This is a genomic window from Amycolatopsis antarctica (assembly GCF_002262875.1).
GTDB lineage: Bacteria > Actinomycetota > Actinomycetes > Mycobacteriales > Pseudonocardiaceae > Amycolatopsis > Amycolatopsis antarctica.
Genome location: NZ_NKYE01000001.1, coordinates 227,907 through 342,580, shown reverse-complemented (window position 1 = coordinate 342,580; position 114,674 = coordinate 227,907). Strand labels below are relative to the sequence as shown.

Here is a 114,674-nt window from a genome sequence, read left to right as displayed (position 1 = left end):
GCCGTCGCCGCGGGCCAGATCAACCCGCCGCGCCAGTCCGGGCCGCTCGCCAGCGTGCTCGCCGTGCTGCTGCACCCGGACGTGCACCACCGGCCCACCGCCGAGGAGGCCGAGGACCTGCTCGCGGCCGTCGCCCGCGGCGAGACCCCGCTGGGCGGCCCCGCCGACAACACCCGGATCCACCCCGGAGCGCTGGGTGCCGCCGCGATGGGCGGCGGTCTGGCCGGAGCGGCGCTGGGCGCCGCGGGCCGTGACGACCAGCCGACCACGCACTCCGGAACGCTGGCCGACCAGGCTCACGGCACCAGCTACTACGACGAGGTCGACGACCCGTACGCCGAGCCGGGTGCCTACCCGCAGGACGACTACGACGACTATCCGCACGGCGGGGACCCGACGCGAGCGGTGCCGGCGGGCGGCTACCCCGACGACGGATACGACGACCGGTACGAGGACTACGACGACTACGAGGCCGCGCCGGCCGAGGTCGCCGAGGAGAAGAGCAACTGGAAGAAGCCCGCGCTGATCGGCGGGATCGTCCTGCTGGCGCTGGGCGGCTTCGGCTTCTGGCTGTTCGGGCCGTCCGCCAAGAAGGACACGCCGGACCCGATGCCCGCGCAGCCGCCGGTCACCAGCAGTGCACCCTCCACCACCGAACCGCCGCCGACCACGACGACCACCGAAGAGGTCACCGAGGAGCCGACGACGGAAGAGGAGACCACGGAGGAGACGACGACCCGGCGGCCGACGGCTACCCGGCCCCCGTCGACGACCGACGAGCCGGAGCCGGAGCCCACGGAGGAGCCGGAACCGACGACGACCTCGCCGGACGAGCCGGAACCGACGACGACCTCGCCGACCTCGCAGACCGAAGAGCCCTGACCAGTCGCGACAGAACACCCTCAGTCACCCGTTAGGGTATACCCGGAAGTTGACCACCGCCGGGACTCGAGGGGCTGTTGTGACCGCAGAGAACGCGCTGGTCGGCGGCCGCTATCGCCTCGACCAGCCGATCGGCCGTGGCCGGGCGGGAATCATCTGGCAGGCCTACGACACCCGGTTGCACCGGACGGTGGCGGCGAAGCGTCTCTACGTCCCGTCCAGCCCGGACCCGGTGCGCACGGAGAGTGCCATCACCGCGGCATTGCAGCAGGCCCATGATTCGAGCCGGTTGACGCACGCCTCGGCGATCACCCCGCGTGAGGTTCTGCGGGACGGCTCGCATGCCTGGGCGATCATGGAGTACGTCCCCTCCCGGCGGATGACGGAGTTCCTCGCCGAGCACGGCAGGCTGACGCCGGAGCAGGCCGCCTCGCTCGGCGCGCAGGTGGCGGCCGCTCTGGCCGCCGCGCATTCGGTGGGCCTTGTCCACCGCGCCGTGGAGCCGGGGAACGTGCTGCTCGCCGACGACGGCGGGGTGAAGGTCACCGATGTGGGCATCGTCGGCGCCGGCCCGGACCGGGCCTACGCGGCGCCGGAGACCAGGGGCGGCCCGGCCACCGCCGCGTCCGATGTGTTCTCTCTCGGCGCGACGCTCTACACCGCCGTCGAGGGCGAGCCGCCGTTCGGTACCGACGGCGGCGGCGAGGCGCGCGCGTCGACGCAACCCGGCGCGCTGTCCGACCTGTTCACTCAGTTGCTGGCGGTCGATCCCTCGGTACGTCCCGCGATGTCGGACGTCGCGACGGCGCTCACCGCGATCTCCGAGGGCCTGCCCGCACCGGTACTCTCGCCCGCCCCCCGGGCGGCGACCGCGATACCGCCGAAGCCGGTCCCGATGCCGATGCCGATGCCCGCCCAGCAGACGGCGGGCATGCCGACGCTGGCGCCGACGATGAGTTCGGTGCCCGTGCAGCAGCTTTCCCTCGACCAGCCGACGCAGCGGGTGCACCCGGTGCCTCCACCGCGGACGGCGCCGGCGGTGGACGGTCCGCCGCCGGATCAGGGCGCTCCGATCCGGACGGACCGGAGTTCGCTGATCCGCGCCTGGTCGTTCGTCGTGGTCGCGGTGCTGGTGGCCGCCGGGGTGGGCATCCTGTTCGCCGAGCTCTTCCTGCTCTGAGGCCTCAGTTGCGGCCGGGCTGGCCGAACCGGGCGCGGATCGCGTCGAGCAGGTACCGAACGGCGGGCTGTTCCCGGGAGCGAGTGGCGACGGCACCGTAGATCGAGCGGATCGGCGCCGGACGCCGGACGCGGCGTACGGCGACCTCGGGGTGCGGTGCCCCCAGACCCAGCTCGGGTACCAGCGAAACGCCCATGCCCGCGGCCACAAACCCTTGCGCGGTCTGGTAATCGTCCGACTCGACGGCGAAGTTCGGGGCGAAACCGGCCGCGCCGCAGGCGTTCATGACGATGTCCCGGCACGGTCCGGGCGGCCACTCGTTGCCCACCCACGATTCGTCCGCGAGTTCGCCCAGGTCGATGATCCGCTTACGTGCCAAGAAATGCCCGCGCGGCAGGACGATGCGATACCCGTCGTCGAGCAGGTGCACCATGTCCACGCCCGGGTACTCGGCCTGCCCGGGCACGACGACGGTGATGGCGACGTCGATCTCCCCGGATTCCACCATCGGCATGGAGACCAGCGGTTCGGCGAGCTTGAGGTCGAGTTGGATGCCGGGGAACTCCTCGCGCAGCCCGGCCACCGCGGGTGGTACGAGCGCGGCACCGGCCGTGGCGAAGTAGCGGACGGATAGGCGTCCGGTGCGCCCGTCCCGGACGTCGGCCAGTGCGGCCTCGGCCCTCGCGAGCTGGGTGCTGACCAGTTCGGCGTGCTCGGCGAGCACGGTGCCCGCCGGCGTCGGCCGGAGTCCCCTGCCGACCCGTTCCAGCAGCACCACTCCGGCTTCACGCTCCAAAGTGGACAGTTGCTGGCTGATCGCGGATGGCGTGTAGCCGAGATTGCGGGCGGCGGCGGTGACCGAGCCACTGGTGACCACGGCCCGCAGCACCTGCATGCGTCGCACATCGAGCATGCATCGACCTTACAGCGTTACTGAATGTTCCATCCAGTAAATTTCACTTGTCCTTACTCCGCGAGCTGGCCAAGCTGGTCCTGAGCGAAGGAGGACGGGGTGTCGAAGCCGGGAACCGAGGCGCGGGCGTTGCTGATCATGGGGGCGCTCGCGCTCCTGTGGGGGTCGAGTTTCTTCTGGATCAAGATCGGCCTCAACGCGTTCTCGCCACTGCAGCTCGTGCTGGCCAGGCTGGTGCTGGGCGCGGTGGTGCTACTGGCCCTGTGCCTGGTCTACCGGCACCGGCTGCCGTCGAGCAGGCGGCTCTGGCTGTACCTGATCGTCGCGGCCTTCTTCCACAACGCCGTGCCGTTCGTGCTCTACGCCGTCGGCGAGCAGACGATCGATTCCGGCACCACCGGCGTACTCAACGCGACCACTCCACTGTGGACACTCGCGGTGGCGTTGCTGTGGCGGACGGAACGGCGGCTGCGCGGAACGCGGCTGGCCGGCCTGCTGGTCGGGCTGGCGGGCACCGTGCTGATCTTCGCCCCGTGGCAGTCCTCGGAGCTGCTGAGCTGGGGTGCGCTGGCGTGTGTCGCGGCCGCGGCGAGCTACGGTTTCGCCTTCGTCTACGAGGCCCGATTCCTGACCGATGTGGGAGCGTCCCCGATCGCGCTGGCCGGGGCGCAGATGATCGCCGCGAGCGGTCTCGTACTGGTCGCGATGCCGGTGGGCGGGCTGACCCCGATCCACCTCGACGGCGGCGCGATCGCGGCGATCGCGGTGCTCGGCGTGTTCTCCACCGGTATCGGTTTCGCGCTGAACTACCGGTTGCTGGCGACCGAGGGCGCGGTCGCCACCGCGACGGTCGGTTACCTGATGCCCGTCGTCTCCGTGCTGCTCGGCACCGTGTTCCTGGACGAGGTCCTCGACCTGCGCGTGATCGCCGGCATGGCCGTGGTGCTGGCCGGGGTCGCCCTGACCCGGGTACGTGGACGCGCGGTCACGGCAGCGGAAACCGCCCCGCTGCCCGAACCGGCGTGCCCGGCCCGCTGACCCGTCGAGGGAATCGCCGGGCGGGTCAGACCAGACGACGGTCCGAGGCCCAGCGGGAGAGTTCGTAGCGGTTCGAGAGCTGAGTCTTGCGCAGCACACTGGACACGTGCGTCTCGACGGTCTTCACCGAAATGAACAGCTCGGACGCGATCTCCTTGTAGGCGTATCCGCGGGCCAGCAGCCGCAGCACGTCGCGCTCCCGGGGCGTCAGCAGGTCCAGCTCCGGGTCGTTGATCGGCGCCGAGCCAGGACGGTCGGCGAACGCGTCGAGCACGAAACCGGCCAGCCGCGGCGAGAAGACCGCGTCGCCGTCGGACACCCGGACGACGGCGCGCACCAGCTCCTTCGAGGAGATCGTCTTGGTGACGTACCCGCGGGCACCTGCACGGATCACGGCGATGACGTCCTCCGCCGCGTCGGAGACCGACAGCGCGAGGAACACCACGTCCGGCTGCTCCTTACGGACCCGGCGGAGCACCTCGGCGCCACCGCCGTCGGGCATGTGCACGTCGAGCAGCACCACCTGCGGGTCCACCCGCGCGATCCCGGCCGCGGCCTCGGCCACCGAACCGGCCTCACCGACCACCCGCACCTCGTCGGTGATGTTCTCCAGCTCCGTCCGGACCCCCGCCCGGAACAGGGCGTGATCGTCCACCAGAAACACCCGGACGGGTTCGGACTCCTGCTCGCTGCCAGTCACGCCGCTCCTCCCACCTTGCCGGTCCGCACCGGCATCTCGAGCTGCACCTCGGTACCCTCGCCGGGCGCCGTGCGCAGCCGGGCGCTTCCGCCGTTGCGCTCCATCCTGCCCCGGATCGAGTCGGCGAGGCCATGCCGGTCCTCCGGAACGACCTCGGGGTCGAAGCCCTTGCCGCGGTCGCGGACGAACACGGTCACCGAATCCGGCTCCACCTCGGCGTAGACGCTGACGTCCTCCACCCCGGCGTGCTTGGCCGCGTTCACGATCGCCTCCCGCGCGGCCTGGACCACGGCGGTCAGCGACTCGTCCATGTCGGCGTCGCCGACGACGACCTGCTGCACCGAGATCGCGAAGGCGTCCTCCACCTCGCCGCAGGCCGTCGCGAGCGCTTCGGAGAGCCTGCCACCGGCCGGGGAGTCCTCCCGTTCGGACGGCTTGCCGTAGCCGGACGGGCCGTACAGCCAGCCCCGCAGCTCCCGTTCCTGGCCGCGTGCCAGGCGGGCGACCTCACGCGGCTGCTCGGCCTGCTTCTGGATCAGCGCGAGCGTCTGCAGCACCGAGTCATGCAGGTGGGCGGCGATCTCGGCACGCTCCTCGGTCCGGATGCGCGCCCGGCGCTCCTCGCCGAGATCGCGGACCAGCCGCAACCAGAACGGGATCGTCAGCACGGCGACGCCGATGAGGGTGGCCAGCACGGCGAGCAGCGCGAACTGCACCTGACTGAGGCTGCCGCTGCTGAGCACCACGGCACCGATTCCGACGGCGACCAGCGCGACCCCGGCGAGGATCCGCACGGCCGCCGACCAGCCGCCACCACCGAGCACGGCACCGGCCACTCCGGTACGGGCGCCGACCTTCCAGCGCCTGCGCTGTGACTCGTCCGCCTCCCGCCAGACGACCGCCGCACCGACCAGCGCCGCGGCTACGGGCAGCCCCACCCAGCCGGTGAAGAATCCGGAGATGGCGCCACCCGCGACGGCGAGGCCGGCACCCAGCGCCAGCAGGCCGATCGCCTGCTGACGTTCCTTCGGCGACTCGCCGGCCCCGGTGTCGCCGGACCGTTGGGGTACGAATACCCAGAGCAGGCCGTAGGCCAGCAGGCCGATACCGCCGAGCGCGGCGAGCAGGGCGAAGGTGAGCCGCGCCCAGACGACCTTGACCCCGAGATGGTCGGCGAGCCCGCCCGCGACGCCGGCGAGCGCGCGCCCACCGCGGCGCCGGTACATCGTCGGCTGGCCGCCGGTCTCTTCCAGCGAACCCGACGCGGGTGTTCCCTCCGCACCGGGCTGCCTGACCGTCTGCCGTACGGCGGTCTCCGTCACCTCGTCCTGCACGTCACCCATCGTCACACGGGATACGCCGGTATTCATCAGGGAAGCCCCTGATCCGTACCCCCGGATCCGGCGCGGGCGGCGGGGCCGGGGAGGAAAACTCAGGGGACTTCCCCGATGTGCCCGGCGGGGCGCCGAGTCATTCTCGATGGCATGAGTGGCACGGAAACACCGACACCGAGACCGTCCGGCACGGCCGGTTTCGAGGAGACGATCAAGGACTTCTGGGTCAGCAGACCGCGACGCCCGGCATCGGGACGCAAGATCGCGGGCGTCGCGGCCGGTGTGGGCGAGCGGTACGGCATCGACCCGGTGCTGGTGCGGGTGGCGCTGGCCGCCACCGCCGTCTTCGGCGGCGCGGGCCTGGTGCTGTACCTGCTCGGCTGGCTGTTCTTCGCCGACGAACGCGACGAGGTCTCCGCGTTCGAGGGGATGATCGGCAAGGGCCGGACCTCGATGTCCGGCGGCTTCACCGCGGGCCTCTGCATCGCGGTGCTGCCAGCTTCCGGCTGGGCGTTCGGCGGCGGCTGGTTCGACGGTGGCGGCTTCATCGGCCTCGGTCTGCTGTGCGCCGGGCTCTACCTGCTGCACCGGGGCCGCGGCGGGGAGAACCGGCCGCTCGCTCCCGCGCCGACGACGTCCGGCGAGTACGGCTATCCGCTGAGCACGCCGTTCACCCGGGCCGCGGCGGGCGAGGGCACCCCCGGGTGGGATCCGCTGGCAGCGGCACCGCTGGCCTGGGACCTGCCGGGCGCACTCCAGGCCCCGGATCCGGCGCCCGCCCCGCGGACGACCTCGTCACCCGCCCAGGGATGCCGCCGGTCGAAGGTCACGCTGGTGACCACGGTGCTGGCGCTGGCTGTCGGTGCCGCGGGAGCGGGCCTCGCGGCGAATGGCGCGACGTGGTTCTCGCCGCAGCACATCGTCGGGCTGATGCTGGCCGTGGTGGCGCTGGGCCTGGTGGTCGGCTCCTTCGTCCGCGGCGGGCGTGGCCTGGTGGGCCTGTTCGTGCCGCTGGCCTTCGCCGGGGTCGCGCTGACCGTGCTGGCACCTGGGCCGCTGAACAGTGGTGTCGGCGAGCTGAACGCCACCCCGCGCAGTGCCGCCGAGATCCAGCCCGTCTACGCCCGCAGCATGGGCAGCGTCGTGCTCGATCTGCGCGAACTGCCCGCCGGGGCGCCGGTGACCACTGCCGTCGAGACGACGATGGGCAACAGTGAGGTGATCGTGCCCGCCACCGCGGACGTCACCTTCGTCTGCGAGAACAAAGCGGGCAATACCGAGTGCTTCGACCGGACCTCGACAGGGCTGGGCAAACCGGCTCTGTCCGGGCAGGACCTCGGGGCCGACGGCGCGGGCGGCCAGCAGATCACGCTGACGGTGTCCTCGTCGGCCGGGAACGTGGAGGTGCGCCGTGGCTGATCACGACCTCGGGTACGAGCCGGGCGACTACGGCCTTGGCGGCGCTTCGACGGACACGGCGGCTCCCGCGGGCCCGAAGAAGCGCCGGATCGACGCCGTCACCCTGCTGGTCGGCGTGCTTGCGCTGCTGGTCTCCGGCTACGTGCTCTCCGACGGTTCCACCTGGCTGCCGGTGCTGGACCTGCGCTGGGTGCTCGGCGGCGGGGCGGTGCTGGTGGGCCTGCTGATGCTGGTCGCCTCGGTGACCCGCGGAGGCAAGCGCCCGGACTGACACCGGCGCCACTCGTCGGCGACGGCCCCGGAGGGAATCCCTCCGGGGCCGTCGTCGTTTCCGGTCATCCCCAGCGTGTCCACTATGGACGTCTACTGTGGACTGAGTCTGGATCAGCCGCAGTGGGCGGCTTTCTCCTCCTCGGTCATCGGCGCGGTCTTCTTCGTCACCGTGCCCGCCGCGTCAGCCTTCGGGCCGATCGCCTCGAAGTCCTGGTACCAGATGTAGTGATCGTGGAACTTGTCCGGGAAGTTCATCTCGTACGTACCGTTCGCGCGGTACATCTCCGTACCGCGCTCCACCCAGCCCTTCTCACCCGGGCGGACATCGACGTTCTCGTCCTGACCGAAGGTGGACTGCGTGGTCCAGGTGTGCTCGTAGGACCTTTCCATCGAGACGGTGAACACCTCGGCGAATCCCGCTTCGATACCGACGGACACACCGAAGCTGTTCGTCTCGCCGGTGGTCTCAGACCACTTGATCGTGGAGCGCTGCAGATCCTGGGTGCAGTTGTAGCTGGTGTCGCCGACCTGATGCAGATCGCCGATGAACAGTTCCGGCGGCCCCTTCGGGTGGAACACGCACTTGTCCGTGCCGTTGTCACACTTGTCCAGCAACTCACGCCCGGTCGGCCCCTCGGCCGCCTGCGCCGCCGGCGCCGCCATTCCCAGTACCGCGAAGCTCAGCAGCACCGCACCGGCGATGCTCACCATTGTCTTGGACATCGTTCTTCTCCCTCGAATTCCTAGCGACGGGAACGAAACGCCCTGAAGACCGGTGCGGCCCCGGAGGACAAGGAACTCCGGGGCCGCATCGGGTGTCGTGTGTGGATCAGCCGCAGTGGGCGGCTTTCTCCTCCTCGGTCATCGGCGCGGTCTTCTTCGTCACCGTGCCCGCCGCGTCAGCCTTCGGGCCCACGGCCTCGAAGTCCTGGTACCAGATGTAGTGATCGTGGAACTTGTCCGGGAAGTTCATCTCATACGTACCGTTCGTACGGAACATCTCCGTACCGCGCTCCACCCAGCCCTTCTCACCCGGGCGGACGTCGACGTTCTCGTCCTGGCCGAAGGTGGACTGCGTGGTCCAGGTGTGCTCGTAGGAGGTCTCGATGGATACCTTGTACACCTTGGCGAAACCGACCTCGGCGCTCAGCGAGACGCCGAAGCTGTTCGTCTCGCCGGTGGTCTCGGACCATTTGATCGTGGAGCGCTGCAGATCCTGGGTGCAGTTGTAGCTGGTGTCGCCGACCTGATGCGAGTCACCGATGAACAACTCCGGCGGGCCCTTCGGGTGGAACACGCACTTGTCCGTGCCGTTGTCACACTTGTCCAGCAACTCACGCCCGGTCGGCCCCTCGGCCGCCTGCGCCGCTGGGGCGGCCACGCCCAGCATCGTCAGGCTCAGCAGCGCCGCACCCGCGACGCCCACCAGTCTCTTGGTCATGGTTCTTCTCCTCGAATCGTGTTGATGGGAAACAAAGTCCGAGTGCGTTCGAAGACCGCGGCGGCCCCGGAGGCAAGTACTCCGGGGCCGCCGGCGGTGTGGCGCCGCGGTCAGCCGCAGTGGGCGGCCTTCTCCTCCTCGGTCATCGGCGCGGTCTTCTTCGTCACCGTGCCCGCCGCGTCAGCCTTCGGGCCCACGGCCTCGAAGTCCTGGTACCAGATGTAGTGATCGTGGAACTTGTCCGGGAAGTTCATCTCATACGTACCGTTCGTACGGAACATCTCCGTACCGCGCTCCACCCAGCCCTTCTCACCCGGGCGGACATCGACGTTCTCGTCCTGACCGAACATCGACTCGGAGGTCCAGGTGTGCTCGTACGAGGTCTCGATGGACACCTTGAACACTTCCGCGAAACCGGCCTCGGCCTTGAGCGAGACACCGAAGGAGTTCGATTCACCGGTGGTCTCGGACCATTTGATGGTCGAGCGCTGCAGATCCTGAGTGCAGTTGTAACTCGTGTCGCCGACCTGATGCAGATCGCCGACGAACAACTCCGGCGGCCCCTTCGGGTGGAACACGCACTTGTCCGTGCCGTTGTCACACTTGTCCAGCAACTCACGCCCGGTCGGCCCCTCGGCCGCCTGCGCCGCCGGCGCCGCCATTCCCAGCATCGTCAGGCTCAGCAGCGCCGCACCCGCGACGCCCACCAGTCTCTTGACCATCGATCTTCTCCCTTGTCGGTAGGACGGCAACGTTGTCGTCGTCGGGTCAGCTGAATCCGATGGACTGCGTGCGGTCGTCGAGCATCTCGCCGACCCACGCGGTGTTCTCGTCGAACGGCCCGTCACGGTCGCCGCCGAGGTTCGCCTCGGGGTAGAGCCAGAGCCAGCAGTTGGCCCACGGCTGCACCGAGGAGATCTTGTTCTTCCAGCCGTCGTCGAGGTCGATCTGGTAGTTCACGACGCCGTCCTTCTTGCACGGCGCCTCGCCCCAGATCGTCAGCGAGTCGCCGCCGTAGTCACGGTTGTCGAAGACGGTGCCCTGGATGACCTCGCCTGCCCGCTGGGCGTCGGCGGCGAGCGTGTTCTTCAACTCGGGACTGGAGAGAGCCGAGCGCAGGTCCGCGGGGGCGCTCTGCACGCGACCCTGCGAGGCGTGCCGCACCGCCTCGGTGAAGCTGGCGAAGCAGGTCTCCTCGCCGGTCACCGCGTTGAGAGCGCAGTGCTCTCCGGCCGGTTCCGCACTCGCGGGCGCCGCCGTCGCCATCGCCCCGGCCAAGGTCAGTGCCGCGGCTCCCAGCGCAGTTACGAATCGCTTCTTCGTCATCTCACTCATCTCCAGCAGCAGGACTTCCGAGTAGCCAATGACGTCTGAAGTTAGTTAGTAACCATCTGGGCAATCAATTGCTACTAAAGTCTGGCCGCGCTCAGACGAGCGGTGAAGTGGCCGTTAGCCTGGGCGTCATCGTCCTGGACCAGGCCCGCGTTCACTCGAATAGAGTAGTAATGACCATGAAATTACGCTCTTTTGAGCTTGTCGATAAGTCGTCATGCGCCGTATGCCCGGAACAGTGCGCGAACGGAAACCGACGGTGAGAAAGCCGCGGCCCGTCACGCGGATGGCGCGACGGGCCGCTCAGGCCTGCGGGTACGTCAGCGGACGATGCCGATCACCGTGACGACCAGACCGAGCACGGTCGCCGCGATGACACCGATGGACAGGAGACGGTGTCGCTGCGAACGCGAGTGACGCAACTCGTCCTCGGTCTTGGTGGCGATGATGAAATGCCCGCCCTGCTCAGGGCGGCCGATCACCAGCGGGCCGATCTTGTCGTGCACCTCGCCGAGGATGTACATCCGGCTGCGGGGGCGAATGACCCATTCCTTGTACTCGAAACCGATCGTCGAGTTCTGCCCGCTGCTGAGGAAGTTCGGCAGCCGCACGCCGAACAGCTCCATGCTCTGGTTGTCGTTGCCGCTCGACGGTTCGAAACGGCTGACCGTCTGCTCGACGCCCTCCGGCTTCGTGCCGTTCGGGTCGACACCGATGGTGCGCCCCTGATCGTCGATCAGCGCGTAGCCCGCCGAGGAAGTGTGCTCGGCCACCCGCTCCATGTGCTTGGAGTAGTGCCTGCGCCCGTCGCGGTACTGGACCCGTTCGTACTGCCGCCGGATCTCGTAGCGGTACCAGACGCACTCGGTCTTGCTGATCTCCGAGACCAGCGCGCCCTCGGGCCGGGGATGTGCGGCGCCGACGACCTCGCTGACCTTGCGGAAACCGCCGCGCGCCCCGAGTTCGTCGGAGATCCGCCGGTTGTCCTCGAGCTGCGGGATCGACAGGGTCTCCGTGCCGATCATCGCGTGCAGCTCGCTCTTCGTGTGACGCATGTAGAAGAAGCCACCGACCCCGGCGAGGATCAGCAGCACCCCGATGATCACCACACCCATGTCCTACCCCCAGTTCGTCGGCCGCCCGGTCACTCCCACTCGATGGTGCCCGGGGGTTTGCTCGTCACGTCCAGCGTCACCCTGTTCACCTCGGCCACCTCGTTGGTGACCCGGGTGGAGATGCGCTCCAGCACCTCGTACGGCAGCCGGGTCCAGTCCGCGGTCATCGCGTCCTCACTGGACACCGGCCGCAGCACGATCGGATGGCCGTAGGTGCGACCGTCGCCCTGTACACCGACGCTGCGGACGTCGGCGAGCAGCACCACCGGACACTGCCAGATCTCTCGGTCCAGGCCGGCCGCGGTCAGCTCCTCGCGGGCGATCGCATCCGCGGCGCGCAGCGTGTCCAGCCGATCCGCGGTGACCTCGCCGATGATCCGGATGCCGAGGCCGGGGCCGGGAAACGGCTGCCGCGCCACGATCGTCTCCGGCAGGCCCAGTTCCAGGCCGACCCGGCGGACCTCGTCCTTGAACAGCAGCCGCAGCGGCTCGACCAGGGAGAACTGCAGGTCCTCCGGCAGGCCGCCGACGTTGTGGTGGCTCTTGATGTTCGACGTTCCGGTGCCACCACCGGACTCGACGACATCGGGATAGAGCGTGCCCTGCACGAGGAAGCGGTAGTCGCCCTCGGCCTTGAGGTCCCGCTCTGCCTGCTCGAACACGCGGATGAACTCGCGGCCGATGATCTTGCGCTTGCGCTCCGGATCGGTGACGCCGGCGAGCGCGCCGAGGAACCGCTCCCGCGCGTCGACGGTCACCAGGTTGACGCCGGTGGCCGAGACGTAGTCGCGCTCCACCTGGGTGCGCTCACCGGAACGCAGCAGACCGTGATCGACGAAGACGCAGGTCAGCCTGTCACCGATGGCGCGCTGCACCAGCGCCGCCGCGACGGCCGAGTCGACGCCGCCGGACAGTCCGCAGATCGCCCGCCCCTCGCCGATCTGTTCCCGGATCCGGCTCACCTGATCGTCCACGATGGACGCGGTTGTCCAATGTGGACGGATTCCGGCGATGTCGTGCAGGAAGCGGCGCAGCACCTCCTGTCCGTGCGGGGAGTGCATGACCTCCGGGTGGTACTGCACACCCGCGATACGCGCCGCCCGGTTCTCGAACCCGGCCACCGGGGCGCCCTCCGAGGTCGCCGTGACGGTGCAGCCCTCCGGCGCCTTGGTCACGCTGTCGCCGTGACTCATCCACGCCGGATGCGTCGCGGGCAGCTCACGGTGCAGCACGCCGCCGTCGCCGAGCAGCCGCACCTCGGTGCGGCCGTACTCGCGCGCACCGGTCGCCTCGACCGTGCCGCCGAGCGCCTGGGAGAGAAGCTGGAAGCCGTAGCAGATACCGAAGACGGGCACGCCGGCCTCGACGAGCCGGGCATCCATCGACGGCGCGCCCTCGGCGTACACGCTCGACGGCCCGCCGGAGAGCACGATGGCCGCCGGATCGCGCGCGAGCATCTCCTCGACGGTCGCCGTGTGCGGCACGACCTCGGAGTAGACCTGCGCCTCCCGGACGCGGCGGGCGATCAACTGCGCGTACTGCGCGCCGAAGTCGACCACCAGTACGGGACCGGCACCCTCTGCCACCGCGAACCTCCTGCGTCGCACCTGCACTACCGGTCACATCTTCCCAGGTCGGTCGGGCGGCCGGGCCGCTGGCCTCCCCCGGCCCGGCACGGGTCCGCCGCGAGGTGACACCCCGGTCACAACGGGCACCTGGCCGTGCGCCACTGGCTACGATCCGGCGGATGAACAAGGGACCGGGCAAGCGCCGCACCAAGCGGCAACGGGCGCGCAGGCGAGCCCGCCGGGCCCGGTCCGGCACCGGACGCCCCCGGACACGCCCGTCCGGCAGGCTCGAGTCGTTGCCGGGCGGCTGGCAGGCGCTGTTCGCCGTCACCGTCATCGCCGCCACGATCGGCATCCGCATCCACGTGACGCTCGACGACGCGGACTGGGCGTTCGTGCAGTACACGCCGTGGCCCTGGTTCCTCCCGCTCGGCCTCGTCCCGGCCGTGCTGCTCTTCGCCCGGCCGTGGACCCCGCGGGGATCCCGCGCCCGGTCGATCTGCGTCGCCGGCATCACCGTGGGCTGCGTGGCCACGTTCATCGCGCTGCCGACGGACGGATTCGACTATGGCGTGCCGGGCTCGTTCACCGGCGTCGGCGTGGGCATCGGCGCCGGAACACTGCTCGGCTCGGCGGCGCGGCGGGCCCGGCGGCGAGGACTGTTCGACCGGCCGGGGCTACCGGACTGGCTGGGGCGGCCCGCGGGCGGCGCCTGACCGGCTCCCACCGCCCCTTCCCGCCGGTGTCACCCGGTCGGGCGAGCGGGTGGGGGCGATGGGCGGGCCCGGATCCGAATACCGTGCCGGGTATGGACATGATCACTCCCGAGCCACGCCCGGCCTGGATCGCCGGACGGGCCGAGCAGGGCACCGGCACGCTCGTCGTCACGCACCCGTTCGACGGCAGCGAGGTCGCCACCGTCGCGGTACCGGGGCCGGAGCAGGTGGAACGCGCCGTCGCGGCGGCCGCCGGAGTGGCCGCCGAGTTCCGCCGCGCTCCCGCCCACCTGCGCGCCTCGGCCCTCGACCAGGTTTCCCTCGGGCTGGCCGCCCGTGCCGAGGAACTGGCCGAGGTGATCACCGCGGAGAACGGCAAACCGTTCCGCTGGGCCGAAACCGAGGTCAGCAGGGCCGTGTCCGTGTTCCGGATCGCCGCCGAGGAGGCCCGCCGGTTCAGCGGCGACCTGCAGCGACTGGACACCGACACCGGCGGTGAGGGCAGGCTGGCGCTGACCCGACGCGTCCCCCGTGGCCCGGTTCTCGGCATCGCACCGTTCAACTTCCCGCTGAACCTGGTGGCGCACAAGGTCGCGCCCGCACTGGCCGTGGGCGCGCCGATCATCGTCAAACCAGCGCCGCGCACGCCGTTATCCGCACTGATCCTCGGCGAGATCCTGGCCGGGACCGACCTGCCCGCCGGGGCGTTCTCCGTGCTGCCACTGGGAAACGAGGAGACATCCGCGCTCGCCGACGACCCCCGGCTGCCGGTGGTCTCGTTCACCGGATCCGGGCCGGTGGGCTGGTCACTGGCCGAACGCGCCGCGGGCCGCAAGCACGTGGTGCTGGAACTCGGCGGCAACGCGGCCGCCGTCGTGCTCGCCGACTGGCCGGACCTCGCCTGCGCCGCGGAGCGCATCGCGACCTTCGGCAACTACCAGGCCGGGCAGTCGTGCATCGCAGTGCAGCGGGTGATCGTCGAGCGCTCCGTGGCCGAGGAGTTCGTCCCGCTGCTCACCGAGGCGGTACGCGGCCAGGCCGCCGGCGATCCGTACGACACGGCCGTCAGCGTCGGGCCGGTGGTGGACGAGGCGGCGGCGGAGCGAGTCGTCGGCTGGGTGGACGAGGCCGTCGACCGGGGGGCGAAGGTACTCACCGGGGGCGGGCACGAGGGCGCGACCGTCGAGCCCACGCTGCTCACGGATGTGCCCGCCGACGCGAAGGTCTGGGCCGAGGAGGTTTTCGGCCCGGTGCTGGCGGTGTCCGTTGTGGACGGTCCGGACGAGGCGTTCGCGGCGGTGAACGACTCGGCGTACGGCCTGCAGGCCGGCGTGTTCACCCGGGACGTCGGGCTCGCCTTCCGGGCCTCGGCGGAGCTGGAGGTCGGCGGGGTGATCGTCGGCGACGTTCCGTCCTACCGCGCCGACCAGATGCCCTACGGCGGCGTGAAGGGCTCCGGCAGCGGACGGGAAGGGGTGCTCGCCGCCATGCGCGACCTGACCGTCGAGCGGGTCACCGTGCTGACCGGGATCGACCTCTGACGTCCCGCACGCGTTCTGCCGTGTCCACATCGGACGGATTCGTCCGATGTGGACACGTCAATCCGCGTCGGTGATTCGCTGCCGCAGTGCGCCCGGAGCGTGTGCGGGGACCACCGGATCGCGCGGCGCGATCGGATCCAGCCGCCGGTAGCCCGCGGACTGCTCCGGCCGCGCGTCCCGGTCACCCTTGTTGGGCCACAACGAGAACGCCCGCTCGGCCTGCGCGGTGATCGTCAGCGAGGGATTGACGCCCAGGTTCGCGGAGATCGCCGCGCCGTCCACAACGGATAGTCCTGGGTAACCGAAGACGCGGTGATAAGGGTCGATGACGCCGGATTCGGGATCCGACCCGATCGGCGTGCCACCGATGAAGTGCGCGGTGAGCGGCACGTTGAAGACATCGCCCCAGCTACCGCCCGCCGTACCGTCGATGTGCTCGGCCGTGCGCTCGTTGGCCTCCTGCCCGGCCGGGATGAAACTCGGGTTCGGCTGCCCATGGCCCTGTTTCGAGGTGTAGCGGCGACGCCCGAACGGCCCGCGCTTGGTGTAGGTGGTGATGGAGTTGTCCAGGCTCTGCATCACCAGCAGGATCACCGTGCGCTCGCTCCACTTGTAGCCGTTGAGCAGCTTCGCCGTCTGGATCGGGTGCCGGGCCATGAAGCGCAGCGCCTGCCGCCAGCGCGGCACGTCCGAGGCACCGTCCGTCGCGATCGTCTGCAGCAGGCTCATCGCGTTGCTGCCCTTGCCGTAGCGCACCGGTTCGATGTGGGTGATGTCGTCAGGGTGGATCGAGGAGGTGATCGCGACGCCGCGACTGAAATCGCGCTTCGGGTCGACCCTGTCCCGCGCGGCGCCGATGATCGACTCAGAGTTGGTGCGGGTCAGCTCACCCAGCTTCGGGGAAAGCCGGGGCAGGGCGCCGCTGTCGCGCATCCGGTGCAGCAGGTTCTGCGTTCCCCAGGTGCCCGCGGCCAGCACCACCCGGTCCGCGGTGAGCGTGGTGCGGAACTTCGCGGTGGCGGTGCCGGTCTTGTGCACGTCGACCTCGAACCCGCCGTCGCCGCGCGGACGCAGCGCGTCGACCGTGGTCAGCGGCACCACCCGGGCGCCACTGCGCTCGGCCAGGTACAGGTAGTTCTTCACCAGCGTGTTCTTCGCACCGACCCGGCAACCCGTCATGCACGAACCGCACTCGGTGCAGCCGGACCGGGCCGGACCCGCGCCACCGAAAAAAGGGTCCTCGTCGCGTTCGCCCGGCCTGCCGAAGTACACGCCGACCGGCGTCGGGTGGAAACTCTCGGCCACCCCCATGTCGGCGGCGACCTTCTGCATGACCTCGTCCGAGGGCGTGATCGTCGGATTGGTGACCACGCCCAGCATCCGGCTCGCCTGGTCGTAGTGCGGGGCGAGTTCGGCCTGCCAGTCGGTGATGTGCGCCCACTGCCGGTCGGCGTAGAACGGGGCGAGCGGACGGTAGAGCGTGTTCGCGTACACCAGCGAGCCACCGCCGACCCCGGAGCCGGCGAGCACCATGACGTCCTTGAGGAAGTGGATCCGCTGGATGCCGAAGCAACCGAGCGCGGGGGCCCAGAGGTAGCGGCGGAGGTCCCAGGATGTCGAGGCGAACTCGTCGTCGGCGAAGCGTCTGCCCGCCTCGATGACGGCGACCCGGTACCCCTTCTCGGTGAGCCGGAGTGCGGCGACGCTGCCGCCGAAGCCCGAGCCGACGACGATCACGTCGTAGTCCACGTCCGAAGCAGTGTTACGCGAAGTCACAGATAAAGCGTAACCGCGGCGTGAACTTCTGACCAGGGGTAAGTTACCGGCAAGTTCGCCCGCTTCGTACCGTTTGATCCCTTTCCGATGGGCACCCGGAGCGCGTTTAGCGGGCTAAACGCGCTCGCCGGGCCACGCCACCCACAAGCGCACCCGGGGCCTGGCGGGGCCGGGGGCGACGCCGGGACGGCGGGTGGGCAGGGTGGACGCGAGCGCGACGAAGGGGAAGCGGGGGCGGACGCGGACGTCGCCGCGGCCGGAGACGGCAAGCACGCTGCCACCCGAAGGGGTGACCGGTGAGGGGTCAGCCTCGGACGGTCAGGCCGACCTTCTGGAACTCCTTCAGATCCGAGTAGCCGGTCTTCGCCAGCGCCCGGCGCAGCGCCCCGAACAGGTTCACCGCACCCTCGGCGTCCGAGGACGGCCCGAACAGCAACGTCTTCAGGTCGACGGCGTAGTCGGGCCCCGCGGCGACGCGCGAGCGCGGCAACGAGGGATGCGCGGCCGCCGAGGTCCAGTACAGCCCCTGCCCGGGCGCCTCGGTGGCGGCGGCCAGCGGGGCGCCCAGCATCACGGCGTCGGCACCGCAGGCCACCGCCTTCGCGATGTCGCCGCTGCAGGAGATGCCACCGTCGGCGAGCACGTGCACGTACCGGCCGCCGGTCTCGTCGAGGTAGTCCCTGCGCGCGGCGGCGGCGTCGATGATCGCGGTCGCCATCGGTACGCCGATGCCCAGCACCCGGTCGGTGCTGGTGACGCCGGGGCTGTAGCCGTGACCGACGATGACGCCCGCGGCACCGGTGCGCATCAGGTGCATCGCCGTGCGGTAGTCGCCGACCCCGCCCGCGATCACCGGCACGTCCAGCCCGCCGATGAAGTCCTTCAGGTCCAGCGGGGCCTCGTCGCGCGCGACGTGCTCGGCGGAGACGATCGTGCCCTGCACGACCAGGATCTCCACTCCGGCGGCGAGCAGGTCCGGCGTCAGTTCCGCGGCGTGCTGCGGGCTGACCCGTGCCGCCACGGTCACCCCGGCCTCGCGCACCTGGCGGATGGCCTCGCTGATCAGGTCGATGCGGATCGGGGCGGCGTGCATCTCCTGCAGCACGCGCACGAGCGCGGTCGGGTCGTCGGTGTCCTCGGCGGCCTGCACGATCCGGAACATCGCATCCTCGACGTTCGGCTGACGCGCCCACAGGCCCTCGGCGTTGAGCACGCCCAGCCCACCGAGTTCGCCGACGGCCACTGCGGAACCGGGCGAGACGATCGCGTCGGTCGGGTGCGTGACCAGCGGGAGGTCGAACTGGTAGGCGTCGATCTTCCAGCCGGTCGACACCACCTTCGACGAGCGTGTGCGCCGGGAGGGCACGATCTCGATGTCGTCGAGGTTGTACGCCCGCCGTGCGGTACGCCCCATGCCGATCTCGACCAGATCCCGCACGTCAGGTCCCTTCCGTCACCCTGCTTGCCTGCCGCGATCATTGTCCGACAGGCAGGTCGGGCACCGTGCACACGGGTGCCCTTCGGCGCGGGCGGGCGGTCAGCGCGTGGTGTAGTTCGGCGCCTCGACGGTCATCGTGATGTCGTGCGGGTGGCTCTCCTTCAGGCCCGCCGCGGTGATTCGCACGAGCTGCGCGTCCTGCAGCTCGGCGATCGACCGCGCCCCCGCGAAACCCATGCCGGCCCGGAGTCCGCCGACGAGCTGGTGCACGACCGTCGACAGCGGCCCGCGGAACGGGATCCGGCCCTCGATGCCCTCCGGGACGAGCTTGTCGTCGGAGAGCACGTCGTCCTGGGCGTAGCGGTCCTTGGAGTACGACTTCGCCTCGCCGCGCGACTGCATGGCACCGAGCGAGCCCATGCCGCGGTAGACCTTGAACTGCTTGCCGTTGACCAGGATCAGGTCACCGGGCGCCTCCGCGGTGGCCGCCAGCAGGCTGCCCAGCATCACCGAGGACGCGCCGGCCGCGATCGCCTTGGCGATGTCGCCGGAGTACTGGATACCACCGTCGCCGATCACCGGGACACCGGCCGGACGGCACGCCAGGTTCGCCTCGTAGATCGCCGAGATCTGCGGGACGCCCACACCGGCAACGACCCGCGTGGTGCAGATCGAGCCCGGCCCGACGCCCACCTTGACGCCGTCGGCGCCCGCGTCCACCAGTGCCTGCGCGCCCGCCCGGGTGGCGACGTTGCCGCCGACCACGTCGACGGTGTCGCCGAGTTCCTTCTTCAGCAGCGCCACCGTGTCGGTGACGGCGCGGGAGTGGCCGTGCGCCGTGTCGACCATCAGCACGTCCACGCCCGCGTCGGCCAGTGCCAGCGCCCGCTGGTGACCGTCGCCGCCGACGCCGACGGCCGCACCGACCAGCAGCCGCCCGTCGGTGTCCTTGGTGGCGTTCGGGTACTGCTCGGTCTTGACGAAGTCCTTGACGGTGATCAGGCCGCGCAGCTTGCCCGCGCCGTCGACGATCGGCAGCTTCTCGATCTTGTGCCTGCGCAGCAGTCCGAGCGCGGCGTCCGCGGTGACGCCGACCTGCGCCGTGATCAGCGGGGTCTTGGTCATCACCTCGCTGACCGGACGGCTGTGGTCGACCTCGAAACGCATGTCCCGGTTGGTGATGATGCCGACCAGCGAGCCCGCGGCGTCGGTCACCGGGACGCCGGAGATGCGGAACCGGGCGCACAGCGCGTCCACCTCTGCGAGCGTGGCGTCGGCGGAGCAGGTGACCGGGTCGGTGACCATGCCCGCCTCGGAGCGCTTCACCACCTCCACGGCCTGCGCCTGTTCGTCCACCGGCAGGTTGCGCTGCAGCACGCCCATGCCGCCCTGGCGCGCCATGGCGATGGCCATCCGGGCCTCGGTGACGGTGTCCATCGCGGCCGAGACGAGCGGGATCCGCAGCGTCACGTTGCGGGAGAGGCGGGTGCCGGTGTCGACGGCGCTGGGCACGACGTCCGACTCCGCGGGCAGCAGCAGTACGTCGTCGAAGGTCAGGCCGAGCATCGCGAACTTGTCCTGGGTGGCGGTGAACTCGCTCGTCATGGCTGGCGCGGGACCTTCCTGAGGGGGCTGGCACGGGCGGGAGTCCCAGCCGGATCCTCGGCGGCGGGCACCGGTGGGAACGCGGCGGGGAAACGGTGGGCACTGCGTCGAACTTCTTGCCTGGAACTCTGCGGACCGGGATCTGGGACGATATCGATACCGCCAAATCATGGTATCTCCGTTGCCTTGTGCTGACCGCCCGGTACCGTGCAGGCCGTGCCACCCGACGTGCTGCCCCCAGACCCGTTCGCCGACGATCCGAACGATCCGGCCAGGGAGATCGATGCCCTGGACGATCAGGCCGGTGACCCGGTCGACGACGACGAGCGCGCGGAACTGCTCGCCGACCTCGCCGACCTCGCCGTCTACCAGGCACTTCTCGAGCCTCGCGGGGTACGCGGGATCGTCGTCGACTGTGGCGAGTGCGACCTTCCCCACTATCACGACTGGCACCTGCTGAGGGCGAGCCTGGAACAGTTGCTCGCCGACGGCCGGATGCGCCCGCACGAGCCCGCCTTCGACCCGAAGCCCGCCGACTACGTGAGCTGGGACTACTGCCGCGGCTTCGCCGACGGCGTCACGGCCACCGAGAGCGCGTACTGACCTGACCCATGCGAGAGGGGCGCGACCACAGTGTGGTCGCGCCCCTCTCGCATGACTGTGGTCCTCAGCCGCCCACTCCGGCGGGCGCCTGCATCGGCGCCACACCGTTGGACGACTCGCTGCGCTCGCTCGTGCCGGTTCCCGGCTCACTGCCCTCGTCCGAGGTCGGCGTGGAGCTGGAGGTCGGCGGCGGGGTGGTGGAGCTGCTGGTGTCCGGCGGGTTGCTGGACGTGTCCGGCAGCGTCTGCCCCGGGTCGGGGTTGCTGTTCGACGGCCGGGTGTCCACCGGCGGGCTGGTCGGCTGGGTCGGCTGCGGCTGGCCGCCACTCTGGCCGGGCTGCGAGGCCGAGGTCGGCTGCGGAGCGTTCGACGGCGGGTTCTGCGGGCTGCTGACCGGGGCGAGCTGCTGGTAGAGCGCGAGGTGCTGCGCCTGGAGCCCGGCCAGGTCGTCCTCCGAGCCGACGCGGGACATCGCGAGCTGCGCGTCGTCGAGGGCCTGGCGGGCCTCGTCGAACTTGCCCTGGGCGAGGGCGAGCTGCGCGGCCTCGAGGTCGGTGCGCACCGAGACGGCCGCCTCGGTGGAGCGCGCCTGATCGGCGTAGAGGACCTTCGTCAGGCCCCACAGGGTGTCGCCGGGCTGCGCGTCCCTGGCGGCGATTCCGGTGCCGGTGAACGCGATCGCCAGTACCGCGGCGGCCGCGGCGACCGGGACCAGCATGCGGCGCTTGCGTTCCTTGCCGCCGTGCCGCTTGGCCATCGTCGCGGTCTTGATGGTGACCAGGGCGGTGTCCGTGTCGACCAGCTCGGCGAGGGGCTCGCTGTCGATGTCGCGCCGCCAGGCGAGCAGCAGCGCGTTGAGTTCCTGGTCGCCGAGTCCGTCCGCGACCTTCGGGTCCGAACCGCCGAGGGCGTCGAGCAGCGCGTCGTCCGCCTGGATGACGGACAGGTCGGGTACCGGTTCGCCGGCTCCGTGGTCCTCGAAGTCCTGCCGAGCGTTCACAGTTACGTCCATATCCTCGGTCGCAGTTCGGTCGGACTCCTTGGCGGAGTCCTTCCGGCTATCGCGCTCGGTCACTCAGACCACCTCCTCAGCGGCCAGTACCTTACGAAGCCGGGCGAGCGCCCGGTGCTGGGCCACGCGAACCGCGCCCGGGGTGGAACCGACCGCATCCGCCGTCTCCTCGGCCGACAGGCCGACCACGACCCGCAACACCACGATCTCGCGCTGCTTGTCGGGAAGAACATGAAGAAGACGCGTCATCCGCTCATTGAGCTCACTCTGCAACGCACGCTGCTCCGGACCGACCCCGACCTCGACCTCATCGGGAACCTCGGCCACCGGCTCAGAACGATTACGCGCCGCCGCACGATGCGCGTCAGCGACCTTGTGCGCCGCGATGCCGTAGACGAACGCCAGGAATGGGCGGCCCTGATCGCGATACGAGGGCAATGCCGTGAGCACCGCTAGACACACCTCCTGGGCGACATCGTCGGCCGAAGCGAAACTCCGCTCCTGCCTGCCAACTCGAGCGCGGCAATACCGCACCACCAAAGGGCGGATGGAAGCCAATAGTCGCTCGACCGCCTGAGGTTCTCCCTCTACGGCGGCGGCGACTGGCTCGTCCAGTCCGTCCCCCACATTGGCCATCGCAGACAACAGTCCCGGTGTTACGTCTAGGCGTGCACAGTTTCGGCGTCAGACCGTCGAGGTCCACGCCGGATTCCGACTACCGTACCTGCCGACACCTCCGGTCCCGTCCCTCGGTCGTGACCGGGCGCGTCACCGCACCCGCCGGCCGGACGTGCCAGGCAGAATAGCTTTCACATTCAACGGTTGTCGAGGGTGAGCGTCCCGCTCACCTGCGGGTACCCCGCAACGACCGACGCGCGCGACGTGGTCACGTCGCGCGCGTCGGTCGACCGCAGGCAGTCAGGCGTCAGGAGACGAGGCCGCGCCGGAACCCGTGGGCCACGGCCTGGGCCCGGTCCCGCACGCCGAGCTTGCGAAAGAGCCTGCGGGCATGCGTCTTCACGGTGTCCTCGGACAGGTACAGCTCACGGCCGATCTGGCCGTTGCTCTTGCCCTGGCTCATGCCGCGCAGCACCTGCAGCTCGCGCTCGGTGAGCTGCACGCCGGGGTCCGAGGGCTGACGCGGCGAGGGCACGGAGGTGCTCGCGAGCGTGTGCGCGAGCGCGGCGACCAACTCGGGGCGCGAGGCGTCCCAGCGGAGGTAGCCGCGCGCACCGCCGGCGATGGCGGCGGCGATACTGCCCGCGTCGTCCGGGGCGCCGAACACGATCACGTTCGCCTGGTGATTCGCCGACACGAGCCTGCGGGTGGCCTCGACGCCGGTGGGCACGGCGCGCTGGGTACCGACCAGCACGACGTCCACGGGCTGGCGCGAATAGCGGGCCAGCAACTCGTCACCGTGCGCTACACAGTCGATGCGACTGACGCCGGGGACAGCAGACATCACGCGGGTGAGCCCTTCGCGGACACTGCGTCGGTCGTCGCAGATCAAGACCGTCGTCACGGGGTTTCCTTCCTGCAGCCGGGTGATACTTCACTTCCCCTATCGGACGCTTTAGGCCCAACCTTGACACGATCCGGTGGCTTTTTTTGAGATTGCCTCGCCCGGATGCCGGAACGCACTGTTTTGCCCGGTTGTGTGCCTCACAGCGGAACCCATGCCGATTCCCGCGCGAGACGCCGTCCCTGCGGGTCGGAGCGCAGTGACAGAGCGTGTAACTCGGCAGTAACTTCGGCTCGCAGGCGCACCGCCGCCGCGGGGTCGAGATCGGCGGCGAGAAGACCGGCGGGCCACGTGAGCGAGCGCAGTCCGGCCGTGCGGGCGTCCGCCAGCGCCGCCGGGACCAGAACGGCGGCGCGTTCTCCGGCCTCCGCCGCGCCCGTCCCGGCGAGGGCCGCGGCGAGGACCAGCCGGGACTTGACCGAGTGCCGCAGCGCCCCGCGGCGGGCGGCGAGGGCCGCGGCCTGCTCGGCGGGCCCGACCGCAGCGACGGCGTCTCCCGTCATCAGCGCCACCTCGGCCGTCACCCAGCCCGCGCGAACCTCCGCGCGCCAGCCTCCGCCCTCGGCGCGCGCCCTGGCGATCAGCCTGTGCGCGGCGGCCGTCCGGCCGAGCGCCAGATTGTCGGCGGCCAGGCCCAGGTAGGCGTCCGCAATCGCACCCGCCGGATCGATGCCGTCCGGGTCCCTGCCGTCCGGGTCCCTGCCGTCCGGGTCCCTGCCGTCCGGGTCCCTGCCGTCCGGGTCCCTGCCGTCCGGGTCCCTGCCGTCCGGGTCCCTGCCGTCCGGGGCGCCGGTGACGGAACCTCCGGCGCGGGATCGGCGCACGGCCTCGACGGCGTGGACGAGGGCCGCCGCGTCAAACGGACGGGCTGCCGTGTGCCCGCCGAGCTGCCTGCGGTGCGCGGCCAGCGCCGAACAGGCGAGCGCGGCGATGAGGGGGTCGGGATGGTGGCGCAGCGGTAGCAGGAGGGTCGCCGCCGCCGCGTACTCGCCGCGGGCGCCGTGCACGACGGCGGCCAGCCAGCGTCCGCGTGGCGTCGGCGGGTGGGTCAGCGGGCCGTCCGGGACACACCGGTCACCGAAGGCCGCCTGCCGCAGCCGGGTCTCGTCCACCCGGTCATTCTGACCGAAGCGAGCTGGCGACGCGGCGGCCGAACAGGACGAACTCCAGCCGGTCGACCGCGGCGGACAGGTCGTCGAGCAGTTCCACGGTCGACGGCAGTTCCGACCGGTCCCAGCCTGGCCCGCAGGCGAACCAGCGGCACCGCTGCCTGCCACGGGCGAGCCGGGTGAACAGATGCGGATCGGTGACGCCCGGACGTTGCGCCCACAGGATCACCGCGGCGGGCATGCTCTGCCCGACGGCCGCGGCGAGCACGTCCCGCGGCAGCGGGACGCCGAAGAGCTGGGTCAGGATGCGGCGTTCGGCGAGCGCGGCGCCGAGGGCGTACATCGGCAGGCTGTCCCGTTCCTGCGGGGCGCAGCCGAGCAACAGCGGGCGTTCGTTGCGCGCGTCGACCCGCACCGGCGTCGCCCGGGCGAGCGCGGCGAACACGTACTCCGCGAGCAGGTACTCCACCTCAGCTCCGGAACGCCTGCTGCGCCAGCGTGCCGCCAGCGCCGTGAGCACCGGCTCGATCACCTGGCTCCACGCGGTCAGCACGCCCTTGGTCTCGATCGCCTCCTCGAGCAGCCGCGTCACGGCACGCACGTCCATCGCCAGGGACGCCGCGCTCAGGCCGCGGGCGAGCCGGGACGTCCCCTGCGCCTCGGTGCGCGGCTGCGGGACCTGGTCGTCGCCGGTCGGCAGCACCACCTCGCCGTCGGCCACCTCGATCCGCAGCGAGGTCCGGGCGGTGAGCGTGTGCTCGGGGTGGACCTGCTCCTCCGGTGGCGGTTCGATCGGTTCGTCCGGTGGCGCGTCGGCGGAGCGCGGCACCTGGTCGAGGGCGTATCGGGCGGCCTCGGCCGTCGACGCCCCGCGCAGCAGCGCGCGCTGCATCAGTTCCAGGCGGGCGATGTCTGCGGGCCCGTACCGGCGATGCCTGCCGTCGGTGTGGCCGCTCGGGCCGAGACCGTAACGGCGGTCCCATGTCCGCAGGGTCGACGGGGCGACGCCGAGCCGGCGCGCGACCGACGCGACGGGCATCGTCGGCTCGTCTCCGGCCGTCCGGTTCGCGGCGGGCGCGTGCTCGGTCTCCGTCTCTCGCGACGAACCGGACGCTGCTTCCACGCGGCTCAATATCCAGTGCCCCCCGGAAGGCGGCAACTGGAGGTCATGGCACCGATCACACATCCGGGGGATGCCTAACGGCTGAATCGGCGCGAATCGCTTGAACAAGTATTGGCGCGCTTCTAGCGTTACCGACATTGCACCGAATGGAGTAATCACCGTTCGGAACGCATAGTCCCGCCGGACTAGTCACAACAGCGGAGGCGGTCAACGATGGCAGACACGCGCAGGCTCCCGGGCCCGAACGCGGACGTGTGGGACTGGCAGCTCGACGGGTCGTGCCGGGGAATGGACAGCGGTTCGTTCTTCCACCCGGACGGCGAACGGGGGCCCGCCCGGGCGCGGCGGGAGGCGAGAGCGAAAGCGATCTGCCATGCCTGCCCGGTGCTGGACCTGTGCCGCAGTCACGCCCTCGCCGTGCACGAGCCGTACGGCATCTGGGGTGGGCTCTCGGAGTCCGACCGGGAGAACATCATCCGGTCCCACAAGCGAATGCTCACACTTTCGGGTACCTGATCCCAGAGCCCACTCGCGGCACCGGCACACCCGGACAGCGAGCGAAGTAACCCCCGGGAACCGTCCGCCGGGTTGCCACCCGGCCCGGACCGCCCACCCACGCACGGGCCACGAAGCGCGTTTAGCGGGCTGAATGTCGTCCGGTGGCCGCCAAAATCGGGAGGAAAGGGACGAAGCGCAGGCGCTGCCGTCCGCGCCCTCTCCCCTGGCAGGCTCGAGCGACCATGCCGGTGAGCCTCACGCCGGCGCCGCGGGGCAGCCCTCTCAGGCGGCCCCCAATGCGCCCGCCCGAAGCTGCCACCGGGTGCCCGATCGCCCGCGCACGACATTCAGCCCGCTAAACGCGCTCGACGGCGCCCAGAAACCACCCACCGACAGGACGAAGCGCCCCCGGAAACGAGAACGGGGCGACACCCCCTTTCCGGGAGTGCCGCCCCGCCAGGGCGTGTGAGCCTAGTGCGCGTGGCCGTGTCCGTGGCCGCCCGCGGACTCGTCCTCGTCAGCAGGCTTCTCGACCACGGAGCTCTCCGTGGTGAGCACGAGCCGGGCGATCGACGCCGCGTTGGACACCGCGGAACGGGTGACCTTCACGGGGTCGACGATGCCGGCCGCCAGCAGATCGGTGAGCTCACCGGTGGCCGCGTTGAAACCGTGGCCCCAGGTCTGCTCCTTGACCTTCGACACGACGACCGCACCCTCGTGGCCCGCGTTGGACGCGATCCAGAACAGCGGGGCGGTGAGCGCGTCCCGGACGATCTTGACGCCCAGCGCCTCGTCACCGGCGAGGCCGAGGTCGCCGAGTTCGGCGACGGCGTGCACCAGTGCCGAACCGCCGCCGGGCAGGATGCCCTCCTCGACGGCCGCCTTGGTGGACGCCACGGCGTCCTCGATGCGGTGCTTGCGCTCGTTGAGCTCGGTCTCGGTGGCCGCGCCGACCTTGATCACCGCGACACCGCCGCCGAGCTTCGCGAGCCGCTCCTGCAGCTTCTCGCGGTCCCAGTCGGAGTCCGAGGCCTCGATCTCACGGCGGATCTGCGCGATCCGGCCGTCGATGTCGGCCTTGGTGCCCGCACCGTCGACGATCGTGGTGACGTCCTTGGTGACCTCGATCCGGCGGGCCTTGCCCAGCGAGTCGATGGTGGCCTCGGACAGCTTGAGACCGATCTCGGCGGAGATGACCTCGGCGCCGGTGACGACGGCGAGGTCGTCCAGGAACGCCTTGCGGCGGTCGCCGAAGAACGGCGCCTTGACGGCGACCGCGTTGATCGTCTTGCGCAGCGAGTTCACCACGAGGGTGGACAGCGCCTCGCCGTCGACGTCCTCGGCGATGATCAGCAGCGGCTTCTTGGCCTCGACGACCTTCTCCAGCACCGGGAGCAGGTCCGCCAGTGCGGAGATCTTCTCGCGGCAGAGCAGGATGTAGGCGTCCTCGAGGATCGCGCGCTGCTCCTCGGGGTTGGTGGCGAAGTGCGCCGACAGGAAGCCCTTGTCGAACTGCACGCCCTCGGTGATCTCGAGCTCGGTCGCCAGCGAGGAGGACTCCTCGATGGTGATCACGCCGTCCTCGCCGACCTTCTCGACGGCCTCGCCGAGCAGCGCGCCGATGGTGGCGTCCCGGGAGGTGACGGTGCCGACCTGGGCGATGTCGTCGCGACCCTTGACCGGAGTGGACTTCGCCTTGAGGATCTCGACGACCTTGTCGGCGGCCGCCTCGATACCGCGGCCGAGCGCGGTCGGGTTGGCGCCGGCCGCGACGTTGCGCAGACCGACCTTCACCAGCGACTGCGCCAGCACGGTGGCCGTGGTGGTGCCGTCACCGGCGACGTCGTTGGTCTTGGTGGCGACGTTCTTGGCGAGCTGGGCACCCAGGTTCTCGAACGGGTCGTCCAGCTCGATCTCACGGGCGACCGTCACGCCGTCGAGCGTGATGGTGGGGCCGCCGAACTTCTTGTCCAGTACGACGTGGCGGCCGCGCGGGCCGAGGGTGACCTTGACCGCGTCGGCGAGCTGGTTCACCCCGCGCTCCAGTGCGCGACGAGCGTCCTCGTCGAAGTTGATCTGCTTAGGCATCAATTCCTCTTTCGCAAAGCGCAGGAAAAAGCGAAACGCCCCGGCCCCCGGCTAAGCGGGGCCCGGGGCGTTGCACGCTGTCTGCGGGACGTCAGTTGACGACGGCCAGCACGTCGCGGGCGGACAGGATCAAGTAGTCCTCACCGTTGTACTTGACCTCGGTGCCGCCGTACTTGGAGTAGATGACGACGTCGCCTTCCTGGATGTCCAGGGGGATACGCGAGCCCTTGTCGTCGATGCGGCCCGGGCCCACGGCCAGAACCTTGCCCTCCTGGGGCTTTTCCTTGGCGGTGTCGGGGATGACGAGACCGGAAGCCGTCGTCTCCTCGGCTTCGCTCGTCTGGACAACGATCTTGTCCTCGAGCGGCTTGATGTTCACGCTCACCGGGTTGACCTCCACGGGTCGAGAAAGCGTTGGCAGGTTGACTTTTGGCGCGGTTCCGGACGGGCTTACCCGGCGGTTCCGCGCGCGTTACCGGCTCCTACCACCCCCGCCGTCGCGGGTGCCGGGGCGTGTTCGGGCCGTACGATTAGCACTCTAGCCACGTGAGTGCCAGCCGTGCAACCAGGGTGCGGAAACCGTGTCCTGCCCGCGTTGACCGGGCACTACCCGGGTGAACCACGCCACTCCCCGCGCACGCCCCGCCTCCGTCCTCGCGCACGCGCCGGGGACGGAGCACGGCGCAGGCACAGCGATGGCCGTCAGGAATTCACCGCTCGGACACGCGATCCGGTTTTCCCGTTCCCCGTCCCGCGGACACCGTCGAACGGCATCCCTCCCCACCACTGCAGAGGAGCCATCCGTGCCCGCAGACTCCGGAAAATCCGTCTCCCGGCGTTCCGTCCTGCTCGGCGGTGCGAGTGCGACGGCCGCCGCCGTCGCACTCGGCGCCGAGTTCGCCGGCCCACGCGTCGCCCGTGCCGCGGCCACCCGGGGCGCGGGCGGGCCCGGACCGAAGGGGCCGCTGTTCAATCTCGGTGTGGCTTCCGGCGACCCGCTGCCCGACAGCGTCGTGCTGTGGACCCGGCTGGCCGCCGATCCGCTCGCCGCCGACGGGCTGGGCGGCATGCCGGACCGGCGGATCCCGGTGGACTGGGAGATCGCCACCGACGAGAGGTTCACCAGGATCGTGCGCCGCGGCACGGTGGACGCCGTGCGGGAGTCCGCGCACAGCGTGCACGTGGAACCGGCGGGGCTGCGGCCGGGCACCGAGTACTTCTACCGTTTTCGCGCCAGGGGCGCGGTTTCCGGTACCGGCCGCACCCGCACCTCCCCCGCCCCCGGCACGCTCGGCGAGCTGACGATGTGCTTCGCCTCCTGCTCGCACTACGGCGAGGGGCACTTCACCGCGTACCGGCATCTCGCCGCCGACGAGCCCGGCCTCGTGCTGCACCTCGGCGACTACCAGTACGAGTACGCGGCGAAGGCGGGCGAGGTGCGTACCGTGTTCGGCCCGGAGACGACGACGCTGGCCGGTTACCGGCAACGGCACGCCCAGTACAAGACCGACCTCGACCTGCAGGCCGCGCACGCGGTCGCACCGTGGCTGGTCGTCTGGGACGACCACGAGACGGAGAACAACTGGGCGGGCGACGTGCCCGAGGAGTCCTCGCAGACGCCGGGGGCGAAGTTCCCGCCGCGCCGGGCCGCGGCGTTCCAGGCGTACTACGAGAACATGCCGCTGCGGTCGACGGCGAAACCGTCCGGCCCCGACATGCGCCTCTACCGGCGGATCGGCTGGGGCGGTCTGGTCGGCTTCCACATGCTCGACACCCGTCAGTACCGCGACGACCAGGCGTGCGGCGACGGCAACCAGTCCGGATGCGCGCAGCGGCTGGATCCGGAGCGGACGATCACCGGCGCGGAACAGGAGAAGTGGCTGCTGGACGGGCTCGCCAGGAGCACGGCCCGCTGGGACGTGCTGGGCCAGCAGGTGTTCTTCGCCCGCCGGGACAACACGGTCGGCGAGGGCAGCAGTTACAGCATGGACGCCTGGGACGGGTACGTGGCGAGTCAGGACCGGATCGCCGCCGCGCTGGGCGGTCCCCGGGTGCGCAACGGCGTCGTGCTCACCGGGGACGTGCACCGGCACTGGGCGGCGGAGATCCCGCGCGACTACGCCGACCTCTCGGCAGGGAACGTGGCCACCGAGCTGGTCACGACGTCGATCACCAGCGGCGGTGACGGGGACGACGACCCGAACCGGGCCGCGCTCGACGAGAATCCGCACATCAAGTACCACAAGAACCGCCGGGGCTACGTCCGGACGAAGTTCACCAGGAACGAGCTGCGGGCGGACTTCCGGACCGTGGCGCGGGTGTCGAAGCCGGACGCCGGGGTCGGCACCGACACCGGTTTCGTGGTGCGGGACGGGGATCCGGTGCTGCGCAGGGCCTGACCGGGCCGCGGTGGTGGGCGGCACGAGGCGCCCACCACCGCGGCGTCAGACGGAAACGGTGCCCACGGGTAGCGCGGGGTTCGCCGACATGTCCAGAGTGGACGGTGCTGCTCCGGCGGCGACGAGGTGCGCGCCGAGGGCGGCGATCATGGCCCCGTTGTCCGTGCACAGCCGCGGTCGCGGCACGCGGAGTTCGATCCCGGCCTCGGCGCAGCGCTGGGCGGCCAATGTGGACAGCCGGGAGTTCGCGGCGACCCCACCGGAGATCACCAGGGTGCCGATGCCCGCGTCACCGGCGGCCCGGATCGCCTTGCGGGTCAGCACGTCCGCCACCGCTTCCTGGAACGATGCCGCGACGTCGGCGACCGGTACGGTCTCGCCGCGCCGCTGCGCACCCTCGACCCAGCGGGCGACGGCGGTTTTGAGCCCGGAGAAGGAGAAGTCGTACCGCGCGTCACGCGGGCCGGTCATGCCGCGCGGGAACGCGATCGCCGTGGGATCGCCGTCGGCGGCGGCCCTGTCGATCGGCGGGCCGCCGGGGTAGGGCAGGTCGAGCACCCTGGCGACCTTGTCGTAGGCCTCACCGGCGGCATCGTCCACAGTGGATCCCAGTTCGGTGATGGAGCTCGCGATGTCGTCGACACGTAGCAGTTGTGTGTGCCCACCGGAGACGAGCAGCGCGAGGCAGGGCGCGGGCAGTGGACCGTGCTGGAGGGTGTCGACGGCGATGTGCCCGGCGAGATGGTTGACACCGTAGAGGGGGACGTCCAGCGCCGTCGCGTACGCCTTCGCCGCCGCGACGCCGACCAGCAGCGCCCCGGCGAGTCCCGGACCCGCGGTGACCGCGATGGCGTCCACATCGGACAGTGTGAGTCCTGCGGTCTCGAACGCGCGGGTGGCCGTGGGCACCATGGCTTCCAGGTGCGCCCGGCTGGCGACCTCGGGCACCACCCCGCCGAACCGGGCGTGTTGCTCGACGCTGGAGGCCACCTCGTCGGCGAGCAGTTCGACGGCGCCGTCGCCGTGCAGGCGCACGATGCCGACACCGGTCTCGTCGCAGGAACTCTCGATGCCCATGACGATGCGTGCCGTCACCGCGCCTCCCCCGTGCCCGCGCCGGCCGAACGCGGGCGTCCCATCGTGTAGGCGTCCGCGCCGGACGGCCGGTAGTACCGCTTGCGCAGGCCGAGCCGGGCGAAGCCGTGCCGCTCGTAGAGCGTGATGGCCACCTCGTTGTCGGTGCGCACCTCGAGGAAGACCGGGGCGTTCAGCTCGTCGGCACGATCGAGAAGTGCCCGCAGCAGGGCCTTGCCGATCCCGCGTCCCTGATACTCGGGCGCGACCCCGATGGTGTGCACGCTGGTCTCCTCGTCGCCCCTGGGCCCGGCGACGGCCAGGCCGCCGTAGCCGGCGAGCTCACCGTCGTCGAGGTAGGCCCCGACGTAGTAGGCACCGGAGTCGAGTTCGGAGTTGAACGCCCACGCGTTCCACGGGTCGTCACCGGGGAAGAGGACCTTCTCGATCTGCACGCAGCGACGAACGTCCTTGCGCTGCAAGGGTTCCAGCCGGAACGTAGCCTCGGTGGTCACGGCGCGGTCACCCGCTTGCGCGCTCCGGGTTCGACCGCGTCCGGCCTGCGCAGGTACAGCGGGATCAGCGGGGCAGGCGGGGCGGCGGCCAGCACCTCGTCCCGTGCCACGGCGGTCAGGCCCGCGGGCGCCGGGTACGGCGGGTCGAGGACGTCGAGGCCGAGGGCGAGGGCGTGCAGCGCGGCACCGTGACCCGCGGCGGAGCGGACGTGGGTGCCGATGTCACCGGGACGGGCCACGTGCGGGCCGTCGGTACGGGCACCCGCCTCGTCGTAGGCGGCCCAGTACACCTCGCGGCGGCGGGCGTCGGTGACGACGAGGAACGGTTCACCGCCCGGGGCAGCGGCGGCGATGGCGTCGAGACCGCACACCGGATAGGCCGGGATGGCGAGACTGTGCGCGAAGGCAGCGGCGGTCGCCATGCCGGCCCGCAGGCCGGTGAACGGGCCGGGCCCGACTCCGCAGACGATGGCGTCCAGCTCCTGCAGGGACGTTCCCGCCTCGCGCAGCGCGTCCCGGACGTGCGGGGTGAGCAGTTCGCCGTGGGCGCGCGGGTCGATGGTGACGCGCTCGGCGAGCACGCGGACGTCCTCGCCGAGCGCGAGGACTCCCGCCGTCACCGCGGGGGTGGAGGTGTCGATGGCCAGTACGAGCACGCCGTCCAGGCTACGACCAGCCCCGGACCCGCCGGTCGCTCGGTCCGGACTCGGGCCACCTGACGCCGCCCGGGGCCCGGTGACGTTCGGGTGGCGGCTCGTGCGGGCACGGCGGGTGGGTGCGTGGCGCGAGAAGCTACCGGACGTCCTCGGGTTCGTCGTCGGGGTTCCAGGTGAGCAGCCGGACCTTGGCGACCGTGCGCAGATGCCTGCGCATCGCCGCGGCCGCCGCCTTGGGATCGCTCATCCGGATGGCGTCGAGGATCCGCTGGTGCTGGGCCAGCGAACGGCTGGGCCTGCCGGGCTGGCGCAACGACTCGGTACGGCTCTCGGTGACCTGCTCGTCGATCGAGCGCATGAAGTCGGCCAGCAGCGGGTTGCGCGCGGCGGCCGTGACGGCGGCGTGGAACCGCCGGTCGCCCTCGACGCCGTGCGCGTCGGCGCGGATCTCCTCGGCCATGTACTCGATGGCGGCCTCGATCGCGTCCAGGTCGGCCTTCGTCCGGCGCTCGGCGGCGAGTTCGGCGAGTTTGGTCTCCAGCGCCTCCCGGGCGTCGAGCACGTCCGGGAGGATTCGGCGACGTTCGACGAGGCGTTCCACCGGTTCGATGTCCAGCGTGTCGGTGACGAGGTAGGTGCCGCCGCCATGCCGGACCTCGACCAGGCCCTGCACGTCGAGCACCACGATGGCCTGTTTCACCGATGCCCTGCTGACGCCCAGCCGCTGGGCGAGTTCGCGTTCGGGTGGCAACCGGTCGCCGGCGCCGAGGCCGCGATCGGTGGCATACTCCCGGATCCGTTCCACCACCTGCTCGTACAGGCGGGCCCGGGCGACCGGGCGCAGTGCGTCGGACACGTCGGACCCCCTGCTCTCGGCGACTTCCCCTCGTTCGGAGGTTAACAGCCGGCCGGATGAGTGACCCGTTGGCTGATTGGTCGATTGGTCAGTCCACTCTGCCACGGAGCCAATTTGCCACCAGACCCTTGACACTCCGAGCAAACAGACCGCAAAGTGGTCTGGCCACTCACCCAATGTGCTCTGGGTCACCGTCGACACGCCTGGTCGGCGCGCGGTCCGGGCGAACCCGATCCGCGAGTTCGACGGCAGGGTTCCGCGCACCTCGGCGACCAACGGCGGGAGCCAGCCATGTCGGCACAACTGATCTCGATCCTCGTGCTCGTGGCGATCTTCGTGATCGCCACGACGAAGTCGATCAACATGGGCGTGCTCGCCTTCGCCGCGGCGTTCGGTGTCGGCACACTCGCCGGCGGGCTGGACGCCGACGGCATCTTCGCCGGCTTCCCCGGGGACCTGTTCGTCGTGCTGGTGGGTGTCACGTACCTGTTCGCCATCGCCAGAGCCAACGGCACCACCGACTGGCTGGTGAACGCGGCGATCCGGATGGTCGGCGGCAGGCTGGCGCTGATCCCGTGGGTGGTCTTCGGCATCACCGCGGTACTCACCGCGATCGGTGCCGTCAGCCCGGCGGCGGTCGCCATCGTCGCTCCGATCGCCCTCGGTCTCGCCGCCCGGCACGGCATCAGTCCGCTGCTGATGGGCGCGATGGTGGTACACGGCGCGCAGGCGGGCGGCTTCTCACCGATCAGCATCTACGGCTCGACGGTGAACAGCATCGTGTCGCGGGAGAACCTGGCGGGCAACGAGATCGTGTTGTTCCTGGCGAGTCTGGGGGTGAACCTGGTGATCGCCGCCGTCGTCTACGTGCTGTTCGGCGGACTCAAACTGGCCAGGACGCGTACCGCGAGCCGCGTGGGCGCGTCGACCAGTGGCAGCGGCGACAGCGAGACCGGTGGCAGCGACGAGCCGGAGACCGATACGAGCGGGGTCATCCGGCTGAACCCCGCCCGTATCGCGACACTGGTGAGCCTGGCCTGTCTCGTCGTCGGCACGCTGGTGTTCGATCTCGACGTCGGCCTGACGGCGATCTCGCTTGCCGTGCTGCTGAACATCGTCTGGGCGGACGCGGGCAAACGCGCGATCAACGAGATCACCTGGTCGACGGTGCTGCTGATCTGCGGTGTGCTGACCTACGTCGGCGTGCTGGAGGAACTGGGCACGATCGACTACGCGGGCAACGCGGTGAGCGGGGTCGGCGTCCCGCTGCTGGCGGCGCTGCTGCTCTGCTACATCGGTGCGATCGTGTCCGCGTTCGCGTCCTCGGTGGGGATCATGGGTGCGCTGATCCCGCTGGCCGTGCCGTTCCTGATGCAGGGCACCATCGGCCCGATCGGGATGATCGCGGCGCTGGCGGTGTCGGCGACGGTGGTCGACGTGAGTCCGTTCTCCACCAACGGCGCGCTCGTGCTCGCCAACGCGAAGGACGTCGACCGCGACCGGTTCTTCCGCCAACTGCTGATCTACGGCGGCGTGGTGGTGGCCGTCGTGCCCGCCATCGTATGGCTCATCCTGGTGGTACCCGGTTTCGGCTGACCGGCACGCCCGTGACGTGAAGGAGAACTCGTGAACGAGTCCGCACATCTCTTCCCGGCGTTGCACGACGCGGACACCGGCGTCGCTCGGCGGGACGCACTGCGCTTCGGCGACCGCGGTCTGACCTATGCCGAACTCGCCGCCGCGGCGGGCGGCCTGGCCCGGCGGCTGCGCGGGCACACGCGCGTCGCCGTGTGGGCGACACCGACCCTGGAGACGAGCGTGGCCGTGGTGGCAGCGCTGCTCGCCGGTGTTCCCGCGGTGCCCGTCAATCCGAAGATCGGCAGCCGGGAACTGGAACACATCGTCGGCGACAGCGCACCGTCGCTGGTACTCGCAGCGCCGGGCGCCGACCTGCCGGACGCGCTCAACACCTTGCCCCGCAACGACATCGAGGTGACCGCCAACGACCTCTCCGACGGGCAGGACGGGGTGGAGCCCGACCCGGAAGCCCCCGCGCTGATCGTCTACACCTCGGGGACCACCGGTGCGCCGAAAGGTGTCGTGCTGCCCCGGCGCGCGATCAGCAGCACCCTGGACGCCGTCGCGGACGCCTGGGAATGGACCTCGGCGGACGTTCTCGTGCACGCGCTGCCGCTGTTCCACGTGCACGGCCTGATCCTCGGCATCCTGGGGCCGTTGCGCCGGGGTGGTTCGGTACGGCACCTCGGCCGGTTCGACACGCACGCGCTGACCGCCGAACTGCACGCGGGCGCGACGATGATGTTCGGCGTTCCCACCATGTACCACCGAATCGCGGGCGAGGTCGATGCGGACCGGCGGCTCGCGGACGCGCTGAGTGGCGCACGACTGCTGGTGTCCGGCTCGGCGGCGCTGCCGGTGCACGACCACACCCGGATCACCGCGGCGACCGGGGCACGGGTGGTGGAGCGATACGGGATGACCGAGACGCTGATGAACACCAGTGTCCGCGCCGACGGCGAACGCAGGCCCGGCACGGTCGGCGTTGCCCTGCCGGGCGTGCGGGTGCGGCTGGTCGACGAGGCCGGTGTTCGGATCGAGGGCGGCGACGGCGAGACCGTCGGCGAGATCCAGGTGACCGGGCCGAACCTGTTCACCGAGTACCTCAACCGTCCGGACGCGACCGAGGAAGCGTTCGACGGCGACTGGTTCCGCACCGGCGACATGGCGGTCCTCGACGCCGACGGGTACGTGCGCATCGTCGGCCGCAAGGCGACGGATCTGATCAAGAGCGGCGGGTACAAGATCGGTGCCGGGGAGATCGAGAACGCGCTGCTGGAGCATCCCGGCGTCGCCGAGGCCGCGGTGACCGGCGAGCCGGACCCGGACCTGGGTGAGCGGGTGGTGGCCTGGGTGGTGCCTGCCGGCGAGCCGCCGACGCCGGCGGAACTGGCCGATCACGTCGCGGGCCTGCTCTCCCCGCACAAACGGCCCCGCGTGGTGCACTTCCTCGAATCCCTGCCACGCAACGACATGGGCAAGCTGCTGAAGCGGTCGCTCGGTGGCTGACAACCGGTCCGCACGCGCCGTCGTCGACAGTGTCTGCGACAGCTTCGCCGACCTCCCCGCACCGCCGGACGAGCCGTCCACTGTGGACGGGCCGATCGGCTGGCCCGGCTACGACGCCGCACACGCGGGCGCCGCGGAACGAACCGGCGAGCGGGAGTCCGTTCTGTGCGGCACGGCGACGTTCGGCGGTGTCCGGGCGGTCGTGATCGCGTTCGAGTTCGGCTTCCTCGGCGGTTCCATCGGTGGCCGGACGGGCGCACTACTGGAATCCGGCTTCGGATACGCGCGGCAGAACCGTCTGCCGGTGGTGTCCCTCGTCGCCACCGGAGGCAGCCGGATGCAGGAGGGCATGCGGGCGCTGACCCAACTCCAGCGCGTCGCCCGGCAACTCGCCCTGCACCGGTCGGCCGGGCTGGCACATGTTTCGGTGTTGCGCGATCCGTCGACCGGCGGCGGATGGGCCACGCTGGGTGCGGGCGCGGACGTCACATTGGCCCTGCCCGGGGCACAGGTCGGCTTCGCGGGTTCGCGGGTGCGTCCACCCGGTGACGATCTCGCCTACACCGCCGAGTCCCAGCGTGACACCGGGCAGGTGGACGAGGTGGTGGACGGTGCCGACCTGGCCGCCGCGCTGTTGCGGTGGCTGCGGGTGCTGGCCGGGCCACGGCTCGACGAGGCACCGTTGCCGGAGGCGCTGGGTGGCACCGAGCCTGCCCAGACGGGCTGGGAGGCGGTACTCGCGGCCCGCGCGCCGGCGCGCCCCCGCGCCGACTCCTATGTGGACGCCTATGTGTCGGGGCGGGTGGTGATCAGTGGTGACCGCTGTGGTGGCGTGGATCCCGGCGTGCTGTGCGGATTCGGGGTGCGCGACGGTGGTGCGGTGGCGTTCGCCGCGCAACGCGGCACCGCCACCGAGCCGGCCGGATTCCGCACGCTGGCGCGGCTGGTCCGGCTGGCCGACCGGCTCGGAATTCCAGTACTGACCATTGTGGACACTCCGGGTGCCGCCAATGACGGCGCGGCCGAACGGGCCGGTGCCGGGGCGGCGATAGCCGGACTGTTCGAGGTGATCGCGTCGGCGGCGGTGCCGGTCACCACGCTGGTGATCGGGGAGGGCGGATCCGGTGGGGCGCTGGCGCTGGCCACGCCGGGGCGAACCTGGGTGACCCCCGACGGCTACTTCACGGTCACCTCGCCGGAGGCGGCAGCGGCGATCCTGAAACGCGAGACGGACGAGGTGCCGGCGATCGCCGACCGGCTCCGGCTGCGACCCGCCGACCTGCTCGAACTCGGTGTCGTGAACGGAATCGTCGGTGGCCCGCGGTAACGTGTGAAGAAAGGGGGCCCCTGGCCGTACGAACGGTCCGTTCACGCGGCCGGGAACCGGACCGCCGGACGCGGGCACGAATCCGGTTTCGATCGAGGGTCAGGTCGGGACGACGTCCGCCACGCGGTCCCGCCAGGAACCGTGCGGCTCGAACGCCAGCGTCCGCACGTCGTCCGCACGCCGGTCCAGCCGCAGTACCAGGTAGTCCTGCGAGAGCCGGTCCGCCGTGCCCTCACCCCACTCGACGACCACCGCGGAACGCTCCAGGTCCGCGTCGAGGTCCAGATCGTCCAGCTGGGACAGATCGCCACCGAGCCGGTAGGCGTCGACGTGAACCAGCGGGACCCCGGACTCGCCCGCCGGATGGACGCGAGCGAGCACGAACGTCGGCGAGCTGACCCTGCCACCCACCCCGAGTCCGTCTGCGATACCACGGGTCAGTGTCGTCTTCCCGGCACCGAGCGGCCCGGCCAGCAGAACCAGGTCCCCGGTACGCAGCGAGGCGCCCAGCGTCCGCCCGAAACCGATGGTGTCGTCCGCGGTGCGCAGTTCCGTCAACGCCACGACCACAACCCCCAACGCCGCGCATGGTGACCGTCCAGTCCGGAACAGTACTGGAGCAGGTCGATGAGGTGACTGTTCACCAGTTCCGCCTGTTCGAGCTGCACCATGTGCCCGGCGCCGCGCACCCGCACGAGTTCCGCGTCCGGCAGCTCCGCGGCGATCCGTTCCGCGTGCGAGTACGGCGTCAGCCGGTCGGCGTCGGCACCGACCACCAGCACCCGCACGTGCTTGAGCCCGGCCAGCGCGGCGTACCGGTTGTGACTGCCGAGGGTGTCGACGAAATGCACGAGCTGCCGCACCGAGGTGTTCCCCAGCATCTCCAGCATGAAGTCGACCAGTCGTGGGCTCACGTCCCGGCTGCCGAACGCGAGCCTGCGCACGGCCTGCCGGGTGAGCTGCCCTCCCGCCGCCCGGACGAACTCCACCAGCCCCGGCTGCCAGCCGGCCAGCTCGCCCACCCCACGGGTCAGTGGGTTGTACTTCGACAACAACGATCTCGGCAGGCCACGCGCGCCGAGCTCGCCGGCCGCGGTGGCGATCAGCGCGACGCCGCGGACACGATCGCCGAACAGGTCAGGGAATCTGCTCGCCAGTTCCATGATGACCATGCCGCCCATCGAATGTCCCAAGAGGACGATGGGGCCCTCCGGGGCGACCGCGCGCAGTACCGCGTCCAGGTCGACGGCGAGCTGCTCGATGGTGCTGGTGTCGGCATCCGAAGCGCCGGAAAGGCCGTGGCCGCGGTGGTCGTAGTACACCTGCCGGACGCCCGGCAGGGCGAGCGAGGCGAGCGCACCCCGCTGGAAGTGCCAGCTTCGGCGGGACACCGCGAAGCCGTGCACGCCGACGACCGTCAGCAACGCCTCGCCGCCGTCGGCGGGGTCGATCTCCTCGACCGCCAGCGGAGTCCCATCATCGGCGGCCACAGTGGACGTCCGGCTCGGCTGCACCTGCCCGATCGGTTCCATCGTGAACGGATCCGCCACCTGTCTGCGATTGCGGCTGGCCACGGCGAGCGCCGCCGCCGCGCTGCCCGTCGCCACCGCGCCGACCCCGCCCGCGATACCCAGCAACCGTCGCGACACCATCACCGCACGCCCTCTCCGACATACCGGCGGCGAACCCGCGGCCGGAACATCCCGGTGACGATCTCGTAGTCGATGGTGCCGATCGTGTCAGCCCACTCGCGCGCCGTGGGTTCCCCGGCCGCACCGGTACCGAACAGCACGACCTCACTTCCCGGCTCCGGCTCGTCCCCACCGCAGTCGACGACGAGCTGGTCCATGCACACCCGTCCGGCTACCGGCCTGCGCCGACCGCCGAGCCACACATCCATCCGGCCGGACAGGGTGCGCGGCACCCCGTCGGCATAGCCGACCGGCACCAGCGCGAGCGTCGTCGCCACATCCGCCGTCCACGTGTGTCCATAGGAGACGGACTCGCCGGCAGCGATCCGTTTGCACAGCGCCACGGCGGACCGGAAGGTCATCACCGGCCGCAGGTCTTCCTTCTGTGGCACCGGATTCAGCCCGTACATGGCGATGCCGACCCTTACCAGGTCCAGGTGCAGGTCCGGGCGGGTCAACGTGGCCGCCGAGTTCGCCAGGTGCCGCAACGGGGACAGTCCGGCCGCCGTGGCCGTCGCGTACGCCTCGGCGAAACGGGCTGCCTGCGCGTCGATCGACGGATGTCCCGGCTCGTCCGCGCAGGCGAGATGTGACCAGACAGCGGCGATCCGCACGCGCGGCTCCGCCGCCGCCGCGGCGACCAGATCCGGCCAGAGAGCGGGCGGGCAGCCGTTGCGCGACAGTCCGGTGTCGATCTTCAGGTGCACCTCGGCGACGCCGCCCACCCGGCCCGCGGCCGCGGCGACGCGGGCGAGTTCGGCGGCGGAGCTCACCGAGACGTCGACTCCGGCGGCGATCGCCGGGGCCAGATCGGTGTCCGCAGTGTCCAGCCAGCTCAGGATCCTGGCGTCGATCCCGGCTTCGCGCAACGCGATCGCCTCGGCCGCGGAACAGGCGCCCAGCCAGGTGGCTCCCGCGTCGAGAGCGGCCCTGGCGACCGGCACGGCCCCGTGCCCGTAGCCGTCCGCCTTCACCACGGCCATCGTCGCGGCGCCCGAACCGGCCGCCCGGCCGGCGAGCAGCGCCACGTTGTGCCGGATCGATCCGAGATCGATCACGGCCTCGGCGCGGGGCGTGGCGGTATCGCTCATGACCGGTTCAGTTTCCCACAGCGTCCCGCTCGGTGAGGGAGACACTCACCACGAAAGGGTCAGCTCAACGAGCGCACCGCGCGGATCGCGGCGGGGATCGCGGCCTGCACACCGGAGGCGGACACCGGTGCGCCCTCGGCCGCCAGCCTCGCCGAGAGGGAATGCACGTACGCCGCCGCTCCGCACGCCAGCCACGGATCGAGGCCGGCGGCCAGCAGGGCACCCACCAGCCCGGCGAGCACGTCGCCGGTACCGGCCGTCGCCAGCCACGAACCCTCCGGCACGTTCACCAGCGCGCGTCCGTCCGGCGCGGCCACGATCGTCGAGTGCCCCTTCAGCAGCACGACGGCGTCCACACGGGACGCGAGCTCCCGCGCCGCCGTCACCCGATCCGCGCCAGGTTCGGCACCGGCGATCCGGGCGAACTCGCGGTCGTGCGGGGTGAGGACCAGTGGTGTGCCGGGATCGCGGGCATCGAGCACCTCGGGGTTCGACGCCAGGATGGTGATGGCGTCGGCGTCCGCACACACCGGGACGCCCAGCCCCAGCACATGCCGCAGCACCTGGCGTCCCTCGTGCCCGGTGCCGATCCCGGGGCCCGCCACCCACGCCTGCGCCCGGCCCGCGTCGGTGACCGCACCGGTGGCCACCACCTCCGGCCAACGGGAACGCACGACGTCCGCGGCGGGCCCGGCGTACCGCACCATGCCGGAGGTGGCCAGTACCGCGGCACCGGTCGCCAGCACCGCGGCACCCGGATAGGTCGCCGACCCGGCCGCGATCCCGGTGACCCCCTGTGTGTACTTGTCGTCGACCATGCCGGGCATCGGCCACGCCGCCGCCACATCCACACCGTCGAGCAGGTGCAGGTCCGGCTCACCGAGTTCCGTGCCCAGACCGAAATCGATCAGCGAGACCGCACCGCACCGGCCCGGATTCATTACGTGCACGGGTTTGCGCGCACCGAAGGTGACGGTGTGATCGGCGCGCACGGCGGGACCGTCCACCACGCCGGTGTCCGGGTCGACCCCGCTGGGCAGATCCACCGAGAGCACCGGTGCGGCGATGTGACGGACCAGTTCCGCGGCCTCCGGGCGCAGCGGCCCCCTGGCCGAGAGACCGACGATGCCGTCCACCACCAGATCCGCCGCCTCGATCCACTGTGGACCATCCACAACGGACACGACACGGCCACCGGCCCGGCGCAACGCGGCAAGCCCCTGCGCGTGGGTCCGGTCGGGCGCCAGCAGCACCGCGGCCACCGCCACCCCGCGCCTGCGCAGGAAAGCCCCGGCCCAGAGCGCGTCACCACCGTTGTTCCCCGCCCCGACGAGCAGGGCGACCCGGCGCCCGGCAACGGCACCGGCGTGCTCCGCGAGAATCCGCGCGGCACGCACCGACACCCCGAACGCGGCCGTCCGCATCAGGGCACCGTCCGCGACGCGGGCCAGCAGACGCTCCTCCGCCGAGCGGATCCGTTCCGTGGTCCAGATTCCCCGCATCCCGCACCTTCCTCGCGACGGCGTCCGATCAGCGCGAGCGAATCACTCCACCGTCACGGACTTGGCCAGGTTGCGCGGCTTGTCCACGTCGTACCCACGCGTCTTCGCGATCTCGGCGGCCAGCACCTGCAACGGCACCGTCGACACGAGCGGCTGCAGCAGAGTCGGCATCGCGGGAATCTCGACGAGCTCGTCAGCGAACGGGCGCACCGTCTCGTCCCCCTCCTCGGCGATCACGATGGTCCGCGCGCCACGCGCCTGGATCTCACTGATGTTCGACACCAGCTTCGAGTGCAGTACCGCACGCCCCTTCGGCGAGGGCATCACCACGACGACGGGCAGACCCTCCTCGATCAGCGCGATCGGCCCGTGCTTGAGCTCACCCGCCGCGAAACCCTCGGCATGCATGTAGGCGAGCTCCTTGAGCTTGAGCGCGCCCTCCAGCGCCACCGGGAACCCGACATGGCGGCCGAGGAACAGCACCGCCTTCGAATCGGCGATGCGCCGCCCGAGATCCCGCACCTGCTCCACAGTGGACAGTACTTTTTGGACAGCCGCCGGCGTGGCCTCCAGTTCGGCGAACTCGCGCGCCACCTCGTCCGGGTACTTCGTGCCACGCGCCTGCGCAAGGGCCAGGCCCACCAGGTAGTTGGCGGCGATCTGCGCCAGGAACGCCTTCGTCGACGCGACACCGATCTCCGGGCCCGCGTGGGTGTACAGCACGGCGTCCGACTCGCGGGGGATCTGCGCGCCGTTGGTGTTGCACACGGCCAGCACGCGCGCCTTCTGCTCCCGGGCATGGCGAACCGCTTCGAGCGTGTCCGCCGTCTCGCCGGACTGGGACACCGCGACCACCAGCGTCGCACGGTCCAGCACCGGATCGCGGTAACGGAACTCGCTGGCCAGCTCCACCTCGACCGGCAGACGGCACCAGTGCTCGATCGCGTACTTCGCCACCAGGCCCGAGTGGTAAGCCGAACCGCAGGCGACGACGAAGACCTTGTCCACATCGCGCAGGTCCTGATCGGAGATGCGCTGCTCGTCGAGAATGATGCGGCCACCGGCGAAGTGCCCGCGCAAGGTGTTGGCCAGCGCCTCCGGCTGCTCCTCGATCTCCTTGAGCATGAAGTACTCGTGGCCGCCCTTCTCGGCGGCCGACAGATCCCAGTCCACGGTGAACGGCTTCGCCTGGGCGGGCTCACCCGCGAAATCCGTCACCTCGTAGCCCTCGCGGGTGATCACCACGAGCTGGTCCTGGCCGAGCTCCACGGCTTCACGGGTGTGCTCGATGAACGCGGCCACGTCCGAGGCCACGAAGGTCTCCCCCTCGCCGACACCGACCACCAGCGGGGACGAACGGCGGGCCGCGACGATCGTGTCCGGCACGTCGGCGTGCGTCACCACGAGCGTGAACGCGCCCTCCAGCCTGCGGCACACCACACGGACACTCGCCGCGAGGTCCCCGGCCGTCTCACCCGCCGCGTAGGCACGGGCCACCAGATGCGCGGCGGCTTCGGTGTCGGTGTCGCTGGTCAGCTCGACGCCGTCGGCCTCCAGCTCGGAACGCAACGCGGTGAAGTTCTCGATGATGCCGTTGTGCACCACGGCCACCCGCTGGGTGGCGTCCCGGTGCGGGTGGGAGTTGCGGTCAACCGGCGGACCGTGGGTCGCCCAGCGGGTGTGCCCCATGCCGGCGGTGCCGTTGCGCACGCCCCCGTCGGAGGTCTCCAGTTCCGCCTCGAGGTTGGCCAGGCGACCCGCCTTGCGTTCGACGTGCAGGCCGCCCGTGCCGTCGAGCACCGCGACACCCGCCGAGTCGTAACCCCGGTATTCCATCCGACGCAGACCGCCCAGCACGACGTCGAGTGCCTGCCGGTGACCCACATATCCCACGATTCCGCACACGCCCACCAGCGTAACCAGACGGTGCCGGCGGGCTCGGCCGGTACGCCTCCGGGGTCGGCGTGCGCCTTTAGCGGGCTGAATGTCGTCCGGTCACCCCCGGGCCGTTTGATGCCGGCCGGGAGGGGCGCGAGCCCACCGTGCGCGTTTAGCGGGCTAAATGTCGCCGGAGAGGTACCGATAAGCACAGAGGGTCACCGATCAAGCGGTTAAGGTGACGTTGCGTGGATGGGGCTGGCTGTTATGGCCGGTCGGCCGGCATGGCCCGCCTCGGCTACGCTCGCGCCATGGCGGCGAAGCCCAAGCAGATACTCGACGAGCTGTCCCATCCCGGCCCGCACGAGGTGCTGCACGGCAACCTCGCGCTCGTCGGCCTCCCCGGCGTCGTGTTCACCCCCAGCGCCGGACTCAACCTGCCGGCGATCGCGTTCGGCCACGGCTGGCTCCAGCCGCCGACGCGCTACCGCGAGCTGCTGCGGCACCTGGCGAGCTGGGGCATCGTCGCGGCGGCCCCCGCCACCCAGAGCGGCCCGCTGCCTTCGCACCGGCTGTTCGCCTCCGACCTGCGCACCTCGCTCGACATCGTCACCGGCGTACGGCTGGGCGCCGACGGCATCAGCGTCGATCCGGGGAAGCTGGGCGTCGCCGGGCACTCCATCGGTGGCGGCGCCGCAGTGCTCGCCGCGGCGGACAAGGCGGACCGGCCCAAGATCCGTGCCGTGGCGACGATCGCCGCCGCGCAGACGATGCCGCCGGCCACCGAGGCCGCGCGCGACGTGCACGTTCCCGGGCTGCACCTGGCCGCCGAAGAGGACCTGGTGGCCCCGGCACTGGGCAACTCCGAGGCGATGACTCATGCCTGGGGTGACGAGGACGTTCAGTTCCGCACGATCGGCAAGTCGACACACCTCGGCGTCACCGAAGGCAAGCACTGGAGCCAGCTCGTCCTGCACGGCAAGCCACACCACCGGACGCAGCGCGTCACCCGGGCGCTGTTCACCGCGTTCTTCCTGACGCACCTGACCAGGACGGACGCATACCGCCCGCTGCTGGAGGCCGACCTCAAGGCCGCGACGCTGCCGCCCGCGGAGAAGCACGCCGACGTCTGATCGGCGCGCTCCCCTCGGCTACTTCATCCAGCTGTTGTTGGAGTAGTCGTCGTCATCGAACTCGTCCCGGCGCGCGTGCCTGCCGGACGGCCGCGGCGTGGCCTCAGGCTCGGTCGTCTCCGGCACGGCCCGCTCGGCAGCGGGCCGCTCCGGCTCGGCGGCCACCGGCTGTTCGCCCGCGGCCTCGGTCTGCTCCTCCGCCGGTCCGAACGAGAACGTCGTCGATCGCGACTTCACCGGTTTGCGCCACTCGTCGTTCGCGTGTGGGTCGGCGTTGCGCTCGGCGTTTCCGCGCGCCCGCTCGTCGAGCTGCTTGGTCAGTTTCTCGTTCGCCTCGCGCATTCGCTGCGACGCGTCGGCGTTCTCCCGCTGCTTCGCGGTGACGCGGTCGGTGATCTCGGCGGCCTTCGCCCTGGTGCCGGCGACAATCGTGGCGAAGGTGTCCTTCACCCGCGGATCAACGTTGCTCATCGTCTGCCCTCCCCGCCGCTGGTCAACGGTCGTAGCGGACGGAGCGGTCCGCGTCGTCGTCGAGTGAACCGCTGATCCGGCCGCCCGCGCCGGAGGTCTCGAAGATGCCGCCGTCGACGCGGTACCTGCTGGCGGTCCGTTCCTCGTCCTGGTTCTGGCCGCCACCCGCGCCACCCATCGCGCCCATGCCGCCCATCATCCCGCCGCCCATGCCGCCGGCGGCGCCGGAAGCGCCGGACGCTACGGCACCCGCGGTGTCCGAGCCGGGCGCGACGCCCAGCGAGGCGCCCGCCGCGGTCGGCTGCGGTGCCGCGGATCCGGACTGGGCTCCCATGCCGAGCGGTTCCGCGGTGGCGGCGGCACCAGCGCCGACCTCTCCACCGGCGGACGCTCCGACCCCGGCACCGACCTCACCGGAGACGGCCTGCGGTGACGTACTGGCGCCACCGGTTCCATCGCCCGCACCACCGGCTCCGCCACCACCGTCCACAGCGGCACCGTCCACAGCGACACCGGAGGCGGCAGCACCGTCCACGGCAGGCATCGCGGCCTCGCCGGTCGCCACGCCCGCGGCGTCACCTCCGCCACCGCCACCTGCCGGCGCCGATTCGCCGATCTCCACCCCGCCGGGCGCCTCGAATCCGGCACCCGCCGGTCCGGCGGACGTGCCGGCAGCCGGTGCGGCGGCGGGTTCGGGTTTCGTCTCGATCCGTTCCCCGGCCGGCCCGCCCAGGCTCTCCGGACGCTCGCCGCGTCCGATCAGGCTTTCCGCGCCACCGGCGGGCTTCTCCTCGCCGAGCGTGTACGTGGTCGGCTCGCCGGTGCCGTCGTCCACGGTCACCACGGTCGGGCCCTCCGGTCCCTGCGGCTGTTCGGCGGTGATCTTGAGGTTGCCGTCCTCGATGTGGATCTTGCCGTCCGGGCCGGGGCGGTAGACCTGGTCACCGGGCTTGTCGCCGGCCGCGAGGTCGGTGCCCTCCGCGCCCGGCTTGTCGTCCTCGCCGGTACCGAAGTCGAGCTGGTAGTCCTTCGCCGCGCCCGAGCCGTCGTCGACGGAGATCTCCATGTCGCCGCTCTCGTCCGGCTCGGTCATGGTGATCTTGTTGTCGCCCTTCTCGACCGTGACCGTGTCCCTGCCGTCCTTGACGGCCTCGCCGGTCTCCGGGTCGATCGGGTACGGCTCGCCGGTGGCGGGGTCGACCTCCAGCGGCTTGCCGGTCACCGGGTTCGTCCCCGCCTCCGCCGGCGGCTCCGCGCCGGAACCGCTGCCTCCGCCACCGCTGGGTGCTCCGCCGGAACCGGAACCCGCGCCCGCCCCCGAACCGGATCCGGAGCCCGAACCGCCGGAGTCCTGGCCGCCGCCACCGCTGTCCTGACCGCCACCGGAATCCTGACCCCCGCCGGAGTCCTGGCCGCCGCCGGAGTCCTGGCCACCGCCGTCCTTGCCACCGTCCTTGTCGCCACCCTGCAGGTCAGGCGAACCGACCTCGGCGAACGGATCCTGCTCCAGCTCCTTGCCGAGCTGGGCGATCATCGCGTCGTAGGTCTGCTGCACACCGTCCTTGGCGGTCTGCGCCTGTTCGTGAACGGACGAGGCCTTCGCCTCGTACTCGCCGACGAACTGCTCCAGCTTCGCCTCGCAGTCGGCGAGCGCCTGCTTGTACTTGGCGCACTCCTCCTCGATGTTGTCCTCGGTGATCTCTTTCGCGAAGTTGAGCCCCGCGACCGCGGCGATCGCGCCGATCGGGCCACCGATCAGGAATCCGAGCGCCCCGGCGGCCATGTTGCCGAGGAAGTCGAGCCCCTTCTCCAGCGCGTTCCGGTCGTTGAGTTCCTGGATCTTGTTCTCGAGCTCGGAGATCACGCCGGGCAGCTCGTTGCGGCCCTCGATCATGGCGTCGACGTCGGACGGGGTCATCTCCGCGATCCGGCCGTCGCCCCACTGGTTGTGCACCAGCTTCGCGAAGTCGACGACCTGCTGCTCCACCGCGGCGATGCCCTCGGTGATGACGCCCGGGGCCGCGTCCAGCGACTGCGCCAGCGTGGCTGACGCACCGTCGAGCTTGCCCTTGAACTGGCTCGCCGCCGTCGCGCCCGCACCCTCCCAGCCGGACATGTGCGTGCCCCAGGCCTGGTCGAGCTGCTGGGACGACTCGGTGACGGTCTTGCCGTTCTGCGTGAGCAGCTCGGCGTCGGCCCGGAACGCGGTGAAGTCGATACCGCGGAACTCGGCCGTCGCCGCCCGCAGGCTCTCCGGGTCGACGCCGCCGCCCCGCGCGTCGCCGCCGGTGACGCCGCCCTGGCCGCCCGCCTCGGTGTAGCGGGGATGGAATTCGTCGAAGATCTTCAGGCCGACGTCACCCTGGTCGATGATCTCGTCGGAGTTGGCGAAACCGCCTTCGTTGAGCCGGTTCCAGCTGTCGCCGAGGGCCTGCGAGGTCTCCGCGGCCCGCTGCTGCTCACGTCCCTCGAGCGCGGCGGCCTGCGCCATCTGCTGCGGGATCCCCAGCCCGAGCGGGTTGCTTTCGAGGTCCCCGAAAATCGCCTCGAACTGCATGCCGAGCTGGTTCGCGTAGTTCCACTGCTCCTCGTCGGTGAGCGCGCCGTCCGCGGCGAGACCGCGGAGGAGGAGCTTCTTCACCTCCGGCGAGACGTTCGGGTCGTCGAGGAGTTCGCGCTGTTCCTGGGTGCTCACTTCTTCGGCCATCGATCAGCCCTCCGCGTTCTTGATGGCCTGCTGCTGGTTCTCCTCGTTCGTCGAGTACGTGCTCGCCGCGTTGGAGAGCTGCCCGCCGAACTGGGTGGCGGCGGTGCCGTACTTCGCCGTGCCGTCCTTGAACCTGGTGAACGCCTGGGTGTACGGCTCTGCCACGCCCTGCCACGCCGTGCCGACCTGCCCGGCGGCGACGTTGGGGGTGAGCTTGCCAGAGGCCTGAGTCAACTCGGTGCCCTCCTGGTTGAACGCCTGGGCACCCGCGTTCAACTGCCCCGGGTCGGCCTTGTGGCCACCACCATTCGGCATGTGTTCTCCCCCTGTCGAGAAGGCTCGGATCGTCACGTTCACCTTCAGACGCAGGTGGACGCGATTCGGTGCCGTCGCATCTGCACACTGAATGTACTCAGCGGGGACCCTGCCCGCACCGGCTCCGGGATTTACCTACGCGAACGCGGTACGTCCTGCTCAGGCGGTCAGTCCGCCGTCCAGTCGGTGTGTGCGAAGTCCTCGTCGTCCACGGCTGCCCGGCGTGCGTGCCGCGCCTGTGGTCGCTCCGGGGCGGGCTCGGCGGGCGGGTCGTGCACGGGGTGTGGGGACGGCGGCGGGAACGGGGACGGTGGCCCGGCAGGTGGCGGCTCCTCGGCCGAACCGTCGTCCTCCTCGAAGCCGAACGAGTCCTCGGCGTCCTTCTTCGCGTACGTGCTGTCGGTGACCCAGCCGCCCGATGCCTCCGCGCGCCGCTGGACCTCTTTCTCCTCCTCGATCCGCTCGGCGGCCCGGAGGGCGTCCGCCTCGAGGCCGGTCGCGGTCGCCGCCCGCACCTCGGCGAGGCGGCGCTCGCGCAGGCCGCGTTGCTCGTGCTCCTCGCGGGAGACGGCCGCGAGCGCCTCGCGCGCCGCGGCCAGCCTGCCTTCGGCACTCATGCGCACCCCCTGGGCGTCGGGTAGGCGATCACCGGTCGAGCCAGGCGCCGGGACGGTCCGGTCCGTCGTCGAGCGAACCGCTGATCCGGCCACCGACACCGCTCGTGTCGAACAGGTCGCCGCCGGTACGCCACGGGCTGGAACCACGTTCCTGGTCACCGGAGTTGCCACCACCCGCGGCGCCCATGCCGCCCATCATGCCGCCCACTCCGGCGCCTGCCGTCGCGGCCTCCGCACCGCCGGGGGCGCTGCCGAGCTGGGCACCACCGGTGTCGGCAGGCGTCGTGGACCCGGCCGCAGCCGATTCGCGGGCATCGACGTCCTCGCCCGCGACACCGTCCACGCCGCTACCGATCGCGGCCGAGGGCGTCGTGCGCTGCCCGGGCTCGTCGGCGAAGTCCGCACCGGCGTCGTCGAGTGGGAGGGAACCGGAACTCGGCGCGTCTACGACATCGGCCGGTACCGCTCCGTTGGCGGACGGCACGCTCTCCGCGGGCGATGTCGCGGCGCTGTCCGGAGGCGAGGTCACGGCCTCGGCGGGCGGTTCCGGAGCCCCCGTCGCGGCGACAGGCGTCTCGGCGGATTCGGCGCCGGCGAGTGCGGCCGTCTCGGCGGCGGGCGTCACCGACTCCGGCTGCCCGGCTTCCCCGGCGAGCGGTACGCCGGTCTCGGCATCGTCGGTCTCGATCCCGGAAGACGCGTCGGTGGCGGGTTCACCCACGGTCTCGCCGGTGACCGGCGCGGCGGCCACCTCCGGGGAGTCGGCGAGCCCGCCGGCGTCACCCGGCGCGAGGGCCTCCGCGTCCGGCGCTTCGGTGTCCTGCTCTCCGAGGGTGTACGTCGTGGGTTCGCCGGAGCCGTCGTCGACGGTCACCACCGTCGGGCCGTCCGGGCCGTCCGGCCGCTCGGCGACGATCTCCAGGTCGCCGTCGGTGATCCGGATCGCGCCGTCCTCGCCGGGGGTGACCACCGTGCGGTTCGCGGCACCGGTTCCGTCGTCCTGGCCGTCCTGTCCCGCCTCGTCCGGCTCCGCCACGTCCTGCGAACCGGCCTGGGCCTGCTCGCCATCAGGGGCCTCGCCATCAGGGACGGGAGCGTCGGCGGAACCGAAGTCGAGCATGTACTCGCGGGCCTCGCCGTCGGCGCCCTGCACGGACAACGCGCCCCGGCCGTCCGGTCCCGGCGCGGTCAGGGACAGTTCGTTGTCCCCCCTGCGCACGGTCGTGACGTCCTGCTCCGCCGCCGCGTCCGGTACCGACTCGCCCGTCTCCGGGTCGATCGCGAACGCCTCGCCGGTCTCCGGGTCCCGCTCCAGTTCCGCGCCGGCCACCGGATTCGTCCCGGCAGCCGTTTCAGGTACGGGGGGTGCCGGGACGGCGGCCGATTCGGTCGTGGCCGCGGGTTCAGCGGCGGGTGGTTCCGGCGGTGCGGGCGGTGCCGGCATCGACGGAGCGCCAGCGGCGGTGGACGGCGCCGGCGGCGGACCGCCGGTGCCCGGGGACGGGGCGGAACCACCTGGTGGCGACGCCGTTCCGCCACTGGCGGGCATCGGCGCGGGTCCAGGCGCGGACGGGGCACCGGCGCTCTCGGTGAACTTGTTCGCGTACCCGCTCATGTACTCGCCGAGGGCGAACCACTTTTCGTCGACGGCTTTGACCGCCTGTTCGCACAGCGTGTCGAAGGCGTCGAGGATGCCCGCGAACTCGTTGGTGAACGCGGATACCCAGTTCTTGGCAAAATCGATGGCGATATCGAAATGGAGATTAGGCAGGATCGCGAGCGACGACGCTTCCGTCGGTGACACCTCGGAGCCGAAGACCGCGAAAACGGTGGCGATGTCCTCGGTCTCGGTCGACTCGCCCTTGGCGACGGCGACGACCCGGGTGGCCTGTGCCAGGGTCGCGTTCGCGATCGTCGGCGTGAACAGCGGCAGGACCTCGTCGACCTGGGCCCGGACCGTGTCGTAGACAGCCGTGACGGTCTCCGGGACCAGCTCGGACGCTCCCTTGAGATGGTCGAGCAGCGCCTGACCGTCCGGCAGGATCGCCTCGTTGAACTTGACGCTCGCCGCGGTCGCCGCCGGACCCGTCCACTCACCGAACAAGGTGTTCATGTGATTGCGGCAGTCGCCCAGCGTCGTCTCGACGATCCCGTGCGCCTTGCCGAACTCGTCGGCGTCAGCGAGGAAGTTGCGGAAATCGATGCCGGCGTTGCGGTAGAAGGAATCCCAGATGCGGGCCATGTAGTCGATCTGGCCCGGCGAGTCCGGCATCGGATTCCACACCTGGTTGATCCAGCTACACAGGAAGTCCAGCGTGGGCTTCGCCAGGTCCAGTACCTCGTCGGACGCCGTCACGCCCGCACCGCCCGGGGCGGGCGGGCGCATGGCGTCCAACTGCTGCTTGGACTGGCCGGCCGCGTCCTGCACCCGCCGATCGCTCGCCGAGCTGCGCTGGATGGTGCTGCGCGCGCTCTCGTACTTCGCGTCGAAATCCCCGCCACCGAACATCGGCGGCAACGCGGCCTTCATGACCTCGCGCTTCTGTTCAGGGGTGGCGTACGGGCTGTCGAAGATCTCGTTGACCCGATCGCGCTTGTCCGGCGGCACCATGGCCAGCATCGGCCCGAGCTCGGCCATCACACGGTCCCCGGGTCGTGCGCCGCGACGGCCGACGAGGTGGAGGCCTCCTGCTCGGCGTAGGCCTGACCGCCCGCGCCGATGCCGCCACCGAGAGCGTTCAGCTCCCCGGACAACCCCGTCAACGCGGCACCCACCTGCTCGACACCGGCCGAATACGCGGCGAAGTGCCCCCCGTGCACCCGGCCGAACTGCTCCTGCGTCACCTTCGGCGGTGCGACGAGCGAGGCCTGGGCGGCAGGATCCTCGGCGGCCTGGCGCAACCGCTCCTGCGCGGCCGCCATCGAGTCCGAACTGGCTGTGTAGCCGCCCTCTGGCACGGGTTCCCCCTTCAGGACCTGATGGTGCGGACGTGACCACTGTGCCGGTCCGTCCGTATACGGAATGTACCGATCGTGGCACGCCCGCGCAGGAACTCCACCGGGTTCACGACCGAGCACCGGATGCTACGAAGACGTCAGCGAGGATAACCGCCGCCATCGGGAGCACACCGAATCCCGGGCACCGCTCGGCGCCGCCACCGGGCGCGCCGAACCCACCGCAGGAAACCGCCTACGAGGCCGAGGACACGACGCCCGCGAGACGTTCGGCAGCGGCCTGCGCTATCTCCTCCGCGGGCGCCTCCACCATCACGCGCACGAGCTGCTCGGTGCCCGAAGGGCGCAGCAGCACCCGGCCCTCCGCGCCCAGCTCCGCCTCGACCGCGTCCACGGCGTCACGGACCGCCGCGGAGGTCGCCACCGCCGACTTGTCCGCGACCCGGACGTTCACCAGCACCTGCGGCAACCGGCGCATCACCCCGGCCAGATCGGCGAGCGAACGTCCGGTGGCCGCCATCCGGCTCATCAGGCGCAACCCGGTCAGCAGGCCGTCACCGGTCGTCGCGTGCGCAGGCAGCACGACGTGCCCCGACTGCTCGCCACCGAGGGAGAACCCGCCGGCGCGCAACTCCTCCAGCACGTACCGGTCACCGACCGCCGTGGTCCGGAGGTCGACGCCGTGCTCACGCATCGCCAGGTGCAGGCCCAGGTTGCTCATCACGGTCGCGACCAGCGTGTCGTTGGTGAGCTCACCGGCCTCCGCCATCGCCAGCGCCAGCACGGCCAGGATCTGGTCACCGTCGATCAGCTCACCCGCGGCATCCACGGCAAGACACCGGTCGGCATCGCCGTCGTGAGCGATCCCCAGGTCCGCGCCGTGCTCCAGGACCGCCGCACGCACCTGCTCCATGTGCGTGGAACCGCAGTCCGAGTTGATGTTCACCCCGTCCGGATCGGCGTGGATGGCGATCACCTCGGCGCCGGCCTTGCGGTAGACCTCCGGAGCGGCCGACGAGGCAGCGCCGTTCGCACAGTCGACGACCACGCGCACCCCCGCCAGCGAATGCGGGGTCACGGCCAGCAGGTGCGCGGTGTACCGGTCGAGAGCGTCGTCGACATCGGAAACCCGGCCGATCTCCGCACCGGTCGGACGGGTCGCCGGAGGCGTCAGGCCCGCCTCGATCTCGTCCTCGAGACCGTCCGGCAACTTGTGCCCACCGCCGGCGAAAAGCTTGATGCCGTTGTCCGGCATGGGATTGTGCGAAGCGGAGATCATCACGCCGAGATCCGCTTCCAGCGTGCTGACGAGATGGGCGACGCCGGGCGTGGGGATCACCCCGACGCGCAGCACGTCCGCCCCCGCCGACGCCAGGCCGGCCACCACGGCCGCCTCCAGCATCTCGCCGCTGGCCCGGGGATCACGCCCCACCACAGCGACGGGACGGTGGGAACGGTCGTGCGCCGCCAGCACGCGCGCGGCACTCGCCGACAGTGACATGGCGAGCTCCGGCGTGAGCTCGGCGTTGGCGAGGCCACGCACTCCGTCCGTACCGAACAGGCGAGCCATCTGTACACCTCCGTGTGCGAACAACCCCGACAACGTAGCGGCCCGCCGAGTCGACGGAACCGTGCCCCCGCGTTCGCGTTCAGCGGGCGAACTGTCACGCGCACGCCCCGGGGTGGCTCCCGTCGAGTGCATTTAGCCCGCTAAACGCACTCGGCGGGGTCGCAACGTGGGGCAAGGCGACGCGGGGACCCCGAACAGCACGGAAGCGCCCACCCGGAGACCGGATGAGCGCTTCCGTGGGATGCTCGGGCGCGGATCAGCGCTTGCTGTACTGCGGCGCCTTGCGGGCCTTCTTGAGGCCGTACTTCTTCCGCTCGACGGCACGCGCGTCCCGCTTGAGGAAGCCGGCCTTCTTCAGAACGGGGCGGTCGTCCGCGTCGACCTCGACGAGCGCACGAGCGATCGCCAGGCGCAGCGCACCGGCCTGGCCGGAGATCCCGCCACCGTGCAGGTTGCCGAAGATGTCGAACGAGTCCGGCTTCTCCACGGTCACCAGGGGCTCACGGATGAGCTGCTGGTGCACCTTGTTCGGGAAGTACTGCTCGAGGCTCTTGCCGTTGAGCTTGAACTCGCCGGTGCCCGGGACGAGCCGAACGCGGACGACGGCTTCCTTGCGGCGGCCGACGGTCTGGGCGTTGCCACCGGCGGCACGGGAAGGGCGCTCCTCGGCCGGGGACTCGCTGGTGGCGACGGCACCCTCGGTGGCTTCGGCGGCCGGGGCCTCCGTTGCCGGGGCTTCGGTCACAGGGGCCTCGACCTCGGGGGTCTCGGTCTCGGTGCTGGTCACAGACTGTTCCTCACTCACTTGGTCACCTGAGCGATCTTGGTGATCTCGCGCGTCGTGGGCTGCTGAGCGCTGTGGGGGTGCTCAGGGCCTGCGTAGACCTTGAGCTTCTTTCCCTGCGCGCGGCCGAGCTTGTTCTTCGGCAGCATGCCCTTGACGACCTTCTCGAGCAGGCGCTCGGGCTTGGTGTCGAGCAGCTCGCCGAACGAACGCTTGCGCAGACCACCGGGGTAACCGCTGTGGCGGTACGCGAACTTCTGCTCGCGCTTGTTACCGGTGAGCGCGACCTTCTCGGCGTTGACGATGATGACGAAGTCACCGGTGTCCACGTGGGGAGCAAAGGTCGGCTTGTGCTTGCCGCGCAGCAGCGTGGCGACCTCGGTCGCGAGCCGGCCGAGCACGACATCCTCGGCATCGATCACGTGCCAGGCACGAGTGACGTCGCCGGGCTTGGGGCTGTACGTGGGCAAGGGACTACCTCGTCGTCAACATTGCGTGTGGGTTCCGTGCGGGCCTAGCGCGTATACGCGCCGCAGCGCACAACAGCGATTGAAGATACCCGGACGCTCGACGGAGGGTCAAAGCGGGGGGTACCGCTGACCTCCATACTAGGGTGCGCGGCATCGGACCGCGACGACGACTCTCCGGGGGGACGAGGGTGACGAAGCGTGGCAGGGGCATCCGGCTGATGACGCTGGCGGCGTGCGCCGGACTGACACTGACAGCGTGCGCGGATACACGAGCGGGCACAGCCCTCCCGGACGGCGACGAGGCCTCCGAACACGTGTCAGCCAAGTTCAGCGGAGCGCTGGACAACATTGAGTCGGACTTCACCGCCAACACGCCACGCAAGACAGTTCTCGACCAACGTGTGCGCGTGAACGAGATCACACTGGATCAGCAGACGACAACCACACAGGTGGGGGATCCCATCGGCGTCGTCAGCCGCGAGCGGTCCAACGAGAACCCAGACGACAATCTCGAATACCTCAGACCACCCGGTTCTGATCTTCAATACATCCGCCTCGGCCCATTCTATTCCAGCCTGGCTCCGACGCCTTGGGTCTCTCGAGCTGACCCGGACCCGGGAATCGGCCCCTGCTCTCTTGCGGAGAACCTCATTCAGTGCCGAATGATCAAGTCGATTCGGGCTTCGACAGCCACGGGGGGCGACATGGAAGCCAAGAGCCTCTCCGACGGCGGGACAGTGCTCAACGTCGGAGTCACATTGGAAACATTTTTACGCAACCGACTACTCGGAGATGACGAGGTCTACTTCGAGAAACTCCCCGCCGCAGCGTTGGAGCAACACCTGGAAGCGACCATCGTCTTGACGCCTGAATCACAACTGCAGAACGCACGATTGGAGGGTGTCATTTCAGGTACCACAACGTCGAATAAGCCGTTTACCATGGAACTCTTGTTCCACTATCAGATTTTGGCCGCACCACGAGCAGACGAGATACCAGCAGCGCCACCCGCAGACCAAGTGACCCTACTTCCCGACCAGGCAGCGATCGACGATTTCAACAGTCGACGAGGGAAGCTCGTCGAGTAACAGAGGACTGGGCATGCACAAACGCCGATATACGCTGTTGGCATTGGGTTTGACAGCATTACTCCTCTCATCTTGCGCACAAGGGAAGACGGCGACCGCCATCCCCGACGGTGACGACGCTGCCAGTTACGTCACGGCGAAGTTCGCGGAGAAGCTGAAGGTCCTCGGCGAGGACTTCACCGGCAACGAGGCGCGGAAGAGTTCGCTCGAGAAGTTCGGGCGCATCGACGACAAGAAATCCGACCAGTTGATCGAGGCCGTACAGGTCGGTCGCCCACCGGCACGCCTCGCGAAAAACCATTCCAAACGCGATTCCAACGAGTACCTGGACTTCTTCCACCCGGCGGGCAGCCCAATCGAATACGGCCTGCTGGGACCCGTCTACTCCAGCCTCGCACCGACCCCCTGGGTATCGATGCCCTACGACGGCGGAACCCTCAACGCCTGTTTCTGGGAGGGTTACCAGGACGTCTGCAAGATGCTCGACGCCGTGTCCGCGGCCGTCGACAAGGGTGCGGCGGCGAAACAGGCGAAGAGCCTGCCGGACGGAAGCGTCGAACTACTCGCCGAGATCCCCCTCGGCGTATTCCTGGACAAGAGAGTGATCGTGTTCCCCGAACGGCTCCTCACCGACGTCAACGAGGAGATGAAGCAGGAACCGGTCGCCAGCAAGATCGTGCTCGACGGCCTTGGCAAGCTGCGGAGCATTGAGATGACAGGGTTGATCAAGGGTGACGGTCACGAGGTGGAAGTACGGATGAACTACCGGATCCTCGAACCGCCGACCGAGAACGACCTCCCCAAGATCCCGGACCCATCACAGGTGACGAACCTCCCCGACGAGGCAGCCGTCGCCGACTTCTACGACCGCATGGGCGAGATCCAAGACCGCTGACCGCACTGGCCACCACCCGACCGACGAGGTACCCGCACGATGAACCAACCGCCCAACCCGCCGCAGGGCTGGTGGCAGCCGCCCGCCGACGACCAGGCAGGCCAGCAGGGCTGGCAACAGCAGACGCCCCCGCCCCAGCAGGCCCAGGGATACCAGCAACGCCAAGCACCACCGCACCAGCAGATACCTCCGCACCAGCAGGTACCTCCGCATCAGCAGGGTCCGCAGTCACAACCGGTGCCCCAGCAGCAGTGGCCCGCGACCCCAGGCGCCGGACAGCCCTATCCACAGCAGTACGCGCAGCAACCGAACCAGCAAGCCGGTTACGGGGGTGGCTATCAGCCCTCGTCCTACGGTGGGCTCGGCGCCTACGGCGAGAGCGAGCAGCAGAAGCCGAAACGGTCGAAGAAGCCGCTGCTGGTCGGCGGAGCCGTGGGGCTCGTTCTGGTGGGCGGCGTCGTCGCGGCCTGGCTCCTGGGCGCGTTTCGCGGTCCGGTTCTCGACCAGAACTCGCTGCAGGACGGGGTCACCTCGGTGCTGCGCGACAACTACGGCGAGCAGGACGTGAAGAACGCCCAGTGCCCGGACGACCAGCCCGTGGCCAACGGCACGACGTTCGAGTGCACGGTCGACGTGGCCGGACAGCCGAAGAACGTGGCCATCCGGGTGCTGAACGACAAACCCGAGTTCGAGGTCGGCGCGCCGAAATAGAATCACACGTACGCGAGCGGGCCCCGGCACGAATGCCGGGGCCCGCTCGTCAGTTCGCGACAGCGATCAGAACATCTTCTGGATCGAGCTGTCGGTCTGCTGGTAGCCGTCCGCGATCTGCGGCAGGGCGGTGGCGATCTGCGCGAGAAGCTGCTTCATCTCGTCCAGGGCCTGGTTCCAGGCGATCTGCTTCTGCTCCCACGCCTCCATGGCGGGACCGGTCCAGCCATTGGTCAGCGGAGCCATCTGGGACTTGAGCTGCTCGAACAGCGCGTCGAGCTCGCCGCCAGTCCTGTTGCAGTCGTCGGCCGCCTGCTGGATCGTTGCGTAATCAACCTTGATGCCACCCGGCATGATTGTCCTCCTTGGGTGATGAAGTCTGCGATGTAGGGAAGTTCAGGACCGCTCAGTTGCCGTCGAGAGTCGCGCCGAGCTTGCTGATGGTGTCGTTGACGTTCGACTCCTGGGTGTCGTACTGGACACCGGAGGACTGCAGCAGATCGGCGATGTCCTGCAGGGCGTTGTTCAGCTTCGACGACTTCTCGTTGAAGCGCTCCATCACGCTCTGGAAGAGGCGGGCGGCGTCGCCGTCCCAGCCGGCCTGCGTGGCCTCGATGTTGCTGCGGAGCTGCTGCAGGTTCTGGTCCATCGACACCTTGGTGTCGGACACATCGCCGTGGGCCTTCGCAAAGTCTTCCGGTGTTCCCTGAAAGCCTGCCATTGGGTGTGACCCCCTTCGCTCGTGGTTGCCAGTGCTTTTCGTTTGTACTGGCCCTACGACGACGACCCTGCCATGTTCGGTTCCGCGATGTCGCCGATTGCGTACAAGTAGTTGCTAGCGGAAATGTCGTCCGTGGGAACCGCGCTGGAAGCCTGCGGCCACCGATCGCCGGAACACTGCGACAACCTGGCGAATCCCTTACGCACCAAGGGTTTTCTCGAGGTAGCGCAGGGCAGTCGCTCGCCTCCGGTCTCCGCTCGCCCAACATTTCCGCTCGCGCATTCTCACCCGTGTGAGGGTACGCACAGACGTGTGAGCGCGAATTTCCTAAAGGGAATCGGAACTTGCGGAACCCGGGGCGGCGGAGAAGGTCACTTGGTGATCTCGAGGGTGCGGACGATCTGCTGGCAGGCCCCGTCCACCCTGGCCTGGCCGTCGGCGACCTGACAGCCCACGGCCACCTCTACATCGCCCTTCGCCACCACATACCAGGAGATGACCAGGCTGCCCGCCTTCTCCCGGTAGGAGATGACGTCCTTGCCCGCGTAGCTCGTACCGGGGTTGAAGTCCGAGTGGGTGGTGCCCTTGTCGGCGACCTTCTGCCGAAGTTCGCCGACGAAGCGGTCGCGCTCGGTCACCCCGTCGTAGCCGAGTAGGTACTCCTGCACGACGACCAGATCGTCGGCGTCCAGCGCGTCCGCCGGCTTCACCACCACCTGCCGGGCGGCGACGTTGTCACCGGTCTGGGTCCAGTCCTCCGGGGCCACGAACTGGTAGTCGTACTGGGCGAAGGTCTTCCCCTTCTCCCCACCGAAAAACAGGAAACCTCCGGTCACCGCAGCGGCGAGGACGACCACCGCGCCCGCGACCAGCCAGGGAACCTTCTTGCCGCGTCCCGTGGGCGGGGAGTGCGCCGGGTGCGCGGGCGCCGCGATCGGAGGGGGCATCGGACGTGCGGGCGCGGGCGTCACCGGCTGCCGCGGAGGTGGCGGCATGCGACGAGGTGGCGCCTGCCGCGGCGGACGGTTCGCATCCGCCGGACCGACAACCTGGGTGCGCTGCTCGCCCACCGGACGCGGCAGACCGGGCCGGGCGGGCGACGAACCCGCGAGCGCACCGGTCCGGTCCGCCTCCACCAGAACCGCCCGTAGCGCTCCCCTGGCGACGACCGTTTCCGGTTGGTCCAGTGTCGTCGGGACGACACCGGTGCGTTCGTGCACGAGTCTGGACACCATGGGGATCCGGCTCGAACCGCCGACGAGGAAGATCCCGGTGAGCTGCTGCGGCCGTAGCCCCGCCTCCTCGATCGCGGCCGAGGTCAGTTCCACCGCGCGGCCGAGTTGCGGAGCGACCAGGCGTTCGAGGTCCTCACGGGTGACGTGCGCGTCGGCGAACGGCGGCGGCATCGGCACGTCGGTGTAGGCGTGCCGGGACAAGGTCTCCTTGGCGCCGCGGACGTCCTGCCGCAGCACGCGCCTGCGCCGGCGTTCGGCCATCGCCCGGCCGCCGACCAGCCCGAGCCACGCCTCCGGGTCCGCCTTGGACACCAGCGAACCGACGTGCTCGAGCAGCACCTGATCGATGTCCGCGCCACCGAAACTGGGATCGCCGCGCGTGGCCAGCACCTCGAAACCGCCGCGTCGCGCGACCGGGCCGGCCGCCGGGCTGCGCCGGACGACGCTGACGTCGACCGTGCCACCGCCGACATCCAGTACGGCGAGGGTGTCGCCGGGCCGTCCGCTGAACTCGACCGTCCGGTCCCTGGTCACCTCGGCAGGGGCATACGTGGCGGCGTGGAAGACCGCCGCCGCCACGGGCTCAGGGACAAGTGCGACCTCGTGGGCCAGCCGCCCCGCCGCCTGCCTCAGCAACCGGGTACGGACCGCGCCCCAGTCAGCCGGATGGGTGAGGACCAGAAGGTCCACCTCCGCACCGCCCGCCAGGCCACGTGCCTCGGTGACCGCCCGGCGCAGCACAGCGTGTACGGCGTCGAGCACGCCGATCACCGTGTCGCCCAGAAGCAGTTCACCCTCGTCGATGCGACGCTTCGGATTCGGTTCGTAGCGCGACGGGTCGACGGCGGCCTGGCGTTCGGCTTCCTGCCCGACGAACACGGTGCCGTCGGCGGCCGCGTATACGGCGGACGACATCAGCGGCTGACCGTCCACGACGACGATCTGCGGTTCCCTGCCGTTGATCGATGCGACGACACAGGTGCTCGATGTCCCGAAGTCCACCGCCACCCGGAGACTCACAAGCCGCTCCCACCCATCACCGTCGAATTCCGTACCGGGCACTCTCTCAGACGTCGCCGCACGCCTCGCACCCGCCGAGCGCATTTAGCCCGCTAAACGCGCTCGGCGTCCCACCACACCGTCACCCCGCCCCCGGAGGGCATGCCGGGCGTGGCGGCTTTACTCGGGCTGGATCCAGGAGATGTGCATGAGCTGCTTGCCTACCTTGCGGCTGACGAGCGTTCCACGCCCCGGGGGCATCGGGCCGGGCTTGACGTTGGCGAGCAACTGCCCCTCGTCCTTGGAACCGTTCATCACGATGCCGGGTGCCGCGATCTCCTTGAGCTTGCCGATGATCGGGTCCATCGAGGCACGCATCGCACCACCGGTACGCCGGGCGACGATCATGTGCAGCCCGACGTCCTTCGCCTGCGCGAGGTACTCCGACAACGGCCGCAGCGGATTGTTCGCCTGCGTGGCGACCAGGTCGTAGTCGTCGACGAGCACGAACAGCTCCGGGCCGTTCCACCACGAACGGTCGCGCAACTGCTGCGGGGTGACGTCCGGGCCGGGCAGCCGCTTCGCCATGGACCCGGCGATGTCCTTGATCATCCCGTCGAGCTGGTTGGACGACACGGCGTATCCGAGTAGCTGGTCTCCCTCGACGAAACCGAGCATCGTGCGCCGGTAGTCGACCAGCACGATCACGGCTTCCTTCTTGGTGTACCGCTCGGTGATGCCGCGGGCGATCTGCCGCAGCAGGTTCGTCTTGCCGGACTCGCCGTCGGCGAACGCCACGAAGTGCGGTTCCGCGTTGAAGTCGAGGTAGACGGGGCTGAGCGTCTCCTCGTTGACGCCGATCGGGACGAGCTTGGTGCCACGGTGCGCGTCCTGCGCGAGCAGGTCCTCGTACGACAGCATTTCCGGCAGCAGGCGGACCTGCGGCGCGGGACGTCCCTTCCACGAGGCCTTGATCCTGGCCACCGCGTCACCGACGCCGGCGCCGACGTCCTCGGGATTGCTGGAGCCGTCGATGCGCGGCAGACCGGTGAGCATGTGCAGCTTGTCCCGGGTGAGCCCTCGGCCGGGGCGCCCTGCGGGCACGTTCACGGCAACCCGGCGGTCGATGTCGGACTCGCTCGGGTCACCGAGCCGCAGTTCGAACCGGGTACCGAGCATGTCCTTGATCGCCGGGCGGATGTCGGCCCACCGGTTGGAGGCGATGACGACGTGCACGCCGTAGGTGAGGCCCTGCACCGCCAGCTTGGTGATCAGTGGTTCCAGTTCGTCGAAGTCGTCACGCAGTGCACGCCAGCCGTCGACGATCAGGAACGCGTCGCCGAACGGATCCTGTTCGGCGGTGATCTCGCCGCGACGCTTGCGGTTGCGGAATTCCGCCATCGAGTCGATGCCCATCGCCCCGAAGCGGCCTTCCCGGTCGTTCGCCAGCGCGCTGAGCTCGGCGACGATCCGGCGGGCCTTGTCGGGCTCACGGCGGGCGACGGCGACGCCACCGACGTGCGGCAGCTCGGCGAGGCCGGCGAGCGTTCCACCACCGAGGTCGACGCAGTAGAACTGCGCTTCCTCCGGGGTGTGCGTCAGTGCCATGGACATGACGAGCGTGCGCAGCATCGTCGACTTGCCCGACTGCGGACCGCCGACGATGACGCCGTGCCCCGCGGCTCCGGAGAAGTCGGCCCACAGCGGATCGCGGCGCTGCTCGTATGGCCGGTCCACCAGTCCCAGCGGTACTTGCAGGCGTCCGTTGGCGAAGAAGTTCACCGGCGAGAGGCCGCGGTCCTCGGTGGGGTTGAGGTTCGGCAGCAGAGTGTCGAGGGAGCTGGGTTCCTTCAGCGGCGGCAGCCAGACCTCGTGCGCGGGCGGGCCCTGGCCGATCAGCCGGTTCACGATCACGTCGAGTTCGCTCGGCTCGACCGCTTCCTCGGACTGCTGCGGTTGCTGCGGCGCTTCTTCGACGACCTGTTCCGGTTCTGGTTCCCGGGGCAGTTCGACGAAGTCCGGTACGAACAGTTGCGGGCGCTTGTCGGCCCGGACCACCGCGGATCCGGGAGCGGCCGCCTTGATGCCTGCCGGGCGGTACGGCCCGGACACGTAGGACGCCTTGAACCGCACCATCGTCGAGGTGTCGTACTTGAGGTAGCCACCACCGGGGACGGACGGCAGTTCGAACGCGTCCGGCACGCCGATCGCGGCGCGGGATTCGGCGGCGGAGAACGTCTTGAGGCCGATCCGGTAGGACAGGTGCGTGTCCAGGCCGCGCAGCTTGCCCTCCTCCAGACGCTGCGAGGCGAGGAGCATGTGCATCTGCAGCGAACGTCCCAGCCGGCCGATGGCGACGAACAGCTCGATGAAGTCGGGCTTCGCGGACAGGAGTTCGGAGAACTCGTCGACCACGATGAACAACGCGGGCAGCGGGTCGAGGTCGGCACCGTTCTCGCGGGCCTTCTCGTACTCCCAGACGTTCTTGAAGTTGCCGCCGTTCTTCAGCGCTTCCTGGCGGCGGTTCATCTCACCGGCCAGTGCGTCCTTCATGCGGTCGACCAGCGTGACCTCGTCGGCGAGGTTGGTGATCACCGCGGACACGTGCGGCGACTGGTCGAGACCGAGGAACGTCGCACCACCCTTGAAGTCGACGAGGATGAAGTTGAGCGTCGTGGAGGAGTGCGTCGCGAGCATGCCGAGCACCAGCGTGCGCAGGAACTCGGACTTACCGGAACCGGTGGCGCCGATGCACAGGCCGTGCGGCCCCATGCCCTCCATCGCCGCTTCCTTGATGTCCAGTTCGACGGGCTGACCGTACTCACCGACCCCGAACGGGACGCGGTACCGGTCGCGGATGGGCCGGGGACGCCAGGCCTGCTGCACGTCGAAGGTCATCGGGTCGCCGGGGATGCCGAGCAGTTCGAGCAGCGAGGGGTTGGACAGCAGCGGCTCGTCCTCGCTCGCCTCCTGCGCGGCGGAGCCCACCCGGTACGGGGAAAGCTTGCGCGACAACGCTTCCGCCTCGACGACGCTGAGCGTGTCCGGACGGCCGAACCACTCGACCCCGCCCGCGCTGCGCGCGCCGAGCCGGTCCTCCTCGACGACCAGCCGGAGTCCGCGGCGGGCGGCGAGGTTCCCGGTGGAGTCGCAGAGGTCGATCAGCGTGACACCGACCAGGCCCTCCTCCAGGATGATCTGCTCCTCCCTGGTGACCTCCGCGTCGTCGATGATGATGACGACGTGCGGCTGGTCGGGGGCGGGCGTCGCGTTGCGAGAGAACCGCTGGCGGTCGCGCAGTTCGTCGTCGAGCCAGGCCTCGACCTGGGCGAGCGAGCCGGCCATCATCCGGAGCTGCCCGATGCCGTCGGACAGGGTGGGGTGCTGAGCGTGCGGGAGCCACTTCGCCCACTCCCAGTCCTCCTTGGCCCGGCCCGCGGTCGCGACCGCGACCAGCACGTCGTCGGGGCTGTGGAAGGTGACCATCTGGGCGATCATCGCCCGGGTCAGGCCGCGGGTGAGTTCCCGGTCGCCCTGCATGCTGACGGCGGCGAAACCCCGCAGGGTGATCTGGGTGGGCAGGTCGGGCACGATCGAGTGCGCGCGCACGAACCGGCGCAGCGCGAGGGTCGCGATCGGTTCCAGTTCGTCGACCGGCCCGGTCTGCGGCGGCACCAGCCGAGTGGCCAGCCGGTGCGAACTACGGCCGACGCGAAGGTGCAGGAAGTCCTGGTCGTTCTGGCGGCGTTCCCACATCCGGCGGCTGGTGGCGAGTGACCACAGCGTCTGCGGGTCGGGGTGCACCCATTCGAGTGCCGCGCGCTGGTCGACCATCGCCTCGCGAGCGCGGTCACGCATCTGGCCGAGGTAACGCAGGTAATCCTTGCGGTCCTCGTTCATCTCGGCCTTCTTGGCGCCGCCGCCCTTGCCCCCGCCGCCGGCGAACATGCCGACCATCGACATGACCATCATCATCGGGAACATCAGCATCATCGGGCTCGGCGCGCCCTGGCCCGGCTCCCGGCTGGTGAACATGAAGACGACCATGCCGAGCATCGCCACCATCATCACGACCGGCAGCAGCTTCATCAGCACGTTGCCCGGGATGGTGCGCGGTACCTCGGGCGGTGGCTCCAGGTGCACCTCCCCGCCCGGCGGGCGGGGAGCAGCCAGTCGCGGCGATCGCTTGAACTGCAGCGTGCTCACCGAAAGACCCCTCTTCAACTCGGCAATGACAATTCAAGCCGCACGGACGACCCGGCCGGAGACCGGCCCACACCGTAGCGAACACCGGGCCCCGCCCGGCGCGGACGCACCCGGGCGCGACCGGTTGGCCGGAAGTGACCCCACGGTCGCGTCCGGTGCGTTAATACTAGGGCGGCCGGCGGAACGCGTGGGGCCGTTCGGTGAACCTGCCGGGCCGGGATGCGGACCGGGCGGGCGATGATGGACACGCGGCGTTCGGTATAAGTACCCGCAGCAATCTCTCCAGGTAGGGGGCAAGCAGGTGGCAACGGGCACGACGGTTTTCAGCAGGGTGACGGTGGTGGCACCGAGAACCCGGATCGACGTCGCGCTTCCGGCGGATGTGGCGGTCGCCGATCTGTTGCCGATGCTGCTGGAGATGGCGAAGGAGGCGACGCCGGACGGCGGCGCCCGGCACGGTGGCTGGGCGCTGGCGAAGCTCGGTGACGCCCCGCTCGACCCGAGCCGCACCCTGGCGTCCCTCGGTGTCATCGACGGTGAGCTCCTGCAGTTGCGCAAGCGCAACGAGAACCCGCCGCCTCCGCTCTACGACGACGTGGTCGACGCGATCGCCGAGTCCGATCCGGACAGTTTCCGGCCGTGGACGAAAGAGACCGCGCGCCGGATCGGGCACATCGGCGGCGGACTGGCGCTGTTCACCGCGGCTCTGGCGCTGTTCATGGGCGGCTCGTTGTTCGGCGGCAGCCAGATCGCGGCGGCGGTCGCGGGCGGCGTGGGCGCCATCGCGTGCATCGCGCTCGGCGCCACGCTGGCGAAGGTCTACGACGCGGCGGACACCGGCGTGCTCATCGCCGCGGCCGGTGGCCTGCCGTTGGCGTTCGTCAGCGGCTTCCACATCGTTCCCGGTGTCTCCGTCCGGGCGAACCTGCTTCTCGGCGCCGTGCTGGTGATCATCGTGGCGGCGGCGGCGATCATGCTGATCGGTGCCGGGATCACCACGTTCATCGCGGCTGCCACGGCGGCGACGCTCGGCACGATCGCGTTCCTGATCGCGACGCTCATCGCGCACCCGGCCGCCGGTATCGCCGCGGGCACCGCCGCGATCGCGCTGGCCGTCATCTCGATGCTGCCGAGGGCGACGATCTGGCTGGCGAAACTGCCACTGCCGAACGTTCCCGGCAGCGCGGAGGAACTCAAGGAGGACTCCGGGTTCCCGGACTACGCGGCGATCGAACGCCGCACCAGCGTCGCGCACAACTACATGACCGGCCTGCTTGTCGGCTGCGGGGCCACCGCGGCGGTCTGCGCGATCATCGCCGCGAGCGCTCCCGGCGTCTTCGGCGTCATCCTCGGTGTCGTCGTGACGCTGGTGCTGTTGCTGCGTGCCCGCGTCTACGCGAACGGCAGCCAGGCCGTCGCACTGCTCACCACCGGCATCGTCTCCGCGGCCGGGATCCTGCTGGGCTGGCTGTGGACGGAGGACACCTTCGGCAGGCTGCTGTGGGTGTTCGGCGGCTTGATCCTCATCGCGGCGGGCACGCTGGTCGTCGGCGTGATCTTCCCGGACCAGCGCTTCTCGCCGCCGATGCGCCGTACCGTGGAGATCATCGAGGCCATCTGCATCGCCACGGTGCTGCCGCTGGCGCTGGCCGTGATGGATCTCTACGCCACGCTCCGCGGCCTCGACCTGAGCTGACCGATGACGCCCCGGAATACGGAGGGACACGTGCGTCCGCAACCGACCTCACGGCGCGCAGCCGCCTTGTTGCTCGCGACCGCGGTGGGTGTTCTCGCTCCGGGGATCCACCCGCTGACCGCGTCGGCGCAGGATCCGGTCCCGCCCGAACAGGGCGGCTACTACGCCACGCCTCCGCCACCGTCGGCCGCCCCGCCGGAGGACGACGGGATGCCGGACGAGGCGTACGAGAAGACGATCGACTGCGTGCAGCGCGACGACAACCTCGACGTCAAGGACCAGACGTTGCTGCCGAACCGTCCGTGGGCGCAGGACTTCCTGCGCCTGGACGAGGTGCACGCGCTGATGAAGTCCAGTACCGGCGGACTCGGCGGCACCATCGACGGCCAGGAGACCAAGGTCGCCGTGATCGACACCGGCGTCACCCAGCACCCGTTCTTCCAGGGGCGCGTGCTCGGCGGCGGCGACTACGTCAAGAACACCGGGGGCGGGCTCGGCCTGGAGGACTGCGACGGCCACGGCACCGAGGTCGCCGGCATCATCGCCGGGCAGCCAGGTGACCCCAACATCGGTTTCGTCGGGATGGCGCCCGAAGCGAGGATCCTGTCGATCCGGCAGTCAAGCGAGAACTACACGGTCCCCGACGCGCCCCCGCCGCAGGCCGCGCCGCCGCCGGCCGCGCCGCCGGAGGGCGAGGCGCCTCCCGCGGAAGGGGCTCCCGCTCCGCCCGAGGGCGAGCAGCCCGCGCCCCCCGAAGGTGAGCAACCGCCCGCCGAACAGCCCGAAGCCCTGCGCGCACCCGGCTCCGGCGACGGGACGGCGCCGTCACAGGGAAGCCAGGAAGGCGACGGCAGGAAGCAGGGCCTCGAGGGTTCCGCAGGGGATCTCGGCACGCTGGCGAAGGCCGTCATGAACGCGGCCAACCAGGGCGTGCAGGTGATGAACATTTCGATCAATTCGTGCCGCCCCGCGGACGGCCGCAGTTCCCCCGAGGAGAACGACCTGCACGCCGCGGTGAAGTTCGCCGTCGAGGAACGGGACGTCGTCGTCGTGTCGGCCGCAGGCAACATCGGGGAGAGCTGTCCGCAGAACGTCGGCCCGGACCCGAAGAAACCGGTCAGCATCGTCACGCCGCCGTGGTTCTCGGACTACGTGCTGTCGGTCGCGGCGATCGGCCGGGACGGGGCCGTGGCCGAATTCAGCCTGCGCGGTCCCTGGGTCAGCGTGGCCGCACCCGGCACCGAGATCATCTCGCTCGACCCCGCCGCCGGTTCGGACAAGCTCGCCAACCTGACCAAGGAAGGCAACCAGGACCCTGCGGAGATCCAGGGCACCAGTTTCGCGGCCCCCTACGTCGCCGGCCTCGCGGCGCTGGTCCGGGCGAAGTACCCGGAGCTCGACGCCAAGCAGGTGATCAACCGGATCGAGAAGACGGCGCAGCATCCGGGTGCCGTCGGCGGCCGAGACAACCTTGTCGGCTACGGCCCGATCAACCCGATGGCCGCCCTGACGTCGATCGTCCCGGGGGAGAACGGCCTGGCGCCCGCCAAGAGCGAGGCGCTCCCGTCCGGGCTTCCGCCGCTCAACGAGGCGAGCTCGACGCCGATGATCGTGGCGCTCGCCGGTGCGGCCGGTGCCCTGGTCGCACTCGGAATCACACTGTTCGTGGTGCACACCATCCGCCGCAGCCGCGCCGAGGGGCCGGCTCCGAGCCGGAAGGTTGCCTGACCGAGGCCCTCCGGGTGGCGCGTTTAGCGGGCTAAACGCGCCACCCGGCCTTCCGCCCCCTCGACCGCCCCAGACCTTCTGGCCCCTCGTTGGGGGCCTCCCCTCGATCACGTCCAACCCGTTCGTCTTGGTGCGACGGCACCCACCGCGCGCGTTTAGCGGGCTAAACGCACTTCCCGGCTACCCCTCACACGGCAGCGCTCGACCGAACGTCCAGTCGGCGAGACCTGACCGATCAGTCCGAGGGTTTCCCCGAGTTCCCCGGGGCCAGATACGACGGTGGCCCTGGCAGTCGGATCGACTGCCAGGGCCACCGGAGGTCCATCGTGTGTCGCGTTTCAGCCGCCGCCGGGGTTCGCGGCCTGCGGCTGCTCGGTCGGGAACGTTCCCGCGTTGGGATCGATCGGCACTCGGTCGTAGGTGCGCAGAACCTCGCTGGTCGTCAATTCCGAACCGGTCGGCAACAATCGGACGATCGGATCGTGCGCGGGCTGCATGTCCGTCAGCCCGAGCCCCTGCGCCGTCGCCACGTCCGGGATGCCGTAACGGAGGCCACGATCGGAGATGACGTAGATGAGGCCGCTGTCGAACGTGTCCTTGCCCGTCGCCGAACGGACGACTGCACCGAGCCCGGGCTGCATATAGAACTTGTCGACCTTCGAGCCGTCCGGGTTCGCCTGACCGATGTCCAACGACCGCAGCTTGCCGTCCGGGCCGTTCTTCGGCCCCGGCATGGACGGACCGACGTGCAGCGTCGTCTCGCCGTCCCGGTTCTCCCCTTCGCCGACGACCTTCCAGCCCAGACACGTGACGGGCGCCTGCAACGGGCTGAGGATCTCGGGGATCATCGGCGGATACTCGTCGATGTCCGCGCCCTCGGGCGGCTCGATGGTCCTGATCTCGGCGAGCCTGTCGGGGCTGATCTTGGGCACCTCGGCACCGCGCTGCCGGTCGAAGCGAACCAGGTCCGCGACCGACGCGGACACCTTCTGGATACCGTCCTTGTGAATCAGCCAGAAGTCGGGGACGGTCTCACCCGCCCGCGAGACGGAGAAGACCTCGCCGACGTTGAGCTGGTTCAGTCCGAGGCTGTTCGGTTCGCCTTTGCCCGCCACATCCGGTGCCTCGAGGTCGGGCACCTCCCGAATCGTGTCGAGCAGGCCGGTCGAGACCGTGCGCTCCGGGTTCCCGGACAGCTCGAGCGCCGACCTGACAGCGTTGTTCCCCAGGTCGACCTTCGCCTTGACGGTCTCGCTACTGGAACGGTTCGGGTTGTCGGCCAAGCGGTACACGAGGTAGGACTCGTCGTTGTCCGCGGTGACGAGCAGGCCCTGCTCGCGCGGCAACTCCGGCCCGAGATCGGGAACACCGCCCAGAACGGTGGTCTCGCGTTGCGCCCGCTGGATCGCCGCGCCCTCGTTCAGGCTCGAGTCGAGCTGGATCTCGTCGCAGACCGCCCAGTTGGGTGAGATCTGCTTGTCCTTGCCGGGAAGCATCTCCGGCGCGTCCGGGATTCCCATCTTCTGCAACCGCGGGATGTCCTTGAGCTGTTCCTCCGGGATGACCCTGGTCTCCGGTGGAGCGGAGCCGGCAGCCGGGGCCTGGCCTCCCTGAGCGCCCTGCTGCGCCTGTGCCATGTGCAGAAGGCGGGCCGACGCGAGATTGAACACCGGCGTCAGCGCCTGCGGGTTGGCGCTCATCAGGTAAACGGCGCCGGACTCCTTGGCGACGATGATGCCGCCGTCCGTGGGCGGCTTCGGCTTGGGGCTGAAGAAACCGACGATGACAAAGGCGAGCATGCCGAGTGCGCCGAGCACGACACCCACGATCGTCGCGCGCGAGTGCGTGCGCATCGGATCGTGCAGCATCACTGCGTCCCGGCGGACCAGCGCGGACTGCATGCGACGCAGAACGAACTGGTACGCCTGGACTTGAGACTTAGTCGTCGGTGTTGAGGGCATTCTCGACCTACAGCTCTCCCAGTCGCGGTACGGTTCCGCACGATAGTCGTATGGGGACCGTCTGGTGTGGGTTTCTACCAAGCCGGACTAATGTCTGACTCTCCGGGACCGGCTTTCCCGGCCTGAACGAGTACGTAACGAGGGGAAGAGAACGAGCGGATGTCCGTCACCACTCCTCCACGTCCGGGTGGACCTCCGCCGGGCTCACCGCCCCCGCCGGGAGGTCGTCCTCCCGGCCCGCCGCAGCGTCCCGGTGGCGGACCCGGCGGTCCCGGCGGAGGCCCGCCGCGTGGAGGGCCGGGCGGACCCAGTGGGCCCGGCGGTCCTGGAGGCCCAGGTGGCCCCAGTGGGCCAGGTGGGCCTGGAGGCCCTGGCGGTCCTCCGGCGGGCCCGCCCCCGCGGCCGAGTGGTGGTGCGAGTCCCGCTCCCACCCCGCCACGCATGGCACCGCCGTCACGCCGCCGGACACTCGGCGCGAGCATCGGGCCGCTGCCCGTCAGCAACCTCATCGTTCTCGAGATCGGCCTCGCCATCGGGCTGATCCTCCTGGCGATCAACGACTCGCTGCTGTACGTCTCGGCCGCCGTTCTGCTTATCGCACTGGTGATCGCCTTCCTTCGCTTGCGCGGCCAATGGTTCACCCAATGGGTTGGACTTACCTCGCAGTACACCTTGCGATCGCATGATCGGGTAGCGGAACCCACGCCGCCCGCGAGTCTCGAGTCGATCGCCACCGACGACGAGGCCGTGACCGGTCCCGACGACGAGCGCGTCAGCCTGCTGCGCCTCGCCGTCCCGGACCTGGTCGTGGCGCACGGCGTCGATCACGAACGTCAGCAGGTCGGCCTCGCCTGGCACGACGGAACCTGGACGGCGGTGCTCCTCGTCGAGCCGGCTCCCGCGTTGATCAGCCAGGCGGGCAGTGCACCGAGCCTGCCTCTGTCGGCGCTCGCCCCGTGCCTGGAAGACCGCGGCGTGGTGCTGGACTCCATCCAGATGATCTGGCACTGCTACCCGGGCAGCGCGGCGCTGCCGTCCGACTCGCCGGCGCTGGCCTCGTACATGGAGGTTCTGGGGCCGCTGCCCGCGGCCGCCCGGCGCACGACCTGGGTCGCCATCCGACTCGACCCGCGTAGGTGTCCGTCCGCGATCCGTGAGCGCGGCGGCGGCGTCGTCGGCGCGCATCGCGCGTTGATCGGGGCCCTCTCCCGCGTCCGCAACGCACTGGAGTCACGCGGGGTCCCCACCCGGCCGTTGAACCCGGACGAGTTGCTTCGTGCGGGCGTCTCCGCCGCCGAACTGACGGGTGTCGCCGGTTCCGGGTCGAAGGTGACTCTGCAGGAACGCTGGACGGGTGTCACCGCCGCGGGAATCGGGCACGCGAGTTACGCCATCAGTGCCTGGCCGAAGGGCAAGATCACCAGCAGCCTCAACGCGCTGACGAGCGTGCGCGCGCTGTCCGCCACCGTGGCCATGGCGATCTCCCCCGCGTCCGACGAGGGCAAGATCGGCCTCCGCGGCGTCGTGCGGCTCAGCGCCCGCAACCCTCGCGAACTCGATGCCGCCGACGAACGTCTCACCAACATCGCCAACAACCTAGGGGTGACGCTGACGCAGTTGCGCGGTCGGCAGATCGCCGGGCTCGCCGCCACCCTCCCGATGGGAGGCACCGCATGACCTCGCGTGTGCGTGACGCCGGCCAGCAGACCGGCGTCGCACCGGAGTTCACCGTTGACCCGGCGATGCTCGACGCGGTCAGTCCGTCGGGTGACCGTGGCGGCATCGTGCTGGGTTCCGGTCTTCAGGGTGAGCCGCTAACGATCTCCGCGTTGCGGTCGACACCGACACGCATCGTCCTTGTCGGCGGGCTCTACCTCGCACGACAGGTCGCCCTGCGTGCGATGGCCGTCGGGGCGTGGATCGTCGTCGCGACAGGACGTCCGGCAGCCTGGCAACTGCTGTCGAAGGCCGCCGGGAGCGGCCCTAACGGCGGGCCGTCACCGTTGGTGCAGATCCGCAGGCTGTCGCCCGTGGAGCTACCGCGCCCGTCGGAAGACGCGCCACTGCTGGTGATCCACGACGGCGGGCCCACCCCGCAGGATCTGTTCCCGCCGCGTTCGCCGTGGCAGACGACGGTGTACGTGCTGCCGTACCTGCACCCGCAGGCGAGTGCGACGGCCAACGCCGCCGATCTCGTACTGATGCAGCGTCTGCCGGCCGGGCAGGCCGAGCTCGCCGCGCGTATCTGGCGGTTGCCGCCGCAGATGATGCGGCAACTGACAGGCTTGAAGGACGACCAGGTCGTCGCGCTCGGCCCCAATCTCTGGCGACCGCTCCGCCTGGTGACCACAGCCAAGGAGAAGCAGCTCATCGGTGCGATCACGCGGGGGGACTGAACCCCTCCAGCGCCGTTAGCGGGCTGGTTGCGCCTCCTCGTGGCCTCCCTGGTGCGTTTAGCGGGCTAAGAGCTTGTCTCATGTGGCGTGTTTTCGGAGATTTTTCCAGCAGGTCAGGGTGGCTCCGAGAGTGAGGAAGGCGAGGAAATGGTGGGCTTTGCGTTCGTAGCGCAGGGTCAGGCGTCGGTATCCGGTGAGCCAGGCCATGGTTCGCTCGATGACCCAGCGGTGTATGCCGAGCTTGTCGGTGGATTCGATACCCTTGCGGGCGATCCGCACCGCGATGCCCTGATCACGTACCCAGCGTCGCAGAGCAGTCTGGTCGTAGGCCTTGTCCGCGTGCAGCTTCGCCGGCCTGCCCCGTCGGGGACCACGGCGGGACTTCACCGCCGGGATCGCCATCACCAGGGGCTTCAATGCGGCAGAGTCGTGGGTATTGGCGGCAGAGATCGCGACCGTCAGCGGCAGCCCGCCTCGCTCGGACAGGACATGGATCTTCGAGCCGGGCTTGCCTCGGTCAACCGGGCTGGGCCCGGTCAGCGATCCCCTTTTTTCGCGCGAACACAGGCACCGTCCACGATCGCGCGACTCCAGTCGAGCAACCCCCGACTACCGAGTTCGTCGAGCAGCACACGGTGCAGGTCACGCCAGAGCCCGGCCCGGGTCCATTGGGTGAAGCGGCGATGCGCGGTCTGGAACGACACCCCAAACGAGGGCGGCAGGTCACGCCAAGCACACCCACTGGTCAGCACATACACGATCGCGGTGAACACCGACCGCGCGTCCACCACCGCCGTCCCACCACCCTGCGGACGCGACTCGAACCCCGGGAGTAACGGCTCCACCAACTCCCACAACTCATCCGGCACCAAACGGAGCGACAAACGATCAACCAAGACCGAGATCATGGCGCATCAACGGCCAAACACCACGTAAGACACGCTCTAAATGCACCAGATCGAGGGAAAGTCGTCCAGCTATTTCAATCAATACGTCCGGCAAGGGTCCCGTTCCTCGGCTGTGGACAACCAGGCGCCTGTGGACAACTCAGGCATTCGTGACGGCGAATCGCGCGAACCGTCGGTGGACAGTACGAATCTGGTTCGGTGACGCCGAAAGCCAACACGAGTGGTCTCACCAACGTGTTCCGTGGGTCCGAGGCCCGACGAGCCGGTCTCGTCACCGCGGGCCAGCTCCGAGGCCCATCGTTCCGCCGACTGTTCCAGGATGTCTACGTACCTGCCGACATCACGGTCACCCACGAACTCCGATGCCGCGGCGCGGCGTTGATCGTGCCGCCCCAAGCGGTAGTGACCGGGCGCTCCGCCGCCACCGTGCTCGGCGTCCACCTCGCCACACCCAATGATCCGATCGAGTTCGTCGTACCGGAGAAGTTCCGTTTCGGACCTGTCGATGGCATCCGAGTCCGCCGAACTGCGATACACCGCACGGAAACACGCACATGGAACGGCATTCGTATCGCGCGGCCCAGCCGAATCGCACTGGACCTCATGCTGCGGCTCTCGCCACGCAAACACGGCTGGATCAGGCGACTTCGTATCGCGGTTCCGGACGTCGACGCGTTCCTGCGCGCGGGACTTGTTCGGCGTGCGGCACTCGCGCGAAGTCTGCTGCGGCGCCGGAATCGAGGCATACGGTTGGCGAGGTGTGCCTTGGACCTCGCGGATCCACGGGCGGAATCTCCGCCCGAATCAGAGCTGCGCGTCGTACTTGCAACGGCGGGTTTCCGCGTGACCCCACAGTTCAACGTTCGATATCGGCGACGACTGCTCGGCAGGCTCGACCTCGCGATACCGGAGGTCAAGGTCGCGATCGAGTACGACGGACGGTGGCACCTTGCCCCGCACCAGGCCGCCCGGGATCGCGAACGCCGGGCCAGGATCGTGGCCGAGGGGTGGCGATTCGTCGTCATCACGGCGGAGCAGCTCGCTAGGGACTACGAGGCGATCGTGCGGGCCGTCTCGGATGCCGTGCGGCGCATTTAGCCCGCTAACTGCGTGGTTCGTGGAGTTCGCGGACATTTCTGGTCTGGTCTGCGCGGGCCGCCAACTCCTCGGGCGGAGGGTAGTCGACGCCGGCCAGGGTCAGACCATGAGCCGGCGCCACCGCGCTGTCACGCACACCGTCGTGAAGTAGTTTTGCCGGCCAGTCGACATGGCGACGACCGTCGCCCACCAGCAACATCGCACCGACAAGACTGCGCACCATCGAGTGACAGAAGGCGTCTGCTGACACCGATACGTGGACGTCATGCCGCCCGACTCGGCTCCAGTGGAAAACCTGCAGCTCCCGGATTGTCGTCGCGCCCTCACGTTGTTTGCAGAACGCAGCGAAGTCGCGCAATCCCAGCAGCATCGTTGATGCCGCGTTCATGGCGTCGACGGACAGCGCTCGCCGCCACGCCAACGTGTCGTGCCGTCGAAGTGGATCCACTCCCCACGGGGCATCGGCGACCTGGTAGCGATAGCGCCTGCGGATCGCGGAAAAGCGCGCGTCGAACCCATCCGGAGCCACGCTCGCGTCCAGGACCCGAACGTCCCCCGGCAAGTACCGGTTCCAACGGTGCCGCATCCGTTCCAGGTCCGGAATGCCTTGCCCATCGACTGGGAGCCGTCCCGACGACATTCCGCCCGCTAAAGGCGCCACGTCGACGTGCAGCACCTGTCCCGAGGCGTGCACCCCCGCATCGGTACGTCCGGCGACGACTACCGAGCGCGGCACGGCGGCGCCGGGGGGCTGCTTCGCGAGCGCCTCTTCGAGGGTGCCTTGAACGGTACGGCGGCCTGGTTGCCGCGCCCACCCGGAGAAGTCCGTGCCGTCGTAACTTACGTCCAGACGCAGACGAACGAGCCCGCCCTCCCCGTAGGGAGTGGCGGGCTCGTTCGGTGAATCGACAGCCGTCAGGACTCGTCCTCGGACTCACGCTGCGACGGCGGCAACTGGAAGCCCGCGGCCTCCGCGGCTTCGGCGCTGGCGAACCAGACCTCGGCGACCGTGCGGTCGTAGTGCGAGCTCCCCGGCACGTGGTACAGCTTCGAGCTGGCGTTACCCTTGATCGGGAAACCATCCGGCTGCGAACCGTCTTCCAGCGCCGCGTGGCTGCCCTCGCCGAACGAGATGCCGGCATCGGCCTCGGTGGCGTCAGCCGTGTCGGCCGGGGCCTCCTCAGCCTTGGGTGCCTCGGCCTTCGGGGCGTCCTTGGCGAACTTGGTCTTGCGCGCGGCCTCGGCCTCGGCGGTGGCGGTCTTCTCGGAAACCAGTTCGATGACCGCCATCGGAGCGTTGTCGCCCTTGCGGGGCATCGCCTTGGTGATGCGCAGGTAGCCACCGTTGCGGTCGGAGAAGAACGGTCCGATCTCTTCGACCAGCTTGTGCACGACGGCCTTGTCGCGGATGACCTTCTGGATCTCACGCCGGTTGTGCAGGTCACCGCGCTTCGCCTTGGTGATCAGCTTCTCGGCGAGCGGGCGCATCCGACGGGCCTTGGCCTCGGTCGTGGTGATGCGACCGTGCTCGAACAGCGACGTGGCGAGGTTCGCCAGCATCGACCGCTCGTGCGACGGCGACCCGCCGAGACGGGCGCCCTTCGTGGGGGTGGGCATCGATTCTCCTAGTTCAGCTCACAAGCCGTGAGACCAAGCGGTCCACAGTGGATGTCCACTGTGGACCACCAGCGCTGGCCTTACAGCTGCTCCGTCTCTGCGTAATCCTGGCCATCGTCGTGGCCGTTGTCCGAAATGCTGTCGGCGATCCCGTCGACACCCTCGGACCAACCCTCGCCGTCGTAGCTGGCCGCGGCGGCGGTCGGGTCGAACCCGGGAGGGCTGTCCTTCAGCGCGAGACCGAGGCCGACGAGCTTGAGCTTGACCTCGTCGATCGACTTCGCGCCAAAGTTGCGGATGTCGAGCAGGTCGGCCTCGCTGCGCGAGACCAGTTCGCCAACCGTGTGGATTCCTTCGCGCTTGAGGCAGTTGTACGACCGGACGGTGAGGTCCAGGTCCTCGATCGGCATCGCGTAGGCGGCGATGGTGTCCGCCTCCTGCGGCGACGGGCCGATCTCGATGCCCTCGGCGTCGATGTTCAGCTCGCGAGCCAGACCGAACAGCTCCGTCAGCGTCTTTCCGGCCGACGCGACGGCGTCCCGCGGCGTGATCGACGGCTTCGTCTCCACATCCAGAATCAGCTTGTCGAAGTCGGTGCGCTGCTCGACACGGGTGGCCTCGACCTTGTAGGTCACCTTCAGCACCGGCGAGTAGATCGAGTCGACGGGAATCCGGCCGATCTCGGCACCGGCCTGCTTGTTCTGCAGGGCGGGCACGTAACCGCGGCCGCGCTCGACGACCAGCTCGATCTCCAGCTTGCCCTTGCCGTTCAGCGAGGCGATGTGAAGGTCCGGGTTGTGCACGGTGACACCGGCGGGCGGGACGATGTCCGCCGCCGTGACCTCACCAGGGCCCTGCTTGCGCAGGTACATGGTGACCGGCTCGTCCTCCTCGGAGGACACGACCAGCTCCTTCAGGTTCAGAATGATGTCGGTGACATCCTCCTTCACCCCGGGGACGGTGGTGAACTCGTGCAGGACACCGTCGATGCGGATGCTGGTGACCGCCGCGCCCGGGATGGACGACAGCAGCGTGCGCCGCAACGAGTTGCCGAGCGTGTAACCGAAACCGGGCTCCAGCGGTTCGATGGTGAACCGGGAACGCGTCTCGTTGACCGTCTCCTCGCCGAGGGCCGGTCGCTGGGAAATCAGCACTTTCTATCTCCGTTTCCTGCCGGCATCCGCCATTTGACGCCGAAAGGGATGGCGAGGCGGCGGCGCACTCGGGGCGCCGCCGCCCGATCGCATCCGGGCCAGGAAGGCCCGGGTGTGATCACTTCGAGTAGAGCTCGACGATGAGCTGTTCCTGGACCGGAATCTCGATCTGTGCGCGCTCGGGCAACTGGTGCACGAGAACACGGAGTGTCGAGGGCACGACCTGCAGCCACGCCGGGACCGGACGCTCGCCGAGTGCTTCCTTGGCAGCCACGATGGGCAGCGTGCCGGCGGACTTCGGCTTGACGTCGATGATGTCGAACTTCGAGACCTGGAAGCTCGGCACGTTGACCTTCTTGCCATTGACCATGAAATGGCCGTGGCTGACGAGCTGACGCGCCTGCCGGCGAGTCCGGGCGATGCCGGCGCGGTAGATCACGTTGTCCAGACGCGACTCAAGGATCTGCAGCAGGTTGTCACCGGTCTTGCCGGTGCGACGTGCGGCTTCCTTGTAGTAGCGGACGAACTGGCGCTCGAGGATTCCGTAGCTGTAACGAGCCTTCTGCTTCTCCTGGAGCTGCAGAAGGTACTCGGACTCCTTGATCCGCCCACGGCCGTGCTGGCCGGGCGGATAGGGGCGACGCTCGAAAGCCTGGTCGCCGCCGATGAGGTCGACCTTGAGGCGACGCGAGATACGAGTCGCGGGTCCGGTGTAACGAGCCATTTCTTCTTACTCCTCCCCGTTCCTCAGACCCGGCGCCGCTTGGGCGGGCGGCAGCCGTTGTGCGGCTGCGGGGTCACGTCCTGAATGGTGCCGACCTCGAGGCCGGCCGCCTGCAGCGAGCGGATCGCGGTCTCGCGACCGGAACCCGGTCCCTTGACGAACACGTCGACCTTCTTCATGCCGTGTTCGGCGGCCTTGCGGGCAGCGTTCTCGGCGGCCATCTGCGCCGCGAACGGCGTCGACTTACGGGAGCCCTTGAAGCCCACGTGGCCGGACGACGCCCACGAGATCACCGCACCGGTCGGGTCGGTGATCGAAACGATCGTGTTGTTGAACGTGCTCTTGATGTGGGCATGCCCGTGAGCGACGTTCTTCTTTTCCTTGCGGCGGACCTTCTTGGCCCCCGCGCGAGTCTTCGGTGGCATTTCTGGGTGATTCTCCTCGTTAGCGCGAGTTCTCTTGGTGAGCGACTGCTGCTTCCCGCTGCCCGCGCCGGATCACGGAACCGGCGTCGGTGTAGAGCTGGCGCAGCGCCATCGGGCGGGCATAGAGCGCCTTGGGCGAAACACACGAAGCCGTACCGCGGCGCTGCGCGCCTGCGATGTGCACGACCTTCCTGCCCTGGATGCTCACTTCTTGCCGGCCTTCTTCTTTCCGGCGACCGTCTTCTTCGGGCCCTTACGGGTGCGAGCGTTGGTCTTCGTGCGCTGCCCGCGGACGGGAAGCCCACGACGCCAACGAAGGCCCTCGTAGCAGCCGATCTCGATCTTGCGCCGGATGTCGGCGTTCACCTCGCGGCGGAGGTCACCCTCGACCTTGTAGTGCTCTTCGAGGTAATCCTTCAGCTTCGCGATGTCCTCGTCGTTGACGTCCTTGACGCGGCGATTGCCGTCGACGGACGTGGCGGCGAGCATCTGCACGGACCGGGTCCGGCCGATACCGAAGATGTAAGTCAGCGCGATCTCCAACCGCTTCTCGCGGGGGAGATCCACGCCAGCGAGTCGTGCCATTGCTGGTGTGCTCCTTGTCTGGACTTCGCTTCAGGTCTGCTCCCCGACCATTCCGGGACCGACTCGCATGTCGTCCCGGCCGCTTTCACGACCGGTGTCCCGGCCCCGGCCTGAAGTCCGGGGGTGTACCGGGTCGCTCGCGCGACCCGGGAGGTGCGGGGAGGCTTCGTCTTAACCGTCAATCCGCTCTGTGACGAGAGCGGTGATCAGCCCTGCCGCTGCTTGTGCCGCAGGTTGTCGCAGATCACCATGATCCGGCCGTGACGCCGGACGATTTGACACTTGTCGCAGATCTTCTTGACGCTCGGCTGAACCTTCACGTCTCCTGCTCTCCTGCTTGGCCTCTGCTCGCCGTGATCACTTGTAGCGGTAGACGATGCGACCACGGGACAAGTCATAGGGCGACAGCTCTACGACGACCCTGTCCTCCGGCAGAATGCGGATGTAGTGCTGCCGCATCTTGCCGCTGATGTGTGCAAGGACCTTGTGGCCGTTCTCCAACTCGACTCGGAACATCGCGTTGGGGAGCGGCTCGATTACGCGGCCTTCGACCTCGATGGCCCCGTCTTTCTTGCCCATGTACTCCGCAATTCGTGATTGGTTGAGCGTTGAGTGCTTGCCTGGCGATACTCGACGCACACGTACGCCGATCCGATGCTCCAGAAACTTCGCAAGCGCGCTGGGATCGACGTCATGAGTACGCCGACTTGACAGTGTACGCAGGCCGTTTCGCACCGCGCGAACCGGGGCCGCACGTGGTAGTACACGCCACGCCTCGGCCCCGTCGACGTCCAGCGTACGCCACCGGCAGAGTGCGTTTAGCGGGCTGAATGTCGTCGCCGTCGCCTCGGGGGGTCCGATGTGTCCGGTATCGCGGGTCCCGACGGCCGCACCGAGCGCGTTTAGCCCGCTGAACGCGCTAGGCGGTCACCCAGGCCAGGCGGTACGGCGTCAGTATCAGTCGTGTTCGGGGGCGGTCAGAACCCACGGGCCGTCGTCGGTGATCGCGACGGTGTGTTCCCAGTGCGCGGCACGGGAGCCGTCGGCGGTCACGACCGTCCAGCCGTCCTCGAGTTCGACCGTCTCCCCTGTTCCGCCGGTGAGCATCGGCTCGATCGCGAGCGCCATGCCGACCTTCAGCCGAGGTCCCTTGCCGGGCTTACCGAGATTCGGCAAGAACGGATCCATGTGCATCTGGGTGCCGATGCCATGGCCGCCGTACTCGGCGATCATCCCGTAATCCACGCCGTCCGCAGCGGCGGCTCGCAGCGCCTCGGTCTCGATAGCGTGCGAGATGTCGGTGAGCCTTCCGCCCGCGGCCACAGCGCGAATCCCCGCCCACATGGCCGCCTCGGTGGCGGCGGACAGTGCCACATCGGCGGCCGAGACCTCGCCAACCAGGATGGTCACGGCGGCGTCCCCGTGCCAGCCATCGAGGATCGCACCGCAATCGACCGAGATCAGATCTCCATCGTCGAGCACCCGAGCCGAGGACGGGATCCCGTGCACGATCTCCTCGTTGACCGAAGCGCAGATCGATCCCGGGAAACCGTGGTAGCCCTTGAACGACGGCACGGCGTCAGCACTCCGGATCGTCTGCTCGGCGAGCTCGTCGAGATCCGCGGTGGTCGCACCGACCTTCGCCGCTTCGGTCACGGCGTCCAGCGTGCGCCGGACGACAAGGCCGGCGGCGCGCATGGCCTCGATCTCGCCACAGGTCTTGATCTCGATCATTCGCCCACGCTTCAAGAACCGGAGCCCTTTCAGACCGCTCAGATTCACGAGCGGTCGCGGAGGGCGTCCAGCACGCGGGTGGACACCTCGCCGACCTCGCCGACACCGTCAACGGCGATCAGGATGCCGCCGTAGTACTCGAGCAGCGGCGCCGTCTCCGAGCGGTAGACCTGCTGGCGGCGGCGGATGACGTCTTCCTTGTCGTCGGAGCGCCCACGGGAGAGCAGCCGTCCGACGACGACGTCCTCGGCGACCTCCAACTGAATGACCGCATCCAGCTTCGTTCCCGCGTTGACCAGCATCTGACCGAGCACGTCGGCCTGCTTGGTGTTGCGCGGGAAGCCATCCAGCAGGAAGCCCGCCTTGGCGTCCGGCTCGGCCAGACGCTCACGGACCATCTCATTGGTCACCGAGTCCGGCACCAGTTCACCGGAGTCGATGTAACGCTTGGCCTCCTGCCCGAGCGGCGTCTGCTCCCCAACATGGGCACGGAACAGATCGCCGGTGGAGATGTGCGGGATGCTGAGGCGCTCGGACAGCGCGACCGCCTGGGTGCCCTTGCCGGCACCAGGAGGGCCGACGAGAACCAGACGCGTCATCGGAGGAACCCTTCGTAGTTACGCTGCATCAGCTGGCTTTCGATCTGCTTCACGGTGTCCAGACCGACACCGACCATGATCAGCACAGCAGTGCCACCGAACGGGAAGTTCTGGTTGTTGCCCTGGCCGGTGATCGACAGGAAGAAGTTCGGCAGAATCGCGACGATGCCCAGGTACAGCGAGCCGGGCAGGGTAATCCGGCCGAGCACGAAGCTGAGGTACTCCGCGGTGGGGCGCCCCGGCCTGATGCCCGGGATGAACCCACCGAACTTCTTCATCTCCTCCGCACGCTCGTCCACGTTGAACGTGATCGAGATGTAGAAGTACGTGAAGCCGATGATCATCGCGAAGTACAGCAGGATGTGCAGCCAGCTGGACTGGTTGACGATGTAGTTCTGCAGGAAGACCTTCCAGCCGGATGCCTCGTTGGGGTCTCCGATGAGCTGGCTGAGCAACTGCGGCAGGTAGAGCAACGACGAACCGAAGATCACCGGGATGACACCGGCCTGGTTGACCTTGATCGGCAGATACGTCGACGTGCCGCCGTACATGCGACGGCCGATCATCCGCTTGGCGTACTGCACCGGGATCCGGCGCTGCCCCTGCTCGACGAAGATGACGCTGGCGATGATCGCCAGGCCGAGAAGGCAGACGAAGGCGAAGACCAGGCCTCCCTGCGACTCGAGGATGTTCGCACCCTCGGCCGGGATCCGGGCCGCGATGTTCAGGAAGATCAGGATCGACATGCCGTTGCCGATGCCACGCTCGGTGATGAGCTCACCGAGCCACATCATGACCGCCGTGCCGGCAGTCATCGTGATGACGACGATCGCCAGCGTCCAGACGCTGTTGTCCGGGAGCACCGGCTCGGTGCAGTCCTGGAACAGCTGGCCGCGGTCGGCGAGTGCGACGACACCCGTGGCCTGCAGGATCGCGAGCGCGATCGTGAGGTACCGGGTGTACTGCGTCAGCTTCGCCTGGCCGGACTGGCCCTCCTTCTTCAGCTCCTCGAACCGCGGGATGACGACGGTGAGGAGCTGAACGATGATGCTGGCAGTGATGTACGGCATGATGCCGGTCGAGAAGATCGACAACTGCAGGAGCGCCCCGCCACTGAACAGATTCAGCAGCGAGTAGATGCCCTGGTCGTCGACTTGCGCCTGGCACGCCTGCACGTTCGGGTAGGAAACCCCGGGAGCGGGAGTGACCGCACCCATTCGGTAGACGGCCACCACCATCAACGTGAAGAAGATCTTCTTGCGCAGATCAGGCGTAGCGAGAGCCGAGCGGAAGGCGCTGAGCACGCGGGGGACCTCCTCGGCGTCGCCGGTTCTCGCACCGACGATCGGCTTGGCCGGGGTGAACCGGCAGGAACACGATATTCACTGGCGGGCAAGCCAGGAGCGCTCCAGGACACACCGGCCCTGAAGCGTGTCGCCGACTCTAACAGCACCCTTGAGGGCAGCCACACGGCGTGCGGCATTTACCGACGGACGTCGGTCCAGGTGGTTCTGATTCCGCCGACAGCGATCAATTTCGGCCCCCTCGGAGGGTTGCGCGAAGACGTCCCCGCCCAGCGGGAACACTGCCGTGCAATGCCTCCTTGCCCGGTACGTCTAGGGGCGCGACACGGGCTCATGCGCGATCGGCGCACGGCAGGTGGGTTGACCGGGCGGGGCGTCACGGTGGGCAGGCGGCGAGGTGGTCCCGGCGTTTGCTCGTCGCCGCGACGGCAAGGCTGTACGTCGCGGTTGTGCGGCGTACTCGGCGACCCTTCGGGTGAACGGTCGGTCCGGACGGAGCGTGGACACGACGTCCGCGGCAAGCGCTCGCTCGTCGGAGCGGTGCGGGGCGACGAAGCCGGCCCGAGTCGCAGCCGTCCGCGAACCCGCTCGCGGCAACCCGGTGCCGTCTCGGCGAACAGAGAGCAGCGCCTCCAACGATGAGCCGACGCCGCACTGACGCCTCGCACCTGCCTACGGGGCTACCGGCGCACGACATTCAGCCCGCTAAACGCGCGGTCGACACCAGGGAACCCGGACGGCGGGGCGGACGAGTGACGGGTAGCGATCCGTGCCGGTTGCGTTGGCGGGACGGGCCCGGGCGACATTCAGCCCGCTAAAGGCGCTACCCGGGCCGGACGGAAACGCGAAACGGCCCGCCTGGATCCTTTGCGGGATGCGGGCGGGCCGTTTCGAGGTGATCTGCCGGCTTGGTGGCCGGTGTCGATCGTGGTGACGCTCAGTTGACGGTGGCGGAACCACCGGCAGCTTCGAGCTTCTCCCGCGCCGAGGCGGAGAAACCGTCAGCAGTGATGTTCAGCTTGACGCCGTTGAGGTCGCCGTTGCCGAGCACCTTGACGAGCTTGCCCTTGCGAACGAGTCCCTTCGCGACGAGCTCCTCGGCACCGATCGTGCCACCGTCGGCGAACACACGGGCGATGTCGCCCAGGTTCACCGGCTGGTATTCGGTGCGGAACCGGTTCTTGAAGCCGCGCAGCTTCGGCAGACGCATCTGCAGAGGCATCTGCCCACCCTCGAAGCGGGCGGGCACGTTCTTGCGAGCCTTCGTTCCCTTGGTACCGCGACCAGCGGTCTTGCCCTTGGAACCCTCACCACGGCCGACGCGAATCTTGTCGGTCTTGGATCCGGGAGCCGGACGCAGGTGGTGGATCTTGATGGCCGTCATGACTTGACCTCCTCGACCTCCACCAGGTGGCGAACCGTGTGGATCAGGCCGCGGTTCTGGGGAGTGTCCTCACGCACCACAGACTGCCGGATCTTGCGCAGCCCGAGGGTGCGCAGGCTGTCCCGGTGGTTCTGCTTGGTGCCGATCTTGCTCTTGATCTGAGTAACCTTGAGCTGAGCCACGTCAGACCCCCTGCCCCGCGCGCTGACGCAGCATCCGGGCCGGAGCGACGTCCTCGAGCGGCAGGCCACGACGCGCGGCCACCTCCTCGGGACGCTGCAGACCCTTCAGCGCGGCAACGGTCGCGTGCACGATGTTGATCGCGTTGTCGCTACCGAGCGACTTGGACAGCACGTCGTGCACGCCCGCGCACTCCAGCACCGCGCGAACCGGCCCACCGGCGATGACACCGGTACCGGCGCTGGCCGGACGGAGCAGCACGACACCGGCCGCGTCCTCACCCTGGATGGGGTGCGGGATGGTGCCGGCGATGCGGGGAACGCGGAAGAAGTTCTTCTTCGCTTCCTCGACACCCTTGGCGATGGCCGCGGGAACTTCCTTGGCCTTGCCGTAGCCGACGCCGACCTGACCGTCCCCGTCGCCGACGACGACCAGCGCGGTGAAGCTGAAGCGCCGACCACCCTTGACGACCTTGGCGACGCGGTTGATCGCGACGACACGCTCGATGTACGGGGTCTTGTCCTGGGCCGCCCCGCCACGGCCCCCATCGCGACGGTCGCGACCGCCACCGCGACGGTCGTTGCGGTCGTTGCCGCCCTGACCGCCCGGGCCGCCCTGCTGCTGACCGCCGCCGAATTGCCGTGTACGTCCCGGCATCAGGCGTTCCTTCCCTTGTAGTTCATGATCAGAACTCCAACCCCGCCTCGCGGGCGGCGTCGGCCAGCGCGGCGATCCGGCCGTGGTAGGCGTTGCCACCACGGTCGAACACCACGCTCGTGACGCCCGCGTCCTTGGCGCGGGCCGCCAGCAGTGAGCCGACCTTCTGGGCCTTGGCCTTCTTGTCGCCGTCCAAAGCCCGCACGTCCGCCTCGACAGAGGACGCGGCGGCCACCGTGTGGCCGGCCAGGTCGTCGACGAGCTGCACGGCGATGTGCCGCGAGGACCGCTTCACGACCAGGCGAGGCCGCTGCGGGGTCCCGCTGATCTTCTTGCGGAGACGGAAGTGCCGACGAGCCTTGGACACGCGACGCTTGGTCGAGACGTCCTTGCCGACCGGCTTCTTCTTCTGCGTCGGTGTAGAGCGCGTTTCAGCCATTGGTTACTTACCCGTCTTTCCGACCTTGCGGCGGATGCGCTCACCTTCGTAGCGCAAGCCCTTGCCCTTGTAAGGGTCGGGGCGGCGCAGCTTGCGGATGACCGCCGCCGTCTGGCCGACCTTCTGCTTGTCGATACCGGAGACCGAGAACCGGGTCGGGCTCTCCACCGTGAAGGTGATGCCCTCCGGTGCGGCGATCTTCACCGGGTGGCTGTAGCCGAGGGCGAACTCGAGGTCCGAACCCTTCGCCTGCACGCGGTAACCGACGCCGTGGATCTCGAGCTTCTTGGTGTAGCCGTCGGTCACGCCGACGACCAGGTTGCTCACCAGTGTGCGGGTGAGACCGTGCAGCGAGCGGCTCTCGCGCTCGTCGTCCGGGCGCTTCACCGCCAGCGTGCCGCTCTCGTCCCGCTCGACGGTGATCGGCTCGGCGATGGTGTGCTCGAGCGTGCCCTTCGGGCCCTTGACCGAGATGTGCTGACCGTTGATGGTCACCTCGACCCCGGAGGGGACGGGAACCGGCAGCTTTCCGATACGTGACATACCTGTTCCCTCCCTTACCAGACGTAGGCGAGGACTTCGCCGCCCACGCCGTTGCGCTTGGCCTGCCGGTCGGTCTGCAGGCCGGAGGACGTCGAGATGATCGCGACGCCGAGGCCACCCAGAACGTTGGGCAGGTCAGTGGACTTTGCGTACACCCGCAGGCCGGGCTTCGACACGCGCCGGAGACCGGCGATGCTGCGCTCACGGTTGGGGCCGTACTTCAGCTCTACGACGAGGTTCTTGTGCTTCTCGCCCGGCTCGTCACGAAAGCCGGAGATGTAGCCCTCACGCTGGAGGATCTCGGCGATGTGCGCCTTGAGCTTCGAGTGGGGCAGCACGACCTCGTCGTGGTACGCCGAGTTCGCGTTACGCAGACGAGTCAAGAAGTCTGCGATCGGGTCGGTCATCGTCATGGTGACCTGTCAACCTTTCTCGCCCTGGTTCCCTGCCCGGGGGCAGGGCCTGTGGCGAACTGGGATGGGCCCACGTCGTGGCGGGTCTACCGCCACTGTGGGGAGAGATTCGAGCCTTACCAGCTGGACTTGCTGACACCGGGCAGTTCGCCCGCGTGCGCCATCTGGCGCAGGCACACCCGGCACAGACCGAACTTGCGGTACACCGAGTGCGGACGTCCGCACTTCTGGCAGCGGGTGTAGCCGCGCACCTTGAACTTCGGCTTCTTCGCGGCCTTGTGGATCAGCGCTTTCTTGGCCATCGGCTCAGTTCTCCTTGAACGGGAAGCCGAGCTTGCGAAGCAGCGCGCGGCCCTCGTCGTCCGTGGTGGCGGTGGTGACAACGGTGACGTCCATGCCGCGGGGGCGGTCGATGGCGTCCGGGTTGATCTCGTGGAACATGGACTGCTCGTTGAGACCGAAGGTGTAGTTGCCGTTGCCGTCGAACTGCTTGGGCGAGAGCCCGCGGAAGTCGCGGATACGCGGCAGTGCGATGGTGAGCAGCCGGTCCAGGAACTCCCACATGCGGTCGTTGCGCAGCGTTACGCGCGCCCCGATCGGCATGCCCTCGCGCAGCTTGAACTGCGCGATCGACTTCCGGGCCTTGCGCACCTCGGGCTTCTGCCCGGTGATGATCGCCAGGTCGGTGATCGCACCCTGGATGAGCTTGCTGTCGCGGGCGGCGTCGCCGACACCCATGTTGACGACGACCTTCACCACGCCCGGGATCTGGTGGACGTTCTCGAAGGCGAACTCCTCCCGGAGCTCGCCCGCGATCTCCTCGCGGTAGCGGGTCTTCAGCCGCGGCGCGGCCTTCTCGGTGGTGGTCATCAGATGTCCTTACCGTTCCTGCGCGAGACGCGAACCTTCTTGCCGTCCTCGCCGAACCGGTAACCGATACGGGACGGCTTGCCGTCGGAGTCCACGACCTGCACATTCGAGATGTGGATCGGAGCCTCCTGCGTGACGATGCCGCCCGACTGCGCGCCGCGCTGGGTCTGGGAGATCCGGGTGTGCTTCTTGATCCGGTTCACGCCTTCGACGAGCACCCGCTCACGCTCCGGGTAGGCCTGGATGACCTTGCCCTTGGCGCCTTTGTCCTTGCCGGCGATGACGACGACCGTGTCGCCCTTCTTCACCTTCATCACAGCACCTCCGGCGCAAGCGAGATGATCTTCATGAACTTCCGGTCGCGAAGTTCGCGGCCGACCGGACCGAAGATGCGGGTACCCCGGGGCTCGTTGTCGGGCTTGATGAGCACGGCGGCGTTCTCATCGAAGCGGATGTATGAGCCGTCGGGACGCCGACGCTCTTTCACCGTGCGGACGATGACGGCCTTGACCACGTCGCCCCTCTTCACCCCGGCAGCCGGGATGGCGTCCTTCACGGTGGCGACGATGATGTCGCCGATACCCGCGTAGCGCCGCCCCGACCCGCCGAGCACGCGGATGCAGAGGATTTCCTTGGCACCCGTGTTGTCGGCGACTCGTAGTCGCGACTCCTGCTGGATCACGTCAACTCCTGTATGTCTCGCCGGTTCTCAGCCGGTGTTCCCGCGCTGAGCCTTGCGGAACGGATAGGGATTCGAAGAAATCCCCGGTTTACTTGGCCTTCTCGCGGATCTCGACCAGCCGCCAGCGCTTGGTGGCGGACAGCGGCCGGGTCTCCATCAACAGCACGCGGTCGCCCTTGCCGGCCGTGTTCTGCTCGTCGTGCGCCTTCACCTTGGTGGTGGAGCGCAGGACCTTGGCGTAACGACGGTGCTTCTTGCGGTCCTCGAGCTCGACGACGATGGTCTTGTCCATCTTGTCCGAGACGACCAGGCCCTCACGGACCTTCCGGTAGTTACGCCCGGAGTCCTTCTTCTGCACCGGCTCGGTGATCTGCTCACTCATGCCGCGCCCTCACTCTCGGCGTCGTCGGGGGAAACGGACAGGCCGAGTTCGCGCTCGCGCATCACGGTGTAGATCCGCGCGATGTCGGTGCGAACCGTGCGCAGCCGCCGGTTGTTGTCCAGCTGCCCGGTGGCCATCTGGAAGCGGAGGTTGAACAGCTCCTCCTTCGCCTCCTTGAGGCGCAGCACGAGCTCCTCTCCAGTGAGCTCACGCAGTTCTGAGGACACAGCGGCTTCAGCCTTCGCCATCAGAACTCACCACCTTCACGGGTCACGATTCGGCACTTCATCGGCAGCTTGTGGATCGCGCGGCGGAGCGCCTCGCGGGCCGTCTGCTCGTTCGGGAAGCTCATCTCGAACATCACCCGACCGGGCTTCACGTTGGCGACCCACCACTCCGGCGAACCCTTACCGGAACCCATGCGGGTCTCGGCGGGCTTCTTGGTCAGCGGGCGGTCGGGGAAGATGTTGATCCACACCTTGCCGCCACGCTTGATGTGCCGGGTGATGGCGATACGAGCGGACTCGATCTGCCGGTTGGTCACGTAGCTGTGCTCAAGCGCCTGGATTCCGTACTCACCGAAGGTGACCTTGGTGCCGCCCTTCGCGGCGCCGCCACGCTTCGGAGAGTGCTGCTTGCGGTGCTTGACCCTGCGTGGGATGAGCACGTCAGCCCTCCGTCTTCTCTGCCGCGTCCGGCGAAGCCACTGCGGGCGCCTCGCTGGCGGCGGCCTGGTTGTCGGTCTGCTTGCCGCCCTTCTCAGCGGCAGCGGCCCGACCGGCTTCGGTAGAGGTGGCCGTGGTGCCCGAGGCGCCGGAGCGACGCGGACGGGCGGGACGGTCACGACGCGGGGCGCGCTCGGCGGCCGCGGCGGCGTCACGCGCCTCCTTGGCCTTGAGCCCACCGACGATGTCGCCCTTGTAGATCCACACCTTCACGCCGATGCGACCGAACGACGTACGGGCTTCGAAGAAGCCGTAGTCGATGTCGGCGCGCAGCGTGTGCAGCGGAACCCGGCCATCGCGGTAGTGCTCCGAGCGGGACATCTCGGCGCCACCCAGACGGCCACCGCACTGCACGCGGATGCCCTTCACCTGGGGGGAACGCATCGACGTCTGGATCGCCTTGCGCATCGCGCGACGGAAGGCCACGCGGTTGGAAAGCTGCTCGGCGACACCCTGAGCGACGAGCTGGGCGTCGGACTCGGGGTTCTTCACCTCGAGGATGTTGAGCTGGACCTGCTTCTTGGTCAGCTTCTCCAGCGCGCCACGGATCCGGTCGGCCTCCGCGCCGCGACGGCCGATGACGATGCCCGGCCGGGCGGTGTGGATGTCGACGCGGACGCGGTCACGGGTCCGCTCGATCTCGACCTTGGAGATGCCGGCCCGCTCCATGCCCGTGGAGAGCAGCTTGCGGATCTTGACGTCCTCGGCCACGTACTCCGCGTACTGCTTGTCGGCGTACCAGCGGGACTTCCAGTCCGTGGTGATACCCAGCCGGAAGCCGTGCGGGTTGATCTTCTGGCCCACTACCGGCCACCTGCCTTCTTCTTGCCGCTGTTGGACTTCGCCGCGGTCTTCGGCCGTGATTCGACGACGACCGTGATGTGGCTGGTCCGCTTACGGATCCGGTACGCGCGACCCTGCGCACGCGGCCGGATGCGCTTGAGGGTCGGGCCCTCGTCGGCGGTCGCGTTCTTGACCCACAGCGTGTCTGGGTCCAGGTCGAGGTTGTTCTCGGCGTTGGCCATCGCACTGGCGAGCACCTTCGCGAGCTGCTCGCTGGCCGTCTGCGGCGCAAACCGGAGCACGGCCAGGGCCTCGGTGGCGCTGCGACCCTTGATCAGCTCGATCACCCGGCGCACCTTGGTCGGCGAGTCCCGGACGAAGCGAGCCCGCGCGACGGCCGTCGGCAGAGCGTCTGCCGTCGCCGTTGCGTCGTTCTGGGCGTTCATCGCTAGTTCCCTTGCTCTCTGTGGTGCCCGCTCAGCGGCGGCGCGACTTCCGGTCGTCCTTGATGTGGCCCTTGAAGGTCCTCGTCGGAGCGAACTCGCCCAACTTGTGACCCACCATCGACTCGGTGACGAACACCGGGACGTGCTTGCGGCCGTCGTGCACCGCGATCGTGTGTCCCAGGAAATCCGGGATGATCGTGGAGCGGCGTGACCAGGTCTTGATCACCGTCTTCTTGCCGGACTCGTTGAGTACGTCCACCTTTTTGAGCAGGTGGTCGTCCACGAACGGGCCCTTCTTGAGGCTGCGTGGCATGTTTTCTTACCTCCCTGCTCAGCGCTTCTTGCCGGTACGGCGGCGGCGGACGATCAACTTGTCGCTCGGCTTGTTGCGGCGGGTACGACCCTCCGGCTTACCGTTCGGGTTCACCGGGTGGCGACCACCGGAGGTCTTACCCTCACCACCACCGTGCGGGTGGTCGACCGGGTTCATGACGACACCACGGACGGTCGGGCGCTTGCCCCGCCAGCGGTTACGGCCGGCCTTGCCCCAGTTGATGTTGGCGTGCTCGGAGTTGCCGACCTCGCCGATGGTGGCGCGGTTGCGCACGTCCACGTTGCGGATCTCGCCCGAGGGGAGACGCAACTGGGCGTACGGACCGTCCTTGGCGACGAGCTGCACCTTCGCACCGGCGGAGCGCGCCATCTTCGCGCCGCCACCGGGGCGGAGCTCGATCGCGTGCACCACGGTGCCGACCGGGATGTTGCGCAGCGGCAGGTTGTTGCCCGGCTTGATGTCGGCCCGCGGGCCGTTCTCGATCCGGTCGCCCTGCTTCAGCTTCTCCGGCGCGATGATGTAGCGCTTCTCGCCGTCGGCGTAGTGCAGCAGCGCGATGCGTGCGGAACGGTTGGGGTCGTACTCGATGTGCGCGACCTTGGCCGGCACGCCGTCCTTGTCGTTCCGGCGGAAGTCGATCAGCCGGTACGCGCGCTTGTGACCGCCACCCTTGTGCCGGGTGGTGATCTTGCCGGACGAGTTACGACCGCCACTGCCGCTCAGCGGACGCAGCAGCGACTTCTCCGGCGTCGTCCGAGTGATCTCGGCGAAGTCGGAGACGCTCGAGCCACGCCGGCCAGGCGTTGTCGGCTTGTACTTGCGGATGCCCATGTCTGCTCAGTCCTTTACGCGGCGGGTCCGCCGAAGATCTCGATCGGCTTGCTCTCAGCCGACAGAGTCACGACGGCGCGCTTGGTGTCCTTGCGCTTACCGAAACCGGTCCGGGTGCGCTTGCGCTTGCCCTGACGGTTCAGCGTGTTCACGCTGACCACCTTGACGCCGAAGACCTTCTCGACCGCGATCTTGATCTGGGTCTTGTTGGCGTCCGGACGGACCAGGAACGTGTACTTGTGGTCCTCGAGCAGCCCGTAGGACTTCTCGGAGATCACCGGCGCGAGCAAGATGTCGCGGTAGTCGGGAATGGCCACGGAGCTCACTGCTCGTCACTCCCCTCAACCTCACTCGAACGCGCGCTGGCCTTCGCGGCCTTGCCCCGGGCGGGGCCGGCGACGAACACGTCGTACGCGGACTTGGTGAACACGATGTCGTCGTTGACCAGCACGTCGTACGTGTTGAGCTGGTCCGGCGTGATCAGGTGCACGTTGTCCAGGTTGCGAGCCGAGAGCCAGGTGAGCTCGTCGTCGCGGTGCAGCACCACGAGAACGCGCTTCGCGCTGGACACCGCGGCGATCGCGGCCTTGAAACCCTTGGTGGACGGCTTGTCGCCGGTCACCAGCTCGGTGACGACGTGCAGCTGGCCGGCGCGGGTCCGGTCGGAGAGGGCGCCACGCAGAGCGGCGGCCTTCATCTTCTTCGGGGTGCGCTGGCTGTAGTCACGCGGTGTGGGTCCGTGGACCGTGCCACCGCCGGTGAACTGCGGGGCGCGGATCGAGCCCTGGCGGGCGCGGCCGGTGCCCTTCTGGCGGTACGGCTTCTTGCCACCGCCGGCGACCTCGCCGCGGGTCTTCGTCGAGTGCGTGCCCTGGCGAGCGGCGGCCAGCTGGGCCGTCACGACCTGGTGCAGCAGCGGCACGTTGGCCTGCACGTCGAAGATGTCCGCCGGGAGGTCGACGGTGCCGTCGGCCTTGCCTGCCGGCGTCTTCAGCTCGAGGCTGGTCATTCGGAAGCACCACCCTTCACGGCGTTGCGGACGAACACGACGCCGCCCTTGGGGCCGGGGACCGCGCCCTTGATCAGCAGCAGGCCGTCGTCGGCACGCACGGCGTGCACGGTGAGGCCCTGCGTGGTGACGCGATCGTTGCCCATCCGGCCGGCCATCCGGACGCCCTTGAAGACGCGGCCCGGGGTGGCGCAGCCACCGATGGAACCCGGCTTGCGGTGCACGGCCTGCGCACCGTGGCTCGCGCCCTGGCCCTTGAAGCCGTGACGCTTCATGACACCGGCGTAGCCCTTGCCCTTGCTGGTTCCGGTCACGTCGACCACGGCGCCGGTCTCGAACACCTCGGCGGTGATCTCCTGGCCGACCTCGTAGGTCTCGGAGTCGGTCGTGCGCAGCTCGGCGAGGTGACGCCGCGGCGTCACGCCGGCCTTGTCGAAGTGACCGGTGCCCGGCTTGTTGACCTTGCGCGGGTCAATCGAACCGAAGGCCAGCTGCACGGCCGTGTAACCGTCGGTCTGCTGGTTGCGTACCTGGGTGACGACATTCGGCCCGGCCTGGACGACGGTCACCGGAACGATCCGGTTGTTCTCGTCGAACACCTGGGTCATGCCGAGCTTGGTGCCCAGGATGCCCTTAACTTGCCTGTCAGACATGAGTCTCTTATCTCCGCCTCGTACCCGCCGCGTCTACTGGATGTTTACGTCGACGCTCGCCGGCAGGTCGATGCGCATGAGCGCGTCGACCGTCTTCGGCGTCGGGTCGAGGATGTCGATCAGACGCTTGTGTGTGCGCATCTCGAAGTGCTCGCGCGAGTCCTTGTACTTGTGCGGCGAGCGGATGACGCAGTAAACGTTCTTCTCGGTGGGCAGCGGCACCGGCCCGACAACACGGGCGCCGGTACGCGTGACCGTCTCGACGATCTTGCGCGCCGAGGTGTCGATCGCCTCGTGGTCGTAGGCCTTGAGCCGGATGCGGATCTTCTGTCCCGCCATGGTGGCTGCTCGTTCCTTGTCGTCTCGTGCCGCTGTTCTCGATCGCCGGAGCTCTCGCTAACGGCTCTGTGAGCCGCGCGGCCCTGGTTTCCGCACGTCAGAACCTCGACTCCGGTCCACGCGGTCGGGCGTGTCGCGCCCGGTGCGCAGACGGATCCCGCAGGATCCTCGCTCTGCCAGAGGTCTTCAACGTGCCTGGGAAAGCCATCCGTCTCGGCTGTTCCCATCGACCACAACCTCCGCGCGATGCAGCGGCTGGTGGCCCCGGCTACTCGCGCCGGGGTGGCTGATTCTGCCGAAATACAACAGCGCTGCCGTTTCCGGCAGAATCAGCCACCCCGCGACGAGCAACCCTAATAGTCTCGCATACCCAAAAATTCAAGCCCGACCCGGGGGTGTTTCCACCTCCGGGTCCGGGCCCGAGTGCCGGGGAGGCCGACGAACGGCCGCCCCGGCTCAGGAACTACTTGTTGATCTTGGTGACCTGGCCGGCACCGACGGTCCGTCCACCCTCACGGATGGCGAAGCGAAGGCCCTCGTCCATGGCGATCGGCTGGATCAGCGTCACCGAGATGTCGGTGTTGTCGCCCGGCATGACCATTTCGGTGCCCTCGGGGAGGGTCACGACGCCGGTCACGTCCGTGGTACGGAAGTAGAACTGCGGGCGGTAGTTGTTGAAGAACGGCGTGTGCCGTCCGCCCTCGTCCTTGGACAGGATGTAGACCGAGCCCTCGAACTCCGTGTGCGGGGTGGTGGTGCCCGGCTTCACGACGACCTGGCCACGCTCGACGTCCTCGCGCTTGATACCGCGGAGCAGCAGCGCGGCGTTGTCGCCGGCCTTGCCCGAGTCAAGCAGCTTGTTGAACATCTCGATGCTGGTGACCGTGGTCTTGCGAGCGTCGGGGCGGATGCCCACGATCTCGACCTCTTCGTTGAGCTTGACCTCGCCACGCTCGATGCGGCCGGTGACGACCGTACCGCGACCGGTGATGGTGAAGACGTCCTCGACGGGCATGAGGAACGGCTTCTCGGTCTCCCGGATGGGCTCGGGGACGTTGGCGTCCACGGCCTCCATGAGCTCGAGAACCGACTTGCCCCACTCCTCGTCGCCCTCCAGGGCCTTGAGGCCGGAGACCTTGACGACCGGAGCGTCGTCGCCGGGGAACTCCTGCTCGGAGAGCAGTTCGCGAACCTCGAGCTCAACGAGCTCCAGGATCTCCTCGTCGTCGACCATGTCGGACTTGTTCAGCGCCACGACGATGTAGGGCACACCGACCTGACGGGCGAGCAGCACGTGCTCACGCGTCTGCGGCATCGGGCCGTCGGTCGCCGCGACCACGAGGATCGCACCGTCCATCTGGGCCGCACCGGTGATCATGTTCTTGATGTAGTCAGCGTGACCAGGAGCGTCAACGTGCGCGTAGTGACGCGCCTCGGTCTCGTACTCGACGTGCGAGATGTTGATCGTGATGCCGCGCTGCTTCTCTTCCGGCGCGTTGTCGATCTGGTCGAACGCCCGCGACTGGTTGAGCTCCGGGTACTTGTCGTGCAGAACCTTGGTGATCGCCGCGGTCAGGGTGGTCTTCCCGTGGTCGACGTGACCAATGGTTCCGATGTTGACGTGCGGCTTGCTCCGCTCGAACTTCGCCTTCGCCACTGGAATGTCCTCCTGGACTGTTTATGCTTTTTCTCACCGGCCGACGTGGCTGTCGGACAGCGACCTATCTGGTCGGTTGTGCGGACCTCAGGGGAGCCCCCTCGGCCACGGCCCCGGGGGTTCTACTCCCCCGTGGCCTTCGCGATGATCTCCTTGGCGACGTTCGCGGGAACCTCGGCGTAGGAGTCGAACTGCATGGAGTAGTTCGCGCGGCCCTGGGTCTTCGACCGCAGATCGCCCACGTAACCGAACATCTCCGACAGCGGGACGAGCGCCTTGACGACACGCGTACCACTGCGCTCTTCCATGGCCTGGATCTGGCCACGGCGAGAGTTCAGGTCGCCGATCACATCGCCCATGTAGTCCTCGGGCGTGGTGACCTCGACCGCCATCAACGGCTCGAGCAGAACCGGGCTGGCCTTCTTCGCGGCTTCCTTCATCGCCATCGAACCGGCGATCTTGAACGCCATCTCCGAGGAGTCCACCTCGTGGTAGGCACCGTCGAGAAGGGTGAACTTCAGGCCGACGAGCGGGTAACCCGCGAGCACGCCGTACTGCATGGCGTCCTGGGCACCGGCGTCCACCGACGGGATGTACTCACGCGGAACGCGACCACCGGTGACCTTGTTGTCGAACTCGTAGAGCGCGCCGTCCGTGGTGGCCAGCGGCTCGAGCTTGACGATCACCTTGGCGAACTGGCCGGAGCCACCGGTCTGCTTCTTGTGCACGAAATCGAGCTTCTCGACCGTCTTGCGCACCGTCTCGCGGTAGGCGACCTGCGGCTTGCCGATGTTCGCCTCGACCCGGTAGTCGGACTTCATCCGGTTGACCAGCACCTCGAGGTGCAGCTCGCCCATCCCCTGGATGATCGTCTGACCGGTCTCCTCGTCCAGGTTGACCCGGAAGGTCGGGTCCTCCTCGGCGAGCTTCTGGATCGCGGTCGACAGCTTCTCCTGGTCCGCCTTCGTCTTCGGCTCGATGGCCACCGAGATGACGGGCTCCGGGAAGGTCATCGACTCCAGGACGACCGGGTTCTGCGGGTCGGCGAGGGTGTCACCGGTGGTGGTGTCCTTCAGGCCCTGGACCGCGTAGATGTGGCCGGCCTGGCCCTCGTCGACGGGGTTCTCCTTGTTGGAGTGCATCTGGAACAGCTTGCCGATGCGCTCCTTCCGCTCCTTCGTCGCGTTGACGACGGCGGTGCCGGAGGCGACCTTGCCCGAGTAGACCCGGATGTAGGTCAGCTTGCCGAAGAAGGGGTGCGCCGCGATCTTGAAGGCCAGCGCGGCGAAGGGCTCTTCGGTGGACGGCTTGCGCACGACCGTGGTCTCGCCGTCGGGGAGGGTGCCCTCGACCGGCGGGACGTCGAACGGCGTCGGCAGGTAGTCGATGACCGCGTCGAGCATGGGCTGGACGCCCTTGTTCTTGAAGGCGGAACCGGTGAGCACCGGGTAGGCCTCGCGGGCGATCGTCAGCTTGCGGATGCCCGCCTTGATCTCGTCCTCGGAGAGCTGCTCGCCAGCGAAGAACTTCTCCATCAGCGCGTCGTCGGTCTCGGCGACGGCCTCGACCAGCTTCTCGCGGTACTCGGCGGCCTTGTCGGCCAGGTCCGCGGGGATGTCCTCCACCGCGTAGTCCTCGCCCTTGCTGACCTCGCCACGCCAGGTGAGTGCCTTCATACGGACCAGGTCGATGACGCCTTCGAAGTCGTTCTCGGCGCCGATCGGGAGCTGGATCACCAGCGGGCGGGCGCCGAGGCGCTCCTCGATGGTCTTCACGGTGAAGTAGAAGTCCGCACCGAGCTTGTCCATCTTGTTGACGAAGCAGACACGAGGAACCTCGTACTTGTCCGCCTGCCGCCAGACCTGCTCGGACTGCGGCTCGACACCTTCCTTGCCGTCGAAGACGGCGACGGCACCGTCGAGCACGCGCAGCGAACGCTCCACCTCGACGGTGAAGTCGACGTGGCCCGGCGTGTCGATGATGTTGATCTGGTGGTCGGCCCAGAAGGTGGTGGTGGCAGCCGAGGTGATGGTGATACCCCGCTTCTGCTCCTCCTCCATCCAGTCCATGGTGGCGGCGCCGTCGTGGACTTCGCCGATCTTGTAGTTGATCCCGGTGTAGAACAGGATCCGCTCGGTGGTGGTGGTCTTCCCGGCGTCGATGTGCGCCATGATGCCGATGTTGCGGACCTTGTTCAGGTCGGTCAGCACGTCACGTGCCACGAGATTGTTCCCCTGTCTAGAAGATTGGGGCCCGGCCTGGGTTTATCGACAGCCGGGCGGCGATCACCAGCGGTAGTGCGCGAAGGCCTTGTTCGACTCGGCCATCTTGTGCGTGTCCTCGCGACGCTTGACGCTGGCGCCGAGGCCGTTGCTGGCGTCGAGGAGTTCGTTCTGCAGGCGCTCGATCATGGTCTTCTCGCGGCGAGCCGCCGAGTAGGACACGAGCCAGCGCAGCGCAAGGGTCGTCGAGCGGTTCGGCTTGACCTCGATCGGCACCTGGTAGGTGGCACCACCGACGCGGCGGCTCTTCACCTCGATGCTCGGCTTCACGTTGTCGAGCGCACGCTTGAGGGTGACGACCGGGTCGGTGCCGGACTTCTCCCGGGCGCCTTCCAGCGCGCCGTAGACGATGCGCTCGGCGAGCGAACGCTTCCCGTCCTGCAGCACCTTGTTCACCAGCTGGGTGACCAGCGGCGAGGCATAGACCGGGTCAGAGATCAGCGGCCGCTTCGGGGCCGGACCCTTGCGGGGCATTAGCTCTTCTCCTTCTTCGCGCCGTACCGGCTGCGCGCCTGCTTACGGTTCTTCACACCCTGGGTGTCGAGCGAACCGCGGATGATCTTGTAACGAACACCCGGCAGGTCCTTCACACGACCACCGCGCACGAGCACCATCGAGTGCTCCTGCAGGTTGTGGCCTTCGCCGGGGATGTAGGCGGTGACCTCGATGCCGCTGGTCAGCTTCACGCGAGCAACCTTGCGCAGCGCCGAGTTCGGCTTCTTGGGGGTCGTGGTGTACACGCGAGTGCACACGCCACGCCGCTGCGGGCTCCCCTTGAGGGCCGCGGTCTTCTGCTTGGCAGCCTTGTCCTGGCGGCCCTTGCGGACCAGCTGCTGGATCGTGGGCAATGGACCAGCTTTCTGTCGCGTATTGCTTGTCGTATTTCCCCGGCCCCCGCGGTCGGGCGTGTCGCGCCGCGTCTAGATCTACGCGACCCGGTAACTTTCCCAGCGGGATATCCGTGGAACTCCGCTTCGCACCGGACGTCAGCTGGATACCGAAGTACCCCACCTTTACCGAATGGCACGCGGAGCGGCCCGACGCCTGCCGGGCACGGTCGTCAAAGATACCCGCCGCCCGGAAGGCGGCCAATTGGGGGGTCTGAAGACGACCGAACCGCCACCTTACCCCGTCCCGAAGCACAGGTGGCGGCAACGCGGAGGTGCGGGTGCCTTACACACCCGCGCCCCACGTTCCGCCTGGTCAGAGCCCGGTCGGGTCAGTCCTCGTCGGCCTTCGCGTGATTGGGACGACCGGGATTCGGATCCCGCGAGAGGTCGATCAGCGGGTGGACCGGCGCGCCCTCGGGTGCCGCGCGGCGCCCGGTGCTCACCTCCTCACCCGTCGGGCCGTCCGTGACGGTGGTCCTGTCGGTGTCCACAACGCCCTCCTCGTACCGCTTGGTGAACCGGGGAGGCACGGTACCGGCCTGATCGGGGGCATCTCGACCGAGGTGCGCACGGAACGGGTACCGATCGTCCATGATGTTCACTCGCACCGGGAAACCACCAGTTCAGGCGGCGACGCCGAGGAGGAAGCGTGTCAGCGGAGTTCGAGCGGCTCGTCGCACAGTTCGAGCGGTTCCAGTCGAAGATCCAGCGGGTGGACGATCAGTTCGCCAGCATCGGCCAGATGCAGGCCGAGATCGGTGCGCTCGAGGCCACGGCGACCTCACCGGACCGGACGGTGACCGTCGTCGCCGGGCCGGGCGGCTCCGTCACGGACATCCGTATCGCCGACGGCGCGATGCGGCAGGACGGCCGCGCGCTCGCGAACACCCTGATGGCCACCCTGCGGGAAGCGGTGGCCGAATCGGCACGGAAACAGGCGGTGGTCGTCGACCAGCACATGGGTGGCAGCCTCGGTCTCACCGAGCAGGTCCTCGAGACCCAGGCCGAAGTGCTGGGAACCAGCGTCGAGGAACTGCGGTCGAAGGTGGAGCAGGAGACGCCGCGGCGGGCGGTGAACGAGGGCGAACCCGAGGACTACTCGGCGCAATCGTTCATGGCACGGGCCGAGGACGCACCGGCGCCGCCACCCGCGACGGGTGGTTCGCAGGGCGATGAGTTCCTGAAGAACCTGTTCGACGACCGAGGGGATCACTGATGGGCGGCTACCAGGTCGACACCTCGAGGCTGTACGCCTACTCGGACCTGCTCGCCGAGAACAAGACCGCGGTGGCGGGCGTCAAGGACAAGGTCGGCCAGGCGGACGTCGGCGACGAGTCCTGGGGCATCGTCGGCATCTTCGTCAAGCACATGTACACCGACATGCTCGGCGACCTGAACGATCTGCTCAAGCAGATGGAGGACGGCCTGCAGTCCGCCTCGGACAAGGTCCGCACGGCCGGCGAGTTCTACGACAGCACCGAGAACGACAACTGCCGCAACTGGAACGAAGTGATGGGGCAGCTGGAGAACAGCGGCGACGCTCCCAGGTGAACGAGAACGAGCGAGGGGCACGGACATGAGCGATCCGCTGGGCGACATCGCGCTCAAGCAGGAGGACGGCACCGGGAAGAAGGTCGTCAACGCGATCCCGATCGTCGGCAGCGCCGTGAAGGTGTACGACGCGGGCACGAGCCAGGCCATCAAGGAGGGCTCGACGGCCACCGGGCTGAGCGGCGTGATGTCCGAGACGACGAACCTGATCCAGTCCTGCGCGGAGACGGCGATGAGCATCGCCACGGACCCGATCGGCTGGCTCGTCGGCCAGGGACTGAACTTCCTGCTCGCGGTGTGCGACCCGCTGCAGGACGCGATCCACTTCGTCAGCGGTGACGGGCCGGCTCTCGCCGCGGCGGCGGAGAGCTTCAACAACATCGGCCGCGGGATGGAGCAGTTCGCCGCGCAGTTCAACGAGCAGGCGCAGAATTCGCTCGCGCAGTGGGAGGGCGGTGCGGCCGAGGCCGCCGCGGGCAGGCTGGCCGAGTTCTCCGGCGGGATCACCGGGACCGCCGACCAGGCCGGTGACATCGCGACGCTGCTGCAGGCGTGCAGCATGCTGATGACCGTCATCGAGGAGTTCATCAAGGCCCTGCTGACCGAGCTGATCACCTGGCTGATCATGATCTGGGTGCCGGCTCTGGCGGCGGCGATTCCGACGGCCGGGGCCTCGACGGCGGCGGCGGGAGCGGCGACGCCGGCGAAGGCCGCGGGCACCGCGACGAAGGCCACCAAGCAGGTGAGCAAGCTGCAGAAGGTGCTCGACCAGATCAAGGAGCTGATCGACCAATTCAAGGTCATCTTCGGCAAGACCAAGGACATCATCGCGAAGATGGGCACGAACGGTCAGGCGCTGCCCGGTATGGCCGGCCGGATCAACGACGGTTTCGGCTCGCGGATGGCCGGCGTCGTCACGGATCAGGCGAAATCGCAGATCGGCATCGGCACCGACCCGGCAGTAGGCCCGCCGGTGATGCCCGGCAAGCCCATGGGGCACCTGGAAAACGCACGCAAGGCCGGCGAGTACGCGGCCACCGGCGACGGTCAGTCCGTGGACGAGACCAAGGACAAGCTCGACTTCTGACGCCGGCGTGCACGGCACCGGAAGGAATCAGTGGACAGCGACACGGTAGAGATCTTCATCCGCTTCGGCCTGCTGCTCTCGGTGGTGTTCGGGATTCCCGCGTTCTTCCTCGTCCGGGCGCGCAGGCGCAAGCGCGGGGGCGAGGCGGTCCGCCGGGAAAGGGTCCGGTTGCTGACCGAGCGGCTCGGCGGCGAATTCACCGCGGATCCGGCCCGGTCGTGGCCGGGCTCAGCCGGGCGCAGGCGTCCGTTTCTGCATCTCTACCACCACTCGGGCTTCCTCGGCTCGCTCCGGGTTCCCCATCGCGAGCCGGAGTTCCGCTTCGCCGCGGAGATTCCTCACGGCAGGTGGCGGCTGCGGGTGTGCGAGGGGTCGATTCTCAGGTCGGGCCCGCATAACTCCGCCTACGAGGACGTCGAGCACATCGTGGAGACGCGGACCGGCACGACCCCTGGGTTGAAGCTGGCACCGGTGCTGGATCCGGCCGTCATCCGTGCGCTCGGATTTCCGGGCCGAGTAAGGGATCCGCGGCAGAGCGCGTTCGATCTGGAGCTGCGCGAGCCGGTGCCCTCGGCCTCGTCCTGGCAGGAGGTCGAGCTGCCGGAGGAGATCGGGGCGCACGTGGTCGCGTACACCGAGGATCCGGCGTTCGCCGCCCGGGTACTGACCCCGTCGACCTTGCGCTGGCTGGTGGAGAACAAGACGGACCTGCAGTGCCTGCTGGCCTTCGACCACGGTTACTTCTACGCGGTGGACGGGAAACCGGTGGCGGCGGAAACCCTGCCGGGCAGGCTGGACGCTCTCGCGGCACTGCTCGACCGGATCGGCGTCGAGGCGACGGCGTCCGGCTGATTCGCCTGGGACGCAAGGCTTTCAGCGCACCACCTCGACCGGAGGCGACCGCGGTAGGGCAGTCAGCTCTACCCCGGGCCGGGGCCTCGCTGGATGGTCGGCGCCGATGGGCGTCCATACGCTGGGTGCAGGACGTCGGGGATTCCCAGCTCCTCGAGGTCGGCGCGCCACCCGAACCGGACCCCAGCCGCGGGTGACGCGCTCCACGCCCGGACCGCGTGAGCAGCGCCCAGCACTGATGCTCGCGCGGTCCGGGCCCCGGTTCGCGGCGGGTCAGCCCATCCGGCCGGCGAGGTCGGTGACCACCGTCCGTTCGTCCTGCAGGAGGAAGAAGTGCGCCCCCGGGAACATGCGCTGCTCGAACGGGCCGCTGGTGAGGCTTTCCCAGCCACGCAGGCCCTGTTCGTCGACGACCGGGTCCTCGGTGCCGCCGTAGGCGACGATCGGCACGGACAGCCGCGGCGGTTCGGCGCGGCGGTAGGTCTCCACCAGTTCGTAGTCGGCACGGATGGCGGGCAGCACGAAATCGAGAACGTCCGGGTCCGCCAGCACCTCCGTGGCCGCCGGATTGAGCCGCCGGACGTCGTCCAGGATCGCGGCGTCGCCACGGCGGTGCAGGTCGCCTGGGGCCTGCAGGTGCGGCGGGCCGTGACCGGAGACGTGGAGGGTGGCGAGGTCGGCGTTCTCCCGTTCCAGCCGCACGGCGACCTCGTACGCGACGGAGGCGCCCATGCTGTGTCCGAAGAGGGTCAACGGGCGGTCGGCGAGCGGGCGCAGGGCCTCCATGACCTGCTCGACGAGCTCGTCCATCTGGACGAGGCACGCGTCGTCGATGCGGTCCTGGCGCCCCGGGTACTGCACCGCGAGCAGGTGCACATCGGCGGGCAGGTACTTCGCCCACGGCCGGAAACCCTGCGCGGTTCCGCCCGCGTACGGGAAGCAGACGAGCCGGCGCGGTGACGTCGTGTCGCCCGCGTAGCCACGTAGCCAGCGCTGGGTCGTGTTCGTTGCGTCGATGGTGGTGTCTCTTTCGCTGCGGCGGCGATCGGTCACGATGCCGCGAGTCTGCGCTCCTGCTGGTAGCCGCGGAGCAGTGCGACGCCGAGCGGGGTGAGGGTGTGGAAGACGGTGTTGACGTTGCGCTGCGATCGGATCAGCCCGGCGTTGCGCAGGATAGACGTGTGCTGGCTGACGGCGGCGGACGATATCTCCAGAAGCCTGCTGAGCTCGATCGACGCGCGGCTGTCGGTGAGCGCTTCGAGCATGGCGGCGCGGGTGCGGCCGACGAGGGCGCCGAGCGAGCGGTCCTCGGCAGCGGCGACGTTCCACAGGGCGTCGGTCTGCGAACGGTCCGGCGGCGCGGGGTAGACCAGTGCCGGGGTACCGAAGTCGCCGCCGGGATTCGCGATGGTGCGGGGGCAGCCGCTGAGGAACAGCGAGGGGGCGAGCACCAGTCCCCTGCCGCCCAGTACGACGTCCTCCGAACGTTCGCTCGGTACCAACAGGTAGGGCGGCTCCCACTTCATCCGGGGATGCAGGGTGGCCAGCAGTCGTTCGATTCCGCCGGAGAGCACGATGCGGCCGCGGATCTCGCGTTCGGTCTCGAGGTGCTGGTGCATCCGCTTCCAGTACGGGGCCAGCGCGACGCGGTAGAAGTCGCGGACGGCGAGCGCGGACCGTTCGCTGGCGAAGTTGCCGTCCTGCAGCAGGGCGTCGATCTTGGCCGTCTGCTTGCCGAGCAACAGAAGTTCGGGGAACGGACGGACCTGCTGGTCGGCGGGGGCCAGCGACTGGACGCGCTTGCCGAGCCTGCTGTGCACCGCCTTGCGCCACTGCTGGAAAAGGGTGCCGCCCGCGCCGTTGGCGAGCAGTTCGAGGGCGAACAGTGTCTCGACGGTGCGGCCCAAGGTCGGAACGACCCGCGTCCGGGCCAGGTCGTCACTGGTGAAGTGGATCCTCTGCATGTTCTGCACCGGTTGGTCCCTTACTGCTCAGTGCCGGAAATGACGCAGCACGACGGAGGGCTCGCGTGATCACGACGCATGCCCCTTCGTTCGGCGGGACCCGGCGATCGGCCCGGTTCCCGCTTTCTCGCATCGGTGCTACGGGTGCGAGAACTGGCGCACGCGGAACGCCTCCGGCAGTCGTCGCCCATGAGAACGGAACCGAACGGGAATGCAGTACGGTTTCAAGCTGGCCCGCCTGAAACTGCGATCCGTTCGATTTCAATGGTTCAACGGCGTAGCTAGAATTTCCCCAGTGCTTCAGCCTGAATTGCCCCAAGCCCCTCAGTCAGGCTAAAACCAGCCTGATGGGCGTGCCACGACATTAACGGCTCACTTAAAGCCCCACCATGCGGTCGGTTAATGACTGAGCACGTCAAATGTAGCGGTGTGCGTTCACGCATGTACGCATTGCTCACGAATTCGCGCGGCCGAATGGCGTAATCCGTGGCGCTGAACGTACTGTTCCAGCCGGGGTTCGGGCGGTTCCGTTCGCGGGGAATTGACCGTCGCTTGAGGTTCCATTCACCTCGTATCGGCGACCTACCAGCGCTGCCTGCGGAGTCGGCGCGGTGGGCCCGTGGCGCCCGTACCGGTATCGGTGGCGGTTCGCCGGCCGGGACCGCGCGGGCAAGCCTGGGCGTATGGTGCCGCCGTCGCCAAGAATGCGTATCGAGAATCTGTACCGCCATTAGAAGGCAGGTTCGGCACGATTATTACTGGTTCCCGACTACGTCGAAAACACCCGATTGTCCGAAGTCGCGCAACAATTGCACGTTCGGCAGTGAACGAACTGATCATGATCGACCACGGGCACGCGGACATCTGCCGGATTCGTTTCCGGGCGTCGTTCCGAATGGAGTAGCGCCCGTCCGCGAACGTTTCGCACCGTTTCGGCCATTCCTACCGAATCCGCGCTACCTACTATCGAGAAGGTTACCCGCTGGTTCGATCCTCGCCACTCCCCGCCCTGACCACCACGGCTCCCTACCCGGACGCCCCCGCCCCCGGCACGACATTCAGCCCGCTAAAGGCGCTTCCGGGACGCCCGCGGGCACCGATCGAAGCCGGCCGGAACCGAGACGCTGCGCTCGCCGGAGCGCCTCGGTCGACCACCGAACGAGGCAGGGACGGGTGGAGAGTGCCTGCCGATCGAGCCCGGACGACATTTAGCCCGCTAAACGCACTCGCCGGGCTTCCCGGAGGCCCACCACGGCACGCGGGGCGACGTCGACGGCCTGGGCGCCGCACGGCAACGCTGGACGGCGCGGTACGACATTCAGCCCGCTAAACGCGCTCGGTGGTGAGGCCGGACGCACGAGGGCCCCGGACGCTGTGCGCCCGGGGCCCTCGTTGCCGACTGCTGTCGGTGTCTAGCGGAAGTCGCGACCGAAGTCGTAGTCGTCCAGCGGGACGGCCGCACCGGTTCCGGTACCGAACACGTCAGGCGTGTAGTAGCCGTCGTCGTAGGACGGGATCGCGTACGCCGCGACCCTGGCCTCCTCGGTCGGCTGCACCTGGATGTTGCGGTAGCGGTTGATGCCCGTACCGGCCGGGATCAGCTTACCGATGATCACGTTCTCCTTGAGACCGACGAGCTTGTCGCTACGGCCGTTGATGGCCGCATCGGTCAGCACCCGAGTGGTCTCCTGGAACGACGCCGCCGACAGCCACGAGTCCGTGGTGAGCGAGGCCTTCGTGATACCCATCAGCACCGGACGGCCCGAGGCCGGGTCACCGCCTTCCGCGACCGAGGCACGGTTGGTGGCCTCGAACTTGGTCCGCTCGGGCAGTTCGCCCGGCAGGAAGTCCGTGGCACCGGAGTCGATGATCGTCACGCGGCGCAGCATCTGCCGCACGATGACCTCGATGTGCTTGTCGTGGATGGACACACCCTGCGCCCGGTACACCTTCTGCACCTCGTCGACGAGGTGCATCTGCGCCTCGCGCGGGCCCATGACCCGCAGGACCTCGTGCGGGTCGGGCGTACCTTCGAGCAACTGCGCGCCGACGCCGACGTGATCGCCGTCCGCGAGCGGGCCGGTCGGGGTGACGGCGAGACGCTGACGCTTCGACAGCTTGTCGAAGACGATCTCCTCGCTGCCGTCGTCCGGGATCAGCGTGATCTTCCAGAACCGCTCGCTCTCCTCGATGCGCACCCGGCCATCGACGTCGGCGATCGGCGCCTTGCCCTTCGGCACCCGAGCCTCGAACAGCTCCTGCACCCGGGGCAGACCCGTGGTGATGTCGTCACCGGCGACACCACCCTGGTGGAAGGTACGCATCGTGAGCTGGGTTCCCGGCTCACCGATCGACTGGGCGGCGACGATGCCGACGGCCTCGCCGACGTCCACGAGCTGACCGGTGGCCATCGAGCGGCCATAGCAGGACGCACACACACCGACGGCGGACTCACAGGTCAGGACGCTGCGGACCTTGACCTCCGAGATGCCGCTGCCGAGCAGCTTCTCGATCGCCGGGTCACCGATGTCGTCCCCGGCGTTGAGGACGACGTTGCCCTGCTTGTCGGTGGCGTCGGTGGCCAGCGTCCGGGCGTAGACCGCGGTCTCGACGTGCTGGTCGCGCAGGACCTTGCCGTCGCCGATGTCCTCGCCGATCGGCATCTTGATGCCGCGGGTGGTGCCGCAGTCGGTCTCCCGGACGATGACGTCCTGCGAGACGTCCACCAGACGACGGGTCAGGTAACCCGAGTCGGCGGTACGCAGCGCGGTGTCGGCCAGGCCCTTGCGGGCACCGTGCGTGGCGATGAAGTACTCCGCCACCGACAGGCCCTCACGGAAGTTGGCCTTGATCGGACGCGGGATGTACTCACCCTTCGGGTTCGACACCAGACCACGCATACCGGCCAGCGAACGGACCTGGGTCATGTTGCCCGCCGCCCCGGACTTCACGATCACGGAGATCGGGTTGTCGTCGGGGAAGTGCGCCTCCATGACCTTGGCGACGTCCTCGGTGGCCTGGCCCCACACCTTGACGAGCTCGTTGTTGCGCTCGGTGTGCGAGAGCTGACCACGCTGGTAGCGCTTCTCGACCTGGTCGGCCTTGCCCTCGTACTCGTCGAGGATGGCGGCCTTCTCCGGCGGCACGACGACATCGGAGATGGCGACGGTGACGCCCGAGCGGGTGGCCCAGTAGAAGCCGGCGTCCTTGAGCCGGTCGAGCGTCTGCGCGACCTGCGTCATGGAGTACCGCTCGGCCAGATCGTTGACGATCAAGGCCTGGCGCTTCTTCGGCATCGGCTCGTTGACGAACGCGTAGTCCGGCGGGAGCAGTTCGTTGAACAGCACCCGGCCGAGGGTGGTCTCGGCCAGCCACGGCTGACCGGGTTCCCAGCCCTTCTCCGCGAGCGCCGCCTCATCGGCCTTCGCCGGCTGACGGTCCTTCACCCGGATCTTGATCGGCGCGTGCAGGCCGACCGACTTGCGGTCGAAGGCCATGATCGCCTCGGCGGCCGAGGAGAACGCCTGCCCGGCACCGACCGCGTTCTCGTCGAGACGGGTGAGGTGGAAGATGCCGGTGACCATGTCCAGTCGCGGCATGGCGAGCGGACGGCCCGACGCCGGCGAGAGGATGTTGTTCGCCGACAGCATCAGGATCCGGGCCTCGGCCTGCGCCTCCGCGGACAGCGGAAGGTGCACGGCCATCTGGTCACCGTCGAAGTCCGCGTTGAACGCCTCGCAGACCAGCGGGTGGAGCTGGATGGCCTTGCCCTCGACGAGCTGCGGCTCGAAGGCCTGGATACCGAGGCGGTGCAGGGTGGGCGCCCGGTTCAGCATCACCGGGTGGCCGCTGATGACCTCTTCCAGCACGTCCCACACCTGCGGACGTGAGCGCTCCACCATCCGCTTGGCGGACTTGATGTTCTGCGCGTGGTTGAGGTCGACCAACCGCTTCATCACGAACGGCTTGAACAGCTCCAGCGCCATGTCCTTCGGCAGACCGCACTGGTGCAGCTTGAGCTGCGGTCCGACGATGATGACCGAACGGCCCGAGTAGTCGACGCGCTTGCCGAGCAGGTTCTGACGGAACCGGCCCTGCTTGCCCTTCAACAGGTCGGACAGCGACTTCAGCGGACGGTTACCGGGACCGGTGACCGGGCGGCCGCGGCGGCCGTTGTCGAACAGCGCGTCGACGGCCTCCTGCAGCATCCGCTTCTCGTTGTTGACGATGATCTCGGGCGCGCCGAGGTCGATCAGCCGCTTCAACCGGTTGTTGCGGTTGATGACGCGGCGGTACAGGTCGTTCAGGTCCGAGGTGGCGAACCGGCCACCGTCGAGCTGGACCATCGGGCGCAGTTCCGGCGGGATCACCGGGACGGCGTCGAGGACCATGCCGCGCGGGTCGTTGCGGGTGGCCTGGAAGGCCGCCACGACCTTGAGCCGCTTGAGCGCACGGAGCTTCTTCTGCCCCTTGCCCGAGCGGATCGTCTCGCGCAGGTTCTCGGCCTCGGCGTCGACGTCGAACTCGGTGGCCAGCTTCTGGATGGCCTCCGCGCCCATACCGCCGGTGAAGTACTCGCCGTAGCGGTCGATCAGCTCGCGGTAGAGCAGCTCGTCGACGACGAGCTGGCGCACGTCCAGCTTGGTGAAGGTGGTCCAGACCTCTTCGAGGCGGTCCAGTTCACGCTGGGCGCGGTCGCGGAGCTGGCGCATCTCCCGCTCGCCGCCCTCCTTGACCTTGCGGCGGACGTCGGACTTGGCGCCCTCGGCCTCCAGCTCGGCCAGGTCGGCTTCGAGCTTCTGCGCCCGCGCCTCGATGTCGGCGTCGCGCTTCGTCTCGACGTTCTTGCGCTCGACGGTGATCTCGTTCTCGAGCGTCGGCTGGTCGTTGTGGCGCAGGTCCTTGTTCACGCCGGTGATGACGTAGGCGGCGAAGTAGATGATCTTCTCGAGATCCTTCGGCGCCAGGTCGAGCAGGTAGCCCAGCCGGGACGGAACGCCCTTGAAGTACCAGATGTGCGTGACCGGGGCGGCCAGCTCGATGTGGCCCATCCGCTCACGACGGACCTTGGCGCGGGTGACCTCGACACCACAGCGCTCACAGATGATGCCCTTGAAGCGGACTCGCTTGTACTTGCCGCAGTAGCATTCCCAGTCGCGGGTCGGGCCGAAGATCTTCTCGCAGAAGAGTCCGTCCTTCTCCGGCTTCAGCGTGCGGTAGTTGATGGTCTCCGGCTTCTTGACCTCGCCGAAGGACCAGTGACGGATGTCGTCGGCGGTGGCCAGGCCGATGCGGAGTTCATCGAAGTAATTGACGTCCAGCACGTCGTTGCATCCCCTTGGGGTTGATGAGGGCTAGAGGAGTCGGCGAGTGGGAGCGGGGCCCGCTACAGGCCCCGCTCCGTCGCGATCATTGAACGACGTCGTCCACCGAGGGCGACTCGTTGCGGGACAGGTTGATGCCGAGGTTCGCAGCGGCACGCTCGAGGTCCTCGTCATCGGAGTCGCGCATCTCGATGGCGGCCCCGTCGCTGGAGAGCACCTCGACGTTGAGGCACAGCGACTGCAGTTCCTTCAGCAGAACCTTGAAGGACTCCGGGATACCCGGCGACGGCATGTTCTCGCCCTTGACGATGGCCTCGTAGACCTTCACCCGGCCGAGCACGTCGTCGGACTTGATGGTGAGCAGCTCCTGCAGCGTGTACGCCGCGCCGTAGGCCTGCATCGCCCAGCACTCCATCTCACCGAAGCGCTGGCCACCGAACTGCGCCTTACCACCCAGCGGCTGCTGCGTGATCATCGAGTACGGGCCGGTGGAGCGGGCGTGGATCTTGTCGTCCACCAGGTGGTGCAGCTTCAGGATGTACATGTAGCCGACCGAGACCGGGTACGGGTACGGCTCGCCGGAGCGGCCGTCGAGCAGCGTGGCCTTGCCGTTCTCCTTGACCATGCGCTCGCCGTCGCGGTTGGGCTTGGTGGCTCCGAGCAGACCCGTCAGCTCCTCCTCCTTGGCGCCGTCGAACACCGGCGTCGAGGTGTTGGTGCCGGGCGCGATGTCGTGCAGCTCCTCGGACAGGTTCTTCGCCCAGTCCGGTTCGCCCTCCACGGTCCAGCCCTGCGAGGCCAGCCAGCCGAGGTGCAGTTCCAGCACCTGGCCGATGTTCATCCGGCGCGGCACACCGTGGGTGTTCAGGACGACGTCGACCGGGGTCCCGTCCTCCATGAACGGCATGTCCTCGGCGGGCAGGATCTTGCCGATGACACCCTTGTTGCCGTGCCGGCCGGCGAGCTTGTCGCCGTCCTGGATCTTGCGCTTCTGCGCCACGTAGACACGGACCAGCTCGTTGACACCGGGGGGCAGCTCGTCGTCGTCCTCGCGGGAGAACACCCGGATGCCGATGACCTTGCCGGTCTCGCCGTGCGGGACCTTCAGCGAGGTGTCGCGGACCTCGCGCGCCTTCTCACCGAAGATCGCGCGGAGCAGCCGCTCCTCCGGGGTCAGCTCGGTCTCGCCCTTGGGCGTGACCTTGCCGACCAGGATGTCGCCGTCGCGGACCTCGGCACCGATGCGGATGATGCCGCGCTCGTCGAGGTCCGCGAGGACCTCCTCGGAGACGTTCGGGATGTCCCGGGTGATCTCCTCGGCACCGAGCTTGGTGTCGCGGGCGTCGATCTCGTGCTCCTCGATGTGGATCGAGGTGAGCACGTCGTCCTGCACGAGGCGCTGCGACAGGATGATCGCGTCCTCGTAGTTGTGGCCCTCCCACGGCATGACGGCGACGAGCAGGTTCTTGCCGAGCGCCACCTCGCCGTTCTCGGTGGACGGCCCGTCGGCGATGACCTGGCCGACCTCGACCCGGTCGCCCTCGTCGACGATCGGACGGTGGTTGAAGCAGGTTCCGTGGTTCGAGCGGCGGAACTTGTAGAGGCTGTAGCTCTTCCGCGTTCCGTCGTCGTGCATGACGGTGACCAGGTCGGCGGAGAGTTCCTCCACCACACCGGCCTGCTCGGCGATCAGCACGTCACCGGAGTCGATAGCGGCCCGCAGCTCCATGCCGGTACCCACCAGCGGCGCCTGGCTGCGCAGCAGCGGCACCGCCTGACGCTGCATGTTCGCACCCATCAGGGCGCGGTTCGCGTCGTCGTGCTCGATGAACGGGATCATGGCCGTCGCGACCGACACCATCTGGCGCGGCGAGACGTCCATGTAGTCCACGTCGGTGGGGTCGATCAGCTCGACCTCGCCGCCCTTCTTACGGACGAGCACGCGGTCTTCCTGGAAGTGGCCCTCGTCGTCGATCGGCGCGTTGGCCTGCGCCTTCACGAAGCGGTCTTCCTCGTCGGCGGTCAGGTAGTCGACCTGGTCGGTGACCCGGCCGTCGACGACCTTGCGGTACGGCGTCTCGATGAAGCCGAACGGGTTGACCCGCGCGTAGGAGCAGAGCGAGCCGATCAGGCCGATGTTCGGGCCTTCCGGGGTCTCGATCGGGCACATGCGGCCGTAGTGCGACGGGTGGACGTCGCGGACCTCCATGCCGGCGCGCTCACGGGACAGACCACCGGGGCCCAGCGCCGACAGGCGGCGCTTGTGGGTGAGGCCGTCGATCGGGTTGGTCTGCTGCATGAACTGCGAGAGCTGCGAGGTACCGAAGAACTCCTTGATCGCCGCCACGACGGGACGGATGTTGATCAGGGTCTGCGGGGTGATCGCCTCGACGTCCTGGGTGGTCATGCGCTCGCGCACGACCCGCTCCATGCGGGAGAGGCCGACCCGGATCTGGTTCTGGATCAGCTCGCCGACGGTGCGCAGGCGACGGTTGCCGAAGTGGTCGATGTCGTCGGTCTCGACGGGGATCTCGTTGCCGTCGACGCTCATCTCGTCCTCGCCCGCGTGCAGGCGGACCAGGTAGTCGATGGTGTTGACGATGTCTTCCTCGGTGAGCGTGCCCGTGTCGTACGGGGAACCGAGGCCCAGCTTCTTGTTGACCTTGTACCGGCCGACCTTCGCCAGGTCGTAGCGCTTCGCCTTGAAGAACAGGTTCTCCAGCAGCGTCTGGGCGCTCTCCTTGGTGGGCGGTTCGCCCGGGCGCAGCTTGCGGTAGATGTCGAGCAGCGCCTCGTCGGTACCGGCGGTGTGGTCCTTCTCCAGCGTGGCGAGCAGCGTCTCGGAGAAGTTGAAGCGCTCACGGATCGCCTCGGTGGACCAGCCCAGTGCCTTCAGCAGCACGGTGACCGGCTGGCGGCGCTTGCGGTCGATACGGACACCGACGGTGTCGCGCTTGTCGACGTCGAACTCGAGCCACGCACCGCGGCTCGGGATGATCTTGACGCTGTAGACGTCCTTGTCGGTCGTCTTGTCGACGCTGGTGTCGAAGTAGACGCCGGGTGAACGGACGAGCTGGGACACGACGACACGCTCGGTGCCGTTGATGACGAAGGTGCCCTTGTCGGTCATCACCGGGAAGTCACCCATGAAGACCGTCTGGCTCTTGATCTCACCGGTGTTGTTGTTGACGAACTCGGCGGTCACGAACAGCGGGGCCGCGTACGTCATGTCCTTGTCCTTGCACTCCTCGACGGAGGCCTTGACCTCGTCGAAGCGCGGGTCGGAGAAGGACAGGGACATGGAGCCGGAGAAGTCTTCGATCGGGGAGATCTCGTTGAGAACCTCTTCGAGACCGCCGGTCGGGTTCTCTTCACCTTCCTCGACGCGGCGTTCGAACCACGCCTCGTCGCCGGTGAACCATTCGAATGACCGAATCTGCACGTCGAGCAGGTTGGGAGTGCTCAGGGGCTCGCGAATCTTCGCGAAAGAGACCCGCGTGGGTGCTCCTGGAATTCCCGTTGACTCCGAGCGAGAGACAGCCGATGTGGTCGCAGCAGTGGCCTGGTTCGCGGGAGAGACTGCCAAGATGCGTCCTTCCGGGGACAAATAAGCGGTTGAGCAGCCGCATCGGCAAGTACGACACGGGCTGTCAGGGGTGCGGTGGTGCCAACCATCCTAGCCACCGGGTCAGGGCAGCATGAAAGTGGGCAGCGCAAAGAAGCAGTCTAGCGTCAGAGACCGCGTCTGTCGAGGGGGCTCGCCGGACGGGGCCCAGCCTCACTCGCCTGTCTCTCGGCCCGCCTCCCGCAATGGGCGGTGCCGCTTGCCGACAAGCGTGACCCCACGGCGTCCGGGAGTCAAGACACCACGCACGCCACCCGCCCGGTTGGCCGATCGTTCCACCGTGATCGCCTCGCCCGGAAGAAGGGCACACCGTATCGGCACGCCCGGTTCGAGCGCCGCCCACCCCGCCGGCGGGCACGAGGCCCCGGGCTGTGGACGGCCTGGGTCCGAAGGGCTCGCGGCCTACGCTCGTCGCCGTTCGCGCAACTGGTCCTGGAGTTCGTAGAGCTTCCCGGTGGTGACCTGCCTGCCACCGGGAGCGGTGACGATGGTGCGGTGACCGTCGCGGCCGACCGTGACGTAGGTCAGCCAGCGGCCGTCCTCGACGTCGATGAAGGTCACCGGCTCGGTGCGTTTGGCGCCGCCGCCGAGGCCGGAGCGGATCCCGGCGTGGAGCTGCCCGGCGGCGTACCGGGGCTGTTCGTACAGCGACAGCAGCCTGCGGCACTCGATGTGCCGGGCGGGCCGCTCCCCGGGTGTGCGCGGGACGTCCTCCTCGGGAACGGACATCGACCGGCCGCGGGCCGGTACCCATTCCGGCAGTTCGCCGACCACTTCCTCGGCGAGTGCGTCGTGCGTGGCGGGGCGCAGCAGCACCTGGCCCGCGCCGGGCACCCAGCAGGCGAACACGGCGTCGCGCCCGTTCGCCGCGGCGAACAGCCGGTAGTCGCGTTCGGCGGTGTCGACGTAGGCGAAGAACTCGGTGCCACCGGTGCAGAGCACGCGCAGCGATTCGGCGAAGGCGTCGCTCGGCCGGTCACCGTCGAGCAGGCCTTCGGCGTCGAGTTCCGCGCGGACCCGGTCGTGCAGGGTCGCCCGCTCCGTGTCGTTGCGCCACAACGGTTCCGGCGTCAACGGTGTCGGCAACCGCAGGTTGAGCCACTCCGCGGTGACCGTCACGCAGTCGTGCGAGACGATCACCTCGCCGCGCAGCACTCCCATGTCGTCCCCTCGTGCCGCGTACGGTCAGCCGCCGATGACGGGTGGTGTGGTCTTCTGTCCGGGGTCCGGGCCGAAGATCGCGTCCGGGTCGGGCTCCTGCAGCACTTCGAGACGCTTGTGCTCGGCGTCTTCCTCGCGGTTGGCCCGCCCCGCTCCGGGGGCCATGCCGCCCATTCCGCCGGCGCCACGGCCTGCCGCGCCGGGACCCGCCGCCGAGCCCGGCGTCATGCCGCCCTGGCCCGGCATTCCGGCCCCGGTGCCCTTGCCCGCGCCGAGTCCGGAGTTGGCGCCGGAGCCACTGCCCGCTCCCGGACCGCCCTGCCCGCCGGATCCTGATCCTGATCCCGGTCCGCCCGGTACGGAGCCGGGTCCGCCCGCACCGACCCGGTATCCCGCGCTCGATCCGGCTCCGGCCCGTGGGCCCGAACCGTTGCCGGTGCCGTTGGCGGAGCCGTTGGCGAGTGAGCCGTCGCGGCCATGTGCGCCGTATCCGGCGACGGTGT

General features: G+C 69.1%; 115 protein-coding genes (2 of these 115 cut by a window edge). 26 read left to right on the top strand and 89 right to left on the bottom strand.

Features of this window, described 5'->3' with window-relative positions; genetic code table 11:
* Positions 1-882 carry the 3' portion of a serine/threonine-protein kinase gene (locus CFN78_RS01755; RefSeq protein WP_094860732.1) on the top strand. 681 nt of this gene lie to the left of the window's left edge, so only the last 882 of its 1,563 coding nucleotides appear in the window; the start codon falls outside the window, past its left edge; it ends in the stop codon at positions 880-882.
* 79 nt (positions 883-961) lie between these two features.
* Positions 962-2,062: a serine/threonine-protein kinase gene (locus tag CFN78_RS01750; RefSeq protein WP_094860731.1), complete on the top strand. Its 1,101-nt coding sequence runs from the start codon at positions 962-964 to the stop codon at positions 2,060-2,062.
* A gap of 4 nt (positions 2,063-2,066) precedes the next feature.
* On the opposite strand, the gene CFN78_RS01745 is transcribed toward CFN78_RS01750, so the two are convergent.
* Positions 2,067-2,975: a LysR family transcriptional regulator gene (locus CFN78_RS01745; RefSeq protein ID WP_094860730.1), complete on the bottom strand. Its 909-nt coding sequence runs from the start codon at positions 2,973-2,975 to the stop codon at positions 2,067-2,069.
* A gap of 138 nt (positions 2,976-3,113) precedes the next feature.
* Between CFN78_RS01745 and CFN78_RS01740 the strand changes: the two genes are divergently transcribed.
* Positions 3,114-4,013, top strand: coding sequence for a DMT family transporter (locus CFN78_RS01740; RefSeq protein ID WP_094861064.1), 900 nt, complete (start codon positions 3,114-3,116; stop codon positions 4,011-4,013).
* Positions 4,014-4,038: 25 nt separating this feature from the next.
* Here CFN78_RS01740 and CFN78_RS01735 read toward each other — a convergent pair whose 3' ends face one another.
* Complete coding sequence (locus CFN78_RS01735) at positions 4,039-4,713, bottom strand: response regulator (protein ID WP_094860729.1); 675 nt, start codon at positions 4,711-4,713, stop codon at positions 4,039-4,041.
* A complete protein-coding gene (locus CFN78_RS01730) occupies positions 4,710-6,062 on the bottom strand; it encodes an ATP-binding protein (RefSeq protein WP_420807842.1) in 1,353 nt (450 codons plus the stop codon). Before CFN78_RS01730 ends, CFN78_RS01735 begins: the two co-directional genes overlap by 4 nt.
* A gap of 135 nt (positions 6,063-6,197) precedes the next feature.
* On the opposite strand from CFN78_RS01730, the gene CFN78_RS01725 reads away from it, so the two are divergent.
* Both CFN78_RS01725 and CFN78_RS01720 read left to right on the top strand, forming a co-directional pair.
* Entirely contained in the window at positions 6,198-7,466 is a 1,269-nt protein-coding gene (locus tag CFN78_RS01725; protein ID WP_094860728.1) for a PspC domain-containing protein, read from the top strand.
* On the top strand, positions 7,459-7,737 hold the full coding sequence (locus CFN78_RS01720; protein ID WP_165777406.1) for a hypothetical protein: 279 nt from the start codon (positions 7,459-7,461) through the stop codon (positions 7,735-7,737). Before CFN78_RS01725 ends, CFN78_RS01720 begins: the two co-directional genes overlap by 8 nt.
* A gap of 113 nt (positions 7,738-7,850) precedes the next feature.
* Here the strand turns inward: CFN78_RS01720 and CFN78_RS01715 are convergent, their stop codons facing one another.
* From CFN78_RS01715 to guaA, 6 genes are all read right to left on the bottom strand, one after another.
* Entirely contained in the window at positions 7,851-8,462 is a 612-nt protein-coding gene (locus tag CFN78_RS01715; protein WP_205660394.1) for a hypothetical protein, read from the bottom strand.
* A gap of 106 nt (positions 8,463-8,568) precedes the next feature.
* The gene (locus CFN78_RS01710) at positions 8,569-9,180 is read right to left on the bottom strand and encodes a hypothetical protein (RefSeq protein WP_205660393.1); all 612 of its coding nucleotides are present in this window, start codon (positions 9,178-9,180) and stop codon (positions 8,569-8,571) included.
* A 110-nt stretch (positions 9,181-9,290) separates the two neighbouring features.
* Positions 9,291-9,902, bottom strand: a complete 612-nt coding sequence (locus CFN78_RS01705; RefSeq protein WP_205660392.1) for a hypothetical protein — start codon at positions 9,900-9,902, stop codon at positions 9,291-9,293.
* 46 nt (positions 9,903-9,948) lie between these two features.
* Positions 9,949-10,506, bottom strand: a complete 558-nt coding sequence (locus CFN78_RS01700; protein ID WP_094860727.1) for a hypothetical protein — start codon at positions 10,504-10,506, stop codon at positions 9,949-9,951.
* A gap of 326 nt (positions 10,507-10,832) precedes the next feature.
* Positions 10,833-11,627 carry an E3 ubiquitin ligase family protein gene (locus tag CFN78_RS01695; protein WP_205660391.1) on the bottom strand — a complete coding sequence of 265 codons (795 nt, stop codon included), beginning with the start codon at positions 11,625-11,627 and terminating at the stop codon, positions 10,833-10,835.
* A gap of 29 nt (positions 11,628-11,656) precedes the next feature.
* Complete coding sequence (gene guaA / locus CFN78_RS01690) at positions 11,657-13,213, bottom strand: glutamine-hydrolyzing GMP synthase (RefSeq protein WP_094860726.1); 1,557 nt, start codon at positions 13,211-13,213, stop codon at positions 11,657-11,659.
* 161 nt (positions 13,214-13,374) lie between these two features.
* On the opposite strand from guaA, the gene CFN78_RS01685 reads away from it, so the two are divergent.
* Both CFN78_RS01685 and CFN78_RS01680 read left to right on the top strand, forming a co-directional pair.
* A complete protein-coding gene (locus tag CFN78_RS01685; RefSeq protein ID WP_094860725.1) occupies positions 13,375-13,911 on the top strand; it encodes a hypothetical protein in 537 nt (178 codons plus the stop codon).
* 92 nt (positions 13,912-14,003) lie between these two features.
* Complete coding sequence (locus CFN78_RS01680) at positions 14,004-15,452, top strand: aldehyde dehydrogenase family protein (protein WP_094860724.1); 1,449 nt, start codon at positions 14,004-14,006, stop codon at positions 15,450-15,452.
* Positions 15,453-15,509: 57 nt separating this feature from the next.
* Here CFN78_RS01680 and CFN78_RS01675 read toward each other — a convergent pair whose 3' ends face one another.
* The 4 genes from CFN78_RS01675 to guaB all read right to left on the bottom strand — a co-directional run bounded on the left by CFN78_RS01675 (position 15,510) and on the right by guaB (position 20,271).
* The gene (locus CFN78_RS01675) at positions 15,510-17,228 is read right to left on the bottom strand and encodes an FAD-dependent oxidoreductase (protein WP_094860723.1); all 1,719 of its coding nucleotides are present in this window, start codon (positions 17,226-17,228) and stop codon (positions 15,510-15,512) included.
* A 114-nt stretch (positions 17,229-17,342) separates the two neighbouring features.
* Positions 17,343-17,501, bottom strand: coding sequence for a hypothetical protein (locus CFN78_RS28970; RefSeq protein ID WP_165777405.1), 159 nt, complete (start codon positions 17,499-17,501; stop codon positions 17,343-17,345).
* A gap of 31 nt (positions 17,502-17,532) precedes the next feature.
* Positions 17,533-18,666 carry a GuaB3 family IMP dehydrogenase-related protein gene (locus CFN78_RS01670; protein ID WP_094860722.1) on the bottom strand — a complete coding sequence of 378 codons (1,134 nt, stop codon included), beginning with the start codon at positions 18,664-18,666 and terminating at the stop codon, positions 17,533-17,535.
* 99 nt (positions 18,667-18,765) lie between these two features.
* Positions 18,766-20,271, bottom strand: coding sequence for an IMP dehydrogenase (gene guaB, locus CFN78_RS01665; RefSeq protein ID WP_094860721.1), 1,506 nt, complete (start codon positions 20,269-20,271; stop codon positions 18,766-18,768).
* Positions 20,272-20,478: 207 nt separating this feature from the next.
* Here guaB and CFN78_RS01660 point away from each other — a divergent pair, with 207 nt between their 5' ends.
* Positions 20,479-20,874: a DUF5319 domain-containing protein gene (locus tag CFN78_RS01660; protein WP_094860720.1), complete on the top strand. Its 396-nt coding sequence runs from the start codon at positions 20,479-20,481 to the stop codon at positions 20,872-20,874.
* A gap of 64 nt (positions 20,875-20,938) precedes the next feature.
* On the opposite strand, the gene CFN78_RS01655 is transcribed toward CFN78_RS01660, so the two are convergent.
* The 5 genes from CFN78_RS01655 to CFN78_RS01630 form a co-directional block, all read right to left on the bottom strand.
* Positions 20,939-21,874 (bottom strand): anti-sigma-D factor RsdA, encoded by a 936-nt coding sequence (locus tag CFN78_RS01655; protein ID WP_240519200.1) that lies wholly within the window; start codon positions 21,872-21,874, stop codon positions 20,939-20,941.
* A 75-nt stretch (positions 21,875-21,949) separates the two neighbouring features.
* Positions 21,950-22,522, bottom strand: coding sequence for a sigma-70 family RNA polymerase sigma factor (locus CFN78_RS01650; protein ID WP_094860719.1), 573 nt, complete (start codon positions 22,520-22,522; stop codon positions 21,950-21,952).
* A 289-nt stretch (positions 22,523-22,811) separates the two neighbouring features.
* Positions 22,812-23,408 (bottom strand): response regulator transcription factor, encoded by a 597-nt coding sequence (locus CFN78_RS01645; RefSeq protein ID WP_094860718.1) that lies wholly within the window; start codon positions 23,406-23,408, stop codon positions 22,812-22,814.
* Positions 23,409-23,548: 140 nt separating this feature from the next.
* Positions 23,549-24,520: a hypothetical protein gene (locus CFN78_RS28965; RefSeq protein ID WP_165777404.1), complete on the bottom strand. Its 972-nt coding sequence runs from the start codon at positions 24,518-24,520 to the stop codon at positions 23,549-23,551.
* A gap of 4 nt (positions 24,521-24,524) precedes the next feature.
* Positions 24,525-25,556, bottom strand: a complete 1,032-nt coding sequence (locus CFN78_RS01630; RefSeq protein WP_094861056.1) for a MerR family transcriptional regulator — start codon at positions 25,554-25,556, stop codon at positions 24,525-24,527.
* Between the two features lie 297 nt (positions 25,557-25,853).
* Between CFN78_RS01630 and CFN78_RS01625 the strand changes: the two genes are divergently transcribed.
* Positions 25,854-26,156 (top strand): WhiB family transcriptional regulator, encoded by a 303-nt coding sequence (locus tag CFN78_RS01625; protein ID WP_094860716.1) that lies wholly within the window; start codon positions 25,854-25,856, stop codon positions 26,154-26,156.
* A 453-nt stretch (positions 26,157-26,609) separates the two neighbouring features.
* Here CFN78_RS01625 and groL read toward each other — a convergent pair whose 3' ends face one another.
* Entirely contained in the window at positions 26,610-28,226 is a 1,617-nt protein-coding gene (groL, locus tag CFN78_RS01620; protein ID WP_094860715.1) for a chaperonin GroEL, read from the bottom strand.
* 91 nt (positions 28,227-28,317) lie between these two features.
* On the bottom strand, positions 28,318-28,611 hold the full coding sequence (gene groES, locus CFN78_RS01615) for a co-chaperone GroES (protein ID WP_094861055.1): 294 nt from the start codon (positions 28,609-28,611) through the stop codon (positions 28,318-28,320).
* Between the two features lie 418 nt (positions 28,612-29,029).
* On the opposite strand from groES, the gene CFN78_RS01610 reads away from it, so the two are divergent.
* Positions 29,030-30,625 carry an alkaline phosphatase D family protein gene (locus tag CFN78_RS01610; protein ID WP_240519199.1) on the top strand — a complete coding sequence of 532 codons (1,596 nt, stop codon included), beginning with the start codon at positions 29,030-29,032 and terminating at the stop codon, positions 30,623-30,625.
* A 45-nt stretch (positions 30,626-30,670) separates the two neighbouring features.
* On the opposite strand, the gene tsaD is transcribed toward CFN78_RS01610, so the two are convergent.
* The 4 genes from tsaD to CFN78_RS01590 form a co-directional block, all read right to left on the bottom strand.
* On the bottom strand, positions 30,671-31,702 hold the full coding sequence (tsaD, locus tag CFN78_RS01605; protein WP_094861054.1) for a tRNA (adenosine(37)-N6)-threonylcarbamoyltransferase complex transferase subunit TsaD: 1,032 nt from the start codon (positions 31,700-31,702) through the stop codon (positions 30,671-30,673).
* Between the two features lie 14 nt (positions 31,703-31,716).
* Positions 31,717-32,214 carry a ribosomal protein S18-alanine N-acetyltransferase gene (gene rimI / locus CFN78_RS01600; protein ID WP_094860713.1) on the bottom strand — a complete coding sequence of 166 codons (498 nt, stop codon included), beginning with the start codon at positions 32,212-32,214 and terminating at the stop codon, positions 31,717-31,719.
* Positions 32,211-32,870, bottom strand: coding sequence for a tRNA (adenosine(37)-N6)-threonylcarbamoyltransferase complex dimerization subunit type 1 TsaB (gene tsaB / locus CFN78_RS01595; protein ID WP_094860712.1), 660 nt, complete (start codon positions 32,868-32,870; stop codon positions 32,211-32,213). The genes rimI and tsaB overlap by 4 nt, the downstream gene beginning before the upstream one ends.
* Positions 32,871-33,006: 136 nt before the next feature.
* Complete coding sequence (locus CFN78_RS01590; RefSeq protein ID WP_094860711.1) at positions 33,007-33,726, bottom strand: FadR/GntR family transcriptional regulator; 720 nt, start codon at positions 33,724-33,726, stop codon at positions 33,007-33,009.
* Between the two features lie 291 nt (positions 33,727-34,017).
* Between CFN78_RS01590 and CFN78_RS01585 the strand changes: the two genes are divergently transcribed.
* The 3 genes from CFN78_RS01585 to CFN78_RS01575 are packed head-to-tail and all read left to right on the top strand — an operon-like array spanning position 34,018 to position 38,140.
* A complete protein-coding gene (locus tag CFN78_RS01585; RefSeq protein WP_094860710.1) occupies positions 34,018-35,322 on the top strand; it encodes an SLC13 family permease in 1,305 nt (434 codons plus the stop codon).
* Between the two features lie 30 nt (positions 35,323-35,352).
* On the top strand, positions 35,353-36,813 hold the full coding sequence (locus tag CFN78_RS01580; RefSeq protein WP_420807836.1) for an acyl-CoA synthetase: 1,461 nt from the start codon (positions 35,353-35,355) through the stop codon (positions 36,811-36,813).
* Positions 36,806-38,140 (top strand): carboxyl transferase domain-containing protein, encoded by a 1,335-nt coding sequence (locus tag CFN78_RS01575; protein ID WP_094860709.1) that lies wholly within the window; start codon positions 36,806-36,808, stop codon positions 38,138-38,140. The genes CFN78_RS01580 and CFN78_RS01575 overlap by 8 nt, the downstream gene beginning before the upstream one ends.
* A gap of 99 nt (positions 38,141-38,239) precedes the next feature.
* Here the strand turns inward: CFN78_RS01575 and tsaE are convergent, their stop codons facing one another.
* From tsaE to glmS, 5 genes are read right to left on the bottom strand one after another with little or no spacing between them, the layout of a single operon-like run.
* Positions 38,240-38,710 (bottom strand): tRNA (adenosine(37)-N6)-threonylcarbamoyltransferase complex ATPase subunit type 1 TsaE, encoded by a 471-nt coding sequence (gene tsaE / locus CFN78_RS01570; protein WP_094860708.1) that lies wholly within the window; start codon positions 38,708-38,710, stop codon positions 38,240-38,242.
* On the bottom strand, positions 38,695-39,792 hold the full coding sequence (locus tag CFN78_RS01565) for an alpha/beta fold hydrolase (RefSeq protein ID WP_165777403.1): 1,098 nt from the start codon (positions 39,790-39,792) through the stop codon (positions 38,695-38,697). Before CFN78_RS01565 ends, tsaE begins: the two co-directional genes overlap by 16 nt.
* On the bottom strand, positions 39,792-40,922 hold the full coding sequence (gene alr, locus CFN78_RS01560; protein WP_094860707.1) for an alanine racemase: 1,131 nt from the start codon (positions 40,920-40,922) through the stop codon (positions 39,792-39,794). Before alr ends, CFN78_RS01565 begins: the two co-directional genes overlap by 1 nt.
* A 59-nt stretch (positions 40,923-40,981) precedes the next feature.
* A complete protein-coding gene (locus CFN78_RS01555; RefSeq protein ID WP_094860706.1) occupies positions 40,982-42,424 on the bottom strand; it encodes an NAD(P)H-hydrate dehydratase in 1,443 nt (480 codons plus the stop codon).
* Between the two features lie 42 nt (positions 42,425-42,466).
* Positions 42,467-44,329, bottom strand: coding sequence for a glutamine--fructose-6-phosphate transaminase (isomerizing) (gene glmS, locus CFN78_RS01550; RefSeq protein WP_094861051.1), 1,863 nt, complete (start codon positions 44,327-44,329; stop codon positions 42,467-42,469).
* Positions 44,330-44,613: 284 nt separating this feature from the next.
* On the opposite strand from glmS, the gene CFN78_RS01545 reads away from it, so the two are divergent.
* Positions 44,614-45,435 carry a dienelactone hydrolase family protein gene (locus tag CFN78_RS01545; protein WP_094861050.1) on the top strand — a complete coding sequence of 274 codons (822 nt, stop codon included), beginning with the start codon at positions 44,614-44,616 and terminating at the stop codon, positions 45,433-45,435.
* An 18-nt stretch (positions 45,436-45,453) separates the two neighbouring features.
* Here CFN78_RS01545 and CFN78_RS01540 read toward each other — a convergent pair whose 3' ends face one another.
* The 9 genes from CFN78_RS01540 to rplM form a co-directional block, all read right to left on the bottom strand.
* Positions 45,454-45,906 carry a hypothetical protein gene (locus tag CFN78_RS01540; protein ID WP_133116266.1) on the bottom strand — a complete coding sequence of 151 codons (453 nt, stop codon included), beginning with the start codon at positions 45,904-45,906 and terminating at the stop codon, positions 45,454-45,456.
* Positions 45,907-45,928: 22 nt separating this feature from the next.
* Positions 45,929-48,613, bottom strand: coding sequence for a hypothetical protein (locus CFN78_RS28960; RefSeq protein WP_165777392.1), 2,685 nt, complete (start codon positions 48,611-48,613; stop codon positions 45,929-45,931).
* Between the two features lie 3 nt (positions 48,614-48,616).
* Positions 48,617-48,928 (bottom strand): WXG100 family type VII secretion target, encoded by a 312-nt coding sequence (locus tag CFN78_RS01530; protein ID WP_094860704.1) that lies wholly within the window; start codon positions 48,926-48,928, stop codon positions 48,617-48,619.
* 167 nt (positions 48,929-49,095) lie between these two features.
* Entirely contained in the window at positions 49,096-49,545 is a 450-nt protein-coding gene (locus CFN78_RS01525) for a hypothetical protein (RefSeq protein WP_094860703.1), read from the bottom strand.
* A 28-nt stretch (positions 49,546-49,573) separates the two neighbouring features.
* Positions 49,574-52,183 carry a hypothetical protein gene (locus tag CFN78_RS01520; protein ID WP_094860702.1) on the bottom strand — a complete coding sequence of 870 codons (2,610 nt, stop codon included), beginning with the start codon at positions 52,181-52,183 and terminating at the stop codon, positions 49,574-49,576.
* Positions 52,183-52,503: a hypothetical protein gene (locus CFN78_RS01515; RefSeq protein ID WP_240519197.1), complete on the bottom strand. Its 321-nt coding sequence runs from the start codon at positions 52,501-52,503 to the stop codon at positions 52,183-52,185. Before CFN78_RS01515 ends, CFN78_RS01520 begins: the two co-directional genes overlap by 1 nt.
* Before the next feature lie 232 nt (positions 52,504-52,735).
* The gene (glmM, locus tag CFN78_RS01510; protein ID WP_094860700.1) at positions 52,736-54,070 is read right to left on the bottom strand and encodes a phosphoglucosamine mutase; all 1,335 of its coding nucleotides are present in this window, start codon (positions 54,068-54,070) and stop codon (positions 52,736-52,738) included.
* 256 nt (positions 54,071-54,326) lie between these two features.
* Positions 54,327-54,815: a 30S ribosomal protein S9 gene (gene rpsI, locus CFN78_RS01505; RefSeq protein ID WP_165777425.1), complete on the bottom strand. Its 489-nt coding sequence runs from the start codon at positions 54,813-54,815 to the stop codon at positions 54,327-54,329.
* 56 nt (positions 54,816-54,871) lie between these two features.
* Complete coding sequence (gene rplM / locus CFN78_RS01500; RefSeq protein WP_094860698.1) at positions 54,872-55,324, bottom strand: 50S ribosomal protein L13; 453 nt, start codon at positions 55,322-55,324, stop codon at positions 54,872-54,874.
* Positions 55,325-55,512: 188 nt separating this feature from the next.
* Here rplM and CFN78_RS28670 point away from each other — a divergent pair, with 188 nt between their 5' ends.
* Genes CFN78_RS28670 through CFN78_RS01490 form a run of 3 tightly spaced genes read left to right on the top strand, consistent with a single transcriptional unit; the run spans position 55,513 to position 58,018 of the window.
* Positions 55,513-56,412, top strand: a complete 900-nt coding sequence (locus CFN78_RS28670; RefSeq protein ID WP_133116265.1) for a hypothetical protein — start codon at positions 55,513-55,515, stop codon at positions 56,410-56,412.
* 13 nt (positions 56,413-56,425) lie between these two features.
* Positions 56,426-57,307, top strand: coding sequence for a hypothetical protein (locus CFN78_RS01495; RefSeq protein WP_240519195.1), 882 nt, complete (start codon positions 56,426-56,428; stop codon positions 57,305-57,307).
* A 39-nt stretch (positions 57,308-57,346) separates the two neighbouring features.
* The gene (locus tag CFN78_RS01490) at positions 57,347-58,018 is read left to right on the top strand and encodes a DUF4333 domain-containing protein (RefSeq protein WP_094860696.1); all 672 of its coding nucleotides are present in this window, start codon (positions 57,347-57,349) and stop codon (positions 58,016-58,018) included.
* 66 nt (positions 58,019-58,084) lie between these two features.
* On the opposite strand, the gene CFN78_RS01485 is transcribed toward CFN78_RS01490, so the two are convergent.
* From CFN78_RS01485 to eccCa, 4 genes are all read right to left on the bottom strand, one after another.
* A complete protein-coding gene (locus CFN78_RS01485; RefSeq protein WP_094860695.1) occupies positions 58,085-58,372 on the bottom strand; it encodes a WXG100 family type VII secretion target in 288 nt (95 codons plus the stop codon).
* Between the two features lie 52 nt (positions 58,373-58,424).
* A complete protein-coding gene (locus tag CFN78_RS01480) occupies positions 58,425-58,739 on the bottom strand; it encodes a WXG100 family type VII secretion target (RefSeq protein WP_094860694.1) in 315 nt (104 codons plus the stop codon).
* Positions 58,740-59,110: 371 nt separating this feature from the next.
* The gene (locus CFN78_RS01475) at positions 59,111-60,994 is read right to left on the bottom strand and encodes a type VII secretion-associated protein (RefSeq protein ID WP_094860693.1); all 1,884 of its coding nucleotides are present in this window, start codon (positions 60,992-60,994) and stop codon (positions 59,111-59,113) included.
* 159 nt (positions 60,995-61,153) lie between these two features.
* Complete coding sequence (gene eccCa, locus CFN78_RS01470; protein WP_094860692.1) at positions 61,154-65,179, bottom strand: type VII secretion protein EccCa; 4,026 nt, start codon at positions 65,177-65,179, stop codon at positions 61,154-61,156.
* Between the two features lie 331 nt (positions 65,180-65,510).
* Here eccCa and eccD point away from each other — a divergent pair, with 331 nt between their 5' ends.
* Complete coding sequence (gene eccD, locus CFN78_RS01465; protein ID WP_094860691.1) at positions 65,511-66,875, top strand: type VII secretion integral membrane protein EccD; 1,365 nt, start codon at positions 65,511-65,513, stop codon at positions 66,873-66,875.
* A gap of 30 nt (positions 66,876-66,905) precedes the next feature.
* Positions 66,906-68,603 (top strand): type VII secretion-associated serine protease mycosin, encoded by a 1,698-nt coding sequence (locus CFN78_RS01460; RefSeq protein WP_276307314.1) that lies wholly within the window; start codon positions 66,906-66,908, stop codon positions 68,601-68,603.
* Between the two features lie 338 nt (positions 68,604-68,941).
* Here CFN78_RS01460 and eccB read toward each other — a convergent pair whose 3' ends face one another.
* Together eccB and CFN78_RS28665 are read right to left on the bottom strand one after the other, a co-directional pair.
* Entirely contained in the window at positions 68,942-70,564 is a 1,623-nt protein-coding gene (gene eccB, locus CFN78_RS01455; RefSeq protein ID WP_094860689.1) for a type VII secretion protein EccB, read from the bottom strand.
* Between the two features lie 166 nt (positions 70,565-70,730).
* Entirely contained in the window at positions 70,731-71,003 is a 273-nt protein-coding gene (locus tag CFN78_RS28665; protein WP_165777401.1) for a hypothetical protein, read from the bottom strand.
* 2 nt (positions 71,004-71,005) lie between these two features.
* Between CFN78_RS28665 and eccE the strand changes: the two genes are divergently transcribed.
* Together eccE and CFN78_RS01440 are read left to right on the top strand one after the other, a co-directional pair.
* Positions 71,006-72,241, top strand: coding sequence for a type VII secretion protein EccE (gene eccE, locus CFN78_RS01445; RefSeq protein WP_094860687.1), 1,236 nt, complete (start codon positions 71,006-71,008; stop codon positions 72,239-72,241).
* Positions 72,238-72,960 carry a hypothetical protein gene (locus tag CFN78_RS01440; RefSeq protein WP_094860686.1) on the top strand — a complete coding sequence of 241 codons (723 nt, stop codon included), beginning with the start codon at positions 72,238-72,240 and terminating at the stop codon, positions 72,958-72,960. The genes eccE and CFN78_RS01440 overlap by 4 nt, the downstream gene beginning before the upstream one ends.
* Positions 72,961-73,038: 78 nt before the next feature.
* Here the strand turns inward: CFN78_RS01440 and CFN78_RS01435 are convergent.
* Positions 73,039-73,856 (bottom strand): IS5 family transposase gene (locus CFN78_RS01435; RefSeq protein ID WP_094861049.1). Its coding sequence is split into 2 segments (ribosomal slippage): positions 73,039-73,508 and positions 73,508-73,856, totalling 819 coding nucleotides; the frame shifts between segments, so codons are not numbered across the junction.
* A gap of 855 nt (positions 73,857-74,711) precedes the next feature.
* On the opposite strand from CFN78_RS01435, the gene CFN78_RS29690 reads away from it, so the two are divergent.
* The gene (locus CFN78_RS29690) at positions 74,712-74,966 is read left to right on the top strand and encodes a DUF559 domain-containing protein (protein WP_240519192.1); all 255 of its coding nucleotides are present in this window, start codon (positions 74,712-74,714) and stop codon (positions 74,964-74,966) included.
* A gap of 4 nt (positions 74,967-74,970) precedes the next feature.
* Here the strand turns inward: CFN78_RS29690 and truA are convergent, their stop codons facing one another.
* From truA to CFN78_RS28955, 38 genes are all read right to left on the bottom strand, one after another.
* The gene (gene truA / locus CFN78_RS01425) at positions 74,971-75,816 is read right to left on the bottom strand and encodes a tRNA pseudouridine(38-40) synthase TruA (RefSeq protein WP_205660413.1); all 846 of its coding nucleotides are present in this window, start codon (positions 75,814-75,816) and stop codon (positions 74,971-74,973) included.
* Between the two features lie 65 nt (positions 75,817-75,881).
* Entirely contained in the window at positions 75,882-76,583 is a 702-nt protein-coding gene (rplQ, locus tag CFN78_RS29685; protein WP_094860683.1) for a 50S ribosomal protein L17, sunset domain variant, read from the bottom strand.
* An 80-nt stretch (positions 76,584-76,663) separates the two neighbouring features.
* The gene (locus CFN78_RS01415; RefSeq protein WP_094860682.1) at positions 76,664-77,737 is read right to left on the bottom strand and encodes a DNA-directed RNA polymerase subunit alpha; all 1,074 of its coding nucleotides are present in this window, start codon (positions 77,735-77,737) and stop codon (positions 76,664-76,666) included.
* Between the two features lie 118 nt (positions 77,738-77,855).
* Complete coding sequence (gene rpsD / locus CFN78_RS01410; RefSeq protein ID WP_094860681.1) at positions 77,856-78,461, bottom strand: 30S ribosomal protein S4; 606 nt, start codon at positions 78,459-78,461, stop codon at positions 77,856-77,858.
* A 23-nt stretch (positions 78,462-78,484) separates the two neighbouring features.
* The gene (gene rpsK, locus CFN78_RS01405) at positions 78,485-78,886 is read right to left on the bottom strand and encodes a 30S ribosomal protein S11 (RefSeq protein ID WP_094860680.1); all 402 of its coding nucleotides are present in this window, start codon (positions 78,884-78,886) and stop codon (positions 78,485-78,487) included.
* A 19-nt stretch (positions 78,887-78,905) separates the two neighbouring features.
* Entirely contained in the window at positions 78,906-79,094 is a 189-nt protein-coding gene (locus tag CFN78_RS01400) for a hypothetical protein (RefSeq protein WP_094860679.1), read from the bottom strand.
* Entirely contained in the window at positions 79,091-79,471 is a 381-nt protein-coding gene (rpsM, locus tag CFN78_RS01395; RefSeq protein WP_094860678.1) for a 30S ribosomal protein S13, read from the bottom strand. Before rpsM ends, CFN78_RS01400 begins: the two co-directional genes overlap by 4 nt.
* Positions 79,472-79,677: 206 nt before the next feature.
* Positions 79,678-79,791 carry a 50S ribosomal protein L36 gene (gene rpmJ / locus CFN78_RS01390; RefSeq protein WP_091673789.1) on the bottom strand — a complete coding sequence of 38 codons (114 nt, stop codon included), beginning with the start codon at positions 79,789-79,791 and terminating at the stop codon, positions 79,678-79,680.
* Positions 79,792-79,828: 37 nt separating this feature from the next.
* Positions 79,829-80,050 carry a translation initiation factor IF-1 gene (gene infA / locus CFN78_RS01385; protein ID WP_009948665.1) on the bottom strand — a complete coding sequence of 74 codons (222 nt, stop codon included), beginning with the start codon at positions 80,048-80,050 and terminating at the stop codon, positions 79,829-79,831.
* Positions 80,051-80,428: 378 nt separating this feature from the next.
* Positions 80,429-81,205: a type I methionyl aminopeptidase gene (map, locus tag CFN78_RS01380; protein ID WP_094860677.1), complete on the bottom strand. Its 777-nt coding sequence runs from the start codon at positions 81,203-81,205 to the stop codon at positions 80,429-80,431.
* A 44-nt stretch (positions 81,206-81,249) separates the two neighbouring features.
* Positions 81,250-81,804 carry an adenylate kinase gene (locus tag CFN78_RS01375; RefSeq protein WP_094860676.1) on the bottom strand — a complete coding sequence of 185 codons (555 nt, stop codon included), beginning with the start codon at positions 81,802-81,804 and terminating at the stop codon, positions 81,250-81,252.
* Positions 81,801-83,108: a preprotein translocase subunit SecY gene (gene secY / locus CFN78_RS01370; RefSeq protein ID WP_094860675.1), complete on the bottom strand. Its 1,308-nt coding sequence runs from the start codon at positions 83,106-83,108 to the stop codon at positions 81,801-81,803. The genes CFN78_RS01375 and secY overlap by 4 nt, the downstream gene beginning before the upstream one ends.
* Before the next feature lie 937 nt (positions 83,109-84,045).
* On the bottom strand, positions 84,046-84,492 hold the full coding sequence (gene rplO / locus CFN78_RS01365) for a 50S ribosomal protein L15 (protein ID WP_094860674.1): 447 nt from the start codon (positions 84,490-84,492) through the stop codon (positions 84,046-84,048).
* Complete coding sequence (rpmD, locus tag CFN78_RS01360; RefSeq protein WP_094860673.1) at positions 84,489-84,674, bottom strand: 50S ribosomal protein L30; 186 nt, start codon at positions 84,672-84,674, stop codon at positions 84,489-84,491. Before rpmD ends, rplO begins: the two co-directional genes overlap by 4 nt.
* A gap of 1 nt (position 84,675) precedes the next feature.
* Positions 84,676-85,329 (bottom strand): 30S ribosomal protein S5, encoded by a 654-nt coding sequence (gene rpsE / locus CFN78_RS01355; RefSeq protein ID WP_094860672.1) that lies wholly within the window; start codon positions 85,327-85,329, stop codon positions 84,676-84,678.
* 28 nt (positions 85,330-85,357) lie between these two features.
* On the bottom strand, positions 85,358-85,768 hold the full coding sequence (rplR, locus tag CFN78_RS01350) for a 50S ribosomal protein L18 (protein WP_094860671.1): 411 nt from the start codon (positions 85,766-85,768) through the stop codon (positions 85,358-85,360).
* Positions 85,769-85,771: 3 nt separating this feature from the next.
* Complete coding sequence (gene rplF, locus CFN78_RS01345; RefSeq protein ID WP_094860670.1) at positions 85,772-86,311, bottom strand: 50S ribosomal protein L6; 540 nt, start codon at positions 86,309-86,311, stop codon at positions 85,772-85,774.
* Between the two features lie 14 nt (positions 86,312-86,325).
* Positions 86,326-86,724 (bottom strand): 30S ribosomal protein S8, encoded by a 399-nt coding sequence (gene rpsH / locus CFN78_RS01340; RefSeq protein ID WP_094860669.1) that lies wholly within the window; start codon positions 86,722-86,724, stop codon positions 86,326-86,328.
* Positions 86,725-86,840: 116 nt separating this feature from the next.
* Entirely contained in the window at positions 86,841-87,026 is a 186-nt protein-coding gene (locus CFN78_RS01335; protein ID WP_094860668.1) for a type Z 30S ribosomal protein S14, read from the bottom strand.
* A gap of 4 nt (positions 87,027-87,030) precedes the next feature.
* Positions 87,031-87,594, bottom strand: a complete 564-nt coding sequence (rplE, locus tag CFN78_RS01330; RefSeq protein WP_094860667.1) for a 50S ribosomal protein L5 — start codon at positions 87,592-87,594, stop codon at positions 87,031-87,033.
* The gene (rplX, locus tag CFN78_RS01325; protein ID WP_094860666.1) at positions 87,594-87,908 is read right to left on the bottom strand and encodes a 50S ribosomal protein L24; all 315 of its coding nucleotides are present in this window, start codon (positions 87,906-87,908) and stop codon (positions 87,594-87,596) included. The genes rplE and rplX overlap by 1 nt, the downstream gene beginning before the upstream one ends.
* Positions 87,908-88,276 (bottom strand): 50S ribosomal protein L14, encoded by a 369-nt coding sequence (gene rplN, locus CFN78_RS01320; RefSeq protein ID WP_094860665.1) that lies wholly within the window; start codon positions 88,274-88,276, stop codon positions 87,908-87,910. Before rplN ends, rplX begins: the two co-directional genes overlap by 1 nt.
* A gap of 88 nt (positions 88,277-88,364) precedes the next feature.
* Complete coding sequence (gene rpsQ, locus CFN78_RS01315; protein ID WP_205660390.1) at positions 88,365-88,658, bottom strand: 30S ribosomal protein S17; 294 nt, start codon at positions 88,656-88,658, stop codon at positions 88,365-88,367.
* Positions 88,655-88,906, bottom strand: a complete 252-nt coding sequence (rpmC, locus tag CFN78_RS01310) for a 50S ribosomal protein L29 (RefSeq protein ID WP_094860664.1) — start codon at positions 88,904-88,906, stop codon at positions 88,655-88,657. The genes rpsQ and rpmC overlap by 4 nt, the downstream gene beginning before the upstream one ends.
* The gene (rplP, locus tag CFN78_RS01305; RefSeq protein ID WP_094860663.1) at positions 88,906-89,325 is read right to left on the bottom strand and encodes a 50S ribosomal protein L16; all 420 of its coding nucleotides are present in this window, start codon (positions 89,323-89,325) and stop codon (positions 88,906-88,908) included. The genes rpmC and rplP overlap by 1 nt, the downstream gene beginning before the upstream one ends.
* 1 nt (position 89,326) lies before the next feature.
* Positions 89,327-90,187 (bottom strand): 30S ribosomal protein S3, encoded by an 861-nt coding sequence (gene rpsC / locus CFN78_RS01300; protein WP_094860662.1) that lies wholly within the window; start codon positions 90,185-90,187, stop codon positions 89,327-89,329.
* On the bottom strand, positions 90,187-90,612 hold the full coding sequence (rplV, locus tag CFN78_RS01295; protein ID WP_094860661.1) for a 50S ribosomal protein L22: 426 nt from the start codon (positions 90,610-90,612) through the stop codon (positions 90,187-90,189). The genes rpsC and rplV overlap by 1 nt, the downstream gene beginning before the upstream one ends.
* A 31-nt stretch (positions 90,613-90,643) precedes the next feature.
* Complete coding sequence (rpsS, locus tag CFN78_RS01290) at positions 90,644-90,925, bottom strand: 30S ribosomal protein S19 (protein ID WP_094860660.1); 282 nt, start codon at positions 90,923-90,925, stop codon at positions 90,644-90,646.
* Positions 90,926-90,943: 18 nt separating this feature from the next.
* On the bottom strand, positions 90,944-91,777 hold the full coding sequence (gene rplB, locus CFN78_RS01285; protein WP_094860659.1) for a 50S ribosomal protein L2: 834 nt from the start codon (positions 91,775-91,777) through the stop codon (positions 90,944-90,946).
* A gap of 14 nt (positions 91,778-91,791) precedes the next feature.
* Positions 91,792-92,103 carry a 50S ribosomal protein L23 gene (rplW, locus tag CFN78_RS01280; RefSeq protein WP_094860658.1) on the bottom strand — a complete coding sequence of 104 codons (312 nt, stop codon included), beginning with the start codon at positions 92,101-92,103 and terminating at the stop codon, positions 91,792-91,794.
* Positions 92,100-92,786: a 50S ribosomal protein L4 gene (gene rplD, locus CFN78_RS01275; RefSeq protein WP_094860657.1), complete on the bottom strand. Its 687-nt coding sequence runs from the start codon at positions 92,784-92,786 to the stop codon at positions 92,100-92,102. Before rplD ends, rplW begins: the two co-directional genes overlap by 4 nt.
* Entirely contained in the window at positions 92,783-93,439 is a 657-nt protein-coding gene (gene rplC / locus CFN78_RS01270; protein ID WP_094860656.1) for a 50S ribosomal protein L3, read from the bottom strand. The genes rplD and rplC overlap by 4 nt, the downstream gene beginning before the upstream one ends.
* Positions 93,440-93,472: 33 nt before the next feature.
* Positions 93,473-93,778 carry a 30S ribosomal protein S10 gene (gene rpsJ, locus CFN78_RS01265; protein WP_003102098.1) on the bottom strand — a complete coding sequence of 102 codons (306 nt, stop codon included), beginning with the start codon at positions 93,776-93,778 and terminating at the stop codon, positions 93,473-93,475.
* Positions 93,779-94,241: 463 nt separating this feature from the next.
* The gene (tuf, locus tag CFN78_RS01260; RefSeq protein WP_094860655.1) at positions 94,242-95,435 is read right to left on the bottom strand and encodes an elongation factor Tu; all 1,194 of its coding nucleotides are present in this window, start codon (positions 95,433-95,435) and stop codon (positions 94,242-94,244) included.
* A gap of 122 nt (positions 95,436-95,557) precedes the next feature.
* The gene (fusA, locus tag CFN78_RS01255) at positions 95,558-97,657 is read right to left on the bottom strand and encodes an elongation factor G (RefSeq protein ID WP_094860654.1); all 2,100 of its coding nucleotides are present in this window, start codon (positions 97,655-97,657) and stop codon (positions 95,558-95,560) included.
* A gap of 63 nt (positions 97,658-97,720) precedes the next feature.
* Positions 97,721-98,191 carry a 30S ribosomal protein S7 gene (rpsG, locus tag CFN78_RS01250; protein ID WP_094860653.1) on the bottom strand — a complete coding sequence of 157 codons (471 nt, stop codon included), beginning with the start codon at positions 98,189-98,191 and terminating at the stop codon, positions 97,721-97,723.
* Positions 98,191-98,565, bottom strand: coding sequence for a 30S ribosomal protein S12 (rpsL, locus tag CFN78_RS01245; protein ID WP_003102113.1), 375 nt, complete (start codon positions 98,563-98,565; stop codon positions 98,191-98,193). Before rpsL ends, rpsG begins: the two co-directional genes overlap by 1 nt.
* Positions 98,566-98,936: 371 nt before the next feature.
* Positions 98,937-99,215, bottom strand: coding sequence for a hypothetical protein (locus CFN78_RS28955; protein ID WP_165777391.1), 279 nt, complete (start codon positions 99,213-99,215; stop codon positions 98,937-98,939).
* Between the two features lie 41 nt (positions 99,216-99,256).
* Between CFN78_RS28955 and CFN78_RS01235 the strand changes: the two genes are divergently transcribed.
* The 4 genes from CFN78_RS01235 to CFN78_RS01220 are packed head-to-tail and all read left to right on the top strand — an operon-like array spanning position 99,257 to position 102,097.
* Complete coding sequence (locus CFN78_RS01235; protein ID WP_094860652.1) at positions 99,257-99,823, top strand: YbaB/EbfC family nucleoid-associated protein; 567 nt, start codon at positions 99,257-99,259, stop codon at positions 99,821-99,823.
* Complete coding sequence (locus CFN78_RS01230; RefSeq protein ID WP_094860651.1) at positions 99,823-100,158, top strand: hypothetical protein; 336 nt, start codon at positions 99,823-99,825, stop codon at positions 100,156-100,158. Before CFN78_RS01235 ends, CFN78_RS01230 begins: the two co-directional genes overlap by 1 nt.
* Positions 100,159-100,183: 25 nt before the next feature.
* Positions 100,184-101,245, top strand: a complete 1,062-nt coding sequence (locus CFN78_RS01225) for a hypothetical protein (RefSeq protein WP_094860650.1) — start codon at positions 100,184-100,186, stop codon at positions 101,243-101,245.
* Positions 101,246-101,275: 30 nt separating this feature from the next.
* Positions 101,276-102,097, top strand: a complete 822-nt coding sequence (locus tag CFN78_RS01220; protein ID WP_094860649.1) for a hypothetical protein — start codon at positions 101,276-101,278, stop codon at positions 102,095-102,097.
* Positions 102,098-102,370: 273 nt separating this feature from the next.
* Here CFN78_RS01220 and CFN78_RS01215 read toward each other — a convergent pair whose 3' ends face one another.
* The 6 genes from CFN78_RS01215 to CFN78_RS30035 form a co-directional block, all read right to left on the bottom strand.
* Positions 102,371-103,150 (bottom strand): thioesterase II family protein, encoded by a 780-nt coding sequence (locus CFN78_RS01215; RefSeq protein ID WP_165777399.1) that lies wholly within the window; start codon positions 103,148-103,150, stop codon positions 102,371-102,373.
* On the bottom strand, positions 103,147-104,061 hold the full coding sequence (locus tag CFN78_RS01210) for an ArsR/SmtB family transcription factor (RefSeq protein WP_240519236.1): 915 nt from the start codon (positions 104,059-104,061) through the stop codon (positions 103,147-103,149). Before CFN78_RS01210 ends, CFN78_RS01215 begins: the two co-directional genes overlap by 4 nt.
* Positions 104,062-105,473: 1,412 nt before the next feature.
* Complete coding sequence (locus tag CFN78_RS01205; RefSeq protein WP_094860646.1) at positions 105,474-109,385, bottom strand: DNA-directed RNA polymerase subunit beta'; 3,912 nt, start codon at positions 109,383-109,385, stop codon at positions 105,474-105,476.
* Positions 109,386-109,470: 85 nt separating this feature from the next.
* Positions 109,471-112,971 (bottom strand): DNA-directed RNA polymerase subunit beta, encoded by a 3,501-nt coding sequence (gene rpoB, locus CFN78_RS01200; protein ID WP_094860645.1) that lies wholly within the window; start codon positions 112,969-112,971, stop codon positions 109,471-109,473.
* Between the two features lie 441 nt (positions 112,972-113,412).
* Positions 113,413-114,171: an ESX secretion-associated protein EspG gene (locus CFN78_RS01195; RefSeq protein WP_094860644.1), complete on the bottom strand. Its 759-nt coding sequence runs from the start codon at positions 114,169-114,171 to the stop codon at positions 113,413-113,415.
* A 24-nt stretch (positions 114,172-114,195) separates the two neighbouring features.
* A protein-coding gene (locus tag CFN78_RS30035; RefSeq protein ID WP_094860643.1) for a PPE domain-containing protein crosses the window boundary here: on the bottom strand, positions 114,196-114,674 show its final stretch. It continues 856 nt past the right edge of the window; 479 of the gene's 1,335 nt are visible here — the last part of the coding sequence; its start codon lies beyond the right edge, outside the window; the stop codon is at positions 114,196-114,198.

Coding starts and splice junctions, on each gene's coding strand:
- CFN78_RS01540 (WP_133116266.1), bottom strand. CDS start 45,906: ATGAGCAACGTTGATCCGCGGGTGAAGGACACCTTCGCCACGATTGTC.
- CFN78_RS01650 (WP_094860719.1), bottom strand. CDS start 22,522: ATGGCCAATGTGGGGGACGGACTGGACGAGCCAGTCGCCGCCGCCGTA.
- CFN78_RS01630 (WP_094861056.1), bottom strand. CDS start 25,556: ATGCCCGTCGCGTCGGTCGCGCGCCGGCTCGGCGTCGCCCCGTCGACC.
- rplR (WP_094860671.1), bottom strand. CDS start 85,768: ATGGCTGAAACGCGCTCTACACCGACGCAGAAGAAGAAGCCGGTCGGC.
- glmM (WP_094860700.1), bottom strand. CDS start 54,070: ATGGCTCGCCTGTTCGGTACGGACGGAGTGCGTGGCCTCGCCAACGCC.
- CFN78_RS01745 (WP_094860730.1), bottom strand. CDS start 2,975: ATGCTCGATGTGCGACGCATGCAGGTGCTGCGGGCCGTGGTCACCAGT.
- CFN78_RS01480 (WP_094860694.1), bottom strand. CDS start 58,739: ATGGCAGGCTTTCAGGGAACACCGGAAGACTTTGCGAAGGCCCACGGC.
- CFN78_RS01440 (WP_094860686.1), top strand. CDS start 72,238: ATGACCTCGCGTGTGCGTGACGCCGGCCAGCAGACCGGCGTCGCACCG.
- CFN78_RS01375 (WP_094860676.1), bottom strand. CDS start 81,804: ATGACGCGTCTGGTTCTCGTCGGCCCTCCTGGTGCCGGCAAGGGCACC.
- CFN78_RS01705 (WP_205660392.1), bottom strand. CDS start 9,902: ATGGTCAAGAGACTGGTGGGCGTCGCGGGTGCGGCGCTGCTGAGCCTG.
- CFN78_RS28960 (WP_165777392.1), bottom strand. CDS start 48,613: ATGGCCGAAGAAGTGAGCACCCAGGAACAGCGCGAACTCCTCGACGAC.
- infA (WP_009948665.1), bottom strand. CDS start 80,050: ATGGGCAAGAAAGACGGGGCCATCGAGGTCGAAGGCCGCGTAATCGAG.
- rpsM (WP_094860678.1), bottom strand. CDS start 79,471: ATGGCACGACTCGCTGGCGTGGATCTCCCCCGCGAGAAGCGGTTGGAG.
- eccB (WP_094860689.1), bottom strand. CDS start 70,564: ATGCCCTCAACACCGACGACTAAGTCTCAAGTCCAGGCGTACCAGTTC.
- rpmC (WP_094860664.1), bottom strand. CDS start 88,906: ATGGCGAAGGCTGAAGCCGCTGTGTCCTCAGAACTGCGTGAGCTCACT.
- rplE (WP_094860667.1), bottom strand. CDS start 87,594: ATGACCACCACCGAGAAGGCCGCGCCGCGGCTGAAGACCCGCTACCGC.
- CFN78_RS01710 (WP_205660393.1), bottom strand. CDS start 9,180: ATGACCAAGAGACTGGTGGGCGTCGCGGGTGCGGCGCTGCTGAGCCTG.
- CFN78_RS01230 (WP_094860651.1), top strand. CDS start 99,823: ATGGGCGGCTACCAGGTCGACACCTCGAGGCTGTACGCCTACTCGGAC.
- CFN78_RS01225 (WP_094860650.1), top strand. CDS start 100,184: ATGAGCGATCCGCTGGGCGACATCGCGCTCAAGCAGGAGGACGGCACC.
- CFN78_RS01685 (WP_094860725.1), top strand. CDS start 13,375: ATGAACAAGGGACCGGGCAAGCGCCGCACCAAGCGGCAACGGGCGCGC.
- CFN78_RS01740 (WP_094861064.1), top strand. CDS start 3,114: ATGGGGGCGCTCGCGCTCCTGTGGGGGTCGAGTTTCTTCTGGATCAAG.
- CFN78_RS01335 (WP_094860668.1), bottom strand. CDS start 87,026: ATGGCCAAGAAAGCGCTGATCCACAAGGCCGCGAAGAAGCCGAAGTTC.
- rpsG (WP_094860653.1), bottom strand. CDS start 98,191: ATGCCCCGCAAGGGTCCGGCCCCGAAGCGGCCGCTGATCTCTGACCCG.
- rpsH (WP_094860669.1), bottom strand. CDS start 86,724: ATGACGATGACCGACCCGATCGCAGACTTCTTGACTCGTCTGCGTAAC.
- alr (WP_094860707.1), bottom strand. CDS start 40,922: ATGAGCGATACCGCCACGCCCCGCGCCGAGGCCGTGATCGATCTCGGA.
- CFN78_RS01490 (WP_094860696.1), top strand. CDS start 57,347: ATGAACCAACCGCCCAACCCGCCGCAGGGCTGGTGGCAGCCGCCCGCC.
- CFN78_RS01210 (WP_240519236.1), bottom strand. CDS start 104,061: ATGCAGAGGATCCACTTCACCAGTGACGACCTGGCCCGGACGCGGGTC.
- rplV (WP_094860661.1), bottom strand. CDS start 90,612: ATGAACGCCCAGAACGACGCAACGGCGACGGCAGACGCTCTGCCGACG.
- CFN78_RS01695 (WP_205660391.1), bottom strand. CDS start 11,627: ATGGGTGTGGTGATCATCGGGGTGCTGCTGATCCTCGCCGGGGTCGGT.
- CFN78_RS01495 (WP_240519195.1), top strand. CDS start 56,426: ATGCACAAACGCCGATATACGCTGTTGGCATTGGGTTTGACAGCATTA.
- CFN78_RS01485 (WP_094860695.1), bottom strand. CDS start 58,372: ATGCCGGGTGGCATCAAGGTTGATTACGCAACGATCCAGCAGGCGGCC.
- CFN78_RS01565 (WP_165777403.1), bottom strand. CDS start 39,792: ATGGTGTCGCGACGGTTGCTGGGTATCGCGGGCGGGGTCGGCGCGGTG.
- CFN78_RS01585 (WP_094860710.1), top strand. CDS start 34,018: ATGTCGGCACAACTGATCTCGATCCTCGTGCTCGTGGCGATCTTCGTG.
- rpsD (WP_094860681.1), bottom strand. CDS start 78,461: ATGGCTCGTTACACCGGACCCGCGACTCGTATCTCGCGTCGCCTCAAG.
- CFN78_RS01530 (WP_094860704.1), bottom strand. CDS start 48,928: ATGCCGAATGGTGGTGGCCACAAGGCCGACCCGGGGCAGTTGAACGCG.
- rplB (WP_094860659.1), bottom strand. CDS start 91,777: ATGGGCATCCGCAAGTACAAGCCGACAACGCCTGGCCGGCGTGGCTCG.
- groL (WP_094860715.1), bottom strand. CDS start 28,226: ATGCCTAAGCAGATCAACTTCGACGAGGACGCTCGTCGCGCACTGGAG.
- rpsQ (WP_205660390.1), bottom strand. CDS start 88,658: ATGAGTGAGCAGATCACCGAGCCGGTGCAGAAGAAGGACTCCGGGCGT.
- CFN78_RS01545 (WP_094861050.1), top strand. CDS start 44,614: ATGGCGGCGAAGCCCAAGCAGATACTCGACGAGCTGTCCCATCCCGGC.
- CFN78_RS01725 (WP_094860728.1), top strand. CDS start 6,198: ATGAGTGGCACGGAAACACCGACACCGAGACCGTCCGGCACGGCCGGT.
- rplX (WP_094860666.1), bottom strand. CDS start 87,908: ATGAAGGTGAAGAAGGGCGACACGGTCGTCGTCATCGCCGGCAAGGAC.
- rplO (WP_094860674.1), bottom strand. CDS start 84,492: ATGACGGCCATCAAGATCCACCACCTGCGTCCGGCTCCCGGATCCAAG.
- CFN78_RS01715 (WP_205660394.1), bottom strand. CDS start 8,462: ATGTCCAAGACAATGGTGAGCATCGCCGGTGCGGTGCTGCTGAGCTTC.
- CFN78_RS01625 (WP_094860716.1), top strand. CDS start 25,854: ATGGCAGACACGCGCAGGCTCCCGGGCCCGAACGCGGACGTGTGGGAC.
- CFN78_RS01555 (WP_094860706.1), bottom strand. CDS start 42,424: ATGCGGGGAATCTGGACCACGGAACGGATCCGCTCGGCGGAGGAGCGT.
- CFN78_RS01700 (WP_094860727.1), bottom strand. CDS start 10,506: ATGACGAAGAAGCGATTCGTAACTGCGCTGGGAGCCGCGGCACTGACC.
- tsaD (WP_094861054.1), bottom strand. CDS start 31,702: ATGGGCATCGAGAGTTCCTGCGACGAGACCGGTGTCGGCATCGTGCGC.
- CFN78_RS01525 (WP_094860703.1), bottom strand. CDS start 49,545: ATGAGTGCCGAAGGCAGGCTGGCCGCGGCGCGCGAGGCGCTCGCGGCC.
- eccE (WP_094860687.1), top strand. CDS start 71,006: ATGGCACCGCCGTCACGCCGCCGGACACTCGGCGCGAGCATCGGGCCG.
- CFN78_RS01680 (WP_094860724.1), top strand. CDS start 14,004: ATGGACATGATCACTCCCGAGCCACGCCCGGCCTGGATCGCCGGACGG.
- rpsK (WP_094860680.1), bottom strand. CDS start 78,886: ATGCCACCGAAGACTCGCGCGGGGGCCAAGAAGGTCCGCCGCAAGGAA.
- rplF (WP_094860670.1), bottom strand. CDS start 86,311: ATGTCACGTATCGGAAAGCTGCCGGTTCCCGTCCCCTCCGGGGTCGAG.
- rplC (WP_094860656.1), bottom strand. CDS start 93,439: ATGTCTGACAGGCAAGTTAAGGGCATCCTGGGCACCAAGCTCGGCATG.
- guaB (WP_094860721.1), bottom strand. CDS start 20,271: ATGACGAGCGAGTTCACCGCCACCCAGGACAAGTTCGCGATGCTCGGC.
- rpsS (WP_094860660.1), bottom strand. CDS start 90,925: ATGCCACGCAGCCTCAAGAAGGGCCCGTTCGTGGACGACCACCTGCTC.
- rpsE (WP_094860672.1), bottom strand. CDS start 85,329: ATGCCGGGACGTACACGGCAATTCGGCGGCGGTCAGCAGCAGGGCGGC.
- rplQ (WP_094860683.1), bottom strand. CDS start 76,583: ATGCCCACCCCCACGAAGGGCGCCCGTCTCGGCGGGTCGCCGTCGCAC.
- rpsJ (WP_003102098.1), bottom strand. CDS start 93,778: ATGGCGGGACAGAAGATCCGCATCCGGCTCAAGGCCTACGACCACGAG.
- rplD (WP_094860657.1), bottom strand. CDS start 92,786: ATGACCAGCCTCGAGCTGAAGACGCCGGCAGGCAAGGCCGACGGCACC.
- CFN78_RS01195 (WP_094860644.1), bottom strand. CDS start 114,171: ATGGGAGTGCTGCGCGGCGAGGTGATCGTCTCGCACGACTGCGTGACG.
- map (WP_094860677.1), bottom strand. CDS start 81,205: ATGATCGAGATCAAGACCTGTGGCGAGATCGAGGCCATGCGCGCCGCC.
- CFN78_RS01520 (WP_094860702.1), bottom strand. CDS start 52,183: ATGGCCGAGCTCGGGCCGATGCTGGCCATGGTGCCGCCGGACAAGCGC.